This window comes from Bradyrhizobium nivariense (assembly GCF_029846695.2).
GTDB lineage: Bacteria > Pseudomonadota > Alphaproteobacteria > Rhizobiales > Xanthobacteraceae > Bradyrhizobium.
Map to the genome: position 1 here is coordinate 1 of NZ_JARWCR020000018.1, position 111507 is coordinate 111507.

General features: G+C 64.2%; 107 protein-coding genes, 5 pseudogenes and 1 riboswitch (1 of these 113 only partly in view). Of the genes and pseudogenes, 59 read left to right on the forward strand and 53 right to left on the reverse strand.

The window, feature by feature from the left end; genetic code table 11:
• Nucleotides 1-17 precede the first annotated feature (17 nt).
• The 3 genes and pseudogenes from QCM77_RS16775 to QCM77_RS16785 form a co-directional block, all read right to left on the reverse strand.
• Nucleotides 18-769, reverse strand: a protein-coding gene (locus QCM77_RS16775) for an IS5 family transposase (protein WP_279668711.1) whose coding sequence is annotated in 2 segments (ribosomal slippage) — nucleotides 18-433 and nucleotides 433-769 — 753 coding nt in all. Because the reading frame shifts where the segments join, the coding sequence is not laid out codon by codon here.
• Between the two features lie 236 nt (nucleotides 770-1005).
• Nucleotides 1006-1734, reverse strand: a complete 729-nt coding sequence (locus QCM77_RS16780; protein ID WP_279684260.1) for a hypothetical protein — start codon at nucleotides 1732-1734, stop codon at nucleotides 1006-1008.
• Nucleotides 1735-1786: 52 nt separating this feature from the next.
• Nucleotides 1787-2525 (reverse strand): annotated as a pseudogene (locus QCM77_RS16785) (IS1 family transposase); the annotation flags it as partial.
• A 520-nt stretch (nucleotides 2526-3045) separates the two neighbouring features.
• On the opposite strand from QCM77_RS16785, the gene recA reads away from it, so the two are divergent.
• Both recA and QCM77_RS16795 read left to right on the forward strand, forming a co-directional pair.
• Nucleotides 3046-4134, forward strand: coding sequence for a recombinase RecA (gene recA, locus QCM77_RS16790; protein ID WP_007602214.1), 1089 nt, complete (start codon nucleotides 3046-3048; stop codon nucleotides 4132-4134).
• Between the two features lie 104 nt (nucleotides 4135-4238).
• The gene (locus QCM77_RS16795) at nucleotides 4239-5225 is read left to right on the forward strand and encodes a hypothetical protein (RefSeq protein WP_279660668.1); all 987 of its coding nucleotides are present in this window, start codon (nucleotides 4239-4241) and stop codon (nucleotides 5223-5225) included.
• Between the two features lie 158 nt (nucleotides 5226-5383).
• Here QCM77_RS16795 and gcvP read toward each other — a convergent pair whose 3' ends face one another.
• The 3 genes from gcvP to gcvT form a co-directional block, all read right to left on the reverse strand.
• Nucleotides 5384-8248, reverse strand: coding sequence for an aminomethyl-transferring glycine dehydrogenase (gene gcvP, locus QCM77_RS16800; RefSeq protein WP_279660894.1), 2865 nt, complete (start codon nucleotides 8246-8248; stop codon nucleotides 5384-5386).
• A gap of 159 nt (nucleotides 8249-8407) precedes the next feature.
• Nucleotides 8408-8776 carry a glycine cleavage system protein GcvH gene (gene gcvH, locus QCM77_RS16805; protein WP_279660669.1) on the reverse strand — a complete coding sequence of 123 codons (369 nt, stop codon included), beginning with the start codon at nucleotides 8774-8776 and terminating at the stop codon, nucleotides 8408-8410.
• 11 nt (nucleotides 8777-8787) lie between these two features.
• Entirely contained in the window at nucleotides 8788-9936 is a 1149-nt protein-coding gene (gene gcvT, locus QCM77_RS16810) for a glycine cleavage system aminomethyltransferase GcvT (RefSeq protein ID WP_279660670.1), read from the reverse strand.
• Nucleotides 9937-10083: 147 nt separating this feature from the next.
• Nucleotides 10084-10174: riboswitch (glycine riboswitch) on the reverse strand.
• A gap of 232 nt (nucleotides 10175-10406) precedes the next feature.
• Here gcvT and alaS point away from each other — a divergent pair.
• The gene (alaS, locus tag QCM77_RS16815) at nucleotides 10407-13085 is read left to right on the forward strand and encodes an alanine--tRNA ligase (protein WP_279684261.1); all 2679 of its coding nucleotides are present in this window, start codon (nucleotides 10407-10409) and stop codon (nucleotides 13083-13085) included.
• Nucleotides 13086-13091: 6 nt separating this feature from the next.
• On the forward strand, nucleotides 13092-14318 hold the full coding sequence (locus QCM77_RS16820; RefSeq protein ID WP_279660672.1) for a cyclic nucleotide-gated ion channel: 1227 nt from the start codon (nucleotides 13092-13094) through the stop codon (nucleotides 14316-14318).
• Nucleotides 14319-14322: 4 nt separating this feature from the next.
• Here QCM77_RS16820 and QCM77_RS16825 read toward each other — a convergent pair whose 3' ends face one another.
• Nucleotides 14323-14817, reverse strand: a complete 495-nt coding sequence (locus tag QCM77_RS16825) for a DUF3455 domain-containing protein (protein WP_279660673.1) — start codon at nucleotides 14815-14817, stop codon at nucleotides 14323-14325.
• A gap of 94 nt (nucleotides 14818-14911) precedes the next feature.
• Nucleotides 14912-16126, reverse strand: coding sequence for an NADP-dependent isocitrate dehydrogenase (locus tag QCM77_RS16830; RefSeq protein WP_279660674.1), 1215 nt, complete (start codon nucleotides 16124-16126; stop codon nucleotides 14912-14914).
• Nucleotides 16127-16473: 347 nt separating this feature from the next.
• On the opposite strand from QCM77_RS16830, the gene QCM77_RS16835 reads away from it, so the two are divergent.
• From QCM77_RS16835 to QCM77_RS16845, 3 genes are all read left to right on the forward strand, one after another.
• On the forward strand, nucleotides 16474-17682 hold the full coding sequence (locus QCM77_RS16835) for a TrmJ/YjtD family RNA methyltransferase (protein ID WP_279660675.1): 1209 nt from the start codon (nucleotides 16474-16476) through the stop codon (nucleotides 17680-17682).
• 460 nt (nucleotides 17683-18142) lie between these two features.
• The gene (locus tag QCM77_RS16840; RefSeq protein WP_279660676.1) at nucleotides 18143-18454 is read left to right on the forward strand and encodes a 1-deoxy-D-xylulose-5-phosphate synthase; all 312 of its coding nucleotides are present in this window, start codon (nucleotides 18143-18145) and stop codon (nucleotides 18452-18454) included.
• Entirely contained in the window at nucleotides 18451-18741 is a 291-nt protein-coding gene (locus QCM77_RS16845) for a DUF7684 family protein (RefSeq protein WP_511329312.1), read from the forward strand. The genes QCM77_RS16840 and QCM77_RS16845 overlap by 4 nt, the downstream gene beginning before the upstream one ends.
• A 179-nt stretch (nucleotides 18742-18920) precedes the next feature.
• Here the strand turns inward: QCM77_RS16845 and QCM77_RS16850 are convergent, their stop codons facing one another.
• Genes QCM77_RS16850 through mddA form a run of 3 tightly spaced genes read right to left on the reverse strand, consistent with a single transcriptional unit; the run spans nucleotide 18921 to nucleotide 21424 of the window.
• Nucleotides 18921-19676, reverse strand: a complete 756-nt coding sequence (locus tag QCM77_RS16850; RefSeq protein ID WP_279660677.1) for a PaaI family thioesterase — start codon at nucleotides 19674-19676, stop codon at nucleotides 18921-18923.
• Between the two features lie 24 nt (nucleotides 19677-19700).
• Nucleotides 19701-20678: an NADPH:quinone oxidoreductase family protein gene (locus QCM77_RS16855; protein WP_279660678.1), complete on the reverse strand. Its 978-nt coding sequence runs from the start codon at nucleotides 20676-20678 to the stop codon at nucleotides 19701-19703.
• A complete protein-coding gene (gene mddA / locus QCM77_RS16860) occupies nucleotides 20675-21424 on the reverse strand; it encodes a methanethiol S-methyltransferase (RefSeq protein WP_279660679.1) in 750 nt (249 codons plus the stop codon). The genes QCM77_RS16855 and mddA overlap by 4 nt, the downstream gene beginning before the upstream one ends.
• Nucleotides 21425-21572: 148 nt before the next feature.
• Between mddA and QCM77_RS16865 the strand changes: the two genes are divergently transcribed.
• Nucleotides 21573-23141, forward strand: a complete 1569-nt coding sequence (locus QCM77_RS16865; protein WP_279660680.1) for a bifunctional AfsR/SARP family transcriptional regulator/alpha/beta hydrolase — start codon at nucleotides 21573-21575, stop codon at nucleotides 23139-23141.
• A gap of 78 nt (nucleotides 23142-23219) precedes the next feature.
• Here QCM77_RS16865 and QCM77_RS16870 read toward each other — a convergent pair whose 3' ends face one another.
• Entirely contained in the window at nucleotides 23220-23894 is a 675-nt protein-coding gene (locus QCM77_RS16870) for a TetR/AcrR family transcriptional regulator (protein WP_279660681.1), read from the reverse strand.
• 263 nt (nucleotides 23895-24157) lie between these two features.
• Here QCM77_RS16870 and QCM77_RS16875 point away from each other — a divergent pair, with 263 nt between their 5' ends.
• The 3 genes from QCM77_RS16875 (at nucleotide 24158) to QCM77_RS16885 (ending at nucleotide 26815) form a co-directional block, all read left to right on the forward strand.
• Nucleotides 24158-24700, forward strand: coding sequence for an OsmC family protein (locus tag QCM77_RS16875; protein WP_279660682.1), 543 nt, complete (start codon nucleotides 24158-24160; stop codon nucleotides 24698-24700).
• 37 nt (nucleotides 24701-24737) lie between these two features.
• On the forward strand, nucleotides 24738-25871 hold the full coding sequence (locus QCM77_RS16880; RefSeq protein WP_279660683.1) for an acyl-CoA dehydrogenase family protein: 1134 nt from the start codon (nucleotides 24738-24740) through the stop codon (nucleotides 25869-25871).
• A gap of 65 nt (nucleotides 25872-25936) precedes the next feature.
• The gene (locus QCM77_RS16885; protein WP_279684262.1) at nucleotides 25937-26815 is read left to right on the forward strand and encodes a sulfurtransferase; all 879 of its coding nucleotides are present in this window, start codon (nucleotides 25937-25939) and stop codon (nucleotides 26813-26815) included.
• Nucleotides 26816-26862: 47 nt separating this feature from the next.
• Here the strand turns inward: QCM77_RS16885 and QCM77_RS16890 are convergent, their stop codons facing one another.
• Nucleotides 26863-28797, reverse strand: coding sequence for a sigma 54-interacting transcriptional regulator (locus QCM77_RS16890; RefSeq protein ID WP_279660685.1), 1935 nt, complete (start codon nucleotides 28795-28797; stop codon nucleotides 26863-26865).
• A gap of 161 nt (nucleotides 28798-28958) precedes the next feature.
• Between QCM77_RS16890 and QCM77_RS16895 the strand changes: the two genes are divergently transcribed.
• From QCM77_RS16895 to cynS, 4 genes are all read left to right on the forward strand, one after another.
• The gene (locus QCM77_RS16895; RefSeq protein ID WP_279684263.1) at nucleotides 28959-30338 is read left to right on the forward strand and encodes a CmpA/NrtA family ABC transporter substrate-binding protein; all 1380 of its coding nucleotides are present in this window, start codon (nucleotides 28959-28961) and stop codon (nucleotides 30336-30338) included.
• Between the two features lie 166 nt (nucleotides 30339-30504).
• Nucleotides 30505-31344 carry a nitrate ABC transporter permease gene (gene ntrB / locus QCM77_RS16900; protein ID WP_279684264.1) on the forward strand — a complete coding sequence of 280 codons (840 nt, stop codon included), beginning with the start codon at nucleotides 30505-30507 and terminating at the stop codon, nucleotides 31342-31344.
• A gap of 5 nt (nucleotides 31345-31349) precedes the next feature.
• Nucleotides 31350-32273, forward strand: a complete 924-nt coding sequence (locus tag QCM77_RS16905; RefSeq protein WP_279660688.1) for an ABC transporter ATP-binding protein — start codon at nucleotides 31350-31352, stop codon at nucleotides 32271-32273.
• A gap of 74 nt (nucleotides 32274-32347) precedes the next feature.
• Entirely contained in the window at nucleotides 32348-32836 is a 489-nt protein-coding gene (gene cynS / locus QCM77_RS16910; protein ID WP_279660689.1) for a cyanase, read from the forward strand.
• A 33-nt stretch (nucleotides 32837-32869) separates the two neighbouring features.
• On the opposite strand, the gene purB (QCM77_RS16915) is transcribed toward cynS, so the two are convergent.
• A complete protein-coding gene (gene purB, locus QCM77_RS16915; RefSeq protein WP_279660690.1) occupies nucleotides 32870-34300 on the reverse strand; it encodes an adenylosuccinate lyase in 1431 nt (476 codons plus the stop codon).
• Nucleotides 34301-34392: 92 nt separating this feature from the next.
• Entirely contained in the window at nucleotides 34393-34716 is a 324-nt protein-coding gene (locus tag QCM77_RS16920; RefSeq protein ID WP_279660691.1) for a DUF1476 domain-containing protein, read from the reverse strand.
• Between the two features lie 307 nt (nucleotides 34717-35023).
• Here QCM77_RS16920 and purC point away from each other — a divergent pair, with 307 nt between their 5' ends.
• Genes purC through QCM77_RS16935 form a run of 3 tightly spaced genes read left to right on the forward strand, consistent with a single transcriptional unit; the run spans nucleotide 35024 to nucleotide 36312 of the window.
• Entirely contained in the window at nucleotides 35024-35791 is a 768-nt protein-coding gene (gene purC / locus QCM77_RS16925; protein ID WP_008974302.1) for a phosphoribosylaminoimidazolesuccinocarboxamide synthase, read from the forward strand.
• Nucleotides 35792-35803: 12 nt separating this feature from the next.
• Nucleotides 35804-36046 carry a phosphoribosylformylglycinamidine synthase subunit PurS gene (gene purS, locus QCM77_RS16930; protein WP_128950927.1) on the forward strand — a complete coding sequence of 81 codons (243 nt, stop codon included), beginning with the start codon at nucleotides 35804-35806 and terminating at the stop codon, nucleotides 36044-36046.
• 11 nt (nucleotides 36047-36057) lie between these two features.
• The gene (locus QCM77_RS16935; RefSeq protein ID WP_279660692.1) at nucleotides 36058-36312 is read left to right on the forward strand and encodes a hypothetical protein; all 255 of its coding nucleotides are present in this window, start codon (nucleotides 36058-36060) and stop codon (nucleotides 36310-36312) included.
• A gap of 12 nt (nucleotides 36313-36324) precedes the next feature.
• Here the strand turns inward: QCM77_RS16935 and QCM77_RS16940 are convergent, their stop codons facing one another.
• On the reverse strand, nucleotides 36325-37341 hold the full coding sequence (locus QCM77_RS16940; RefSeq protein ID WP_279660693.1) for a magnesium and cobalt transport protein CorA: 1017 nt from the start codon (nucleotides 37339-37341) through the stop codon (nucleotides 36325-36327).
• A gap of 165 nt (nucleotides 37342-37506) precedes the next feature.
• On the opposite strand from QCM77_RS16940, the gene purQ reads away from it, so the two are divergent.
• The 3 genes from purQ (at nucleotide 37507) to QCM77_RS16955 (ending at nucleotide 39439) form a co-directional block, all read left to right on the forward strand.
• The gene (gene purQ, locus QCM77_RS16945; protein WP_279660694.1) at nucleotides 37507-38208 is read left to right on the forward strand and encodes a phosphoribosylformylglycinamidine synthase subunit PurQ; all 702 of its coding nucleotides are present in this window, start codon (nucleotides 37507-37509) and stop codon (nucleotides 38206-38208) included.
• Nucleotides 38205-39191 carry a tripartite tricarboxylate transporter substrate binding protein BugD gene (locus QCM77_RS16950; RefSeq protein ID WP_279660695.1) on the forward strand — a complete coding sequence of 329 codons (987 nt, stop codon included), beginning with the start codon at nucleotides 38205-38207 and terminating at the stop codon, nucleotides 39189-39191. The genes purQ and QCM77_RS16950 overlap by 4 nt, the downstream gene beginning before the upstream one ends.
• A gap of 104 nt (nucleotides 39192-39295) precedes the next feature.
• Nucleotides 39296-39439: a hypothetical protein gene (locus tag QCM77_RS16955; RefSeq protein WP_279660696.1), complete on the forward strand. Its 144-nt coding sequence runs from the start codon at nucleotides 39296-39298 to the stop codon at nucleotides 39437-39439.
• An 8-nt stretch (nucleotides 39440-39447) separates the two neighbouring features.
• Here QCM77_RS16955 and QCM77_RS16960 read toward each other — a convergent pair whose 3' ends face one another.
• Together QCM77_RS16960 and QCM77_RS16965 are read right to left on the reverse strand one after the other, a co-directional pair.
• Nucleotides 39448-40404 carry a DMT family transporter gene (locus QCM77_RS16960; RefSeq protein ID WP_279660895.1) on the reverse strand — a complete coding sequence of 319 codons (957 nt, stop codon included), beginning with the start codon at nucleotides 40402-40404 and terminating at the stop codon, nucleotides 39448-39450.
• A gap of 72 nt (nucleotides 40405-40476) precedes the next feature.
• Entirely contained in the window at nucleotides 40477-40956 is a 480-nt protein-coding gene (locus QCM77_RS16965) for a PaaI family thioesterase (protein WP_279684266.1), read from the reverse strand.
• A 183-nt stretch (nucleotides 40957-41139) separates the two neighbouring features.
• On the opposite strand from QCM77_RS16965, the gene purL reads away from it, so the two are divergent.
• A complete protein-coding gene (purL, locus tag QCM77_RS16970) occupies nucleotides 41140-43350 on the forward strand; it encodes a phosphoribosylformylglycinamidine synthase subunit PurL (protein ID WP_279684267.1) in 2211 nt (736 codons plus the stop codon).
• 111 nt (nucleotides 43351-43461) lie between these two features.
• On the opposite strand, the gene QCM77_RS16975 is transcribed toward purL, so the two are convergent.
• Nucleotides 43462-44649 (reverse strand): acyltransferase family protein, encoded by a 1188-nt coding sequence (locus QCM77_RS16975; RefSeq protein ID WP_279660699.1) that lies wholly within the window; start codon nucleotides 44647-44649, stop codon nucleotides 43462-43464.
• Between the two features lie 182 nt (nucleotides 44650-44831).
• Between QCM77_RS16975 and QCM77_RS16980 the strand changes: the two genes are divergently transcribed.
• Nucleotides 44832-45005: a DUF1328 domain-containing protein gene (locus QCM77_RS16980; RefSeq protein ID WP_007612121.1), complete on the forward strand. Its 174-nt coding sequence runs from the start codon at nucleotides 44832-44834 to the stop codon at nucleotides 45003-45005.
• Between the two features lie 58 nt (nucleotides 45006-45063).
• Here the strand turns inward: QCM77_RS16980 and QCM77_RS16985 are convergent, their stop codons facing one another.
• Nucleotides 45064-45423 (reverse strand): DUF427 domain-containing protein, encoded by a 360-nt coding sequence (locus QCM77_RS16985; protein WP_279660700.1) that lies wholly within the window; start codon nucleotides 45421-45423, stop codon nucleotides 45064-45066.
• A 212-nt stretch (nucleotides 45424-45635) separates the two neighbouring features.
• Here QCM77_RS16985 and QCM77_RS16990 point away from each other — a divergent pair, with 212 nt between their 5' ends.
• Together QCM77_RS16990 and QCM77_RS16995 are read left to right on the forward strand one after the other, a co-directional pair.
• Nucleotides 45636-45872, forward strand: coding sequence for a BolA family protein (locus QCM77_RS16990; RefSeq protein WP_018316584.1), 237 nt, complete (start codon nucleotides 45636-45638; stop codon nucleotides 45870-45872).
• Between the two features lie 23 nt (nucleotides 45873-45895).
• Nucleotides 45896-47089 carry a low temperature requirement protein A gene (locus QCM77_RS16995; protein ID WP_279660701.1) on the forward strand — a complete coding sequence of 398 codons (1194 nt, stop codon included), beginning with the start codon at nucleotides 45896-45898 and terminating at the stop codon, nucleotides 47087-47089.
• A gap of 25 nt (nucleotides 47090-47114) precedes the next feature.
• On the opposite strand, the gene egtD is transcribed toward QCM77_RS16995, so the two are convergent.
• Together egtD and egtB are read right to left on the reverse strand one after the other, a co-directional pair.
• A complete protein-coding gene (gene egtD, locus QCM77_RS17000; protein ID WP_279660702.1) occupies nucleotides 47115-48086 on the reverse strand; it encodes an L-histidine N(alpha)-methyltransferase in 972 nt (323 codons plus the stop codon).
• A 50-nt stretch (nucleotides 48087-48136) separates the two neighbouring features.
• The gene (egtB, locus tag QCM77_RS17005; RefSeq protein ID WP_279660703.1) at nucleotides 48137-49435 is read right to left on the reverse strand and encodes an ergothioneine biosynthesis protein EgtB; all 1299 of its coding nucleotides are present in this window, start codon (nucleotides 49433-49435) and stop codon (nucleotides 48137-48139) included.
• A gap of 241 nt (nucleotides 49436-49676) precedes the next feature.
• Here egtB and grxD point away from each other — a divergent pair, with 241 nt between their 5' ends.
• Genes grxD through QCM77_RS17025 form a run of 4 tightly spaced genes read left to right on the forward strand, consistent with a single transcriptional unit; the run spans nucleotide 49677 to nucleotide 53152 of the window.
• The gene (grxD, locus tag QCM77_RS17010) at nucleotides 49677-50003 is read left to right on the forward strand and encodes a Grx4 family monothiol glutaredoxin (RefSeq protein WP_007602294.1); all 327 of its coding nucleotides are present in this window, start codon (nucleotides 49677-49679) and stop codon (nucleotides 50001-50003) included.
• Nucleotides 50004-50006: 3 nt separating this feature from the next.
• On the forward strand, nucleotides 50007-50558 hold the full coding sequence (locus QCM77_RS17015) for an O-acetyl-ADP-ribose deacetylase (RefSeq protein WP_279660704.1): 552 nt from the start codon (nucleotides 50007-50009) through the stop codon (nucleotides 50556-50558).
• Between the two features lie 46 nt (nucleotides 50559-50604).
• Nucleotides 50605-51891, forward strand: coding sequence for a serine hydrolase domain-containing protein (locus QCM77_RS17020; RefSeq protein WP_279660705.1), 1287 nt, complete (start codon nucleotides 50605-50607; stop codon nucleotides 51889-51891).
• 1 nt (nucleotide 51892) lies between these two features.
• Nucleotides 51893-53152, forward strand: a complete 1260-nt coding sequence (locus QCM77_RS17025) for a serine hydrolase domain-containing protein (RefSeq protein WP_279660706.1) — start codon at nucleotides 51893-51895, stop codon at nucleotides 53150-53152.
• 19 nt (nucleotides 53153-53171) lie between these two features.
• Here QCM77_RS17025 and QCM77_RS17030 read toward each other — a convergent pair whose 3' ends face one another.
• The 7 genes from QCM77_RS17030 to murI all read right to left on the reverse strand — a co-directional run bounded on the left by QCM77_RS17030 (nucleotide 53172) and on the right by murI (nucleotide 58381).
• Nucleotides 53172-54239 (reverse strand): threonine aldolase family protein, encoded by a 1068-nt coding sequence (locus tag QCM77_RS17030; RefSeq protein WP_279660707.1) that lies wholly within the window; start codon nucleotides 54237-54239, stop codon nucleotides 53172-53174.
• A gap of 68 nt (nucleotides 54240-54307) precedes the next feature.
• Nucleotides 54308-54523 (reverse strand): hypothetical protein, encoded by a 216-nt coding sequence (locus QCM77_RS17035; RefSeq protein ID WP_279660708.1) that lies wholly within the window; start codon nucleotides 54521-54523, stop codon nucleotides 54308-54310.
• A 69-nt stretch (nucleotides 54524-54592) separates the two neighbouring features.
• Complete coding sequence (gene rpsD / locus QCM77_RS17040) at nucleotides 54593-55210, reverse strand: 30S ribosomal protein S4 (protein WP_094895629.1); 618 nt, start codon at nucleotides 55208-55210, stop codon at nucleotides 54593-54595.
• A 198-nt stretch (nucleotides 55211-55408) separates the two neighbouring features.
• Nucleotides 55409-56176 carry an acyltransferase gene (locus QCM77_RS17045; RefSeq protein ID WP_279660709.1) on the reverse strand — a complete coding sequence of 256 codons (768 nt, stop codon included), beginning with the start codon at nucleotides 56174-56176 and terminating at the stop codon, nucleotides 55409-55411.
• 103 nt (nucleotides 56177-56279) lie between these two features.
• Entirely contained in the window at nucleotides 56280-56663 is a 384-nt protein-coding gene (locus QCM77_RS17050) for a cupin domain-containing protein (protein ID WP_279660710.1), read from the reverse strand.
• A 75-nt stretch (nucleotides 56664-56738) separates the two neighbouring features.
• The gene (locus tag QCM77_RS17055) at nucleotides 56739-57512 is read right to left on the reverse strand and encodes an HpcH/HpaI aldolase family protein (protein WP_279660711.1); all 774 of its coding nucleotides are present in this window, start codon (nucleotides 57510-57512) and stop codon (nucleotides 56739-56741) included.
• 71 nt (nucleotides 57513-57583) lie between these two features.
• A complete protein-coding gene (gene murI / locus QCM77_RS17060) occupies nucleotides 57584-58381 on the reverse strand; it encodes a glutamate racemase (RefSeq protein WP_279660712.1) in 798 nt (265 codons plus the stop codon).
• Between the two features lie 173 nt (nucleotides 58382-58554).
• Here murI and QCM77_RS17065 point away from each other — a divergent pair, with 173 nt between their 5' ends.
• Complete coding sequence (locus tag QCM77_RS17065) at nucleotides 58555-59106, forward strand: cytochrome b (protein WP_279660713.1); 552 nt, start codon at nucleotides 58555-58557, stop codon at nucleotides 59104-59106.
• 262 nt (nucleotides 59107-59368) lie between these two features.
• Nucleotides 59369-60010 carry a glutathione S-transferase family protein gene (locus QCM77_RS17070; protein WP_279660714.1) on the forward strand — a complete coding sequence of 214 codons (642 nt, stop codon included), beginning with the start codon at nucleotides 59369-59371 and terminating at the stop codon, nucleotides 60008-60010.
• Nucleotides 60011-60023: 13 nt separating this feature from the next.
• Here QCM77_RS17070 and QCM77_RS17075 read toward each other — a convergent pair whose 3' ends face one another.
• Entirely contained in the window at nucleotides 60024-60830 is an 807-nt protein-coding gene (locus QCM77_RS17075) for a Crp/Fnr family transcriptional regulator (protein ID WP_279660715.1), read from the reverse strand.
• 277 nt (nucleotides 60831-61107) lie between these two features.
• Nucleotides 61108-62205, reverse strand: a complete 1098-nt coding sequence (locus QCM77_RS17080) for a SecDF P1 head subdomain-containing protein (protein WP_279660716.1) — start codon at nucleotides 62203-62205, stop codon at nucleotides 61108-61110.
• A 248-nt stretch (nucleotides 62206-62453) separates the two neighbouring features.
• On the opposite strand from QCM77_RS17080, the gene QCM77_RS17085 reads away from it, so the two are divergent.
• Nucleotides 62454-64361 carry an acyl-CoA synthetase gene (locus QCM77_RS17085; RefSeq protein ID WP_279660717.1) on the forward strand — a complete coding sequence of 636 codons (1908 nt, stop codon included), beginning with the start codon at nucleotides 62454-62456 and terminating at the stop codon, nucleotides 64359-64361.
• Nucleotides 64362-64430: 69 nt separating this feature from the next.
• Here QCM77_RS17085 and QCM77_RS17090 read toward each other — a convergent pair whose 3' ends face one another.
• Nucleotides 64431-65789: an ABC transporter substrate-binding protein gene (locus QCM77_RS17090; RefSeq protein ID WP_279660718.1), complete on the reverse strand. Its 1359-nt coding sequence runs from the start codon at nucleotides 65787-65789 to the stop codon at nucleotides 64431-64433.
• Nucleotides 65790-66008: 219 nt separating this feature from the next.
• Between QCM77_RS17090 and QCM77_RS17095 the strand changes: the two are divergent.
• The 7 genes and pseudogenes from QCM77_RS17095 to QCM77_RS17125 form a co-directional block, all read left to right on the forward strand.
• A pseudogene (locus tag QCM77_RS17095) lies at nucleotides 66009-66473 on the forward strand (CHASE3 domain-containing protein); the annotation flags it as partial.
• 93 nt (nucleotides 66474-66566) lie between these two features.
• Nucleotides 66567-67862 (forward strand): annotated as a pseudogene (locus tag QCM77_RS17100) (sensor histidine kinase); the annotation flags it as partial.
• A 10-nt stretch (nucleotides 67863-67872) separates the two neighbouring features.
• Nucleotides 67873-68079, forward strand: a pseudogene (locus QCM77_RS17105) (hypothetical protein); the annotation flags it as partial.
• A gap of 129 nt (nucleotides 68080-68208) precedes the next feature.
• The gene (locus QCM77_RS17110; protein WP_279660719.1) at nucleotides 68209-70062 is read left to right on the forward strand and encodes a caspase family protein; all 1854 of its coding nucleotides are present in this window, start codon (nucleotides 68209-68211) and stop codon (nucleotides 70060-70062) included.
• Nucleotides 70063-70101: 39 nt separating this feature from the next.
• Nucleotides 70102-71952 carry a caspase family protein gene (locus QCM77_RS17115; RefSeq protein ID WP_279660720.1) on the forward strand — a complete coding sequence of 617 codons (1851 nt, stop codon included), beginning with the start codon at nucleotides 70102-70104 and terminating at the stop codon, nucleotides 71950-71952.
• A complete protein-coding gene (locus tag QCM77_RS17120) occupies nucleotides 71952-73787 on the forward strand; it encodes a caspase family protein (RefSeq protein WP_279660721.1) in 1836 nt (611 codons plus the stop codon). Before QCM77_RS17115 ends, QCM77_RS17120 begins: the two co-directional genes overlap by 1 nt.
• Before the next feature lie 46 nt (nucleotides 73788-73833).
• Nucleotides 73834-74268, forward strand: a pseudogene (locus QCM77_RS17125) (hypothetical protein); the annotation flags it as partial.
• A gap of 146 nt (nucleotides 74269-74414) precedes the next feature.
• Here the strand turns inward: QCM77_RS17125 and QCM77_RS17130 are convergent.
• The gene (locus QCM77_RS17130; RefSeq protein WP_279660722.1) at nucleotides 74415-75587 is read right to left on the reverse strand and encodes a M20 aminoacylase family protein; all 1173 of its coding nucleotides are present in this window, start codon (nucleotides 75585-75587) and stop codon (nucleotides 74415-74417) included.
• Nucleotides 75588-75672: 85 nt separating this feature from the next.
• Entirely contained in the window at nucleotides 75673-76980 is a 1308-nt protein-coding gene (gene purB / locus QCM77_RS17135; protein WP_279660723.1) for an adenylosuccinate lyase, read from the reverse strand.
• Between the two features lie 572 nt (nucleotides 76981-77552).
• Here purB (QCM77_RS17135) and QCM77_RS17140 point away from each other — a divergent pair.
• Complete coding sequence (locus QCM77_RS17140; protein WP_279660724.1) at nucleotides 77553-78140, forward strand: TetR/AcrR family transcriptional regulator; 588 nt, start codon at nucleotides 77553-77555, stop codon at nucleotides 78138-78140.
• 442 nt (nucleotides 78141-78582) lie between these two features.
• Here the strand turns inward: QCM77_RS17140 and QCM77_RS17145 are convergent, their stop codons facing one another.
• From QCM77_RS17145 to QCM77_RS17155, 3 genes are all read right to left on the reverse strand, one after another.
• Nucleotides 78583-79620 (reverse strand): MBL fold metallo-hydrolase, encoded by a 1038-nt coding sequence (locus QCM77_RS17145; RefSeq protein WP_279660896.1) that lies wholly within the window; start codon nucleotides 79618-79620, stop codon nucleotides 78583-78585.
• Nucleotides 79621-79860: 240 nt separating this feature from the next.
• Nucleotides 79861-80511, reverse strand: coding sequence for a response regulator (locus tag QCM77_RS17150; protein WP_279660725.1), 651 nt, complete (start codon nucleotides 80509-80511; stop codon nucleotides 79861-79863).
• A gap of 7 nt (nucleotides 80512-80518) precedes the next feature.
• On the reverse strand, nucleotides 80519-81889 hold the full coding sequence (locus QCM77_RS17155) for a sensor histidine kinase (RefSeq protein WP_279660726.1): 1371 nt from the start codon (nucleotides 81887-81889) through the stop codon (nucleotides 80519-80521).
• Between the two features lie 198 nt (nucleotides 81890-82087).
• Here QCM77_RS17155 and QCM77_RS17160 point away from each other — a divergent pair, with 198 nt between their 5' ends.
• From QCM77_RS17160 to QCM77_RS17180, 5 genes are all read left to right on the forward strand, one after another.
• Nucleotides 82088-82888 (forward strand): MotA/TolQ/ExbB proton channel family protein, encoded by an 801-nt coding sequence (locus QCM77_RS17160; protein ID WP_279660727.1) that lies wholly within the window; start codon nucleotides 82088-82090, stop codon nucleotides 82886-82888.
• The gene (locus QCM77_RS17165; RefSeq protein ID WP_279660728.1) at nucleotides 82885-83556 is read left to right on the forward strand and encodes a DUF2135 domain-containing protein; all 672 of its coding nucleotides are present in this window, start codon (nucleotides 82885-82887) and stop codon (nucleotides 83554-83556) included. Before QCM77_RS17160 ends, QCM77_RS17165 begins: the two co-directional genes overlap by 4 nt.
• Nucleotides 83549-84154 carry a hypothetical protein gene (locus QCM77_RS17170; RefSeq protein ID WP_279660729.1) on the forward strand — a complete coding sequence of 202 codons (606 nt, stop codon included), beginning with the start codon at nucleotides 83549-83551 and terminating at the stop codon, nucleotides 84152-84154. The genes QCM77_RS17165 and QCM77_RS17170 overlap by 8 nt, the downstream gene beginning before the upstream one ends.
• Before the next feature lie 114 nt (nucleotides 84155-84268).
• A complete protein-coding gene (locus QCM77_RS17175; RefSeq protein ID WP_279660730.1) occupies nucleotides 84269-85009 on the forward strand; it encodes a metallophosphoesterase family protein in 741 nt (246 codons plus the stop codon).
• 6 nt (nucleotides 85010-85015) lie between these two features.
• The gene (locus QCM77_RS17180; RefSeq protein ID WP_279660731.1) at nucleotides 85016-86440 is read left to right on the forward strand and encodes a protein kinase domain-containing protein; all 1425 of its coding nucleotides are present in this window, start codon (nucleotides 85016-85018) and stop codon (nucleotides 86438-86440) included.
• A 25-nt stretch (nucleotides 86441-86465) separates the two neighbouring features.
• Here QCM77_RS17180 and QCM77_RS17185 read toward each other — a convergent pair whose 3' ends face one another.
• The 3 genes from QCM77_RS17185 to rpe all read right to left on the reverse strand — a co-directional run bounded on the left by QCM77_RS17185 (nucleotide 86466) and on the right by rpe (nucleotide 87872).
• Complete coding sequence (locus tag QCM77_RS17185; RefSeq protein WP_279660732.1) at nucleotides 86466-86657, reverse strand: hypothetical protein; 192 nt, start codon at nucleotides 86655-86657, stop codon at nucleotides 86466-86468.
• A gap of 205 nt (nucleotides 86658-86862) precedes the next feature.
• Entirely contained in the window at nucleotides 86863-87003 is a 141-nt protein-coding gene (locus QCM77_RS17190) for a hypothetical protein (protein WP_279660733.1), read from the reverse strand.
• A gap of 167 nt (nucleotides 87004-87170) precedes the next feature.
• Entirely contained in the window at nucleotides 87171-87872 is a 702-nt protein-coding gene (gene rpe, locus QCM77_RS17195; protein ID WP_279660734.1) for a ribulose-phosphate 3-epimerase, read from the reverse strand.
• 252 nt (nucleotides 87873-88124) lie between these two features.
• Between rpe and QCM77_RS17200 the strand changes: the two genes are divergently transcribed.
• A complete protein-coding gene (locus tag QCM77_RS17200; protein ID WP_279660735.1) occupies nucleotides 88125-88931 on the forward strand; it encodes an EF-hand domain-containing protein in 807 nt (268 codons plus the stop codon).
• Between the two features lie 12 nt (nucleotides 88932-88943).
• Here QCM77_RS17200 and QCM77_RS17205 read toward each other — a convergent pair whose 3' ends face one another.
• Genes QCM77_RS17205 through QCM77_RS17215 form a run of 3 tightly spaced genes read right to left on the reverse strand, consistent with a single transcriptional unit; the run spans nucleotide 88944 to nucleotide 93071 of the window.
• Nucleotides 88944-89156, reverse strand: a complete 213-nt coding sequence (locus QCM77_RS17205) for a KTSC domain-containing protein (protein WP_279660736.1) — start codon at nucleotides 89154-89156, stop codon at nucleotides 88944-88946.
• Between the two features lie 50 nt (nucleotides 89157-89206).
• Nucleotides 89207-90202: a P1 family peptidase gene (locus QCM77_RS17210; RefSeq protein WP_279660737.1), complete on the reverse strand. Its 996-nt coding sequence runs from the start codon at nucleotides 90200-90202 to the stop codon at nucleotides 89207-89209.
• Nucleotides 90203-90260: 58 nt separating this feature from the next.
• Entirely contained in the window at nucleotides 90261-93071 is a 2811-nt protein-coding gene (locus QCM77_RS17215) for a PAS domain S-box protein (protein ID WP_279660738.1), read from the reverse strand.
• A gap of 235 nt (nucleotides 93072-93306) precedes the next feature.
• Between QCM77_RS17215 and QCM77_RS17220 the strand changes: the two genes are divergently transcribed.
• Complete coding sequence (locus tag QCM77_RS17220) at nucleotides 93307-93693, forward strand: response regulator (RefSeq protein WP_279660739.1); 387 nt, start codon at nucleotides 93307-93309, stop codon at nucleotides 93691-93693.
• 81 nt (nucleotides 93694-93774) lie between these two features.
• Here the strand turns inward: QCM77_RS17220 and QCM77_RS17225 are convergent, their stop codons facing one another.
• From QCM77_RS17225 to QCM77_RS17245, 5 genes are all read right to left on the reverse strand, one after another.
• Nucleotides 93775-94893: a branched-chain amino acid ABC transporter substrate-binding protein gene (locus QCM77_RS17225; RefSeq protein WP_279660740.1), complete on the reverse strand. Its 1119-nt coding sequence runs from the start codon at nucleotides 94891-94893 to the stop codon at nucleotides 93775-93777.
• Between the two features lie 171 nt (nucleotides 94894-95064).
• Nucleotides 95065-95808, reverse strand: a complete 744-nt coding sequence (locus QCM77_RS17230) for an ABC transporter ATP-binding protein (protein WP_279660741.1) — start codon at nucleotides 95806-95808, stop codon at nucleotides 95065-95067.
• A complete protein-coding gene (locus QCM77_RS17235) occupies nucleotides 95805-96638 on the reverse strand; it encodes an ABC transporter ATP-binding protein (protein ID WP_279660742.1) in 834 nt (277 codons plus the stop codon). Before QCM77_RS17235 ends, QCM77_RS17230 begins: the two co-directional genes overlap by 4 nt.
• Complete coding sequence (gene livM, locus QCM77_RS17240) at nucleotides 96635-97960, reverse strand: high-affinity branched-chain amino acid ABC transporter permease LivM (protein WP_462676308.1); 1326 nt, start codon at nucleotides 97958-97960, stop codon at nucleotides 96635-96637. Before livM ends, QCM77_RS17235 begins: the two co-directional genes overlap by 4 nt.
• An 11-nt stretch (nucleotides 97961-97971) precedes the next feature.
• The gene (locus tag QCM77_RS17245) at nucleotides 97972-98889 is read right to left on the reverse strand and encodes an ABC transporter permease subunit (protein WP_279660743.1); all 918 of its coding nucleotides are present in this window, start codon (nucleotides 98887-98889) and stop codon (nucleotides 97972-97974) included.
• A 264-nt stretch (nucleotides 98890-99153) separates the two neighbouring features.
• On the opposite strand from QCM77_RS17245, the gene QCM77_RS17250 reads away from it, so the two are divergent.
• The gene (locus QCM77_RS17250) at nucleotides 99154-99330 is read left to right on the forward strand and encodes a hypothetical protein (RefSeq protein WP_279660744.1); all 177 of its coding nucleotides are present in this window, start codon (nucleotides 99154-99156) and stop codon (nucleotides 99328-99330) included.
• 212 nt (nucleotides 99331-99542) lie between these two features.
• Entirely contained in the window at nucleotides 99543-100067 is a 525-nt protein-coding gene (locus QCM77_RS17255) for a hypothetical protein (RefSeq protein ID WP_279660745.1), read from the forward strand.
• Here QCM77_RS17255 and QCM77_RS17260 read toward each other — a convergent pair.
• The 3 genes from QCM77_RS17260 to QCM77_RS17270 all read right to left on the reverse strand — a co-directional run bounded on the left by QCM77_RS17260 (nucleotide 100029) and on the right by QCM77_RS17270 (nucleotide 102763).
• Nucleotides 100029-100421 carry a carboxymuconolactone decarboxylase family protein gene (locus tag QCM77_RS17260; RefSeq protein WP_279660746.1) on the reverse strand — a complete coding sequence of 131 codons (393 nt, stop codon included), beginning with the start codon at nucleotides 100419-100421 and terminating at the stop codon, nucleotides 100029-100031. The two genes, QCM77_RS17255 and QCM77_RS17260, sit on opposite strands and share 39 nt — an antisense overlap.
• A gap of 105 nt (nucleotides 100422-100526) precedes the next feature.
• Nucleotides 100527-101309, reverse strand: a complete 783-nt coding sequence (gene pcaD / locus QCM77_RS17265; RefSeq protein WP_279660747.1) for a 3-oxoadipate enol-lactonase — start codon at nucleotides 101307-101309, stop codon at nucleotides 100527-100529.
• A gap of 98 nt (nucleotides 101310-101407) precedes the next feature.
• Nucleotides 101408-102763 (reverse strand): 3-carboxy-cis,cis-muconate cycloisomerase, encoded by a 1356-nt coding sequence (locus QCM77_RS17270; protein ID WP_279660748.1) that lies wholly within the window; start codon nucleotides 102761-102763, stop codon nucleotides 101408-101410.
• Between the two features lie 184 nt (nucleotides 102764-102947).
• On the opposite strand from QCM77_RS17270, the gene QCM77_RS17275 reads away from it, so the two are divergent.
• The 10 genes from QCM77_RS17275 to QCM77_RS17320 all read left to right on the forward strand — a co-directional run bounded on the left by QCM77_RS17275 (nucleotide 102948) and on the right by QCM77_RS17320 (nucleotide 110781).
• A complete protein-coding gene (locus QCM77_RS17275; RefSeq protein WP_279660749.1) occupies nucleotides 102948-103394 on the forward strand; it encodes an SRPBCC family protein in 447 nt (148 codons plus the stop codon).
• Nucleotides 103395-103543: 149 nt separating this feature from the next.
• Nucleotides 103544-104029 carry a (2Fe-2S)-binding protein gene (locus tag QCM77_RS17280; protein WP_007602418.1) on the forward strand — a complete coding sequence of 162 codons (486 nt, stop codon included), beginning with the start codon at nucleotides 103544-103546 and terminating at the stop codon, nucleotides 104027-104029.
• Nucleotides 104030-104062: 33 nt separating this feature from the next.
• The gene (locus tag QCM77_RS17285) at nucleotides 104063-104869 is read left to right on the forward strand and encodes an FAD binding domain-containing protein (RefSeq protein ID WP_279660750.1); all 807 of its coding nucleotides are present in this window, start codon (nucleotides 104063-104065) and stop codon (nucleotides 104867-104869) included.
• Nucleotides 104870-104931: 62 nt separating this feature from the next.
• The gene (locus tag QCM77_RS17290; protein ID WP_279660751.1) at nucleotides 104932-105855 is read left to right on the forward strand and encodes an AAA family ATPase; all 924 of its coding nucleotides are present in this window, start codon (nucleotides 104932-104934) and stop codon (nucleotides 105853-105855) included.
• Nucleotides 105856-105915: 60 nt separating this feature from the next.
• Nucleotides 105916-107118: a vWA domain-containing protein gene (locus QCM77_RS17295; RefSeq protein ID WP_279660752.1), complete on the forward strand. Its 1203-nt coding sequence runs from the start codon at nucleotides 105916-105918 to the stop codon at nucleotides 107116-107118.
• Between the two features lie 9 nt (nucleotides 107119-107127).
• Nucleotides 107128-107451, forward strand: coding sequence for an XdhC family protein (locus QCM77_RS17300; RefSeq protein ID WP_007602422.1), 324 nt, complete (start codon nucleotides 107128-107130; stop codon nucleotides 107449-107451).
• 2 nt (nucleotides 107452-107453) lie between these two features.
• On the forward strand, nucleotides 107454-108155 hold the full coding sequence (locus tag QCM77_RS17305; RefSeq protein ID WP_279660753.1) for an XdhC family protein: 702 nt from the start codon (nucleotides 107454-107456) through the stop codon (nucleotides 108153-108155).
• On the forward strand, nucleotides 108152-109756 hold the full coding sequence (locus QCM77_RS17310) for an NTP transferase domain-containing protein (protein ID WP_279660754.1): 1605 nt from the start codon (nucleotides 108152-108154) through the stop codon (nucleotides 109754-109756). Before QCM77_RS17305 ends, QCM77_RS17310 begins: the two co-directional genes overlap by 4 nt.
• Nucleotides 109757-109917: 161 nt before the next feature.
• Nucleotides 109918-110307: a DUF4189 domain-containing protein gene (locus QCM77_RS17315; RefSeq protein WP_279660755.1), complete on the forward strand. Its 390-nt coding sequence runs from the start codon at nucleotides 109918-109920 to the stop codon at nucleotides 110305-110307.
• A gap of 63 nt (nucleotides 110308-110370) precedes the next feature.
• A complete protein-coding gene (locus tag QCM77_RS17320; RefSeq protein ID WP_279660756.1) occupies nucleotides 110371-110781 on the forward strand; it encodes a PTH2-like family protein in 411 nt (136 codons plus the stop codon).
• Between the two features lie 169 nt (nucleotides 110782-110950).
• Here QCM77_RS17320 and QCM77_RS17325 read toward each other — a convergent pair whose 3' ends face one another.
• Nucleotides 110951-111364 (reverse strand): GFA family protein, encoded by a 414-nt coding sequence (locus QCM77_RS17325; RefSeq protein ID WP_279660757.1) that lies wholly within the window; start codon nucleotides 111362-111364, stop codon nucleotides 110951-110953.
• A 12-nt stretch (nucleotides 111365-111376) separates the two neighbouring features.
• Nucleotides 111377-111507, reverse strand: partial view of an SRPBCC family protein gene (locus tag QCM77_RS17330; protein WP_279660758.1) — the final stretch only. 367 nt of this gene lie beyond the right edge of the window; the window shows 131 of its 498 coding nt (coding positions 368-498); its start codon lies beyond the right edge, outside the window; the stop codon is at nucleotides 111377-111379.

Sequence of the window (111507 nt, forward strand, 5' to 3'; positions counted from 1 at the left end):
CTAGGGTCTGTTGAGATTCACTTGGAATGGATGACAGCGGTGGCGAGGTAGATCATCGCTGCGAAGCTGCCGTCTGTCTTGTCACATCGCATCGCTATGCGTTTGAATTCCTTCAGCTTGCCGAAGAAATTCTCGATTAGGTGACGCCATTTGTAAATGTCCTTGTCGATGTCGAGAGGCTGGGCGCGCCTTTGGTGCTGCGAGATGACGATCTTGGCCTTGCGTTCGTTCAGGTCTTCGATGATCCAGTTGGAATCAAAAGCCTTGTCGGCGATCAAGCCACCGAATTCGATGTCTTTGATCAGAGGCGCGACGCCGACGGTGTCAAAGCGATGGCCGGGGAGCAGGACAAACCGCACCAAGTTCCCAAGTGCGTCGGTCAGCGCGAGGATTTTGGTGGTCCAGCCGCCCTTCGACTTGCCGATGGCCTGATTTTTGGTCCCCCTTTTGCTCCCTGCGCGTGGCGGTGAACTTTGACGATTGTCGCATCGACCATGGCAAACTCCATGTCTGGATCATCCGATACAGCATCGAAAATCCGTTTGAAAACGCCGGCCTTCACCCAATCACGATAGCGCTTGAACACCGTATTCCAGTTGCCGAACGTCGGCGGCAGATCTCTCCATGGGCTGCCCGTGCGCGCGATCCAAAGCACAGCCTCAAGAAACAAACGGTTGTCACCCCCCGTGCGGCCGGGATCAGTCGGCTTGCCCAAACAAAGCGGCTGCATCTTCGCCCACTGGGCGTCCGTCAAAACGAATCGCTGCATCCAAAACTCCTTTCGGAGCTTGAATCACGGACGTTCCAATCTGTGAATCCTGAATCTCAACAGACCCTAGGCCACTAGCGTCGGAAACAGGCCAGTACCCCAAATCCGGTACTGGCCGAAATAGGCCACTCGCAAGATCAAAACCGGCCACTCCAATGAAAGGTTGATATCCGGCAGCGAGTACAATTTTTCTGTTCTTGGCAGTTTGGCTGTCCGCAAACGCGGTGCCGGCAGCATCAATCGGATTCGAGTTGCATGGTCACGAAACTAAATACGTTGTTCGTGAAATCGTTCGGAAGGATAACGGCACAATAGGAGAGACGGTGTACTTCAGTGTTGGGAAATATGTCCCGGTACTCCATCACTTCCACCAAATAGATGGCGCCTTCCCGATTCAAGTTTTGCAGAACGTTTTCTTTAGTCAGGCGCTTGGAAAGCTCGGTGATGGCATGCGATGGCCCGATATCAGTAGCTTTCGACGACGGATCAATGGTGATTTTTGGACAATGGTCTGGACCAAATGTTCTACCGGTGTAAGGGACAAACTCGATGCTCCAGCGGGAGCGGAATTTCTTGGCGTCAGTCGTCCCGTTGTTCTTCCAAGCCGGGCTGATTTCCCATCCTATGAGACTTCCGTTTTCGTTAACGGGCGCATGGGAAACCCCTTCAGAAGTTATGTTTGCCCGCATTTGAGCGCGGACATTCTCGTTTTGAATACGGGCTTCTTTGAGCTGCTCGTTAATAGCCTCATCCGTATGCCTCATCGCGCCGAGCTGGCTGTAGAAAATGCGGGCCTGAATGATAGCGGCGCCAAACGTAAGAACACCAAAGATGGCGATTACCCAAGTCGCCGTATGTATGCCACGGGCATAAGCGATGCTGCTTGGATTGGCGATAAAGCTTTTTGATGTAAGAAACCGTCGGCGCAATACGGTGGCGGTCTTTGCCTTGGCTGGGTCCATCATGATGATTCATGGGGAGGGAGCATCTAGCATTTTTTGGCTATTGGGGCGCCCCTTAAGAGCGCCCTCCCTGAATTACTGTGAACTTACGGCGTCGATCCGGCGGGGTCTCGGTAGGCAGCGCGGGTGCCACAGAGAGCGCGGGAGGCGTGCAACCGGTCCAAGCCTTGTCAGCCACGCCCAGCGCCTTCGCTGGCGTGGTGCGCAGGGCTTCGTGAGCGCGGCACAGATTGTAGTGCGCGACGTACAGCGCGACGGCCGCAACGTGGTTGTCCAGCTTCTTGCTGAAGCCTTTGGTGAGGCGAGTGAACCGGCGCGACGCCATGCGCAGCGATAGGTTTTGGCGTTCAACGTAGGAGGTCGAAACGTACTGCTCGGGGTCGCCTGATACTACGTCACGGCTTACGGCTACTACGGCGGCGGGCGAGTACCGGCCCTGCGCTTCCTTACTAGATGCGTTACGCCATGCGAGGCGTTCGGGCCGAAGGCGTCGCGGATCGCCACGCGGTAGGGGTGGAAGCCGTCCGTTGAAAGCAGGCGGGCCGATAACCCGGCTGCGGAGGTCGTGCAGGAAGTCCATGGTGCTTTCGGCATTCGGCTTGCCGACGCCCCGGCTGATGATTTGCCTTCTGCGTCCCGGCCATGCCGATGAAAACGTACTGATCGCCCTTGGCGTTGATCTCGTGACGCTGGACGTTCTTTTGCTTCTTGCCGACGAAGCTGCACAGCTCGTCCAGCTCAAGGCGCTCGGTGCGCACGCCGACCATGATGCGGTCGTGCAATTCCATGCAGCCCATGACTCCAGCGCCTCATATTCCGCCGCCACCGTTGCCGCCGGTTGAGGCCGGAGCGATGAAGGTGGCGCTGGACGGAAATAGGATCGTCGTTTCGGCTGTAGTCGGCTTAGGCCAATAGGGGTTAAAACAGGGCAGCGCCCAAATCCGGGGCCGAAATAGGCCACTCGGATTTCAAGACTCTGAAGCTGCTCAGCCCCAAGAAATGAAAGAGGCCGCCAACTGAGGCGGCCTTATCTCGTCAGGGTGTTCTCCTGGCGGAACGCCCCGGTCTTTATTTGCTACACCTCAAACGGGTTAATCCAAACCGCGCATGAACAGGTTGTGGCCACTCTAGAACAAAATTAGGACACCGCCGAATTTGGCTTGGGACACTAGGGGGTTAAAACAGGCCAGTACCCAAATCGCAAAAGAACATATTGCGAACCTGGAACAAATGGGGTACATTGCTTTTATCGCCGCGCCGCCTCCCCAGCCGTTTGTCCCCCTAGCGAATCCTCGCCATAAGGAGCACGACCCAATGTCCACCACTGCCCTGCGTATCGTCGAAGGATCTTCCATGGACAAGAGTAAAGCTCTGGCCGCCGCGCTCTCCCAGATCGAGCGGCAGTTCGGCAAGGGCTCGGTGATGAAGCTCGGCAAGAACGACCGTTCGATGGATGTCGAGGCGGTCTCCTCGGGCTCGCTCGGGCTCGATATCGCGCTCGGGATCGGCGGCCTGCCGAAGGGGCGCGTCGTGGAGATCTACGGGCCGGAATCCTCGGGCAAGACCACGCTGGCGCTGCACACGGTGGCGGAAGGGCAGAAGAAGGGCGGCATCTGCGCCTTCATCGACGCCGAACACGCGCTTGACCCGGTCTATGCGCGCAAGCTGGGCGTCAACATCGACGAGCTCCTGATCTCCCAGCCGGACACCGGCGAGCAGGCGCTGGAAATTTGCGACACGCTGGTGCGCTCCGGCGCGGTCGACGTGCTGGTGATCGATTCGGTCGCGGCCCTGGTGCCGAAGGCCGAGCTCGAGGGCGAGATGGGCGATGCGCTGCCGGGTCTGCAGGCCCGTCTGATGAGCCAGGCGCTGCGCAAGCTGACGGCCTCCATCAACAAGTCCAATACCATGGTGATCTTCATCAACCAGATCCGCATGAAGATCGGTGTGATGTACGGCTCGCCCGAGACCACCACCGGCGGCAACGCGCTGAAATTCTATGCCTCCGTCCGCCTTGATATCCGCCGCATCGGCGCGATCAAGGAGCGTGACGAGGTGGTCGGCAACACCACCCGCGTCAAGGTGGTGAAGAACAAGCTGGCGCCGCCGTTCAAGCAGGTCGAGTTCGACATCATGTACGGCGAGGGCGTCTCCAAGATGGGCGAGATCCTCGATCTTGGCGTCAAGGCCGGCATCGTCGAAAAATCCGGTGCCTGGTTCTCCTATGACAGCCAGCGTCTGGGCCAGGGCCGCGAGAATTCGAAAGCGTTTTTGAAGGCCAACCCCGACATCACCGCCAAGATCGAGACCTCGATCCGCCAGAACTCCGGCCTGATCGCCGAGCAGATTCTCGCCGGCAGCCCCGAGCGTGACGCCGACGGCGAGGAGCCGGGGGACGAGTAGCTTCAACGGATAGAGTTTTTCGCGAGGAGCGGGCGCTGAGGACGTTGAGTTGCCGACGCCTTCGGGGCCCGTTTCGTTTTGCGGTGTACTGATCAGGTGGTGCGATGAAGCGTCTGATCTTGACCAGCTCGTCCGGGTCCGGTCTTGCCAAATCGGAGCTGGCCGAGATCGTCGTTTTTTTCTTTTTTCGTTTCGCATGGGGGCCGCTTCCTTCATCTGAGTATTTCGCGGCCTATTTCGGGGCACGTTCCGAGACGCTCAGGTTGGGCGATCACTGGTCGGATTGGGGCGTGGTCTGGCCTCGCGCCTTCAGGGATCGCAGGAATTTGCCCCTTGCCGATTTTTGCGAGCGTTATGACGAGATTGAACTTTGGTTTGACCCCACCCCCGAAGCTCAACTGCAACTGATTTGGCTGCTCGACTACCTCGGTTCATGCCCCAAGCTACTAGCAAAGCTCCGACTGCGTTTGCTGGCGTCCGATCTGTTCGAGCTGAGAGGCGAAGAACTCGGAAAATCGGCTTCGCGTATCTCCGTTGTGGATGTCACGGCCAAGGAGCTCGAGACTGCGAAGATGGCGTGGCAGGCCTATTGTGCACCGACGCCCGAGGCCTGCGCCGATCTCCTCCGCCGCGATCTGAGCGCCTTGTTGATGCTGCGGCCGGCCTTGGTCGATCTGCTGGCAGAGCTGCCGTCGCCGCTGACCGGGCTTGGCGCGACAGAGATGCGATTCCTTGAACTCCTCGCCAGAGGATTCGCGAACACGAATGCGTTGTTCCACCTGCGCTCGCAACGGCGCACATATGTGTTCGGAGAGTTTGAGTTGGGTTCGCTGCTCGAGGGGCTCGCGCTCGGCCCCAGGCCCGTAGTGGCCGGGTTGGGCGACGAACTGCGCACAATCGATCGCGAAAATTTAAGAGCTCGGCACGAGGTCTATCTCCGCAGCCGGTTATCGTTGACGGAGTTCGGCAGGGCCGTCCTGGCCCATCAGGAAGATTTCAGCCGCTACAATCCGATCGATCGCTGGTGGGGCGGCACACGGCTGACCAATGATCGGCTGTGGCGTTACGGCTCTGTTTTGACGAAGCCTTGAGGCTGCGAGCATGACACGGCTAATTCTGACAACAGACTCCTCCGCAGCCGGCGCCCTTGAACAAGCCGGCCTGGGTGGGGCGGTACCGAACTCACCAACGAACGGCTCTGGCGGTGGGACGACGAGAGCCGTTCGTTGATTGCGCCGTAGCCTCTCCCTTACTCCGCGGCTTCCACGTAGTCGCTCACCGGCGGACACGAGCACACCAGATTGCGGTCGCCATAGACGTTGTCGACGCGCCCCACCGGGCTCCAGTATTTGTCGGTGCGCGAGCTGCCGGCGGGGAAGCAGCCTTCGGCCCGGGTGTAGGCGCGGGTCCAGTTGTCATCCGCGATGTCGTGCACGGTGTGTGGGGCGTGACGTAGCGGCGAGGCCTCGATCTTGAAGCGGCCGGCCTCGACCTCGGCGATCTCCTTCCGGATCGCGATCATGGCGTCGCAGAAGCGGTCCAGCTCCGCTTTCGATTCCGATTCGGTCGGCTCGATCATCAGCGTGCCCGGCACCGGGAAGCTCATGGTTGGCGCGTGGAAGCCGTAATCGATCAGGCGCTTGGCGATGTCGTCGACGGTGACGCCGGACGTCGTCTTCAGCGCGCGGGGATCGACGATGCATTCATGCGCGACGCGGCCCTTCGCGTTCTTGTAGAGCACCGGGAAATGCGCATCGAGCCGTGCGGCGATGTAGTTGGCGTTGAGGATCGCGATCTCGGTGGCGCGCTTCAGGCCTTCGCCGCCCATCATCAAAATGTAGATGTAGGAGATCGTCAGGATCGAGGCCGAGCCGAACGGCGCCGCCGAGACCGGGCCGACTACCGCATCCACGTTCGCCGCGGGATGGCCGGGCAGGAACGGCGCAAGATGCGCCTTGACGCCGATCGGGCCCATGCCGGGACCGCCGCCGCCATGCGGGATGCAGAAGGTCTTGTGCAGATTGAGATGGCTGACGTCGGCGCCGTAATCGCCGGGCCTGCTAAGGCCGACCTGCGCGTTGAGGTTGGCGCCGTCGAGATAGACCTGGCCGCCATGGCCATGCACGATGTCGCAGATCTCGCTTATGTGCTCCTCGAACACGCCATGGGTCGAGGGATAGGTGATCATGACCGCGGCGAGATCGTTCGAATGCTTCCCCGCCTTGGCGCGGAGATCGTTGACGTCGACGTCGCCGTTCTTTTCGCAGGCGACCACCACCACGTCCATGCCGACCATCGCGGCCGAGGCCGGATTGGTGCCGTGGGCGGAGGAGGGGATCAGGCAGATTTTTCGGTGCGTCTCGCCGCGCGCGGCGTGATAGCCGCGGATCGCAAGCAGCCCGGCATACTCGCCCTGCGCGCCGGAATTCGGCTGCAGCGAGATCGCGTCATAGCCGGTGATGTCGCACAGCCACTTCTCCAGGCGCGCGAACAGCGCGTGGTAGCCCTTGGCCTGCTCGCGCGGCGCGAAAGGATGCAACGAACCGAATTCCGGCCAGGTCAGCGGCATCATCTCGGTGGTCGCGTTCAGCTTCATGGTGCACGAGCCGAGCGGGATCATCGCGCGGTCGAGCGCGAGGTCGCGATCGCTGAGCTTGCGCATGTAGCGCAGCATCTCGGTCTCCGAGCGATGCGCATGAAACACCGGGTGGGTGAGGAAGGAGGTACCGCGCTTCAGCGCCTCCGGCAGTGCCTCGCGCGTGGTTGCGTCGATCTCGGCATAGGCGAGCGTGCCGCCAAAGGCGCGCCAGACCGCTTCCACCGTCGCGGGAGTCGTGGTCTCGTCGAGCGCGATGCGCAAGCTGTCGTCACCAACGCCGAGATTGATCTTCTCGGCGATCGCGCGCGCGACGATCTCGGCGCGCCTGGCGCCGGCATCCACGCTGAGCGTGTCGAAGAAGCTGTCGGACTGTAGCGCAAAGCCGAGCTTGCGCAGGCCCGCGGCGAGCACGGCCGCGCGGCGATGCACATTGCGCGCGATCTGCGTCAAGCCTTCGGGGCCGTGATAGACCGCGTACATCGAGGCAATCACGGCGAGCAGCACTTGCGCGGTGCAGATGTTGGAGGTCGCCTTCTCGCGGCGGATGTGCTGCTCGCGGGTCTGCAGCGCGAGGCGATAGGCGGGCATCCCGCGGGAATCGACGGAGAGGCCGACGATGCGGCCGGGCAGCGAGCGCTTGAGCGCATCGCGCACCGCCATATAGGCCGCGTGCGGCCCGCCATAACCCATCGGCACGCCAAAGCGCTGCGCCGAGCCGATCGCGATGTCGGCACCGAGCTCGCCGGGCGAGGCGAGCAGTGTTAGCGCCAGCAGATCGGCGGCAATGATCGCGAGTGCGCCCTTGGCGCGCAGTGTCGCGATCGCGGGCCTGAGGTCGCGCACGGCGCCCGACGTTCCAGGATATTGCAGCAGCGCACCAAGCACGTCCGTCTTGTCGAGATCGGTGAGGGGATCGCCGACGACCAGCGTCCAGCCCAACGGCTCCGCGCGGGTGCGCATCACGGCGAGCGTCTGCGGATGCACGTCCTTGTCGACGAAGAAGGCCTTTGCTTCGACCCGCGAGTGCCGCTCCGCGAGCGCCATGGCTTCGGCCGCCGCGGTTGCCTCGTCGAGCAGCGAAGCGTTGGCGACGTCGAGCCCGGTGAGATCGCAGATCATGGTCTGGAAGTTGAGCAGCGCCTCCAGCCGGCCCTGGCTGATCTCGGGCTGGTAGGGCGTGTAGGCGGTGTACCAGGCCGGGTTCTCCAAAATATTGCGCTGGATCACCGCAGGCAAAATCGTGCCGGAATAGCCCTGGCCGATCAGCGAGGCGAAGACCTGGTTCTGGGCGGCGAGCTCGCCCATATGTGCGATCGCCTCGATCTCGCTCAAGGGCTTGCCGAGATCGAGCGGGGCGGCCTGCCGGATCGACGCCGGCAGCGTCTCCGCCATCAGCGCGTCGACGCTTTTCGCGCCGACGGCCTCGAGCATTGCGGTGACGTCGCGTGCCGACGGGCCGATGTGGCGGCGAACGAAGCTGGCGGTGTCGCCGTTGGATTTGCGGTGCGCGGTCATCATGGGTCCTCGCTTTAGGTCATCTGTCGCCGTCGTCGTCATCGTCCGCGAAGGCGGACGATCCAGTACGCCGCGGCTTCTCGGTTCAATCCGTGCTGCCGGTGGCTACTGGATGCCCTGCCTTCGCGGGGCATGACGATCGGTTGAGTCTGCATCATCTCACGCCGTGTGGGCCTTGTAGGCGGTGTCGTCCATGAGGCCGCCGAGCTCGCTTTTGTCGGCAACCTTGATCTTGAAGAACCAGGCCGCGCCTTGCGCATCCGAATTCACCAACGCCGGCTCTGCGGCGAGGGCGTCGTTGATTTCGGTCACCTCGCCCGTAACAGGCGCGTAGATGTCGGAGGCGGCCTTCACGGATTCCACGACCGCGGCGGCCTCGGCCTTCTTCAGGGTGCGGCCGATCTTGGGCAGTTCGACGAACACGACGTCGCCGAGCTGGGATTGCGCATAGTCGGTGATCCCGACGGTGGCGACGTCGCCGTCGATGGCCAGCCATTCGTGGTCGGAGGTGTACAGCGTCGTGGTCATTTTCTCAGTCCTCAGCGTTTGTAGGTGTTTTTCACGAAAGGCATGGCGGCGACCTGCACGGCCAGGCGTTGGGCGCGCACCTCGGCGAAGAGTTTTGTGTCGATCGCGCTCGATGCGCTGGGCACATAGCCCATCGCGACCGGCGCATTCAGGCTCGGACCAAAACCGCCCGAGGTGACCTTTCCGATCGGCTCGCTGGAGGTCGCATCCGCAAACAGCAGCGCGCCCTCGCGCACCGGCGCGCGGCCCTCGGTGCGCAGGCCGACGCGGCGGCGGGATGCGCCATGGTCGAAATGGGCGAGGATCTTCCCGGCGCCGGGAAAGCCGCCGGCGCGCGCGCCGCCGGTGCGGCGGCTCTTCTGCACCGACCATTCCAGCGCGGCCTCGACCGGCGTGGTCGTGGTGTCGATGTCGTGGCCGTAGAGGCAGAGCCCGGCCTCGAGCCGCAGGCTGTCGCGGGCGCCGAGCCCAATCGGCATGACGTCCGTGTTCTCCAGCAGCGCCTTGGCGAGCCGCTCGGCATCGCCGGCAGGAACCGAAATTTCAAAGCCGTCCTCGCCGGTGTAGCCCGAGCGCGAGACGAAGCAGTCGATGCCGGCGACCTTGTGCGGGCCGGCGTCCATGAACTTCATGGCGGGCGCCTCTGCACATAATTTCGCCAGCGCCGTTTCCGCCTTCGGGCCCTGCAACGCGATCAGCGCGCGGTCTTGAAGCTGCTCGACGACGCAGTCGTCCGAGAGATTCGCGCGCAGGTGCGCCTCGTCCTCGGCCTTGCAGGCGGCGTTGACGACCAGGAAAAGGTGATCGCCGAAATTGGCGACCATCAGATCGTCGAGAATGCCGCCCTCGGCATTGGTGAACTGGGCATAGCGCTGCCGCCCCGGCGCAACCGCCAAAATGTCCTGCGGCACCAGCCGCTCCAGCGCGCGGGCGGCGTCCTCGACCTTGCCGGATTTCGGCCTGAGCGCGATCTGGCCCATGTGGGAAACGTCGAACAGGCCGGCTGCGTTGCGGGTATGAAGGTGTTCCTTCAGCACGCCTGCGGGATATTGCACGGGCATGTCATAGCCCGCGAACGGCACCATCTTGCCGCCGAGCGACAGGTGCAACCCATGCAGGGGTGTACTCTTAAGGGAATCTTGATCGTCGCACGTAAGCATCACAGGGGCCCTCGGCGGTTCCCCGGGGAACGATTCCCCGGCGGCAACCAGTCGAAGCCCCATCTGTCGCTGTGCCTGAGAGTATTATCCCGTCGGCGGACGCTGTCCGGACCTCAAGCCCGTCGGCGCCTCTTTCCAGATGCTGTCAAAGCCACGCGGTCCTTTTGCCTGAGAGTTTCCGGGGCGGTTGCTCCTTCGGCGCCGGCTACCCAAAGCCGGTCTCTCCCGACGTGGCCGTACGATACAAATGGGTACAGACCACAGGGTGGCCAAGCCTGTCAACGCGGGCCTTGCGGCTTTCAACGGGATTGCAACGGGATTGAGCGCCTGCGGCAACCCACTGATCTGTCTGCACAGTTTCTGGACAGCGAAGCTGGCCTTGTCTAAAAGCGCTTTGGCCCGCAGATATCAGCCCAAACTCGCGGTTTGGATGGCGTATAGCGGGTCCAAGCACACCCGATTGGATGAACATGAGCGGCGTCAACGAGATCAGGTCGACCTTTCTGAACTTCTTTGCCGAGAACGGCCACGAGATCGTGTCGTCCTCGCCATTGGTGCCGCGCAACGACCCGACATTGATGTTCACCAATGCCGGCATGGTGCAGTTCAAGAACGTCTTCACCGGCGTCGAGAAGCGGCCCTATCAGCGCGCCACCACCTCGCAGAAATGCGTGCGCGCCGGCGGCAAGCACAACGACCTCGACAATGTCGGCTACACCGCGCGCCATCTCACCTTCTTCGAGATGCTCGGCAACTTCTCGTTCGGCGACTATTTCAAGGAGCGCGCGATCGAGCTGGCCTGGAAGCTGATCACCAGGGAATACGGGCTCAACAAGGACAAGCTGCTCGTCACGGTCTACCACACCGACGACGAGGCGGCGGACCTCTGGAAGAAGATCGCCGGTTTCTCCGACGACCGCATCATCCGCATCCCGACCTCGGACAATTTCTGGGCGATGGGCGACACCGGCCCGTGCGGGCCGTGCTCGGAGATCTTCATCGATCGCGGCGAGCACATCTGGGGCGGACCTCCGGGCTCTCCGGAGGAGGACGGCGACCGCTTCCTCGAATTCTGGAACCTGGTGTTCATGCAGTACGAGCAGGTGACGAAGGAGGAGCGCGTGGCGCTGCCGCGTCCCTCGATCGACACCGGCATGGGGCTGGAGCGCATGGCCTCCATCATGCAGGGCGTCGACAGCGTGTTCGAGACCGACCTGTTCCGTCATTTGATCGACGCGACCGCGTCTGCTTTGGGAAGCGGACCGGACGAGAAGACCGTGGCGTCGTTCCGCGTCATCGCCGACCATCTGCGTTCGTCGGCCTTCCTCGTCGCCGACGGCGTGCTGCCCTCGAACGAGGGCCGCGGCTATGTGTTGCGCCGGATCATGCGCCGCGCGATGCGCCACGCGCAGCTGTTAGGCGCGAAAGAGCCGCTGATGCATCGGCTGGTCTGGGCGCTGGTGCGCGAGATGGGCCAAGCCTATCCCGATTTGATGCGCGCGGAAAACCTGATCGAGGAAACGCTGCGGCTGGAAGAGACCCGCTTCCGCAAGACGCTGACGCGCGGCCTCGCCATCCTCGACGAGAAGAGCGCCTCCTTAAAGAAGGGCGACATGTTCGACGGCGATGTCGCCTTCACGCTGTACGACACCTATGGCTTCCCGCTCGACCTGACGCAGGACGCGCTGAAGTCGCGCGGCATCAGCGTCGACCAGGCCTCCTTCACCGATGCGATGGAGCGTCAGAAGGCCAAGGCGCGCGCGTCCTGGGCCGGCTCGGGCGAAGCGGCAAGCGAGGCGATCTGGTTCCCGTTGCGCGAGAAGCTCGGCGCCACCGAATTTCTGGGCTACGAGACCGAGAGCGCCGAAGGCGTTGTTTCCGCGCTGGTCAAGGACGGCAAGGAAACCGACAGCCTCAAGGCCGGCGAGACCGGCGCGCTGCTGCTGAACCAGACGCCGTTCTATGCGGAATCCGGCGGCCAGGTCGGCGATACCGGCGTGCTGACAGGCGAGGGCGGCATCAAATTCCGCGTCACCGACACGCAGAAGAAGCTCGGCGATCTCTTCGTTCATATCGGAACGGTGGAGAGTGGCGAGCTGAAGCTCGGCACCGCGCTGCAGCTCGAAGTCGATCACGGCAGGCGTTCCTCGATCCGCGCCCATCACTCGGCCACGCATCTCATTCACGAGGCGCTGCGCCAGGTGCTCGGCGACCACATCGCCCAGCGCGGCTCGATGGTCGCGCCCGACCGGCTGCGCTTCGACTTCGTGCATCCGAAGCCGATCACGGCGGAAGAACTCGCGCGCGTCGAGGACATCGCCAACGACGTGGTGCTGGAGAATGACGAAGTCTCGACCCGCGTCATGGGCGTGGACGAGGCCCGCGAGGCCGGCGCGCGTGCGCTGTTCGGCGAGAAATACGGCGACGAAGTCCGCGTGGTCTCGATGGGCAGGACTGCGCGCGAGCGCGGAGTCAATGCGCTCGGCTGGTCGGTCGAGCTCTGCGGCGGCACCCATGTCAGGCGCACCGGCGACATCGGCCTGATCACGCTGACGGGCGAGAGCGCGGTCGCCTCCGGCGTGCGCCGCATCGAGGCGCTGACCGGCAATTACGCGCGCAAGCACGCCAACGACACCATGGCGCTGGCGAAGACCGCGGCCAACGAGCTGCGTACCTCGATCGACGACGTGCCGGCGCGCATCAGTGCGCTGATGGAAGAGCGCAAGAAGCTCGAGCGCGAACTCTCCGACGCCCGCAAGAAGCTCGCAATGGGCGGCGGCGCCGGCGCCAGCAACGGCGCAGCTAGCGGCTTGCGCGAGGTCGGCGACGTCAAGCTGATGGCGCGCGCGGTCGAGGGCATCGAGATGAAGGATCTCAAGAGCCTCGCCGACGACGGCAAGAAGCAGATCGGCTCCGGCGTCGTCGCCATCGTCGGCGTCACCGAGGACGGCAAGGCCGGCATCGTGGTCGGCGTCACCGCGGACCTGACCGCGCGCTTCAACGCCGTGAACCTCGTGCGCGTCGCGTCCGAAGCACTCGGCGGCAAGGGCGGCGGCGGCCGGCCCGACATGGCGCAGGCCGGCGGCCCCGACGGTGCCAAGGCGTCCGAAGCGCTCGCGGCGATCGAAAAAGCGATGGCGGGCGCGTAAAGGCCCATGGGCCTCGTTCCGCGAGGACGTGGCTTGCGCGATCCCAACTTACGGGATCGCCTGTACGAATTGCTGGAGCACGATCCGCTGGCCTCCTCAGTCGGATCGCGCTTCATCCAGCTCATCATCGGCGTCATCGTGCTCGACGTGGTCGCGATGATCCTCGCCTCGGTGCCGGAGCTGGACGCGCAATTCGGTGCGCTGTTCTCGGCCATCACTGTCCTTTCCATCGTCGTGTTCGCGCTGGAATATGCCGCGCGTCTGTGGACGGTGGCGGGCCATACCCAGCGGAAGGCGTCGGCACTGTCCGACCGGCTCGGCTATGCCTTCTCCGCGCTCGGCATCATCGATCTCCTGGCGTTCCTGCCTGCCGCGATCGTGCTTGCTGCGGGCCGGCACGCGACGCTGGCCGCGCTCGGCGTGCTGCCGTTCTTCAAGATGATCCGCTACTCGCCCGCAATGCGCTCGCTGCTTGCGGCCGTGCATGCCGAACGGCGGGCGCTGATCGGCTGCATCGTCATCCTGTTCGGTGTGGTGCTGACCTTCGCCTCGCTGCTCTACGCCATCGAGCGCGATGTGCAGCCCAGCAAGCTCGGCACTATCCCGGACGCGATGTGGTGGGCGATCGTGACGCTCGGCACCGTCGGCTATGGCGACGTCGTGCCGGTGACGGCGCTTGGAAAGTTCGTCTCGGTGTTTGCGATCATCAGCGGTTTTGCCATGATCGCGCTGCCGGTCGCCATCATCTCTTCTGCTTTTGCCGAAGGGATGAAGCGGCGCGACTTCGTGGTCACCTGGGGCATGCTGGCGCGGGTGCCGCTGTTCTCGCATCTTTCGGCGTCCGAGATCGCCGACATCATGCGCCTTTTGCGGGCGCGCACGATCGAGCAGGGCGAGATCCTGGTGCGGCGGGGCGACGCCGCCTCGTCGATGTATTTCATCACCGCCGGCGAGGTCGAGATCGCGCTGCCAAGCCAGCAGGTCCGGCTTGGCGACGGCACCTTCTTCGGCGAGATCGCGCTGCTGCATAAGACAAAACGCAGCGGCACGGTGACGGCGACGCGCAAGACCCGGCTGCTGCTGCTCGACGCCCAGGATTTTCACGCCCTGATCGCGCGCATGCCGACGCTCGCCGCACACGTTCACCAAGTTGCGAAAGCGCGGCTGGAAGAGACCGGCGATCTCGCGGCGGCGGAGCTGGCGCAGGCGGAGAAAGAGGCAACCGACCGCTGAGCGGTCAGCCCTTCTTCAGGAAGACGTACTCGGCCGAATAGGGCGCGCTCTTGAACTCGCCGGCCTTGTCGCAGGCGCCGTCGAGCTTGCCGCCATGGGTGTCGATGCGCTGGACCGTGGTGACGGGCGTGAGGACGCCGCTGCCGCGGCGGGAGGTGACTTCCAGCTTTAGCCAGGGAATGTCGGCCGCGGTCGCGCCCGGCGCGTTGCCGGCGGCCTTGCCGACGACGGCGCTGCCGTCGGCGTGCTCCCAGTTCGGACCGGCATAGTGCCGGCCGATCGTCTTGCCCTCGGACAGCAGCGTGGCGATCGGCTCGCGGAAAGCCCAGGCGAGCTTGCCGTCGGCGCCGGCCTTGCACTCATAGACCTGCGCGCCTTCGGCGTGGACGCTGAGCACCATGGTCTCGCCGGCGGCGGCGATGGCGTCGGGGAGCGGGTCCGCGGCCGCAGCCGGTCCGGCGAGCAACAGCAGGCAGGCGACGGCAAGCTTGATCGACATGGTCGCATCTCCAACGGTCTCAAAAAACAACGGGCCGCGCTTGCGACGCGACCCGTGATGATGTCCGGCCCAGTCGGGCGAAATTGCGGACGGCTTACGCCGCCAGCGCCTTCCCGAGGTTCTCGGCGACCTTGTCGAGGAAGCCGGTGGTCGAGAGCCAGCGCTGGTCGGCGCCGACCAGGAGCGCGAGGTCTTTGGTCATGTAGCCTTCCTCGACGGTGTCGACGCAGACCTTCTCCAGCGTGTTCGCGAACTTGGCGAGCTCGGCATTGTTGTCGAGCTTGGCGCGGTGCGACAGGCCGCGGGTCCAGGCGAAGATCGACGCGATCGAGTTGGTCGAGGTCTCCTTGCCCTTCTGGTGCTCGCGGTAGTGGCGGGTCACCGTGCCGTGCGCGGCCTCGGCTTCCACCGTCTTGCCGTCCGGGGTGAGCAGCACCGAGGTCATCAGGCCGAGCGAGCCGTAGCCCTGCGCCACCGTGTCGGACTGCACGTCGCCGTCGTAGTTCTTGCAGGCCCAGACGTAGCCGCCGGACCATTTCAGCGCGGAGGCCACCATGTCGTCGATCAGGCGGTGCTCGTAGGTCAGGCCCTTGGCGTCGAAGTCCTTCTTGAACTCGGCGTCGAAGATCTCCTGGAAGATGTCCTTGAAGCGGCCGTCATAGACTTTGAGGATGGTGTTCTTGGTCGAGAGATAGACCGGATAGCCGCGCAGCAGGCCGTAGTTGAAGGAGGCACGGGCGAAGTCGATGATGGAATCGTCGAGATTGTACATCTCCATGGCGACGCCGGCGCCGGGCGCCTTGAACACTTCCCGCTCGATCACGGTGCCGTCCTCGCCGACGAACTTCATCGACAGCGTGCCCTTGCCCGGGAACTTGATGTCGGTGGCGCGGTACTGGTCGCCATAGGCGTGGCGGCCGATGATGATCGGCTTGCTCCAGCCGGGAACCAGGCGCGGCACGTTCTTGCAGATGATCGGCTCGCGGAAGATGCAGCCGCCGAGAATGTTGCGGATGGTGCCGTTCGGCGACTTCCACATCTGCTTGAGGTTGAACTCCTTCACCCGGGCCTCGTCCGGGGTGATGGTGGCGCACTTGACGCCGACGCCGACCTTCTTGATGGCTTCGGCGGCGTCGATGGTCACCTGATCGTTGGTGTGGTCGCGGTACTCCATCCCCAGGTCGAAATACTGCAGCTCGACATCCAGGAACGGGTTGATCAGCTTGTCCTTGATGTACTGCCAGATGATCCGGGTCATCTCGTCGCCATCGAGTTCGACGACGGGGTTGGACACCTTGATTTTTGCCATGATCGGGGAAGCCTCTTGGGAACGGCGCTTTTGGCGCGCCACGGGAATATCCGCCGCCTCTTAGCATCTGACTGCAGCGGGCGAAAGCCAAGGGATTATGCACTTTTAGCTCATCCAACCTCCGCAGATGGGGGGCGGGAAGCGGCCCTGCCGCGGGGCCGGGATAAAGTTTCAGGCGAGATTTAAAAGTCGAATCCAACCCGTTATTTCCCTTGAGAATTTTGTCAGGACAGGCAAACGACAGGCGGACGGGCAGCCGGCCCAAGACGGAGCCAAGGCCGGCCTTGAATCAGTTCCTCAAGAGTGCCTCTCCAAGGCCTTTAGAACCAGTGTGAAAGCGAAACGAGATGTCGGGGACTGACAAGAGCAAGGCCGGCCTGTCCCTTGACGGTCCCATCGTGATCCTGGTCGAGCCGCAGCTTGGCGAAAACATCGGCATGGCCGCGCGCGCCATGGGCAATTTTGCGCTGAGCTCCTTGCGCATCGTCAACCCGCGCGACGGCTGGCCCAACATCGCCGCCCAGCGCGCCGCCGCCGGCGCCGACTACATTTTGGAAAAGGTCGAATTGTTCAACACGGTCGGTGAAGCGGTCGCCGATCTCGACCTGCTGTTCGCCACCACCGCGCGCCCCCATGATCAGGCCAAGCCGGTGGTGGGGCCGGAAGCCGCAGCGGCCGAGATTTCCGGGCACGTCGCGGCGGGCGGCAAGGCCGGTATCCTGTTCGGCCGGGAGCGCTGGGGCCTGACCAACGAGGAGGTCGGGCTCTCCAACCGCATCATCACCTTTCCGGTCAATCCGGGCTTTGCCTCGCTGAACCTCGCCCAGGCCGTGCTGCTGGTCGGCTACGAATGGTTCAAGCGGGCAACCTCGGGCGAACTTCCGCACGCCATGCCGGAGCGCTCCGAGCGCGCCTCGCAACACCAGATGCAGGCCTTCTTCGATAATCTCATCCGCGAGCTCGACCGGGTCGAATTCCTGCGCCCGGCCGAGAAGCGCGACACCATGCTGGTGAACCTGCGCAACATCTTCACCCGGATGGAGCCGACCAAGCAGGACATGCACACCCTGCACGGGGTGGTGATGGCGATCGCCGAGGGACGCAAGGGCTCGGCCAAGGGCGGCGTGCTCGACGGCGAGCAGGCTACGCGGCTGCGCGCGCTGCTGGCCGAGCACGGGCAGGGCGGCGGAGTGCCCGACAGCGGCTCGACCGTGCGCGGCCTCGCCCGCCTGCTCCGCCGCAACCCGACCGACGCCGAGCGCCTGCTGTGGCAGGCCCTCACACGTGATCGCCGTTTCGCAGGCCAATTCAAGCGCCAGACTCCGGTCGGCCGCCACATCCCGGACTTCGTCTCGTTCCCGCACCGGATCGCGATCGAGCTGGTCAACCCGGGCGAGGGCGAGACCATCGCCGCGGACCGCGCGGGCCGGCGGACGTGGCTCGAGGCGCGCGATTATCGTGTGATCGAGATGCGGGCGGCGGATGTCGAGCGCGATCTGGAGGCGGAGCTGGTGCGGCTGGAGGGGATGATCGCGGAGGGCTCGAGCGCTTCGTAGCGGGTAGCTTAAGGCGTGTCCGTTCTACCCTCGGGAGGCAGGGCGACCGCATATGAAGAAGAACGTGGCTGGGGAGCTTGCCGGCGGCCAATCCTTCGAGACGCCCGCCTACGGCGGACCCTCAGGATGAGGTCGCGTTCTGCGGAGAGAGATCTGCCCCTCATGGTGAGGAGCCCGCCAAAGCGGGCGTCTCGAACCATGCAGGCCGAGCGCGTCCGGCGGCCTCCCGCTGTCATATGCGATAGCCCTGCCTTGGGAGGGGACAGTGGCGGCTTGCCCTTACGGGTCTGCCAAGGGGCAACAAGGAATATCATTGCGGTTACGATTGCTTAACTGACAAAATTCCCTGAGTTGCATTCCCGTTTGATAATTATTCTCGATTGTTTTTTTATCGGGCAGAATGATTTGTCTCTTGCACGCCGTCTGCGCGTTAGGTCCAAGCATGCAGAAAACACGCATCATGTATATCGAGGACAAATCTAGTTCGCTGAATGGACTGGCGCGGATCGGCCGCGTCACATTCTCGAAGACGGGCAAGCCTATCAGCTATGGAGGACGCACTTTCCAAAGCCTGAAAGGTAGCGGCTCCAAGGCAAACTACTTTGATGTTGAAACCGGAGAAAGGTTTTGGATTTCAGGCCCACGAAAAGATGGTGGGGATCGCCTCGATCCTGAATGCTCCGCGCCAATCGAAATCGATCCCGACGTTGCGGAAGAATATTGGCGCGAGATCAGGGGAGAGGGTTTCGCCACGCCGCCAAAAATTAGATGAACTATACTTCAAGAGTCGTTCTACAGCTGCCGCTATCGAATGTGTCCGTATTGGATGCATTCGTCGAGCAGTGCCTTCGCGATAACGTTGCTCTTATTGCACTCGTCGGAGAAGGCGCCGCGAGGATAGAGGACATCATCGACGAACTCGTGGTAGGCGATGGGTCGGATGGCACGCGCTTTGTTACGACAAGCGCGCACGCGAATGAGACGGTGGAAGAGGTTTTGGAGTTCGCCGGTTGCTGGCCTGACGAGCGAAATCAGCCTGTCCAAATAGTAAATTTATAGATCTCGTAGGTGGGCAAAGCGAACGTCTCGATCAACGAGGTGAAACAGAGTTGGCGGGCACGGCGCTACGCGCCTTTGCCTACCCTACGACACTGCGCGAAGCACGGTCCGCGTGGCGTAACCTACCACTTCTGTGCCCGGGGAAATTGAAGAGGTGGATTACGCTCCGCTAATCCACCCTACGAAGTGCGTCCGAGTTGCACCTCGCGCTCCACCGCAATCCATGTTGTTCGGGCCGCGGCCAGCAGCTTCCCGGCTTCATCGTGGAGCGCGGCGTCGGCCGTGCGCTTGCGGCCGTCGCGGCCTGTGGGCCAGGCTGTGATGATGCAGCGCTCGCCGGGGCGCGGGCGGGCTTCGATCCGTGCCGACATTCGTCCGAGCAGGAGCGGCGTCTTGTCGAAGGTGCCGGTCTGCTGATCGCAATTGCAGGCAAAGCCGGTGGGGCAATCGAGTGCCGACCAGAGAAATTCGGGGGCGATCAGGCCGTCCTCGGCGGCCAGGTTTGAGTCCGGCGTCCAGCTTGCCGCGAGAACGGCGTTCTGCGAGGGACGCCCGAGCGAGCCGGCGAAAATGCGCAGGCCGTCGCCCTTCGCCCTTGCGGGACCGCAGACGAAGCAGGTCGGCAGGGGATGCTCGTGCGGCTTGACCGGGGTTAGCAATTCGGCGGCGCGGGCTTCCTCGAAGCTGGCTTTTTCCAGACGCGCAAGCTCGACACTTGCCGGCCGCCCGGTCGCCACGACTTTCGCGCCATCGCGAAGCTCCCATGTGCCGTCGTCCGTCGCGATCGCATCGAGCGGCTTTTCCAGCGGGGGCGGCGCGCGCAGTGTGACCTCCGCGCCGCCGGGAATGTGGCGGGCCAGCCGGCCGCCGACATAGCCGCCATTCCCGGAGTTTGGCGGACCGCAAAAGCGTTTGTCGATGATGATCGGTTTCATCGGTCTCTCTCTTCCCAGTGCACTTTACCTGATCTTGAGGACAATTCGCCCCTGAACCGTTCGGTTGGCCACGGCGCGCATGGCCTCTCCGGCCTCCTCCAAAGGGAGGACGCGATCGATGTGCGGGTGGATTTTTCGCTCGGCCAGCAATTGCATCAGCGTGGCGTTCATGCGCGCGGCATCGGTGGAAAATTTTTCCGCCCAGGCGCCGACGAAGACACCGAGGATGGAATAGTTCTTCAGCAGCGGAAGGTTCATCGGGAGTTGTGGAATTTCGCCGCTGGTGAAGCCGATCGGCATCAGCCGTCCGCCCCATTTCATCAGCCGGGCCATCTGCTCGAAGATCGCGCCGCCAATATTGTCGAAGCCGATGTCGATGCCTTCTCCTGATGTGATCGACTTGATCCGGTCGCGCAGATCCTCGCTGCGATAGTTGACGACATCGCTGGCGCCGTAGCTTTGCACCAGGGCAGCCTTGTCGTCGGAGCCGACGCCGGCGACGACGTGCAGGCCCAAATGACGGCCGAGGTCGACTGCGGCGAGCCCAACGCCGCCGGCGGCGCCCGTGATGAACACGGTCTCGCCGCGTTGCGCCCGTGCCCGCTCGACCAGCGCATAATAGGCCGTGCCGTAATTGTGCAGGACCGTCGCCGCGGCTTCGAACGCGACGCCATCAGGCAGAAGCACGCCCTTCGAGTCCTTCGCTATCATCCGTTCGGCGTAGCCGCCGGTCCAAGCGCTGCACGCCACGCGGTCGCCGGGCGCGAATCTCGTGACCTTGTCGCCGATCGCGACGACGATGCCGGAAGCTTCCGTGCCGGGCACGAAGGGCGTCGGCGGCCGCATCTGGTAGAGGCCCGAGACCACCAACTGGTCCATGAAACTCACGGACGCCGCATGGACGTCGATGAGAATCTCGTCGCCGGCCGGCTTCGGTTCGTCGATTTCGCCAACGCGCAAATCCGCAGGGCCAGTGAATGAAGTGCACAGAACCGCTTTCATCGGGGCGCTCCGAAAATGCGCGGCACCAGCATGGGAACGCGCCGGCGATACTGCTGATAGGTCGCGCCGAACTCGGCGATCAGATCCCGCTCCTCGAACTGCAGCCCGACCAGGATGTAGGCTGTGTTCGCGATCGCGAACAGCAGATGGCCGGCGGTCATCTCGGGCGTGGCCCAGAACGCGAGCAGAAAGCCCAGCATCAGCGGATGCCGCACGATCTTGTAAAGCAGCGGCGTCCTGAAGGATTGACCTGGTATCTCGGTCCCGCGGAACGCGACGAAAGCCTGGCGCAGGCCGAACAGGTCGAAATGGTCGATCATGTGGGTCGAGGCGAACGCGATCAGCCAGCCGAGCCAATGCACGCCGATCAGCAACCAGGCCGCGATTCCACCGATCTGCCAGATCGGGGTCGGGATCGGACGCCATTGCCAGAACAGCAGCAGCAAAATCAGGCTGGAGAGCAGCACGTAGGTGCTGCGCTGGCAGGCGAGGGGAAGGAATTTGGCCCACCATCGCTTGAAGGCCGGGCGCGCCATGACGGTGTGCTGGATCGCAAACAGGCCCAGCAGCAGCAAGTCGACGACGATGGCCTCGCCTAGATTCGTGTGACTGCCGACGTCAATCGACGTGTCGATCGACTTCGGCACGACATAATTGCCGACGAAACCGAGCGCATAGAGAAATGAGACCGTGAATACGGCATAGCTCACGATGGCGTAGAGCAGGATCAGGAGACGCGCGAACATGTTTTTTCCTATTGTGCCGGCGGCAGAGGTGCCGCATGCAGGAGCCTGAATTGCTCGCCGGCGAGCGGGCTCGATCTGCCCGACTGCTACTGCTGGACCGTCCCCTGCGCGTCCCCCGGGGGACGCCGCGAGGGGAGAGAGGATCTCCATGACGGCCTTTTTGCTAGGAGCGTTCGGGTTCCCTGAGGTCCATGCCGACAACCGCACGATCAAGCTGAACCTGCGCAAGGGTCTTGCGCTGCTGATCTATCTCGCCGAGGCCAAGGGCGCCGTCGCGCGGGACGTCATTGCCACGCTGCTGTGGCCCGAGACGTCGCCCGAGACCGGCCGTGCGCGATTGCGGCGGCTGCTTCATCGCATCGAGCTGACGCTCGGCCAGCCGGTTTTCGAGACCGACCGCAGCAGCGTGCGATGGTCTCCGGCGGTCGAGTTGAAGGTCGACACGCATCAGTTCGAGAGCGCCTGCAACGGCGGCGCCTTCGAGGAAGCCTGCCTGATGTATCGGGGTGACTTCCTGGCGGGCTTCGCTCTGGACGATTGCCCCGAATTCGACGACTGGGCGTTCTTCCGCCGCGAGGCGCTGCGGGGACGGCTGATGCACGCGCTGGAGCGTCTCGTGCAGGACAAGAATGCCGCCGGCGACCATTTTGCCGCCACAGTGCATGCGGGGCGCCTGGTCGAGCTCGATCCGTTGAGTGAGGTGTATGGCCGGCATCTGCTGCGCAGCCTTTTGCTGGCCGGCGACCGGAGCGCGGCAGAACGCCACCACGCGGCCCTGACGCAGCGGTTGCGCGACGAGCTTGGCGTCGCGCCGGAGGCCGAGACCGAGGCGCTCATGGACCCCGGCGCGGCTTCGTCGCTCGCCGCCGTTCCGACGACGCGCTACGTCAAGGGCGCCGGTGTGCATCTGGCGTATCAGACCTACGGCAGCGGTCCGCTCGATATCCTGGTCATGCCCGGCTTCGTGTCGCATGTGGAGCGCGCCTGGGAGCATCCCGCGAGCCGGACGTTTCTGGCCTCACTGATGAAGTTGGGGCGGCTCATCGTGTTCGATCGTCGCGGCATCGGGCTGTCCGACCGGGTTGGATCGGCGCCGGGTATCGACGTCACTGCGGAGGATATCGGCACCGTGCTGCGGGCGGCGGATGCGCGCCATGTTGTGCTGTTTGGCGCCTCCGAATGCGGGCCGGCCTGCATCAAATTTGCGGTCGATGAGCCGCGTCTCGTCGCCGGGCTCATTCTGTTCGGCGCATTGGCCAAGGGCTGCTGGTCACAGGACTATCCGCACGCGTTGCGCGCCAGCCAGTACGACGCCTGGAGCAAGCATCTCATCGCGCAATGGGGAGGTCCTGTGGGGATCGAAACCTTCGCGCCGAGCCTTGCCGGCGATCCCCAGGCGCGCGCCTGGTGGGCCGGGCTGCTGCGCGCGGCCTCCAGTCCGGGCGGCATCTCTGCCGTGCTCGAGGCGTTTCGTGATGCCGATGTGCGGGACCTTTTGCCGCAAATTGCCATGCCGACATTGGTACTGCATCGTCGGGACGACAAAGCCGTACGGATCGCGGCCGGCCGCGATGTGGCGAGCCGGATCCGTGGTGCGGAATTCGTCGAGCTCGACGGCCATGATCATTGGTTCTTCGCAGGCGATCAGCAGCCGGTGCTCGAGGCGATCAGGCGGTTCATTGATGGGTTACCGCGCGAGCGGCTGCGAGCGCTGTAGCCCGGATGAGCGAAGCGACATCCGGGATCGGTCGTCCCGCATGTCGCTGCGCTCGTGAGGGCTACGAGATGGGCGCGATCACACCGCCACGAGCTGTTCAGTGCGCTTCCTCTTCGCCTTCCACTGGCTGAGCAGGGGACCTGCCGTGAGCGCCGCGGTATCCGCCACGCCCGGATCGCGCGAGACCATCGCGGCGACGATCGCACCGTCGATCAACAGCCCGAGCTGGTGCGCGAGCACGACGGGCTCGTTCGATCCGAGCTCACCGGCGAGCTTCTCGATATGGCCGAGCACGATCTTCTTGTGCTTCATCGCGATGCTGCGGAATTGCTTGGCGTCCTTGTCATGCTCGCCGACCGCGTTGATGAAGGGGCAGCCGTAGAAGCGCTCTTCGGCAAACCAGCTTTTCAGCGCCGGGAATATACGCGTGAGCTTCGTCTGCGCGTCGCCGCCGCCTTCTTCCATGGCGCCGATGAACCATTCGCGCCACTGCTTGCCTTCGCTCTCCAGCACCGCGTTGACGAGATTGGTCTTGGAGCCGAATAATTTGTAAAGCGTGGTCTTCGCGGTGCCGGCTTCCTCGATGATCGCATCGATGCCGGTCGCGTTGATTCCGTTCTTGCAGAACAGGTGTGTCGCGGCGTTGAGCAGGCGCCCGCGCGCGGACTCGTCGTCACCCGCACCGGCATGCGGCGAATTGGAATTCTTCTTCGACGACTTGTTCAAGGAGGACTTGTTCGAGGATTTGGCCATGAGTCCCAACTTAATCTCAAGTCCCAACTTAATCTCAGCCGCACCGCATCAGCAAGCCGCAACTGTTCTGCGCCGAAAAGATTCGCAAGCGAAAGCCCATCTGCATCGCCTTTGAGCAAGGGGCCGCTGATCAATCCGCAGGCAGTCCCCCTAAGCGGCTCCAATGCTTCGCGTTTTGTTTTTGGCCCGGTCTGGCACGCTCCATGCAAGGAAACAGACCGTTCGGTATCCTGCCGATTTCCACTTCTGCCAGGGAGAAAATGATGACTGCCGTCGTTCAGAAGACAGTGCTGACGGGTTGCCTCGCGCCCATCGACAAGAATGGCCTCGAGCAACTGATCGCCAACGGCAAGGCCAATCCGAAGGTCATCAAGACCTTGAAGTGCAAGACGGTCGCGGAAGGAAAATTCCGCCACGCCAACTACATCCGCAATTTGCCGCCCTACATCGTCGACGAGCCGCCGGGTCTGCTCGGCGACGACACCGCGCCCAATCCGTCTGAAGCCTCGCTCGCCGCGCTCGGCTCCTGCCTCGCGGTCGGCCTGCACGCCAACGCCGTGCATCGCGGCTGGATCGTCAACAAGCTCGAGCTCGAGCTCGAGGGCGATCTCAACATCACCGCGGTCTGGGGCACCGGCGACGTCTCCGACAAGCCCGTTGGATTTACGGATGTGCGCGTCAAGGTCGACATGGCGTGCGAAGGCGTCTCGCAGGACGAAATCAACGCGCTGGTTGCCCATGTGAAGCAATGGTCGCCCGTCGCCAACACCTTCACCCGCCCGGTCAATCTCGAGGTCGGCATCTGAGCTGACGGCAACAGGACATCAGGTGCGGGAGACGATCATGGGTTCACTGGCTTTATCGCAGCTCGAAGCTTCAGATCAGCCCGCACCATCCATTGCAGGAGAGGTGGCGCGGATCGCGCGGGAGCAGCTCGCGCCGCTCGCCGCCGGCATCGATGCCGGCACCATCTATCCGGCCGAGGTGCTGCGCAAGTTCGGCGCGGTCGGCGCCTGGGGCAGTCACATGCCGCACGAAGGGCCCGCTGATCTGCGCTGTGCCATCCAGGCGATGGCGGCAATCGGCGAGGTCTGCGGCGGCACCGCCTTCATGGCGTGGTGCCAGAACACGCTGGTCTGGTACGCCGCCAACTCGACCAACATGAAGCTGGCAAAGCGCTTTGGCGATGCGTTCTCGACCGGCCGCGTGCTCGGCGGCACCGGGCTCTCCAACCCGATGAAGAGCTTTTTCGGCATCGAAAAGCTGAAATTGAAGGGGCGCAAGGTCGAAGGCGGCTACATCGTGCGCGGCGCGCTGCCCTGGGTCTCCAATCTCGGCCCCGACCATTATTTCGGCACCATCTTTGAGCGCGAGGACGAGCCGGGCATCGCAAGTGGCGAGCCCGGCACTGTGATGTTCCTGGCCGACTGCTCCGATCCCGCGATCACGCTGACGCCATGCAAGCCGTTCCTCGCCATGGACGGCACCGGCACCTATGGCGTGCAGTTCCGCGATGCCTTCGTGCCGGATGAGCTGATCCTGGCCGATCCCGCCGGTCCCTTCGTCAAGAAGATCCGCGCCGGCTTTATCCTGCTCCAGGCCGGCATGGCGCTCGGGCTCATCAAAGACTGCATCAACATCATGGACGAGGTCGATAATCCCCTCGGCCATATCAACCGCTACCTGCCGCAACAGCCGGTGCACTTCCGCGATCTCGCCGCGGAGCTTGAGACCGAGACCATGGCGCTGGCGCGCGATCCCTACAATGAAGAGGAGACCTACTGGCGCAAGGTGATCGCGCTCAGGCTTCGCGCCGGCGAGGCCAGCGTCGCGGCGGCGCATGCGGCGATGCTGCATTGTGGCGCGCGCGGCTACCTCAAGACCCACCGCGCGCAGCGGCGCCTGCGCGAGGCCTATTTCGTCGCGATCGTCACGCCGGCCACCAAGCAGTTGCGCAAGATGCTTGCCGATTCCTGATTTTCACGAATCCACCCAAGTCCACCGCCCAAGTCCACCACCTAACCTCAACGGAGAGGCTGCCAATGACGGACGTTCTGATCTCTGCCAGCGAACTTGCCGATCTCTTGAAGACCGAGCCCTGTGTCGTGATCGACACCCGCAACCCCGACGCGTATGGCGCCGGGCACCTTCCCAACGCCGTGAACGTGCATGAGATATTCACGTTTCTTGCGACTTCGACGCCGGAAGGTATCAGCGAGCTGAAGACGAAGTTCGCCGACGCCTTTGGCGGCGCCGGCCTCTCCGGCAAGGAGACGGCCGTGATCTACGAGCAGTCGATGAACTCCGGCTTCGGCCAGTCCTGCCGCGGCTACTACCTGCTCGCCATGCTCGGCTATCCCAAGGTGAAGGTGCTGCATGGCGGCTTCGATGCCTGGGCGGCTGCGGGTCTTCCGGTGACCAAGGATGTGCCAGCGCCGGCGAAGGCGTCGTTCGCGATCGTGCCTGAAGCGGGCGAGATCCTGATCGATGCCAAGACCATGCTCGGCGCGGTCGGCAAGCCGGGCGTCGCCATTCTCGACGTGCGCGACGTTGACGAGTGGATCGGCGACAGCTCGTCGCCCTACGGCAAGGACTTTTGCCCGCGCAAGGGCCGTATCCCCGGCGCGGTGTGGCTGGAATGGTACCGCATGATGAAGCCGACCGCCGAAGGCCCGCGCTTCAAGTCCAAGGACGAGATTCTGGCGGAATGCGCCACTGTCGGCATCTCGCCGACCACGCCGGTCTATCTCTACTGCTTCAAGGGCGCGCGGGCCTCGAACACGTTTCTGGCGCTCAAGAACGCCGGCGTGAAGGACGTGCGGATGTATTTCGGCTCCTGGAACGAATGGTCGCGCGATCCGTCGCTGCCGATCGAGCAGGGATTGCCGATCGCATCGGAGGTCACGACCAAGGCGGCGTGAGTGCGTCGCGTCGGGGTCTGATCCGGTGGATCAGGCTCCGATCGGCGCTAACCGCTCATGCCGGCACGCGGACGGGGCACAATCCCGAGCGCCTTGATCCGCGATGCCAGCGTGGTCGGCTTGATGTCGAGTATTTCGGCCGCGCCGCCGGGACCGAACACTTTCCCTGTGCAGGCCTCGAGCGCGGCCAAAATGTTGGCGCGCTCGTGCTCGCGCATTTCTGATGACGTCATGACCGAAGGCCTCGCATCGGCCTTCTGACGTGCCGCGCCGGTCGGAGCTTGCGCGCCGGAGGGGTCGGGCAGATCGATCCGCAAGCGGCCGTTCTGCGACAGGATCGCGGCGCGCTCGATCACGTTCTGCAATTCGCGGACATTGCCGGGCCAGTCGTAGCGAGCCAGCCGCCGCGCATCGCCCTCCGACAGACGCAGATTGGACTTCAGCGCCTTGCTCTCGCGCGTCAGGAAGTGCTGGGCCAGCAGCGGAATGTCCTCCCGTCGTTCGCGCAGCGGCACCGTCTCGATCGGGAACACGTTGAGGCGGAAATAGAGGTCCTGGCGAAAACGCCCGCGCTGCACTTCCTGCTTCAAATCGCGATTGGTCGCAGCGATGACGCGGACGTCGACCGCGCGCGTGCGTTCCTGGCCGACCCGCTCGAAATTACCTTCCTGGAGCACGCGCAGCAGCTTACCCTGCAATTCGAGTGGGATTTCGCCGACCTCATCCAGAAACAGCGTGCCGCCGTCGGCGAGCTCGAACCGGCCGATGCGGTCGCGCGTCGCACCCGTGAAGGCGCCGCGGACGTGGCCGAAGAACTCGCTCTCGAACAGTTCGCGCGGGATCGCGGCGCAATTGACGCGGATCAGCGGCCGGTCGCTGCGGGTGGAATCCTCGTGGATGGCGCGCGCGATCAGCTCCTTGCCGGTGCCGGATTCCCCGGTGATCATCACCGCCGCGGTGGTCGGCGCCACCAGCTTGACCTGGCGCAGCGTCTTCTGGATCGCCTCGCTTCCACCGATGATGCCGCGCGGATTGGTCTCGATGCGGATTTCTTCCTGGAGGTAGGCGTTTTCGAGCTCGAGCCGCTCGCGCAGGCGATCGACCTCGGTGAGCGCGGCGTGCAGCTTCTCGTCGGCCTCGCGCCGCTGGCTGACGTCGCGAAACACGACGACCGCGCCGACCACCACGCCGCGGTCGCGGATCGGGGTGGAGGTGTATTCGACCCAGGCCGGCGAGCCGTCCTTGCGCCAGAACACCTCGCCGTCGACCTGGTGCACCGCGCCGTCGCGGAACGCCGCGTAAATCGGGCAGTCATGGTTGTGATAGTGCCGCCCATCATGGTGGGTGTGGTGCACGATGGGATGGATTTCCTTGCCGACCAGCTCCTCGGCGGTCCAGCCCAGCATCCGCTCGGCGGCGGGGTTCACGAAGGTGGTCTTGCCCTCCGCATTGACGCCATAGATGCCTTCGCCGGCGGCGCGCAGGATCAACTGGTTCTCGCGCTCGATGTCCTGGAACACGCGCTCGACCCGCTGCCATGTCGAGATGCCGCTGCGCATATGGTCTTCGGCGGCGGCATCGACATTGCGGCGGCGGCGGGTTTCGAGATCGGTGAGGGTGAGCTGGACCAGCGTGCGCCCGTCATGGGGCAGGACGCAGCCCGCATATTCGAGCCGGAGATTTTGCCCGGTGGCATGGCGCGGGTTGAGCGCCGTGGTCCAATAGGCGCCCTTGTGCAGCACGGCCTGCGTGAACACGGTGAGCGCGGGAAGCTCGCCGGCGTGTAGCGTGCTGGCCCTGGTCTGCCGCAACAGCGTACGGTCGTAGCCAAGCAGGGTGCAGGCGGCGGGATTGGCATCAACGATCTGGTCGCCATAGGGATCGACCAGCAGCGTCGCTTCGACCGAGGATTCGAAGGCCGCGATGCGCGGATCGATGGACTCGGCGATATCGTCCAGGACATGCATTGGCGTCGTGGCCATTCCGAAATCTCGTAATTGAACTACGAGATTTCGTTTATCACGAGTTTTCGTAATGGCCAAGCGCGAGCGAAAGTGCTGCGTCATCAAGGCACTGGCCGCTCCCTCAGGGGGTGGCATGCTCCTTGCGTAATCCTTCCTCGCAATGGCGCGCAGGAGGTCCGATGTCCACGTTCGACAATCCGTTTGATCCCGATCGCAAGCTTCGAGCCGGCTGTGCCTGTGGCCAGCACCAAACCGCCGCGGAGCATGAGCAAGCCACGGCATTGCGCTGCGATCCCGTCGAGAGCGAGGAGAAGCGCTACGAGAGCGTTGTCGCTTCCGCCGTCATGCGTGCGATGTTTCCGCAGGACGCGGCGCGGCGCGCCTTCCTGAAATCGGTGGGTGCCTCGACGGCGCTCGCCGCGCTGTCGCAGTTCTTCCCGCTTCAGACGGCGACCGAAGTCTTTGCGCAAACCGGCACGCCGGAGAAAAAGGACCTCAAGGTCGGCTTCATCCCGATCACCTGCGCCACGCCGATCATCATGGCCGCTCCCCTCGGCTTCTATGCCAAGCACGGGCTCAACGTCGAAGTGGTCAAGACGGCCGGCTGGGCCGTGATCCGCGACAAGACCATCAACAAGGAATACGACGCCGCGCACATGCTGGCGCCGATGCCGATCGCGATCTCGCTTGGCTTGGGGGCCAACGCCATTCCCTTTGCTGTCCCTGCGATCGAGAACATCAACGGGCAGGGCATCGTGCTGGCGACCAAGCACAAGGACAAGCGCGATCCGAAGGACTGGAAGGGCCTGAAATTCGCCATCCCGTTCGACTATTCCATGCACAATTATCTGCTGCGCTATTATCTCGCCGAGCACGGGCTCGATCCTGACACCGACGTGCAGCTCCGCTCGGTGCCGCCGCCGGAAATGGTCGCGAACTTGCGCGCCGACAACATCGACGGCTTCCTCGCGCCCGACAACATCTGCCAGCGCGCGATCTATGACGGCGTCGGCTTCATGCACCTGCTGTCCAAGGAGATCTGGGACGGCCATCCCTGCTGCAGCTTCGCCGCCAGCCGCGAGTTCATCACGACCGCGCCGAACAGTTTTGCAGCGCTGACCCGCGCGATCGTCGATGCCACCGCCTATGCGTCTAAGGCGGAGAACCGCAAGCAGATTGCGGAAGCCATCGCGCCGGCCAATTACATCAACGCGCCGGTGACGGTGCTGGAGCAGGTCCTGACCGGCACCTATGCCGACGGCCTCGGCGGCGTGAAGACCGATGCCAAGCGTGTCGATTTCGATCCGTTCCCCTGGCAGTCCTTCGCCGTGTGGATGCTGACGCAGATGAAGCGCTGGGGCCAGATCAAGGGCGACGTCGACTACAAGGCGGTCGCCGAGCAGGTGTATCTCGCGACCGACACCAGGAAGCTGATGACCGAGATGGGCCTGACGCCGCCAGCCGGCAGCTACAAATCGTTCGCCGTGATGGGCAGGAATTTCGATCCGGCCAAGCCGGAGGATTACCTGGCGAGTTTCAAGATCAGGAAGGCGTCGTGAAGGGCGCCGCTCTCTTTTCACCTCGCCCCGCTTGCGGGGAGAGGTCGGATTGCATCGTTAGTTGCAATCCGGGTGAGGGGGACTCTCCGCGAGTTCGTCGCTCACCGAATATGCGGAAGCATGCCCCTCACCCCAACCCTCTCCCCGTAAGAACGGGGAGAGGGAGATGAGTACCTCCCTCCGCCTTCGCGCCGGCCTCGTCTCGATCGTGCTGCTCGTCGCGTTCCTCGGCATCTGGCATCTGGCCGTGCGCTCGACGGCACCGGTGGCGACGATGAGCCCGGAATACGCCAAGCTGATGGGCCTGACCGCGACGCAGGGCAAATCTGCCATGCCCGGGCCGTTCGATGTCGGCGCAAAACTCTGGGAGCATCTGCAGCGGCCGTTCTACGACAACGGCCCGAACGACAAGGGGCTCGGCATCCAGCTCGCTTATTCCATCGCGCGCGTCGGCACCGGCTATCTGCTCGCCGTGCTCGTCGCCATCCCGCTCGGCTTCCTGATCGGCACGTCGCCGCTGCTCAGCAAGGCGCTCGATCCCTTCATCCAGGTGCTGAAGCCGATCTCGCCGCTGGCGTGGATGCCGCTCGCGCTCTACACCATCAAGGATTCCTCGATCTCCGCGATCTTCGTCATCTTCATCTGCTCGATCTGGCCGATGCTGCTCAACACCGTGTTCGGGGTCGCGAGCGTACGCAAGGAATGGATCAACGTCGCGCGAACGCTCGAAGTCGGCACTTTCCGGCGCGCCTTCACCGTGATCCTGCCGGCGGCGGCGCCGACGATCTTGACCGGCATGCGCATCTCGATCGGCATCGCCTGGCTCGTGATCGTCGCGGCAGAAATGCTCGTCGGCGGCACCGGCATCGGCTACTTCGTCTGGAACGAGTGGAACAATTTGTCGATCACCAACGTGATCATCGCGATCCTCCTGATCGGGATCGTCGGTATGCTGCTCGACCAGATCCTCGCGCGCTTCACGCGCATGGTCACGTTTCCGGAGTAGAGGCCGTGGGCGAAAAATTCATCTCCATCGAAGGCATCGCAAAGCGCTACCCGGGCGCCGGCGGAGCGACGACGACGGTGTTCGAGAATCTGTGGCTGTCGATGGCGCGCGGCGAGTTCTGCTGCGTGATCGGCCATTCCGGTTGCGGCAAAACCACGGTGCTCAACATTCTCGCCGGCCTCGATGCGCCGAGCGAGGGCGCGGTGATCGTCGACGGGCAGGCCATTTCAGGCACCAGCCTGGACCGCGCCGTGATCTTTCAGAGCCACGCGCTGCTCCCCTGGCGCACTGTGCTTGGCAACGTTGCCTACGCCGTGAGCTCGAAATGGCGAAGCTGGGATCGCGCCAAGGTGAAGGCGCATGCGCAGACTTTTATTGATCTCGTGGGCTTGACGGGTTCCGAACACAAGCGACCTTCCGAGCTCTCCGGCGGAATGAAGCAGCGCGTTGGCATTGCGCGTGCATTGTCGATCACGCCAAAGATGATGCTGATGGACGAGCCGTTCTCGGCACTCGACGCGCTGACGCGCGGCACGCTGCAGGACGAGGTGCGGCGCATCTGTCTGGAGACCGGGCAGACCGCGTTCATGATCACCCATGACGTCGACGAGGCGATCTATCTCGCCGACAAGATCTTCCTGATGACCAACGGTCCCGGCGCGGTGCTGGCGGAAGTGGTCGAGAACCCGCTGCCGAGGGATCGCGGCCGCACCGACCTGCACCGCCATCCGCTGTACTACGCGCTGCGCAACCACATCATTGATTTCCTGGTGACGCGCAGCAAGACTTTCGCGGCCGAGACCCCCGGTCACGATCCGCGCAATGTGCCGGTGGTGCATATCGGCAAGCCCGGACTGACGATCGCGTCCGGGAGCGACGAGCAACGACAGGCCTGGATACCCGGAACCAGTCCCGGCTTGAGTGCCTGATTTTTGTAGACGCATGATCTACGGAAAACCGCTTCACACTTTTCCGGATCATGCTTTTGAAGGGAGACCCTGTCATGAAACGCGAAGACCTCACCGAGAAGCTGCTCGACATCAAGCGCGAGAAGGGCTGGAGCTGGAAATATATCTGCGAGCAGATCGGCGGTTATTCCGAGGTGCTGATAACAGGTGCGATCCTCGGCCAGATGAAATTGACCAAGCCGCAAGCCGCGAACGCCGGTGAGCTGTTCGGCCTGTCGAAGGCGGAGACCGCGATGCTCAACGAGGTGCCGATGCGCGGCACCGGCACGCCGATGCCGCCGACCGATCCGTTGATCTATCGCTTCTACGAGATGGTGATGGTGAACGGCCCCGCGTGGAAGGCCCTGATCGAGGAGGAATTCGGCGACGGCATCATGTCGGCGATCGACTTCGACATGGCGATCGAGCGCGTCGCCAACCCGAAGGGCGACCGCGTCAAGTTCACCATGAGCGGCAAATTCCTGCCGTATAAATATTACGGCGCCAGCGGCAATGTGCCGGAGTATGGATTCAAGGAAGAGTGAGAGGAGGTCGCGCGGTTCGGGCGCGCCTCGACATCACAGGATCGCGCCGGGCGTGTAGCTGGCCGCTTCAGGCTTGGCCCGGGCGAGAGCATCGACCTGCTCGGCGAAGTAATCGACCTGAGCGCCGGCGTCGCCTGAATTGGCGCGACCGTGATCGAGCAAGCGCTGCAGTTCGGCGTCGCTCAAGCCGAGACGCTGGTCGGCGGCGAGGCGCTGGAGCAGATCGTTCTGCACGATCTTGCCGGTGCGCAGGTCGCGAATCGCCGCGACGGCGTGCTCCTTGATCGCCTCGTGCGCGCCTTCACGGCCGGCGCCCTTCTTCACCGCTTCCATCATGACCGTGGTGGTCAGCAGGAAGGGCAGGTAACGGTTGAGCTCGGTCGCGACGACGGCTTCGAACACTTCCATCTGGTCGAGCACGGACAGCAGGGTTTCGAGCAGGCCGTCCATGGCGAGGAAGGCGTCGGGCAGCATCACGCGGCGGACGACGGAGCAGGAGACGTCACCCTCGTTCCACTGATCGCCGGCGAGGCCTGCGGCCATGGCGAGGTAGCCCTTCAACACGACATGCAGGCCATTGATGCGCTCGCAGGAGCGGCTGTTCATCTTGTGCGGCATGGCGGATGAACCAACTTGGCCTTTCGCAAAACCTTCGCTGGCGAGCTCATGGCCTGCCATGAGGCGGATGGTTTTGGCGAAATTGCCGGGACCGCTGGCGAGCTCGGTAAGCACGCTGACCGCGCGGAAGTCGAGGCTGCGCGGATACACCTGGCCAACGGCATCGAAGCTCTTTGGCAAGCCAAGGTGGACGAGAATGCGCTGTTCGAGCGCGCGTGCCTTGCCGGCATCGCCATTGAACAGGGTGATCTGATCGAGCCGCGTGCCCACTGCGCCCTTCAAGCCGCGCGCGGGATAGGTTTGCAGCACATTGACCAGGCTCTGATGCGCCAGCAGCATCTCTTCACCGAACATGGCGATGCGCTTGCCGAGCGTCGTGACCTGCGCGGCCACGTTGTGCGTGCGCGCGGTGAACGGGATATCGCGCAATTGTCTTGCGTGCTTCGCAAAACGAATCAGCGCGGCGATGCTCTTGGTCTCGATAAGCTGCAGTCCGCGGTAGACCTGCAGTTGCTCCACGTTCTCGGTGAGGTCGCGGCTGGTCATGCCCTTGTGAAGGTGCTCATGGCCGGCAAGATCGCAAAACTCCTCGATGCGGGCCTTCACGTCGTGGCGGGTGACGCGCTCACGCTGCATGATGGAGTCCAGGTTGATCTGGTCCTTCACGCGCTCGTAGCTTTCGATCACACCATCCGGCACCGGAATACCGAGATCACGCTGAGCTTTCAGCACGGCGATCCAGTAGTCGCGTTCGAGGCGAACCTTGCCTTCGCCGCTCCAGATGGCGCGTATGGCGGGCGAGGCATAGCGTTCGGCGAGGACGTTGGGAATGTGATCTTGGGGCATTCCGCCCTATTCGCATTGCCGGGGGGCTGGCCGCAAGCCCGAGAGAGCAGCGGCGAATGGGATTTCGGTGGCCATCCGCCGCTCCTTTTCGCTTATTTCCCCGCCTTCACCTCGGCCGCCGCCACCGCGATCAGCTCGCTCATCTTGGCGCGAATCGCCTGTTCGGCGATGGCGACGTTCTTGGCGGCGAAATCGGCCGCGACCTTGCGCAGGACGTCACCGTCGCCGGCCTCCTCGAAATCGGCCGCGACGACCTCCTTGGCGTAGGCGGTGGCGGCATCGCCGGTGATGCCGAGCTTTTCGGCCGCCCACAGGCCGAGCAGCCGGTTGCGGCGGGCGTCCGCCTTGAATTTCTGCTCCTCGTCGAGGGCAAATTTCTTCTCGAAACCTTCCTCGCGCTTGTCCAACGTGCTCATGCCTTTTCCAATTCCCTGCTGACTGGACCCGGCGGCCTCGTTGCGAGAGCCCCGGTGCATGCCTAGATAGGGGGCACGAATCGGCAAAACAACGAGCCGTTAAGCCGCAGGCAAGGCGGTATAAGTTTGATGCCGGACGGCTGGATCGATTGTGCTGGGACAGCCAATCGGATAGGTTGCCTAAGGTTGGGTTCCCGTTCTGTTTTCACGGGTTCCAGGCCGTTCACGGCAGCTCCGCTGTGGGTCGTAGTCTCGTCAACCGGAGCACACCAGATACATGGATTTCAACAAAACACGGTACATCCCCATGAGCCGGCGGCGTCGCATTTATGAAGGCAAGGCAAAGGTTCTTTACGAAGGCCCGGAGCCCGGTACCCTGATCCAGCACTTCAAGGATGACGCCACCGCGTTCAACGCGAAAAAGCATCAGGTGATCGAGGGCAAGGGTGTCCTCAACAACCGGATCTCGGAGTACCTGTTTCAGCACCTCAACGACATCGGGGTGCCGACCCATTTCATCCGCCGCCTCAACATGCGCGAGCAGTTGATTCGCGAAGTCGAGATCGTGCCGCTGGAAGTGGTGGTGCGGAATGTCGCCGCCGGCTCGCTGTCGCAGCGCCTCGGCATCGAGGAGGGCACGCAGCTGCCCCGTTCGATCATCGAATTCTACTACAAGAACGACCAGCTCAACGACCCCATGGTGTCGGAAGAGCACATCACCGCGTTCGGCTGGGCGACGCCGCAGGAGATCGACGACATCATGGCGCTCGCCATCCGTGTCAACGACTTCCTCACCGGCCTCTTCCTCGGCATCGGCATCCGCCTCGTCGACTTCAAGATGGAGTGCGGCCGGCTGTTCGAGAACGAGATGATGCGGATCATCGTCGCCGACGAGATCTCCCCGGACTCCTGCCGTCTGTGGGACATCAAGTCGAACGAGAAGCTCGACAAGGATCGCTTCCGCAGGGATCTCGGCGGGCTGCTCGAGGCCTATACCGAAGTCGCCAAGCGCCTCGGCATCCTCATGGAGAACGAGCGTCCGGCGGGCTCCGGCCCGGTGCTGGTCAAGAGCTAAGAGGGATTTGACGTGAAGGCACGTGTTACCGTTACGTTGAAAACGGGCATCCTCGATCCGCAGGGCAAGGCGATCGAGGGTGCGTTGAAGTCGCTCGGCGTCGACGGCGTCGCCAGCGTCCGCCAGGGCAAGGTGTTCGACATCGAGCTCGCCGGCGCCGACAAGGCCAAGGCGGAGGCGGCGTTGAAGGACGCCGCCGACAAGCTGCTCGCGAACACCGTGATCGAGAATTATGCTATCGAGATGAAAGCATAAGGGTAGGCAAAATGCCCGACGTGCCGGCTGAGCTGATGTTCGAGGTCTTGAAATCGATCCAGACGCGGCTGGCGCAGGTCGACGGCAAGATCGATGAAATGAAGCAGGAAATGTCGGCGTTGCGAACTTCTCAGAACGCGGCTCGCCAGGAGATCACCAGCGTCTTTCAGGAGCTCTCCGGAATTCACGCCACGCTGGTGAGGCATGAAGGGCGGCTCGACCGCATCGAGCACCGACTTGAACTCAGTGATGCGCCGGTCCGATGACGTTGCCCGAGGTCACAGCCACCCGACGTGACGAAAACGCCAGTACAGCGCGCCGCACGCCGTCAGCATCACGCCGAGCAGCATGTAGTAGCCGTACTCCCAATCCAGCTCCGGCATGTGCTTGAAGTTCATGCCGTAGATGCCGGCGAGCGCGGTCGGGATCGCGATGATCGCGAGCCAGGAGGCGAGCTTCTTGGAGACCGCCGTTTCCTGGGCCTGGCCGACCAGCAGGCTCGCTTCGAAGGCGAAGGCCAGCACCTCACGCATGGAATCGATGCGCTCCTGGATGTTCCTGACGTGGTCGGTGACGTCGCGGAACAGCGGCTGCATCGTCGGGCGCACCATCGCAAGCTCGTCATGCTCCAGCCGGCGGCAGACCTCGACCAGGGGGCCGATCGCAGTCCTGAGCCGCAGCAGATCGCGGCGCAGCATGTAGAGCCGCTCGATCTGCGCCTTGCTGATCGGTTTGGAGAGCACGTCGTCCTCGATGCTCTCGACCTCTTCGTGAATGCTCTCGAGCACGGGCGAGTAGTTGTCGACGATGAAATCGAGGATGGCGTAGAGGATGTAGTCCTCGCCGCGCGCGAGCGCCCGCGGGCAGCTTTCGCAGCGTTCGCGCACCGGCGTGTAGGACGTCGACGCGCCGTGGCGCACCGAGACCAGATAGCCTTCGCCGACGAAGATGTGCGTCTCGCCGAAGGTGATCCGGCCCTCGATCAGTTGCGCGGTCCGCGCCACGATGAACAGGGCCTCGCCATATTGCTCGATCTTCGGCCGCTGATGGGCGTTGTTGGCGTCCTCGATCGCGAGCTCGTGCAGGTCGAACTGCTTCTGCACCGCGCCGAGCAGCGCCATGTCGGGCTCGTGCAGCCCGATCCAGACCACGTGGCCGGGTTTCGCCCGCCAGCTCGAGGCCTCGCTGATGGCGATGTTGGCGACGCGCCGGCCGTCGACATAGGCGCCGGCGGCGACGACACCCTCGGTGGACACCGGCTCGGAGAGGGATGTGGGCAGCGACGGGACATTCATGGCTTCAATCCCGGGCAAGTCGATCGGCCGAATGACGGGCTATGGCCTGTGCACAACGCTCGCTGGCAAGGCTAGCACTGGTAAAATCCCCGTCAAATGGTTATGTCTGCTGGCGATTTGGCAGCCGTGCCAGCCCCATTTCAATCCTCGTTCGGAACCTCTGCCATGAAAGCCGCCATCCTCGTCTTTCCCGGAATCAACCGTGAGCGCGACATGGCGCGCGCGCTGAAGCTGATCTCGGGCCATGAGCCGGCGATGGTCTGGCATGCCGAGACCTCGCTGCCTGCGGGGACCGATCTCGTGGTCGTCCCCGGCGGCTTCTCCTATGGCGATTATCTGCGCTGTGGCGCGATTGCGGCGCGGGCGCCGGTGATGGATGCGGTGCGCGACTATGCGGCCAAGGGCGGCCTCGTGCTCGGTGTCTGCAACGGTTTTCAGATCCTCTGCGAATCCGGGCTGCTGCCTGGCGTGCTGATGCGCAACGCGCGGCTGAAATTCATCTGCCACGACGTGCATCTGCGCGTGGAGCGCTCCGACACGCCGTTCACCCGCGGCTACAATGCGGGGCAGGTGATCCGCGTCCCGGTCGCGCATGGCGAGGGCAATTACGAGGCGGATGACGAGACCATCAAGCGGCTCGAAGGCGAGGGGCGGGTGCTCTATCGCTATTGCTCCGTCGACGGCGTCGTGGATGAGAGCCACAACATCAACGGCGCGGCGAATTCCATCGCCGGCCTCGTCAATGACCAGGGCAACGTGCTCGGCATGATGCCGCATCCGGAAAATCACGTCGAAGACATCATGGGCTGCACCGACGGCCGCGGCCTGTTCGCCGGCCTCACCGCGCATCTGGAAAAGGCCGCGTGATCTCGTTCGTGCTGAAGCGTGCTCTCGTCGCGATCGCGGTGGTGTCGCTCGCGACACTTTGGTTGGGAAGTGCCGCGTTCGCGCAGGATTTCCCCAAGCGTCCCGTCACCATGATCGTGCCATTCGCGGCGGGCGGCACCTCCGACGTGATCGCGCGCACCGTCGCCGAGCAGATGGGCATCGCGCTCGGCCAGACCATCGTGATCGAGAACGTCGCCGGGGCCGGTGGCTCGACCGCGCTGGCGCGCGCCTCCCGCGCCGAGCCGGACGGCTACACCATCGCGATCGGCAATGCCGGTACCAACGCCGCGACCTATACGATCTACCCAAAACTACCGTTCACGCCTGATTCATTCGTGCCGATCGCCATGGTGGCGAAGACGTTTGGCATCATCGCTGTGCGCAAGGATTTTCCGGCGAAGGACCTCAAGGAGTTCATCGCCTACGCCAAGGCGAACCCCGGCAAGATCAATCTCGGCCATGCCGGCGTCGGCTCGTCGAATTACCTGATCTGCAAGAGCTTCGTCACCGCCGCCGGGATCGACGCGACGCTGGTCGGCTATCGCGGCGCCGCGCCCGCGCTCACCGATTCGATCGGCGGCCAGATCGACGGCGTCTGCGATGCGGCGGCCTCCGTCTCGCAATCGATCAACGAGAAGCTGGTGCGGGGCCTCGTGGTCGGCTCGAATGTGCGGCTCGCGACGGCCCCCGACCTGCCGACGTCAACTGAGGCGGGCCTTCCGGAATTCGAGGCGCAGGGCTGGAATGGCCTGTTCGCGCCCAAGGGCACGCCGCCGGCAATCATCGCCAAGCTGAATGCTGCCGCGCGCACCGCAGTGGAAACCGACGCGGTGAAGAAGCGTTTTGCCGATCTGTCGACGGTCGCGCCCGACGACAATGAGCACACGCCGGAGCTGCTCCAGCAGCTGGTGACGCGCGACGTCGAGAAATACCGGAAGATGCTGGCGGACGACGCCAAGTAGCGGCCACCCTTGGCTGCAGTCTCGTGAACCTCCGTTGCATTTGAGACGACTGACTTCCCGTCGCCGGCTATTTCCCGGGCGCCGAAGCGCGGGTGCGCTACGGCATGCTGCTGCAATCGGTTGGCCGTACTGCCGAGGCGCGCCTGGTCTTCAACGAGCTCCTGATCCAGATGCGGCGCGCCCCAAAATATCTGCGTCAGGCGCAGGCCGAATGGCTGTCGATCGCCGAGAAGCAGATCTCGGCCTGAACGGCGCGCTAGCGCTTCTTCAGCCGTTCCGCCGGCACCGTCATGGCGGCAACGCCGGCCATGACCAGCACCAGTCCCAGCGCCAGGTTCGACGGCACGCTCTCGCCGAGCAGCAGCACGGAGAGGCCGACGCCGATCGGGATGCGCAAATAGCCCTGCGCGTTCGTCGTCAGCGTGCCGAGCCGTCCCAGGCACATGTAGAACAGCATCAGCCCCAAGGCGCTGGAGACGATGCCCATGACGATGGTGGCTGTGATCGCCGTCGGTGTCGGGTGCAGCGTCCAGGGCTGGTCGATGATCAGCGAAGGCGGCAGCAGCAACAGGCCGCCGAACAGCAGCGAGCCGGCCGCCACCACCATCGGGTCGTAATCGGAAAGCCGCAGGCCGAAGATCGTGGCGCAGGCAAAGGAGATGGTGGCGAGCAGGATCGCGATCTCGGCCACGATCTCGCTACTGAGGCCGCGCAGCGCATCGAGGCCAACGATGACGGTTGTGCCGGCAAGGCCGAGGATCGCGCCCGCGAGCTTCAACAGCGTTGCCGGCTCGTGCCGCGTGATCAAGGAGGTGATCAGGAAGGCAAAGATCGGCGTCGTCGAGGCCAGCACCACCGTGTTCGACGCCGGCACATATTGCTGCGACCAGGTGATGATCAGGAACGGGAAGGTCGAGTTGATCAATTGCTGGGTCGCGAACAGCTTCCAGGCCTGCGCGTCGGTCGGAATCCGGATGCCGCGCATCCACAGGATCGCGAACAGGAAGGCGGCCGCGATCAGCGAGCGCGCCGAGATGAAGGTAACGGGCGGGATCGTGTCCAGCGCGAGCTTGGCCAGCGGATAGGTGGAGCTCCAGCAGCAGGCCAGCGCGACCAGCAGCGCATAGTCGCGCCAGTTGCGCGCGCCGGTGGCGGTCATGGACGGCAACGGCGAGGCCGTGGCGCGACCCGTCGGCGATGTGCTCTGCGGCACCTTGGTCTTGCTCCCGGCGCGATAGCGCTCGGCCAAGTCTGGGCGAGGGGGCTGGAAAAGGGAAGCGCCGAGCTATGCGTTTGGCTGAGGTTGCGGCTTCCGCCTCACCCGCTTGATCGTGCCGGAGAAGGTGAACAGCTGCCTTTCGCCGGACATCATCTTGCCGCGCAGGAAGACCAGCGAACCGCCGGCCCGGCTCACCTCTCCGGTACATTCGATCAACTCGCCCTCCCGTGCCGCGTCGAGGAATTCGCAGGCAAAATTGGTCGTTACGGCCCGGCTATCCAGAACGTGGGTGGCGATCGCAAACAGGGAGTAGTCGGCAAACGCCATGTAGCAGCCGCCATGGACGTTCCCCGAGCCGTTGAGGTGCTTTTTCTCGACCCGGAAGGCGCTGCGGACGCTGCCGTCCTCCTCCATCCGGTGCCAGAAGGGGCCGATATGGTTTTCAAAGCTGTCACGGATCCAGGTCTGCCACCCCTTGAATTCCCCCTCGGTCGCAACGTGCAGGCCGGGACGGTGGGGCGGGGGCGCTTTGATCAATTCGTGCAAGGAAATGGGCCTTCAATTGCGGGTCTCTAGCCCTTAAATCCGATCCGTCTGCGCCGTGCAATTCCTGTTCCCGCGACCCCCGGCAGCAAAACGTGGGACAGTGGGAAAATGCGCCATAAAGGGCTTTTCGGAAGCCCCCGATGTTCCTAAGAACGGCCAACCGCCGTCGAAAGCCCCGAATCCATGAAGAACGCACCCAAGATCACCCCGGAATTGGTCGCCGCGCACGGGCTCAAGCCTGACGAGTATGAGCGCATCCTGAAGCTGATCGGGCGGGAGCCGACCTTCACCGAGCTCGGCATCTTCTCGGCGATGTGGAACGAGCACTGCTCGTACAAATCCTCGCGCATCCATCTGAAGGGGCTGCCGACGAAAGCGCCCTGGGTGATCCAGGGCCCCGGCGAGAACGCCGGCGTGATCGACATTGGCGACGGCCAGGCCGTGGTCTTCAAGATGGAGAGCCACAACCACCCAAGCTATATCGAGCCCTACCAGGGCGCGACCACCGGCGTCGGCGGCATCTTGCGCGACGTCTTCACGATGGGCGCGCGCCCGATCGCCTGCCTCAATGCGCTCAGCTTCGGCGCGCCCGAGCATGCCAAGACCCGGCATCTCGTGTCCGGCGTGGTCGCGGGCGTCGGCGGCTATGGCAATTCCTTCGGCGTGCCGACGGTCGGCGGCCAGGTCCGCTTCCACACCCGCTACGACGGCAACATCCTCGTCAACGCGATGGCGGTCGGCCTCGCCGATACCGACAAGATCTTCTATGCGGCCGCCTCCGGCGTGAATATGCCGATCGTCTATTTGGGCTCCAAGACCGGCCGCGACGGCATCCACGGCGCCTCGATGGCCTCGGCCGAGTTCGACGACAAGTCCGAGGAAAAGCGCCCGACCGTGCAGGTCGGCGATCCCTTCGCCGAAAAGCTGCTGCTCGAAGCCTGCCTCGAGATCATGGAGAGTGGTTGCGTCATCGCGATCCAGGATATGGGTGCGGCTGGCCTGACCTGCTCGGCGGTCGAGATGGGCGCCAAGGGCGACCTCGGCGTCGACCTCGATCTCGATGCGGTGCCGACGCGCGAGACCGGCATGAGCGCCTACGAGATGATGCTCTCGGAGAGCCAGGAGCGCATGCTCATGGTGCTCAAGCCCGAGAAGGAGAAAGAGGCCGAGGCGATCTTCAAGAAGTGGGGCCTCGATTTCGCCGTGGTGGGCTACACCACGCCGAGCAAGCGCTTCGTGGTCAAGCATGGCGGCGACGTCATGGCCGATTTGCCGATCAAGGAGCTCGGCGACGAGGCGCCGCTCTATGACCGTCCGCATGTCCCCTCCGTCGCGCTGCCGGTCGTGCATGCGCGCGAGGTGCCGGCGCCGATGGGTCTCGGTGCTGCGCTGGAAAAGCTGATCGGCACGCCCGACATGTGCAGCAAGCGCTGGGTCTGGGAGCAGTACGACCACGTCATCCTCGGCAACACCATGCAGCGTCCCGGCGGCGATGCCGCCGTGGTGCGCGTGCAGGACGGGCCGAAGGGCTTGGCGCTGACCGTCGACGTGACGCCGCGCTATTGCGAGGCCGATCCTTATCAAGGCGGCATGCAGGCGGTGGCGGAAGCCTGGCGCAACATCACCGCCGTTGGCGGCAAGCCGCTTGCGATCACCGACAATCTCAATTTCGGCAATCCTGAGCGGCCCGAGATCATGGGCCAGTTCGTCGGCTGCCTGAAGGGCATCTCGGAAGCCTGCCGCACGCTCGACTTCCCGGTCGTGTCCGGCAACGTCTCGCTCTACAACGAGACCAACGGCCGCGCGATCCTGCCGACGCCCTCGATCGGCGGCGTCGGCCTGCTCGACGACTTCACCAAGTCAGCCTCGCTCGCCTTCAAGGCCGAGGGCGAGACGATCCTCTTGATCGGCGAAACCCACGGCTGGCTCGGCCAGTCCGTTTACTTGCGCGACATCTGCGGTCGCGAGGAGGGCGCGCCGCCACCGGTCGACCTCGCCGCCGAGAAGCGCAACGGCGACTGCGTGCGCGGCATGATCCATGCGGGCACCGCGACCGCCGTGCACGATCTCTCCGACGGCGGTCTTCTGATCGCGCTTGCCGAGATGGCGATGGCGAGCGGCATCGGCGCAAAGCTGCTCGCAGCGCCGACCGCGCTGGTGCCGCAGGCCTATTGGTTCGGCGAGGACCAGGCGCGCTATCTCGTCACCGTGCCTGAAACGGAAGCCGGCCGCGTGCTCGCCAAGATGCGCGGCTGCGAGGTGCCCTGTGCGCGGATCGGCACCACCGGCGGCGACGCCATCGCGATCGCGGGCGAGACGCCGGTTGCGATCGACTCGCTGCGCAAATCGTTCGAGCGCTGGCTGCCGGAGTACATGGGCGGGAAGGCGGCGTAATCCGCGTCCGCAAACTCAGTCGTTGCGAGCGTCAGCGAAGCAATCCAGACTGTCTCCGCGGAGAGACTCTAGATTGCTTCGCTGCGCTCGCAGTGACGGAGACCGTCAGTGTCACAGTACCTTCGTTGCCCCGGGAATCTGGCGCAAGGCGCGCGTTAGCGCCCAACTGAACGCGACCGTCAGCACGAAGCCGATCGTCGCCTTGACGATCGCTGGCAGCTCATAGTCGAACAGCCAGTATTGCAGCCAAAGCGCGATCGGGTAGTGCACCAAAAATATGCCGTAGGCGTCCGCCTGCATCGGATCGAGCAGCTTGGCCGAGCCTGATTGTCTGAACCTCTGGAAAAAGGCCAGGATCAGAAACATGATGGCCACGCTGAAGACAGCGAAGCAGATGGCATAAAGCCCCTCATACCAGTTCGGCAGCGGCGACGGATTTCCCAGAATTTCGCGCTTGATGAAGATCAGCACCCAGAGCAGGCAATACGGAACGATCGCCATGACCATCCAGTCCCAGCTGACCCTCGCCATCCGGCCGTCTGCCGCGAGCAGGCCGCGATCCATATTCGCGACGCCGATCCCGGCACCGAAAAAGAAGTAGCTCGCATAGAGCATCACGCGCCCGTGCTGCACCGAGAACGGCCCGAATTCGAACCAGCTGCTTGGTCCATAAAGCATCAGTCCGGGAACATAGAACACCGCGGTGACGGTAAACATGACCGCGAAAAACAACTCGGGCCGACGGCGACCGTGCAGCGAGAGGCGGTTGATCGGATCGAGCAGGTTGGGTGACAGCCGATGCAGTATGCAGGCCACCACGTCGAAGCCGAGCAGGACCCAAAGGAACCAGATCGGCCCGCTCGGCCACGGGCCCTTCGTGACCATATTCCACCAGTACTCCGAAAAGCCGATCTCGGGATGGTGTCGGAGCGAGATGGCGTAATAGGCGAGCGGAATGATCGTGAATGCGCAGATCACGAATGGCAGGCCAAGCCGAAGCAGGCGATCTGCCAGATAGTTCAGCGCGCCCTTGCGGGCGATGCCCGACCACGCAAACAGGCCCGACAGGAAGAAGAACATCGCCATGAAGAAGCTATCGGTGGCCAGCACGACCATGTCGAAACCGATCCAGGACGCCGGATCGGTGTGCCCGAAATGGGTGTAGGGAATGACGGCGTGATGCAGCAGCACCACCAGCGTGAGGAAGGTGCGGGCGCGATCGAGCGACAAATTGCGCGCCTTGCTCTTCGGCGCCGCGTGCACGTCTGCGCCGATCGTCGCTGAATGTGACATCGTCATCGTGGCCGCCCCGGTCGCGTTTCTGTCCCGGCCAGACTTTGCCGCCGGGAACCGGATTCAGCAAGGGTCGTTTGAGACGTCCGGAGGTCCCGACCCCGCTAGGAACCAGTTCCGCGCGGCGAAGTTAGCGTTCGCCAAAAGGGCTTGAGGGCCGCGACAAGGGTACAATTTCGGAGCTGGCGATGACGATCCTGAAATGGGCGCTGATCTTCCTACTTGTCTCGATCGTGGCCGGCGTGCTCGGCTTCACCGGCATCTCGGCCGCCTCCGCCGATATCGCCCGCTTCCTGTTCTACGTGTTCGTCGTGATCTTCCTGGTGCTGCTGATCCTGGGGCTGACGATATTCAGGGCGTAGCCTCGGCTGCTTGCCAAGCACTCAGTCGTTGTGCCCGGGCCTGTCCCGGGCATCCCGGCTAACCCACTTCCTCGATCTTCACCTTGTCTGGATAGAAGGCGAGATGGCCGGAAATCTCCGTCATCGCGGGGAAGGGCGTCTCGTAGGTCCAGATGGCGTTTTCGAGCGTCCTGCCGTCGGCCTTGACGCTGTAATAGCTCGCGTCCCCCTTGTAGGGGCAATGGGTGACGCGGTCGGTGCGCTCCAGCAGCGCCATGTTGGCGTCCTGTCGCGGCACATATTGCACCGCCGGATATTTGGCCTCCTTCAGCGTTAGCGCCTTGGTGGTCTCGGCGATCACGGTATCGCCCGCCGTGACGCGGACGCGCCGGGGGTTCTGGCTGATGGTGATGGGGTGGTCGGGCCCTGGAAGCTTCATGATTTCACGCCTTTTCGATCAATCTGCCGCGCGCGGCACTTTGTCGTGCCTGTATCCTGATGGGATCACGGATATAGTGCCGGAAGGCGTGACGTAGAAGGCCGTTCACGCTAAGTTTGGTCCTGCCGGCAAGTTTGGCTTTGCAGACCCGGACCCCGGCAGCGATTCGACGACGAGGCTGCTTTGCAGCCGAGATAAGGAGCACGACCCGAATGCCCATGGACGCCCACGATATCGAGGCGATGATCAAGGCGGCGATCCCCGATGCCGAGGTGACCATCCGTGACCTCGCCGGGGACGGCGATCACTATGCCGCGACCGTGATCTCGGAATCCTTCCGCGGCAAGTCCCGCGTCCAGCAGCACCAGATCGTCTACCAATCCCTGCGCGGCCAGATGGGCGGCGTGCTGCATGCGCTGGCGCTGCAAACCGGGGTGCCGGGCGCTTGATCTGATCGTGACGGGGGATGACGATGGCTGCGGACAATCCTCGCGGCGCGATGTTTCGCGTCATCCTGCCGAACCAGCACAGCCGCGTCACCAATGCCGAGCTGTTCTTCGACCTCGTCTTCGTTTTCGCGATCACGCAGGTCTCGCACACACTGCTGCACCATTTCACGGCGCTCGGTGCGGTGCACGTCACGGTGCTGTTTCTCGCGGTGTGGTGGGTGTGGGTCTACACCGCCTGGGTCACCAACTGGCTCAATCCCGAGCTGACCCCGGTCCGGATCCTGCTCTTCTTGATGATGCTCGGCGGCCTCGTGCTGTCGACGACGATCCCGACCGCCTTCGAGGGGCGGGGCCTGTGGTTTGCGATCGCCTACGCAACGATGCAGGTCGGACGCACCGCCTTCTGGATGTTTGCAACGCCGCGGCATCGAACTGCGGTCCGGCACAATGCAATCCGCATCCTGACGTGGCTCTCGGTCTCTGCGGTGTTGTGGATTGCGGGTGGCCTTTCCGAGGGAGACACGCGGCTATGGCTGTGGATCGCGGCGGTCAGCTGGGAATACATCTCTCCCGCGGCGCGCTTCTGGGTGCCGAGGCTGGGGTTCTCGTCGGTCGAGGCCTGGGCCGTCGAAGGCGGCCACATGGCCGAGCGCTGCGCCGGCTTCATCATCATCGCGCTCGGTGAGGCCGTCGTGGTCAACGGCGCGACCTTTGCCGAGCTGGACTGGACCGCGGACAACATTCTCGCCTTCGTCTCGGCGCTCACCGGCGCCATCGCGATGTGGTGGATCTATTTCCACAAGGGCGCGGAGGCCGGCTCCGAGCGGATCTCGAAATCCGCCGAATCCGGCCGGCTGGCGCGGCTCGCCTACACCTATCTGCACATGCCGATCGTCGCCGGCATCATCCTGACCGCGGTCTCGGACGAGCTGGTGTTGAAGCATCCGACCGGCCATTCCGACGTCCGCACCATCGTGAGCACGATCGGCGGTCCCTTGGTGTTTCTGGTCGGCACCATCCTGTTCAAGCACGCGATCCGCGGCTTCCTGCAGCTCTCGCACGGCATCGGCATCATCCTGCTGCTGGCGCTGTGGTGGTTTGCCGCCGATCTCTCGCCGCTTTGGCTGTCGGTCGCGACCACGATGATCCTGATCGTGGTTGCGGTGTGGGAGTCGGTGTCGCTGGGATCGACGCCGGAAGAGGTCGAGGAGCATTGAGCCGGCGCCATTGGCGCCGGAGCGTTTACTCCGCAGCCTCCAGCGCGTGCACCGAGAACATCTTCGCCGCATCCGTCCAGCTCTCGCGCACTTGCCAGCCAGCGCCTTGCGCCAGCGTCGCGAACCGGTCGAGGCTGTATTTGTAGCTGTTTTCGGTGTGGATGCTCTCGCCCGGGCGGAACGAGAAGCTGGTGCCGAGCAGGCGCACGGTCTGGCTCTTCTTGCTGATCAGGTGCATCTCGATGCGGTGCCGCTCGCGATTGTAGATCGCGCGATGGGTGAAGGCGGAGAGGTCGAAATTGCCGCCGAGCTCGCGGTTGATGCGCACGAGCACATTGAGGTTGAAGCGCGCGGTGACGCCGGCGGCATCGTTATAGGCATCATAGAGCACGCGCTCGTCCTTCTCGAGGTCGGCGCCGATGACCATCTGCGCGCCCTGACCGAGGATCTTGCGTGCGCTCTTCAGGAAGGCCTGCGCTTCATGCGGCTCGAAATTGCCGATGGTCGAGCCCGGGAAGAACCCGACCTTGGGCATGGCCGCCACCGCCTTGGGCAGCTCGAACGGCGTGGTGAAGTCGGCCGCCACCGGGTAGATGCCGAGCGAAGGAAAATCCCGCTTCAGGCCGTTCGCCTGCTCCTTCAGGAAATCGCCGGAGATGTCGACGGGCACATAGGCCGCGAACTTGCACTGGTTCAGCAGCAGGCGAACTTTTGTGGTCGCGCCCGCGCCGAACTCGACCAGCGCCGCATGCTCCGGAATGATTCTTGCGATCTCGCTGCCGCGCTCCTTCAGGATCGCAAGCTCCGTGCGCGTCGGATAATATTCCGGCAGCCGCGTGATCGCCTCGAACAGTTCAGACCCGGCCGCATCATAGAAATATTTCGGCGACAGCTTTTTCGGCTGCTGCGAGAGGTCCCCGATGGCCTCGCGGGCGAAGGCGGTGGTCTGCTCGTCGGGAAGATGGGCTTCGGCCAAAGCGCTGGCGTGCACATTCATGATACTCTCCTGAACGCGCTGTCCGGCGCGCGGTTGTCGTCGGAAGATTTTTAGTCGTAATCGGCGAGCCGCAATCCCGTGAATTGCCAGCGGTGGTGCGGATAGAAGAAGTTGCGATAGGTGATACGGCTGTGCCCCTCCGGAGTTGCAAGCGAGGAGCCGCGCAGCACCAGCTGGTTGACCATGAACTTGCCATTGTATTCGCCGAGCGCGCCTTCGATGGCGCGATAGCCGGGGTAGGGCGAGTAGGACGATCGCGTCCACTGCCAGACGATGCCGAAGGCATCGTTGAGCTCGCCTGCACGGGCCGCGACCTCCCATTCCATCTCGGTCGGCAGATGTTTTCCGGCCCAGCGCGCAAAGGCGTCAGCCTCGTAGTAGCTGATGTGGCAGACGGGCGCGTCGGGATCGACCGGCTTGAGGCCGGCCAGCGTCATCATATGCCATTGGCCCTCGATCTCGCGCCAATGGCCGGGGGCGTCCCAGCCCTCGTTGTTGACGGCCGCAAAACCGTCCATCAACCACAGCGTTGCGGTCCGGTAGCCGCCGTCGCGCATGAAGGCGAGCCATTCGCCGCTGGTGACGAGGTTGCGTGCGACCTTGACCGGGCCGACGAGGGCGCGATGCGCCGGTTTCTCGTTGTCGAAATGAAAACTGTCGTCGACATGACCGACAGTGTGGATGCCTTCGTTCAGCGTCAGCCAATCCTCACTGGCCGGCGTCGCGGTCGGGAAGTGCCAGTCCGGATCATAGGCCGGCGGGATCGGGTTCTGCGCGAAGGCGTGCAGGATGTCGGTGAACATCAATTCCTGATGCTGCTGCTCGTGGTTGAGGCCGACCTCGACCAGCGGCGCGATCTCGCGAAGCTTGTCCTCGCCGGCGTCGCGGAAGAATTTCACGACGGCAGCGTCGACATATTTTCGATAGGCGCCGATCTGATCGGCGCTGGGGCGGGTGATATCGCCGCGGTGATTGCGGGAATGGCGCGGGCCGGCGCTGACGTAATAGGAATTGAACAGGAAGGCGAAGTCAGGGTGAAAGGGCCGGTAGCCCGCACAGTGCTCGCCGAGCACGAATTGCTCCCAGAACCAGGTGGTGTGCGCCCGGTGCCATTTCGTCGGGCTCGCATCCGGCATGGACTGGATCTGCTGGTCCTCCGGCGACAGCGGCGCGGCCCGGCGCTCGGTCTCGTCGCGGACGGTGAGAAACGCGTCTTCCAGCCTCTGGGCAAGGCCGCCCAGATCGGCCGACGGTGACGAAAGCGGAGCGGGGGCCGTAGCGGAGGCTTGTTTCGTCACGTTTTTCTCCAGACAGGACAAGAGAACGTTGTTGGCGTTGTCCGGTTCCAAAACGCCGGGTTCGTCCTAGATAGGGGCTCCGTTACGGTATGAAAGTCCTCCCTGGCGATGATATTCGTGCCATCATGCAATGGGCCGGCGTTGCCGAGAGCGGTCCACCCAGGGGCCGCTCGCCGCCATTTTACTTTGGATGCACAACGGTTTGGGCTACATATATAGCTGGGTATCGGGTTAAATCGGCTGAGCCAGCCCGAAGCGATTGGAGTGGGCTCCGCCCCATAAGGACACGGATATGAGCATCGAGGAATTCATCGCCAACGAAGTGAAGTCGAACGACGTGGTTCTGTTTATGAAGGGTACGCCGCAATTTCCGCAGTGCGGGTTCTCCGGCCAGGTCGTCCAGATCCTCGACCATATCGGTGTCGGCTATAAGGGCCTCAACGTTCTCGAATCCGCCGAACTGCGCAACGGCATCAAGGACTATTCGAACTGGCCGACCATTCCGCAGCTCTATGTGAAGGGCGAGTTCGTCGGCGGCTGCGACATCGTCCGCGAGATGTTCCAGGCCGGTGAATTGCAGCAGCTCTTCTCCGAGAAGGGCGTCGCTGTCGCGGCCTGACGCTTGAGCACGCTGACGCGCCGGATCGGTGGCGCTCAGCTTGAGGTCGTCGTTGCTGACATCACCACGCTGAGCGTTGACGCAATCGTCAACGCGGCCAACACGTCGCTCCTTGGCGGGGGCGGCGTGGATGGTGCGATCCATCGGGCGGCCGGGCCCGATCTGGTCGCCGAGTGCCGCACGCTCCACGGCTGCAAGACAGGCGATGCCAAGATCACCAAGGGCTACCGGCTCAAGGCCGCCCATGTGATCCACACCGTCGGGCCGGTCTGGAATGGCGGCACCCTTGGCGAGGACGATCTGCTTGCCTCCTGCTATCGACGCTCGATGGAGCTGTGCGGGAAGCACAAGCTGACCTCGGTGGCATTTCCCGCGATCTCGACCGGCATTTTCCGCTTTCCTGCCGACCGGGCGGCCGATATCGCGGTACGCGTGACAATTGAAATGCTGTCCGTAGCGCCGTCCGTTGGCCGTGTCGTGTTCTGCTGCTTTTCGGAGCCAAGCGCGAACGTCCATGCCGAGGCACTTGTGCGGCACAGCAGCCCTTGTGCCTGATGACGCGGTCAGTACACTCCGCCGGACCATGTTCCGGGGAGGGGATATGATTTCACAGTCTGGACTGCGTGCGTTGCTCTGCGGCGCGCTGGTGTCGCTCGGCGCAATCTCGTTCGCGCGGGCGGAGGGCACCTACGAGATTCCGGCCGGCGCGCATTTCAACCAGGACAAGCTCGCCAAGGTCAGTGAGTTCTTCAAGAACGAGGTCGCGACCGGCAAGATCGCCGGCGCAACCGTGCTGATCCAGCAGCACGGCAAGCCGGTTTACCACGAAGCTTTCGGCGTGCAGGACGTAGTCGGCAAGGCGCCGATCACCGACAAGACGATTTTTCGCCTGTTCTCGATGAGCAAGGCGATCACTTCCGTCGTCGCGGTGCAGTTGATCGAGGATGGCACGATCAAGCTTGACGATCCCGTTTCGAAATACATTCCGTCCTTTGCCAATCTGAAGGTTGGCGTCGAGAAGAAGGCCGAGGACGGCACCAAGTCGCTCGAACTCGTGCCACTAAGCCGGCCCATGACGGTGCACGATTTGATGACTCACACCTCGGGCGTCACCTACGGGTTCTATGGCGACAGCCTGGTCCGCAAGGCCTACCGTGACGCCAACATCTATGCCGGCGATTTCGACCTCGCCGAGTTCGCCGAGCGCATCGCAAAACTGCCGCTGCACAACCATCCTGGCGCGCTCTGGCAGTACGGCCATTCTACCGACATCCTGGCGCGGGTCATGGAGATCGCGGCAGGCAAGCCGCTCATCGAGATCGAGCGGGAGAAGCTGCTCGGCCCGCTCGGCATGGTCGACACCGGCTTCTTCGTCACCGATCCCGAGAAGCAGAAGCTTCTCGCGCAGCCGGTGCCGAACGACAGTGATTTCCGGGTTGGGCGGATCAACGATCCAACGGTCGCCAAGAAGATCCAGTTCGCAAGCGGCGGCATGGTTACGACCATGGCCGATTATGAGCGCTTTACGCAGATGCTGCTCAACGGCGGGACCCTCGATGGCAAGACCATCCTCAAGCCCGAGACGTTCAAGCTGATGGTGACCGACCAGATCGGCCCCAGGTCGGGCGTCGACCGCGATTATTTCTACTTCCCCGGCGACGGTTTTGGCTTCGGCCTCGGCCTTGCGGTCCGCACCGATCCCGGCAACGCCAAGCCGCCGCCGCCCGGCGATCTCGGCGAATTGAAGTGGGACGGCGCCTCCGGCTGCTATTTCGTGATCGATCCCAAGCAGGACATGTTCTTCGTGCTGCTGGAGCAGACCCCGACCGAGCGCCAGCGCGTGCAGCGGACATTGAAGCAGTTGGTCTATGAAGCCATGGAAAATTGACATGTTCGAGCGCCGCGCGTTGATCGCGGCGCTCGTTCTTCTGTTCAGCGTCGTTGGTGCGAAGGCCGGCTCCGAGCGCGTCGCGCGCAATCTCTCGCCCGAAGGCCTGGCAAAGGTCTCCGACTACATTCGGAAAGAGATCGCCGCTGGCACGTTTCCCGGCGCGATCCTGCTGCTCCAGCAGCACGGCAAGCCGGCCTATTACGAGAATTTCGGCGTCCGCGACGTCGCAACCGAGATATCGATGAGCGCGGACACGATCTTCCGTCTCTACTCGATGTCGAAGCCGGTCACGTCAGTCATGGCGATGATGCTGGTCGAGGAGGGCAAGCTCGCGCTCGACGATCCCGTCTCGAAGTATATTCCAGCCTTTGCCGGCATGAAGGTCGGCGTCGAGACGAAGGCCGAGGACGGCAAGGTCGCGCTGGCGCTGGAGCCGGTCAATCGTCCGGTCACGATCAAGGACCTGCTGCGCCACACCTCGGGGCTGCCTTACGGCTATCATGGCGGCGGCATGGTGCGCGAGCTCTACGCCGAGGCCAATCTCTTCCAAGGCAACCTCAGCAATGCCGACTTCGCCGCGAAGATCGCCACGCTGCCGCTGGTCGAGCAGCCCGGCACGGTGTGGGACTACGGCTATTCCACCGACGTGCTCGGCCGCGTCGTCGAGGTCATCGCGGGAAAGACGCTGCTTCAGTTTGAGAAGGAGCGGCTGCTCGATCCGCTCGGCATGACCGAGACGGCTTTCTTCGTCGCCGATCCCGCCAAATTCCCGCGCATCGCCGAGCCGATGCCGGAGGATCGCAACATCAATCCGACGACGCAGGTCCGCGACATCAGGCGGCCCGCGACATGGGAATCGGGGGGCGGCGGCATGGTCGGTACCGTCGGCGACTATGCCCGCTTCGCACAGATGCTGCTGAATGGCGGCACCTATGACGGCCGGCGCTATCTCAAGCCCGAGACCATTGCGCTGATGGCGTCGGATCACATCGGGCCCGAGACGAAGATCGCGAGGGACCAGAACTATTATCCGGGCGGCAGTTCCGGCTTCGGCCTCGGCTTTGCGGTGCGCACTTCGGTGCCGCCTGCTACCTCGTGGCCGCTTGGCGAATATCGCTGGGACGGCGTCGGCGGCACCTTCTTCTTCATCGACCCCGAAGACGATCTGTTCGGCGTCTTCATGGTGCAGACCCCGTCGCAGCGCGGCCGGATTCAACTGGCGCTGAAGACACTGATCTATCAGGCGATGGGGCGGTGATTGCGGCGGTTCGCGGGACTTACGCCCCGCGCACGATCTCGCGGACGTAGCCGATTGTCTCCTCGATCTGGCTCGCATTGACGTCGAGATGGGTGCAGGCGCGGATGCGGCCGTCCATCATAGCGAGCGTTACGCCGCGCTGGCGCAGCGCCGCGACCATCTTGTCGCCGGGAATGCCGGCGCCATCAGGCTTGAAGAACACCAGATTGGTCTCGGGCTCCTGCACCTCGACGCCTGGGATCTGCGACAGCCCGCGGGCGAGCGCGCGCGCATTGGCATGGTCGTCGGCAAGGCGATCGACATGATGGTCGAGCGCGTAGATGCAGGCGGCCGCGCAGATTCCGGCCTGCCGCATCGAGCCGCCGAGGCGCTGCTTCCACTGCCACACCGCGTCGATGAAGGCGCGCGATCCTGCGAGCACGCCGCCGATCGGCGCGCCCAGGCCCTTCGAGAAGTCGATCCAGGCCGAATCCCACCCCGCGGTCATGTCGCGCGGGGAGATGCCGCTCGCCACGGTGGCGTTGAGCAGGCGCGCGCCGTCCATGTGGGTGATAAGGCCGTTGGCCTTGGCGATCGCGACGATCTCGTCGAGTGCGGCCTTCTTCCAGATCGTGCCGCCGCCGATATTGGCGGTCTGCTCCACGCTGACCACGGTCTGCGGCGGCTGGTAGCGCGTGCGCGGGTGCAGGGCCCTGCGGAAGGTCTCGGGCGTGAACTGGCCGTCGGGTCCCTTCAATTGCGTGACCTGGAAGCCGCCGATCGCAGCATGCGCGCCGCCTTCGCGGGCGATGATGTGCGCGCTCTCGTGCGCCAGGATCTCGTCGCCGGGACGGCAATGCACCAGCGTTGCGGTGACGTTGCACATCGTGCCTGACGGCATGTAGACCGCGGCTTCCTTGCCGAGCAGCTCGGCGACGCGCTCGCACAGCGCGTTCACGGTCGGATCGTCGCCGACCTGCTCGTCGCCGACCTCCGCCCGCGCCATCGCCTCGCGCATCGCAGGTGTCGGTTTGGTCTGCGTGTCCGAGAGCAGATTGATGCGCACCGGCGGCGCCTTGGGATCGATCGGGGGAGGGGTATAGAGCATGGCTGTTCTCGTCATTTCACCTAGTCGAATAATTGCGACGTATTACGTGCGTTTCCCAATGACGTGAACTAGCCACGAGAACGTTGAGCGACGCGCTGCCGCGCGGCGAGGAGGATTTCGTCTGGCGTGTCGGCTGTAAAGATATTGCAATTGGGCAGAGCGAACAGCCCCTGATATCGGCAGATCTGCTCGTCGCGAGAGAGGGCATCCCATGCTCGAAGCGCCGCTTCAGTCGGTGCTGCCGAAGGCAGAGTGTTGGTGAACTGGTCGGCCGTGCGAGACATCGAAGGCATGCTATCAAACAAAAAAGGCCCCGGAAACCGGGGCCTTTGAGCGATTGATCTGCCGAACTATCAGCGCGAATAGAATTCGACGACCAGATGCGGCTCCATCTGCACCGGGAACGGCACGTCGGAGAGGTGGGGGATGCGCACGTATTTCGCGGTCATCTTGCCGTGGTCGACCTCGAGATAGTCGGGGGTGTCACGCTCGGGGAGCTGGCTGGCTTCGAGGACGTGGGCGAGCTGCTTGGAGGCTTCCTTGACCTCGATCACGTCGCCGATCTTGACCTGATAGCTCGAGATGTTGACCTTGCGGCCGTTCACCTTGACGTGGCCGTGGTTGATGAACTGGCGCGCGGCGAAGATCGTCGAGACGAACTTGGCGCGGTACACGACCGCGTCGAGACGGCGCTCGAGCAGGCCGATCAGGTTCTCGCCGGTGTCACCCTTGAGGCGGCTGGCCTCGACATAGATGCTGTGGAACTGGCGCTCAGAGATGTTGGCGTAATAGCCCTTCAGCTTCTGCTTTGCGCGCAGCTGCACGCCAAAGTCGGAGAGCTTGCCCTTGCGGCGCTGGCCGTGCTGGCCGGGGCCGTATTCGCGGCGGTTGACGGGGCTCTTCGGGCGGCCCCAGATGTTCTGGCCCATACGGCGATCGAGCTTGTACTTCGCCTCACTGCGCTTAGTCATCGCGTCCTCTTTCAGGTACATGGTTTGAGGAAACGCGCCCTCCTGTGTGACGGGCTAGCCCGGCACTGACAGGTCCAATCCCCAAAGCATAGAGGACAGGACCACGGGTCGCGAAACGCTTCGCGGGCCGAAATCGGCCCGCGAGCAGGCGGCTTTTAGGGGAATTTGGGGGCCGTTGTCAATGCGAATGGCCGGGGATCACGTTCTGACCGCCCGGATCGGCTTGGGGCCGGCCGCGCGCAATTCGGTAGCGATTTCAGTGTTCAGGACCTGTTCCAGCCGGGTCAGGACCCGGGCGATCGGGGCGGCGTCGGTCACCCGGTGATCCCAGCGGATCACGACATGGATGGTCTGGTCAGGCCCGACCACCCCGTAGCTGACGATGAAAGGGCCGGGCGTGATGGGGTGAAGCTCACCGCCGCCGTAAGCGGCCACCGAGCTCACCGCGAAGCTGCCGAACCAGTTGCCGCGCTGCCGGCCGAAATTCAGCCCTATCGCCCAGGACAGGCGCCGCAGCGGCAGCGGCAGGCGGGTCGCCCGCATGATCTTGCGGAACATGGGGACGTCGTTGATCGGGGCGGTCTTGGCGCGCCGGATCTCGGCGTCGACCGCGGCCAGTGCCATGGCCTCGGGAGCCGCGATTCGCTGCGGCATCACGCATTCCTCGCCGTCCTCGACCCGGGCAATGGCCACCAGCGCAACGCTCTTCGGCAGCTCGTAGAGCGACGGCCAGGGCCATTTGGCGTAGACGGTACGCAGGACCGGCTCGTCCCTGGCGACGAGGGCAAAAGCCTTGACGAACATGGCCGCCCAGCCGGCGGGCGCCATCGCGCCCGCGCGGGCCTCCAGCAGGGGGCGAATATTGAGCGAACGGGACAGCGAGACGAACGGCACGTCCATCGAGGCGCGCATCATGTCGCAAATCATGCGCCGCGGCAGCGAAATGGTCTTTGCTTTCCCGCGCATCGCCGTCCGGTTCCCGCGAATTGAAGTATGTGCAGCGAGCGGTTCCCGCTCGCCGCCTGCTCTAGCACGAACCAACCCGCTTGAGGCCGGTCGGTTCGCCGCATCAGGGCGCCGGCGAGGCCAGCGGCTTGGTCTTGTCGAAGATGTAAATACCCATGATTTTCAACGATTTATCGCCATGGGTCTTGGCGTCGTGCACGACGCCCGCCGGGATCACGTAGGAATCGCCAGCCTTCAACTGCTTTGCCGGCTGTCCGTCAATGAGCAGCTCCACCTCACCCTCCAGCACATAGCCGGTCTCGACTCCGGGATGGGTGTGGCGGCCGGCGGCGCCGCCGGGAGCTATCTCGGCGATGGCGGTCACGGTCGTATAGCCGTCCGGAAATTCGATCTTCTGGAGCGGGGTGCGCTTGATGCCGGGCTGCTGGGCGAAGGCCGTGAAAGCGATGGCGGTGAAGGCGAGAGCGAGCAAAGTCTTTCTGAGCATGGTTTTTCCTCCCTGGAACGGCCGACCCTAGCAGCGCCGCGGTTCCCGGCAAGGCTCAATGGCAAGGCTCAATGGCTAACGTTTGATCCCTTCGAACGCCGCCACGATGCCGCGCTGGAACAGCGACCAGTCGAAGCCGAGCGCGATCGCGCGGTAGCCGCGGTTGATCAGAGCATTGGCCTGGTCGGCGGTGCGGGCCACGCCGCCGATCGGCACACCGCTTCTGAGGATGCCGGCCTCGGCCCGCGCCACCAGCTCCAGCAATTCCGGATCGTCCATCTGTCCGCGCTTGTTGATGGAGGTGGCGAGATCGCCGGGGCCGATCACAGCAACGTCGATGCCTGGCGTCGCCATGATCTCGTCGATGCGGTTGACCGCGTCGACGTGCTCGATGGTGATCATGCAGATCATCTCGTCGTCGGCGCTCGCCATGTAGTCCGGCATCGACTGGCCCCAGCGGAATGGCGCGTGGAACGGACCCCAGAGCCGATCGCCGCGCGGCGGATAGCGCACGCTGCGGACCGCCTTCTCGGCTTCGGCGCGATTGGTGATCATCGGGAAATTGATGCCGAAGGCGCCGATGTCCATCGGTGCCTTCGCAAGCCACGGCTCGTTCGCCGCGATCCGCACCAATGGCGTGCACGGTGTGCCGGTGGTGGCCGCGATCATCGCATGCGCTTCGGTCAATCCAATCGGGCCGTGCTCGAGATCGACGATGATCCAGTCGAGCGAGCGGGCCATGATCTGCACGGTCTGCACGCTCGGGATCGTCGCGATCGCGCCGAAAGCGGGACGACCCTCGCGCCAGAGCTGGCGGAGGCGGTTGAGCGGCGTTGCGGGGACCGACATGGGAAGCCTTGCGATAATCTTGGCGATAATGACGACGGCGGAGCCTAGCAGCGCTCCGTCGAGGCGCAAGGTCAGGCGGGAATGCGGCCACCGAAGAACGGCGTCAGCGTGGCGGAAAGGCCATGCACGCGGTTCGAGGTGAAGATCATCTCGGCGCCGGATTGCGCGATGCCACCGGTGTGCGGGCCGAGCAGATCCGAGACGCGGCGGGCGATCGCGGGCGCCGGATCAATCCAGTCCACCGGCCAGGGCGCGAGCTTTATCAGCCGGTCGAGCAGCAGCGGATAATGCGTGCAGGCAAGCACCACCGTGTCGGTGCGCGCGCCCGCGTCCCCGGCATCGCCGACGAAACACGGGGCGAGCTCGGCGAGGATGGCGTCGTCGCTGACGGAAGAGCCGCTGAGCTCGGCTTCAGCCAGCGCCGCCAGCTCGGGCGAGCCGACCAGTGTCACCTCGCAACCCAGCGCGAAATCGCGGATCAGCGCCTTGGTGTATTCGCGCTTCACCGTGCCCTTGGTGCCGAGCACCGACACGCGCCGGCTCCTCGACTGCGCACAGGCCGGCTTGATCGCGGGCACCGTGCCGACGAAGGGCAGGGAATAAGCGGCGCGCAGATGCGATAGGACCAGGGTGGACGCCGTGTTGCAGGCGATGACGACGAGGTTAGGATCGTGCGTGCCGATCAATTCCCCCATCAGCGGCACCACGCGGGCGATGATCTCGTCCTCGCCGTGGTGGCCGTAGGGGAAAAAGGCGTCGTCGGCGACATAGATGTAATGCGCATCGGGGCGCGCGGCCACGACCTCCCGCAGGACCGTGAGCCCGCCAAGGCCGGAATCGAACACCAGGATCGTCGGGGAATTGGTCACGTCGTTACTCTAGCCCGCCATGGTTACCATTCGGTTTTTGGGGCGGTTTTGCGGCAGGGGCGCCTGGGGCCAATTTGGAACGATTCAATTTCACGATTGCCGCATGTTGCCGGTATCAGCTGCCGTACTGCGGTGGGGATAGGGACAGGCCCGCAAAACTCCGGAGAGCCGACATGATCGGAAACGCCAGTAACGGCTGGGGCAGCGTTTCCCGGTGGCTGCACTGGATTTTGGCGCTGACCATCATCGGCATGATCGGCTTCGGCTGGTGGATGAACCACATCCCGGCGCGTCCCGACCGCTTCTTCTACCGCTCGATCCACGCCGATATCGGCTATGTGATCCTGCTGCTCACCGTGCTGCGCCTGGTGTGGCGCCTCATCAACCCGACACCGGCCCTTCCGGCCGAGACCTCGCGCTGGCAGAAGGTTGCGGCCCATGTCAGCCACGGCGCGCTCTACCTCGCCGTCATCGTCGTCACCATGCTCGGCTGGGCGCATTCCGGTGCGCACGCGCCTGATTATTCGGACTTCTTCGGCCTGTTTCACGTGCCGCAATTCACGGCTCCCGACCGCGCGGCCGCGGGCGCCTATGAGGATCGCCACATCCTCTTCGCTTACGTGCTGCTCGCCTTGATCGCGGTTCACGTAATCGCCGCCCTCTGGCACCACTTCATCCGTCGCGACCGCGTCGTGGCGCGGATGGTGACGGACGAGGCGGGGTAGGGGCCGTCTTGCGCCGCTCTCTTGTTAATTCCGTCATCCTGAGGCGCGAGTTGCGCAGTGCAGATTCACTGCGCGGCGAGCCTCGAAGGATGAGCGGCCGGGATGCAGGCTGGCCGTCGCCCTTCGAGGGCCGCTGAAGAAGCGGCTACCTCAGGGTGGCGGTGATGGATATGCCATCGCTTCCACATCGTCGCTGCGCTCGCAATAACGGAGTATGATGCGGCGCCACGACTGATCAAACTCACGACTCGCAGGAGACGCCATGCTCACCGTCCATCACCTCGGCAAGTCGCAGTCCGAGCGTATCGTCTGGCTGTGCGAGGAGCTGGGGATTCCCTACGAGTTGAAGCGCTACACGCGCGATCCCGTCACCATGCTGGCCCCGGCCGAATACAAGGCGCTGCATCCGATCGGGGCGGCGCCCGTCATCGCCGACGGCGATCTCGTGCTCGCCGAATCCGGCGCGATCGTCGATTATATCATGGCCAAATATGGCGAGGGCCGTCTTGTGCTCCGCCCTGATGATCCTGATTTCGCGCAGTTCCTGTACTGGTTTCACTTCGCCAACGGCACGCTGCAAGCGGGCATGGGCCGGCTGATGATCCTGAACCGGCTCAAGCTCGCCGAGGACAATCCGATGCTGGTCGCGACCAGCGGGCGCATCGACCGCGCCTTCGATCTGGTCGATGCGCGCCTTCGCGACGCCGAATATCTTGCTGGCGACACCTTCACCACCGCCGACATCATGATGGGCTTCTCGCTCACCACGATGCGCTATTTCCAGTCCTATGATCTCTCGCGCTGCCCGAACGTGGTGAACTATCTCGGCCGCATCGGCGCGCGGGCGGCCTATCGGCGTGCGATGGAGAAGGGCGACCCGGGCATGGCGCTGCTCTTGAACTGAGCCGTGCAATCGATCACGCGATCCTGTTCGTGGTGGCGCCACGCTCCGTCGCCAGCTGCTTCTGCAAGCGATCGATGTTTTGCAGCAGGCGCTGGCTGGTCAGCACCAGGAAGTAATAGCCGAATTGCGGATCCTGGAAGTAGATCTCGAGCAAACGGTCATAGGTGATCGTCAGCACCTGACCGTCTTCGATGCATTCGATCGTTCCGGTGCGCCGGTTGTCCGGCGTCAGGAAGCCGAGCTCCCCCATCAGCGCGCCGGGCCCGATCTCGACGTTGATCTCCTTGACCAGGAACTTGCCGGTGACGGTCAGGAGCATCTCCTTGGCTGGATCGCCCAGCTTGAACAGCGTGTCGCCGCGGCGATATTTGCGCTCGGTCATGAACGGCTTGAGCCATTCGATCGACATGTCGCCTTCGGCCGCATGGCGCGCCTTCTTGACGAGCTTGAGCATCTGCCGCAGCCGCACGGCGTTGATCGGAAGCAGCAGCAGATAGAGTAGGAACGTCGAGACGTTGGCCGAAAGCGCGCCGAAAACGGCGAAGAACGCGCAACCGACCATGTTGGCGACGCGCAGCGGCACCATCGTCCGCATCAAGAGGGTGGCGACGAAGAAGCCGGCGCCGACCGCAGCGAACATATTGGCCAGCGTGATGTTCTGGACAAAGATCTCCAGCAGTCGATTGAAGATCGCGTCGTAGGTAACGTTGTTTGGATCTAGGCCCATCTGGACCAGGATCTTCGCGATCTTGAGGTTATCCGTCGCCGCATCGAGAATGCGGTCGAGGATCGACGAAATGTCTGCGCTGCCGGACGGCATGGTACTATCCCCGCGTAAGGCCTTCAGTCCTGGTCGGTATTCTCGACACGTATAACCGAAATCGAATGACGACCGCTTGAATGAAGCCTCCGGCCGTCATGCCGCAAGAGGCAAATTTTAGCCTGATCGGGCGTTTCGGCAATTGCCCGTTGGTTGCCCGGATGGCCTCGGTGCGGCCCGTGATTCGGGCCGCCGGGGCGCAGGCTTGGGCGTCGCGAACGGACTTTGGACGGACTTGGGCGCCCCGGCACGGCGGGGGCGCGGGGCTATCTCCGCCTCAGGGCTTGGCGGCGGGCTGAATGACCTGCTGCTCGACGAGGGACAGGTGTCCGGGCAGCGCGCCGGCGCGAAGCAGCATGGCGACGCTGTTGGCCTCCTCGAGGGTGAAATTACCGGAGATCTGGACCGAGCCGCCGGTGATGGGCTCGCGGATCACGGGGGCGGAGATCACCTTGTCGTCGAGCACGATGGTGAAGGATCTGCCGACGTTCTCTTCCGTGACGTGGGCGAAGCGCCGCGTGCCGCGTCCGTTGAAGCGGAACGAGGCGACCGGATCCTTGGTGCCGGCCGCAAAGCCGGGCGCCGCATAATTGATGTCTTCGCCGTCGAGTACGCTGTCCTTGGCGACCAGATAGGGCCGCTTGTCCTTGAAGCCGAGCAGGACTTCGGAGCCCTCGGGCGGCGTGCCGGATTGCGCCTGCTCCGGTGACATCGAAGCATCCACCGGGCGGAAGCTGACCTTGACCTTCCGGGCGAAGATCGCGGTGATGCGCTCGGGGTCGGTCACACCGGGCAGGAAGATGCGGATGCGGTCGGTCCCGTCAGGGACGACGCTGACAAGCTTGATGCTGGAATCCTTGAGGCGCTGCTCGATCATGGCGATGGAATCTTCGACGAGTTCATTCAGCCGTGCCGCGGATGCGGCATCGGTCGGCGCGAGCCTGACCGCTCCGTCGCTGCCGTCGGTCACGGCGAGCGCATGCGAGGGCAGTCCGTCCGCGGCTGCGGCGAGCTTGCGCGCGAGCTGATCGCGGCCTTTGGCGTCCGCGATCTTTACATCGACGCCGCCGTCGCGGATCGCAAGATTGGAGAAGGCGATCTTGCCCTCGCGCAGGTTCTTGTAGACGTCGTCGCGCAGATCCGTGACGACGCTCTCGCGCAGGCCAGAGCTGTCCACCTTGTAGACGATGCGTGACCCGCCGAGCTTCTCCATCTTGTCGGCGACGAAGGCCGCGATCTTGGCGCGCATCTTGTCGAACTGGCCGTCCTCCGCGTGTGCCGCGCGGGGCAAGGCGAACGCCGATGTCATGATCGCCGACGTCATGGTGAGTGCGACGATCAGCCGTGTGGCACGGTCCTGCGGGGGCGTAGTCATGATCACCTCAAGTCTTGCGGCAGGACGCTGGCAGGCGAATCCGATGCATGTTCTTGGTCCCCGGATCGGCCGCGTAGGTTCAAAGGCCGCGCACCCAAGTGCTACGACCGTAGCCGTTAGGTCATGGACGAACGCCAAATCATCCATCATTCTGTCCGTGCTCGACCGGCCATCGGTCGAGGCCTCGCCAACCCAAAAAGTCAAAAGACAGGGCGCGGGGACATGCATCTGAGGGAGGACGGAATTCCATGGCGGGCATCCACGCGCTCGATCGGCTCATCGGCGACGACTATCCGGATCTGGCGACGGACGCGGAGGTTCGTGCCTTCGAACAGGTCCCCTACGCCGATCGCGTCGCGGCCGAGAGCACCTTTGACGCCATCAGGCTCGGTGCGGCGCGTAACCCCGACGGGGCGGCGATCCAGTTCCTGCAAAACGCCGATCCAGCCGACACGCCAGTCGTCGTCACCTACCGCGACTTCATCGCGCGCGTGACGCAAGCCGCCAACATGTTTCACGCGCTTGGCGCGGAGAAGGGCGACGTCATCAGCTTCATGTTGCCGCTGGTGCCCGACGCCTTCGTGACACTGTTCGGCGCGGAGGCCGCGGGCATTGCCAACCCCGTCAACCCGCTGCTCGAGCCACACCAGATCGTGGAGATTCTGGAAGCCGCGAACACGAAAATCCTGGTAGCGCTCGGACCGATGCCCGGCACCGACATCTGGCAGAAGGTCGAACAGATCCGCCCGCAACTCAAGCACCTCAAGGCGATCGTGCAGGTGTTCGGCGGCGGCGATCCGGCGAACGGCATCTATGCCTTCAGCGACCTGATCAAGCAGCAGCCGTCCGACCGGCTGATCAGCGGGCGCAAGATCGCAGGCCACGACATCGCCGCTTATTTCCACACCGGCGGCACCACCGGCACGCCGAAGCTGGTGCGGCACACCCACGCCAATCAGGTCTATCAGGCCTGGGCGCTCAATCTGCTGCTGAGGTCGAAGCCCGGCGCCAACATGCTGTTCGGCATGCCGCTGTTTCACGTCGGTGGATCGCTGACGCAGGTGCTGCTGACGCTGTCTGCCGGCGGCTCGCTGGTCGTGCTGTCGCCGAGCGGCTGGCGCAATCCGAATGCGGTGAAGAACATCTGGCAACTGGTCGAGCGCTTCAAGCCGGAGGCGCTGTCGAGCGTGCCGACGGTGCTCGCCGCAACGCTCGCGGTGCCGCGCGGCAATGCCGACATCTCCAGCCTGAAATATGCAGCCGGTGGCGGCTCGGCGATCCCGGTCGCGGTGGGGTCTGCGATCCAGGACAAGCTCAAGCTGCCGGTCGTCGAGGTCTACGGCATGACCGAGACCTCGAGCGTGCACACCCTGGCCTATCCATCGCGGCCGATCCGGCTCGGCTCGGTCGGCCTTCCCATGCCTTACGCGCGGGTCCGCATCGTCCAGCTCGATGCCGAAGGCGGCCTGATCCGCGACTGCGCGCCGGACGAGATCGGCGTCGTCATTATGGCCGGGCCCGGCGTGTTCAGCGGCTATCTCAACGACGCGCACAACCAGGGTGCTTTCGTCGATGAGGTCTGGGTCAATTCCGGCGATCTCGGCCGGCTTGATGCTGACGGCTATCTCTGGATCACCGGCCGCGCCAAGGATCTCGTGATCCGCGGCGGTCACAACATCGATCCGGCGCCGATCGAGGAGATCATGTTCCGCCATCCCGCCGTCGGTTTTGCTGCGGTGGTCGGCCAGCCCGATGCTTATGCCGGCGAGCTGCCGGTGGGTTACGTGCAGCTGAAGCCGGGCGCGACCGTCGAACCGGGTGAGCTGGAGACATGGGTGCGCGAGCGTACGCCGGAGCGCGCGGCTGTCCCGGTGCAGGTCATCCCGATCAATCCGATGCCGGTGACGGGCGTCGGCAAAGTGTTCAAGCCGCAGCTGCGCTGGGACGCAGCCCAGCGCGTGTTCACGAAGGTGCTGACACCGCTCGCCGAGCGCGGCATCGACTGCAAGGTCAGGGTTGGCGCCCATGGCAGCCACGGCTCGATCGCAACCGTGACGGTTGTGGGCACGCCGGAGGACAAGCGGGGGACGGTTGCCGACGAGGTGCACAAGCTGCTCGACCCATTCGTGATGCGGCATGAGGTGGTTTTCGGCTAAACCGGGGTAAGCCCGATGGGGCCGCGCACGGCGCGGTCCCATCTCTTCCGATCGGACAGCGCATCGCCGCTACCCGCGGATCGCCGCATTGGCCCTTTCGGCGGCGCCCGTCATCGCATCCTTCGCCGATCTCGCACCGTTGACCACTTCATTCACGCCGATCATGAAGGCGTCCATGATCGATCTCGATTGCGGATGGAAAAGGATCGCCTTGGCGCGGTCGACATCGGCATCCTGCAAATTGGCCAGCGCCGCCTCTGCTGCCTGCGAGCCGAACGCCTTCTTGAAGCTCTCGCTCGACCAGGCCGACACGCGTGTCGTCGCCAGCCCCGCTGCAGCAGTCCGCAACGAGGTCGCCTTGCTCGTCGCCCAGAGCAGGAACAGGAAAGCCGCCCGCTTGTTTCGGGATCTGGAATTGATGCACGCCTGCCAGTGCGACATGAAGGGGACGGGTCTGCGCCCGGCGAGATGCGGAAAGGTTGCAAACCCAGCCTGCTTGGCGACACGGCTTTTCGCTGGATTGGAGATGTCGGTAGCGAAGTTGCTACTGTCGATTGCCATCGCCGTCCGCCCCTGCAGGAAGTCGTCCAGCACGTTGTACCATTCATAACTGCCGACGCCGGCAGGCCCGGCCTGGCTGAGCAGCTGTCCGTACATCTCGATGGCCGCGATCGCCTCCGGGCTCGCGAAAGCGACCCTGTTGTGCTCGACCATGGCCCCACCGTAGGAAAACACGAAGCCCATGGCCGGTGGGGAGGAATTGCCGCCGGCCTGGGCCCGCATGGCGATCCCCGACATCCCGTTGGTCTTGACCGCCTTGGCGGCGACAAGCAGCTCGTCGAAAGTCTGGGGAATCGGCTGGTCCCTGGCTGCCAGCGCATCCCTGTTGATGAACAGGGTCATCGCCTCTGAGGTAATCGGGACGGCGTACCTTTCGCCGTCCGACCACAGCGGGAAGGCTCGGGCCGTCTTGAGCAGGTCGCTTTCGTCATACCAGACAGGGTCGGTCAGCGACCTGTTGGAATAATAGCCATTCAGTGGCTCCAGCCATCCGTTCGAGATGCCCTGGCCATAGGTCGTGAACATGAAGACGTCGGGCGTGCTGCTGCCGCGGGCGAGCCTGATCGGCAGCACGCCGAGATACGTGGTTTCCAGTTGGAAATCGATGGTGACGTTGATGCCGGTGAGTATGGTGAACTCCGGCAACAGCGGCGCGATCGCATTCGACCATGGATGGATCGCGCCCGAAAGCGCGATCGTCTGTCCCGCAAATTGCTTCCAGTCGATCGCGGAGGCATCCTGGGCAAAACTCCACCGCGACAGCACGCAAAGGGCCGGCAGCACCGCCCCCGCCGCGCCCAATCCCTTGACGAAACTGCGCCGGCTGGCCGGCATTTGACGGTTCGGTGAGTTCTCATCCTGCGCCATGCTAATGCTCCTTCACCAAGGTAGTCATTCACGACACGTGAGCGGGGCCGCACCCTGCGACATCGTGGCCTTCGCCAGACGACTTACGGGGTCCGAAGCCGATGTAACCTAGTCAGTTTCCCGGCTCACCCATGCGGGCCTATCCATGCTATCATCCTAGCAATGCTCTGGCCTCGGCACCAGAAGACGCACCGGTCACGCGAGCATGACCCTAGGCAAATGTCAGCCCCTGCTCCGGCCCTGTCTGTGCGATGGTTTGCTCGTCCGCTGATCCTTGCGGTCGCAGTGCTCGTGGCCTTGTTTGCCGCGACGAGCCTCCTCGGCCTGCAGTATTGGCAGGAGCGGCAAGCAGCTCATCACTTCACCGAGCATAGCCGCCAGGTACTCGAAACGCTCGATCGGCTGCGGGCGATCGTCGCGGAGCTGGAGACCGAAAGGCGCGGGTATCTCATGACCCGCGACCCCGCCTATCTCAAGGCCTACGGCGTCTCGGATGAAGGTGTACGACGGGACGCTCAGGCACTGCAGATACTGGTCGCGGACGATCCGTTGCAGGGCCTTCGGGCCGGACATCTGGCACTGACCGTTGCAGCAACGCTGCGAGAGATCGACGAGCTGCTGAAGTCGGCCGGCACGTCCGGGCTGGCCGCGTTGGCAATGATCCGCAGCATGGACGAGATCCGCTCGCAAATCGACCAAATGGTGGATCACGAGCGCTTTCGGCTCGCCGATCGGGAGGCGCGCGCCGAAGCATTCGAGCGACGCTGGACCTGGCTGATCGCCGGCGCCGTCGTCCTCGTCGTCGCGCTGGCCGGAGCGGCGCTGGCGCTCGCGCGGCTCGAAGCGAAACGGCGGAGAAAGGCGACCGAGGAGAACATCCAGCTCCACAGTGACCTTGCTGCACGAGATATCAAGATCAGGCGCCTGTTCGATGCCAACATCATCGGCATCATCATCTGGGAAGTCGAGGGGCGCATTCTCGAGGCCAACGATGCATTCCTGCGCATCGTGGGATACGACCGGGAGGATCTCGCCTCAGGGCGCCTGCATCGGACCGACCTCACGCCGCCGGAATGGCGCGACCGCGACCTGCATACCGTGGCCGAATTGAAGCGGGTCGGGACGGCCCAACCATTCGAGAAGGAGTATGTGCGGAAGGACGGAAGCCGTGTGCCGGTGCTGGTCGGCGGAACCATGTTTGGGGAAGCTACGGATAATGGCGTCGGCTTTGTCCTTGATCTGACGGCTCTCAAGCGGGCCGAAGCCGAAGCCCGCGAAAACGAGCGGCGCTACCGTGAAGCCCTGATGGAACTCGCGCACGCAAATCGCGTCACCACGATGGGGCAACTAACCGCTTCGATTGCCCATGAAGTCAACCAGCCGATCGCCGCGATCGTGGCGAACGCCGAGGCCGGGTTGAATTGGCTGGAGGCCCAACCGCCAAATCTGGAGCGGGTTCGACAGACGTTCAACTGGATCACCAGTGACGGCACGCGAGCCGGCGATATCATCAGTCGGATCCGGGCGCTTATCAGGAACGCGCCCCCGCAAAAGGAGAATCTGGAGATCAACCAGGCGGTGCTTGACGTCATCGCTCTGACCCGTAGCGAAGCGTTCAAGAACGGCGTCTCGGTGCGAACGCAATTTGCCGAGGACTTGCCGCCCATTCAGGCAGATCGGGTTCAACTTCAGCAAGTGGTGCTCAACCTGATTGTCAACGCGATCGAGGCGATGGCCGCCGTCGGCGAGGGGGGACGCGAGTTGCTGATCAGCACCGGTCGGGATGCATCGGACGGCGTGCACGTCACCTTGCGGGATTCCGGTCCAGGGCTGGATCCGAAGAACGCGGAGCGCCTGTTCGAAGCCTTCTATACCACCAAGCCCACAGGTATGGGGATGGGCCTCGCCATCTGCCGCTCGATCATCGAGGCGCATGGCGGACGGATGTGGGCCGGCGCAAACGAGCCTCGGGGCGCCGTCTTCCAGTTCACCCTGCCTCTCGCGTCAGAGCAGACCACATCTCGCCCGATCAGGGCGGATGAGCCAATGGGTCTACGCTCTGCGGCTCGATGACGGCTCTGCAGTGCCCGCGCCTCTGACCGAGGCCGGTATCGATTGCAAGGTGAGGGTCGGCGCCCATGGCAGCCACGGCTCGATTGCCACCGTCACGCATGCGAACCCGCAGGCGGACCAACGCGAGGTAGTAGCAGATGAGGTGCACACGCTGCTCGTGCCGTTGGTGACGCGTAGACAACCCGAGAGCATCAGGCCTTGGGCTCATCTCGACTGAGGGGTGACGCTTCGCCGCACTGAAAATAAAGCTGTCCAAGCTGCTTATGTGACAGACATCACATAGGAAGAATTGGCAATTGAGCGATGGTCCGAATAGTCTCGTGGAATTGCATCCGGGGGGACGCAAGTGATTCCGTTTCGGCTATTTGCTTTGTTGATTTTTGCCATTGGCCTTTCCTGCGGACCGGCACATGCCGATCGGCGGGTCGCGCTTGTGATCGGCAATTCCGCCTACAAGAGCGCGCCCAAGCTCGGCAATCCCGTGAACGACGCCACCCTCGTCGGCGGCATGTTCAAGAAGGCCGGCTTCGATTCCGTGGACGTCAGGCTGGATCTCAGCGCCAGCGAGATGCGGCGCATGTTGCGTGAGTTTGCCGGCAGGACGCGCGATGCCGACGTGGCGGTCATCTACTACGCCGGCCACGGCATCGAGCTCGAAGGCACCAACTATCTCATACCAACCGACGCGACGCTGGAGACCGACGGCGACGTGCTCGATGAGACCATTCCGGTGGAGCGCGCGCTGTTCGCGGTCGAGCCTGCCAAGCAGCTGCGCCTGATCATCCTGGACGCTTGCCGTGACAATCCGTTTTCCAAGACGATGAAGCGCACGCTGGCGTCGCGCGCGATCGGACGCGGGCTCGCCAAGGTCGAGCCGACCAGCCCCAATACCATGATCGCCTTCGCCGCGAAGGCCGGTTCGACCGCGTCCGACGGTGACTCCAAGAACAGCCCGTTCGCCGTCGCTTTGGTCGAGCATCTTCCGAAGCCGGGCCTCGATCTGCGTAAGGCGTTCGGCTTCGTGCGCGACGACGTGCTCAAGAGCACCGGCTACAAGCAGGAGCCCTATGTCTACGGCTCGCTCGGCGGCGACGACGTGCCATTGGTTGCGGTCAAACCGGCCGCGACCGGGCCGCAGGCAAATCCCCAGGATGCTATTCGCAGGGATTACGAGCTCGCGCTTCAGCTCGCCACGCGCGACGCCTGGGAAGCCTTCCTGGCGCAATACCCCGAAGGTTTCTATGCCAACCTGGCCAAGGGCCAGTTGAACAAGATAGCCGCTGAAGAGACGCGCGCGTCGGCCGAGCAAAAAGCGAATGCGGCCGAGCAGCAGAAGGCAAGGCTTATTGCCGAACGCGCCCAGAAGGCCGAGCAGGACAAGGCGGCCGCGGCGGCCAAGGCCGCCGAAGAAGCGCGGATCGCGGCGGAGAAGCAGAAGCAGATCGAGCAGGCGAGGACGGAGGCGGCCGAGCAGCAGCGCAAGGTGGCCGAGGCTGCCGCGGCAAAAGCACAGGCCGAAAAGCAGGCGGCGGAGAAGGCCAAAGCTGAACTCGCCGCCAGGCAGGCCGCCGAGAAGGCGGAGCAGGCCGCAAAGCCGGCAGCCGAGCGGCAGATGCCCGAAGCGGATCAGAAAGTCGCCGCCCTTTCGCCTGCGCCGACATCGAACTTGTCCGCGGTTGACCTCACGAAGTCCCTGCAGAGCGAATTACGCCGCGTCGGTTGCCTGTCCGCCACCGCCGACGGCGACTGGAGCGCCGCATCGCAGCGCTCGCTGACGCTGTTCAACAAATATGCCGGCACCCAGTTCGACGCGAAGCTCGCCAGTATCGACGCCCTCGATGCCCTGAAAGCCAAGCCCGGACGGGTCTGCCCGCTCGTGTGCAATTTCGGCTCCAAGGCAGACGGCGATCAATGCGTGAAGATCACCTGCCGCGCCGGCTATCGCGTCGGCGATGACAATGAATGCGAGAAGATACCGGAGAAGAAGCCGGTGGCGACGCGCGAGGATTCACGGCGGCGGGATTCGGATCGAAAACAAACGGAAGCTGCGCCATCGACGCCGCAGGCCTCGGGACAGATTTATTGCAGTTCTGCCGGATGCCGGCCGGTGCAGAAGGGATGCAGGCTCGTCAACGGGCAAATCCCCGGAAGGGCCAGCCCAAATGGCGCGACCGGCGGCAACTACGAAGTCTGTAATTAGGGTATCAAGGGAATGGCCGTATAAGGCTGGGCGTTTTTCATGATTGTCTTCCGAAACCTTGCATTATTGATATTCGGTCTCTGGCTGGCCTGTGGACCGGCTCATGCCGAGAGGCGGGTCGCGCTCGTCATTGGCAATTCGGCCTACAAGAGCGTGCCGAAGCTTGCCAACCCGGTGAGCGATGCCGGCTTGATCGGCGGAATGTTGAAGAAGGCCGGCTTCGACACGGTTGACGTCAGGCAGGACTTGAACGCGCCCGAGATGCGCAAGGCGCTGCGCGAGTTCGGCGCGCGGACGCGAGATGCCGATGTCGCGGTCATCTACTACGCAGGCCATGGCCTCGAGGTGGACGGCACCAACTACCTGATTCCGATCGATGCCGCTCTCGAGACCGATACCGACGTTTATGACGAGGCGCTGCCGATCGATCGCGTGCTGGTGAGCATCGAGCCTGCCAAGCAGCTTCGGCTCGTCATTCTCGATGCCTGTCGCGACAATCCGTTTGCCAAGACGATGAAGCGCACGGTTGCCTCGCGAGCGATCGGGCGCGGGCTCGCGAAGGTCGAGCCGACCAGCCCCAACACCATGATCGCCTTCGCGGCCAAGGCGGGATCGACGGCGTCCGATGGCGATTCCAGAAACAGCCCGTTCGCCACGGCTCTTGTAGACCACCTCCCAAAGCCCGGCCTGGACCTGCGCAAGGCGTTCGGCTTCGTGCGCGATGACGTGCTGAAGAGCACCGCGAACAAGCAGGAGCCCTTCGTGTATGGCTCGCTGGGCGGCGATGACGTGCCGCTGGTTCCTGCCAAGCCGGTCGCAACCGGTCCGCAGGCAAATCCGCAGTCCGAGCTCAGGCGAGACTATGAACTTGCGCTCCAGCTCGGCACGCGGGACGGCTGGGAAGCCTTCCTGGCGCAATATCCCGAGGGGTTCTATGCGAATCTCGCCAAGGGTCAGTTGAACAAGATCGCCGCCGAGGAGACGCGCGCGACGGCTGAGCAGAAGGCGAAGGCGGCCGAGCAGGAGAAGGCAAGGCTCATTGCCGAACGCGCCCAGAAGGCCGAGCAGGACAAGGCGGCTGCGGCGGCCAAGGCCGCCGAAGAGGCGCGGATCGCGGCGGAGAAGCAAAAGCAAATCGAGCAGGCGAGGACTGAGGCGGCCGAGCAGCAGCGCAAGGTAGCCGAGGCCGCCGCAGCAAGGGCGCAGGCTGAGAAGCAGGCGGCGGAGAAGGCCAAGGCCGAGCTTGCCGCCAAGCAGGCCGCCGAGAGGGCGTCGGCGGAGCCGGCCGCAAAGCCAGCAGCCGATCGACAGCTGCCGCAGGCCGGGACCGAGACGGTGGCCGCGCTTTCGTCCGCGCCGGCATCCACGCTTTCGGCAGCCGATCTGGCGAAATCCGTGCAGAGCGAATTGCGCCGTGTCGGCTGTCTTTCGGCTGCGGCCGACGGCGACTGGAGCGCCGCATCGCAGCGCTCGCTGACGCTGTTCAACAAATATGCCGGCACCCAGTTCGACGCGAAGCTCGCCAGCATCGACGCACTCGATGCCCTGAAAGCCAAGCCCGGACGGGTCTGCCCGCTCGTGTGCAATTTCGGCTCCAAGGCAGACGGCGATCAATGCGTGAAGATCACCTGCCGCGCCGGCTATCGCGTCGGCGATGACAATGAATGCGAGAAGATTCAGGAGAAGAAGCCGGTCGCAACGCGCGAAGATTCGAGGAGGCGGGATACGGACCGGAAGCAAACAGAGTCCGCGCCGTCGACGCCGCAGGCCTCCGGGCAAATGATCTGCAACAACGCCGGATGCAGGCCGATCGCCAAGGGATGCCGGCTCGGGACGGCCAATCATCCAGCCACTCCTACGGTCAAGATACCCGCCGAAATATGCAATTGATGACGAAACACAATTTTCGGACTTCCGCCATCGGGCTCAGAGCTCTTGCTTCTCTTGTTCTTGCAAGCTGGCTCGGCTGCAGCCCGGCTGTCGCCGACAAGCGCGTCGCGCTCGTGATCGGCAATTCCGCCTACAAGAACGCGCCGCGGCTCGCGAACCCGGTGAACGACGCCGGGCTGGTCGGCGGCATGTTCAGGAATGCGGGCTTCGATACGGTCGAGATCAGGCTGGACCTCAACGCCAGCGAAATGCGGCGATCGCTACGCGATTTCGCGGCCAGGACGCGCGATGCCGACATGGCGGTGATCTATTATGCGGGCCACGGCATCGAGCTGGACGGCAGTAACTACCTCGTTCCGACCGATGCCATGCTGGAAACCGACGGCGACGTGCTCGACGAGACGATTGCGCTCGACCGCGCGCTGTATGCGGTCGAACCGGCCAAGCAGCTTCGGCTCGTCATCCTCGATGCCTGTCGCGACAATCCCTTTGCCAAGACGATGAAGCGCACCCTGGCCTCGCGCGCGATTGGTGGCGGGCTTGCCAAGGTCGAGCCGACCAGTCCGAACACGATGATCGCGTTTGCGGCCAAAGCGGGGTCGACGGCGTCCGATGGCGACTCCCGCAACAGCCCGTTTGCAGTCGCGCTGACCGATCATCTGCCAAAGCCCGGGCTCGACCTGCGCAAGGCGTTCGGGTTTGTCCGTGACGACGTCTTGAGGAAGACCGGCAACAAGCAGGAGCCGTATGTCTATGGCTCCCTGGGCGGCAGCGACGTGCCGCTGGTGCCGGCAAGGCCGGCCGCCGCAGCCGGTCCGCAGGCAAATCCACAGGACAGTGTGCGCAAAGACTACGAGCTTGCTCTTCAGGCCGGCCTGCGTGAAGCCTGGGAAGCATTCCTGCAGACCTATCCGGACGGCTTCTACGCCAACCTCGCCCGCGTGCAGTTGAAGAAGATTGCCGCCGAGGAGGATCGCACGGTGGCGACGGAGAAGGCGCGTCTGGCCGAACAGGAGAAAGTGAGGCTCGCCGCCGAACGAGCCCAGAAGGCCGAGCTGGAGAAAGCTGCCGTCGCTGCCAAAGCCGCGGAAGAAGCGAGGATCGCGGCCGAGAAGGCCAAGCAGATCGAGCAGGCCAAGGCGGAGGCGGCCGAACGCGAGCGTAGGGCGGCGGAAGCTGCCGCGGCCAAGTCGCTCGCGGAGAAGCGGGCGCTCGAGAAGGCGGCGGCCGAGATCGCGGCGAAGCAGGCCGCGGACAAGCAGGCGGCTGATGCCGAGAGCAAGAAGGTCGCTGCGCTGGCGCCGCCGCCAAGTGCTCCGCCAGCCGGCGACCTCACGAAATCCGTGCAGAGTGAATTGCGCCGTGTCGGCTGTCTTTCGGCCGCCGCCGACGGCGACTGGAGCGCCGCCTCGCAGCGCTCGCTGACGCTGTTCAACAAATATGCCGGCACCCAGCTCGACGCGAAGCTTGCGAGCGTCGACGCGCTCGATGCGCTGAAAGCAAAGCCGGGCCGCGTCTGCCCGCTCGTTTGCAATTTCGGCTTCAAGGCCGATGGCGATCAATGCGTGAAGATCACCTGCCGCGCCGGCTATCACGTCGGTGATGACAATGAGTGCGAGAAAATTCCGGAGAAGAAGCCTGTTGCGACGCGCGAGGACTCCAGGAAGCGCGACCAAGGCCGGAAGGAAGCAGAATCTGCTGCGCCGAAATCACAGGCATCCGGGCAGATGATTTGCAACAGCGCCGGATGTAGGCCGGTTGCTAAGGGTTGTCGCATCGAGCGCGATCCAAGGCCCGGGAGCGCCGGCATGTCACAGGTGGAGGTGTGCCACTGAACCTTGGAGAGTGGTGCGTTTGCGCCCTCAGCCGAATAACCCACTGGGCATGAACCGCGCGGCCGGCGAGCCGGCGACGCCAAAGGGCAAGCGCTTTTGCGCTCCATCACATGGTCACGGCGGGTGATCGCGGCTATGCCGCCTGGCGCGATGGCGGCTTCACCATCCATGACATCAGCGTTCTGCACAAACGGCACCTTCGGGCCGCATAATCTGCACGAGAACCGCCCGGGCGCGTTCCAGAGCGAGGAGACATCTTTGCGACCTACAACAATGCGGCGTCAGGGTGTTCGACGTCAAGGATGCCTTCGCACCGAAGGAGATCGCGTATTGGGTGCCGCCGACACCGAAAAAGCTCATCGACCCCCGTCCGAACGTCGCGCTCGCAGCCAAGACCTGTGACGCTTATGTCCGGCCCGACGGGCTGATGTTCGTCTCCGACTGGAACGCCGGCATGCACGTGCTGCAATATCAGGGATGAGCGGAGCAGGGTGGGTTGGCTATACCCACCATGGAATTGTAGCGCGGATGAGCGGAGCGATATCCGGGACCCTGCTGCGAGTCTGGCGCGAGCGTTCCCGGGTGTCGCTTCGCTCACCCGGGCTACAAGTATGGCGACATGCGACGCTACCCCGCCGGCATCCGCGTCTCCACCAGGCGCGCCCAGTAGGACGCGCCGTGGCCGAGGATGTTGTCGTTGAAGACATAGGCCGGGTGATGGCACTCGTTGCCTTCGCCCATGCCGACCAGGATCATCGCGCCGGGGCGCGCTTCCAGCATGAAGGAGAAGTCTTCGGCGCCCATCATGGGAATGAACTTGTCGTTGACGCGCTCGGCGCCGACGATGTCGCGGGCGACGTCGGCGGCAAGGCCGGCTTCGCGCGCGTGGTTCATCGTCACCGGATACATCCGCGTGTATTTGGTCTCCGCCGAGCCGCCATAGGCGCGCGCGACGCTGTCGGCGACCTCGCCGATGCGGCGCTCGACGAGATCGCGCACTTCAGGATCGAGCGTGCGAACGGTGCCGCCGAGCTCGGCGATCTCGGGGATGATGTTGAAGGCCGTGCCGGAGTGGAATTGCGTGATCGAGATGACGGCTGACTTCAGCGGATCGACGTTGCGCGCGACGATCGATTGCAGCGCGTTGACGATCTGTGAGCCGATCAGCACGCTGTCGATGGACTTGTGAGGACCCGCGCCGGCGTGGCCGCCCTTGCCATGGACGGTAATCTGGATGTTGTCTGAGGAGGCGAGCATCGCACCCGGCGTGGTCGCGAAATGGCCTTCGGGCAGGCCCGGCATGTTATGCATGCCGTAGACCTCCTGGATGTTCCAGCGCGTCATCAGCCCGTCCTCGACCATCGCCTTGCCGCCGCCGCCGCCTTCTTCCGCGGGCTGGAAGATCACGACCGCGCTGCCGTCGAAGTTGCGCGTCTCGGCGAGATATTTGGCGGCACCGAGCAGCATGGCGGTGTGGCCGTCATGGCCGCAAGCGTGCATCTTGCCGGGGACCTTGGAGGCGTAGGCGACGCCGGAGGTCTCCATGATCGGCAGCGCATCCATGTCGGCGCGCAGGCCAATGGTCTTGCCCGAGGCGGACTTGCGGCCTCGGATCACGCCGACGACGCCGGTGCGGCCGATGCCCGTCACCACCTCGTCGCAGCCGAACTCGCGCAACTTGTCGGCGACGATGCCGGCGGTGCGGTGGACGTCGTATTGCAGCTCCGGGTTCTCGTGGAAGTCATGGCGCCAGGCGGCCATTTCGTCGGAGAGGGCGGCAACGCGGTTGACGATGGGCATGAGGGCTCCGTCTCTGTTGTTGTTCGGAATCTTTGTGGTGGCTCCCCGGGTATCGCTGCGCTCACCCGGGCTACGGACGTGACTCTCAGCTCTCCCCGAACACGCGCTTGAAGATCGTGTCGACGTGTTTGAGGTGATAGCCGAGGTCGAACTGCTCCTCGATCTCGGCGTCGGTGAGATATTTCTTCACTTCCGCGTCCTTCTTCAGGAGCTGGAGGAAGTCGCCTTCGCCGCGCCAGACCGGCATGGCGTTGCGCTGCACCAGCTTGTAGGCGTCCTCACGGCTCGCGCCCTTCTGCGTCAGCGCCAGCAGCACGCGCTGCGAATGCACGAGGCCGCCGAGACGGTCGAGGTTCTTCTGCATGTTGGCGGGGTACACCAGCAGCTTGTCGATCAGGCCGGCGAGGCGCACCAGCGCGAAGTCGAGCGTCACGGTCGCATCGGGGCCCATCATGCGCTCGGCGGAGGAGTGCGAGATGTCGCGCTCGTGCCAGAGCACGACGTTTTCCAGCGCCGGCGTCACATAGGCGCGCACCATGCGCGACAGGCCGGTGAGGTTTTCCGACAGCACCGGGTTGCGCTTGTGCGGCATCGCGGAAGAACCCTTCTGCCCCTCGGAGAAGAACTCTTCGGCCTCCAACACCTCGGTGCGCTGCATGTGGCGGATCTCGACGGCGATGCGCTCGACCGAGGCGGCGATCACGCCAAGCGTCGAGAAATACATCGCGTGGCGGTCGCGCGGGATGACCTGCGTCGAGATCGGCTCGGGGACGAGGCCCATGGCCTTCGCCACATGCTCTTCCACGCGCGGATCGATCTGCGCGAAGGTGCCGACCGCACCTGAGATGGCGCAGGTCGCGACCTCCTTCCGCGCCGCGATCAGGCGTTCCTTGGCGCGCGTGAATTCAGCATAGGCATAAGCGAGCTTGAGGCCGAAGGTCACAGGCTCGGCATGAATGCCGTGGCTGCGGCCGATGGTCGGCGTCATCTTGTGCTCGAAGGCGCGCTTCTTCAGTGCCGCCAGCACCTTGTCGAGGTCGGCAAGCAGCAGGTCGGCGGCGCGGGTGAGCTGGACGTTGAGGCAGGTGTCGAGCACGTCGGAGGAGGTCATGCCCTGATGCACGAAGCGGGCCTCGGGGCCGACGATCTCGGCCAGATGGGTGAGGAAAGCGATGACGTCGTGCTTGGTCTCGCGCTCGATCTCGTCGATGCGGGCGACGTCGAAAGTGGCGTCCTTGGCCTTGGCCCAGACCGTCCTGGCGGCCTCCTTGGGGATCGTCCCGAGCTCGGCGAGGGCGTCAGCCGCATGCGCCTCGATCTCGAACCAGATCTTGAACCGGGTCTGCGGCTCCCAGATCGAGGCCATTTCCGGGCGGGTATAGCGGGAGATCATCTGGCGACTCCAGAAAGGTGGGCGGGCGACCCAAGAGGGCGCTAGCCAAAATGCTTTTTACGCCGTGATTTAGCAGAGCGGTGAGGGCGAAACAAACGGCGGGGCAAGGTAGCGGGGGATGATTGGATTGGACCGCGTCATCGGCCCGGCCCGCGGCGGGGCGATGGTCGGCCGGTCCCAAGGGGGCCCAAATATTAACTGTCAATCACGGATCATTGACTGACAGATATTGAAATCTGTCATCAGGACGTGTATATCCGTCCTCGGACGCTCCGATTGGGCGTCTGGCGGCAGCCCTAGCACCCGACATCCGAAACAAGCGCGGATCGAGGGTCGTAATTGAACAATGGGCACCGCCGACGAATGGAGACTTACGACAATGACGACCGAAATCATCAATTTGACCGGGACGATTGGGCACTGGCTCAATTTACTGGTGGCGCGCCAGATCGCGGCGCAGGCTGCAAAACTGCCTCATTAAGGCGAGAGCTTTCCGAAACGACCGGCACGGGCGCTTCGGAAGCAGCTCCATCGCCGGGTAACTGAGCCCTCAACGGGAACATGGTGCTGGCATGAACGAAGCCGTTATCTTGACGCCGGAGCGGATCCTCGAAGTCACCGAGGACGTGCTGCGGCGTTACGGACTCGCCAAGGCCACCGTGGTCGACGTCGCCCGTGCGCTCGATGTGAGCCACGGCAGCGTCTATCGCCACTTCCCGAGCAAGGCCTCGCTGCGCGAGGCCGTCGCCAAACGCTGGCTGGACCGCATCGACGCGCCGTTGCGGGCGATCGCCGGGGAGCAGGGTCCGGCGCCGGTGCGGCTCGACCGCTGGCTGCGCACCCTGTTCGCCGCCAAGCGTTCGCGCGTGCTCGACGACCCCGAGATGTTCGAGACCTATCTGACCCTGGCGCGCGAGGCCTGCGCAGCCGTCAGGTGTCACAAGGACACCATGATCGACCAGATCGCGTCGATCCTGACCGACGGCGTGAAGCAGGGCGTGTTCGAGGTGGGCGACGTCAAGGCCACCGCGCGTGCCATCTTCGATGCCACCGTCCGCTTCCACCATCCGGCCCACGCCGACGAGTGGAAAGACGCAGATCTCTCCGCGCGCGTCGATGCGACGCTGGCGCTGCTGTTGCGCGGATTGAAGGCGGCCTAGCGCGACACCGCCCCTGCAAAGCGCGTAACCGCCAATTCAGGCTTTTGCCTTGCGCAAAAGCGCGTCCCCGCGAAGGGACGGCGAGGAAGTCGCTTGTCTCCGCGCGTGAAAAGCGGCGTCGGACGATGGGACAACCGGCGGGCTCTCCGGGTATGCATTGACCGCGATCTCGACAGCGTCCTTTGACCGTCTCCGAAGGCGGTAGAATGTAAGCTCCTGATCAAGCACGGGGCAGCGGAAATGGACGACGGCCGTATCCGGCAAGCGGCAGAGTTCGTCGATGAGCTCGCCTACGGTGATGAGCGGAGGATCGACGATTGTACGGTGCATAGCCTTACTCATGGCGTAACTCCTTCACTTCGCAACTAACCACATTGCGATGGTGTCGGTTCCATTGTGCTCGGCTACAGCGGTGGATAAGTGCGAACTGCGCGCCGGCGAGCTAGAGCGCCGATCTCAACCGCAAGCTGCGCAACTGCAATATGCCGAACGGATCTTCGTGCCGGGCCAGCTTGCGATATGTCGCAAGGTCGTCAAGCGTCGGACCTTCGCCGCGTCTGACATTCGCGCCCGCAATCGCTCCAACCGGAATCGACGTGCCGAGGCCTGCGTAGAGATAGTTGTCGCCGAAAGCCTTCTTGAGCGCGGCAAAGGTCGGCTCACCGGTGCAATGTCCCGGGGCTATGCTGTCGACCTTGAACCTGTCCTTCAGAGCGGTGACGACTTTTGCGATAGCCTTGTCAGGCGCGACGACGAGATGAAATCCTCCCGCGATGAGATGAATCCTGGGATTGATACCGGTCGCCGCTTCGACGATGCGCTCGATCCCGGGGTGCGAGCAACCGACCAGAAGAACTACGCCGTCGGCCGTGTTGACGGCCAAAGACAGCTCCTTGAGTTCTCTCGTCCCGGGCGTGTCGGAGATCAGCGAAATAAGCGTGATACCAGGAACAATCTCGGTCGTTTGATCGATCAGTTCGAAGTTTGCGTGGGCCCACGCCGTGCCGAACTTCATCACCGCGGGAGGCTTGCCTGCATAGTACCGCATCTCCGGCGGCAAGCCCTCGTCTTTCCGGTAGAAGCCGGAAGGCAGAGACGAGCCGTAGACGCCAAATCCTTCCTTTGGCGCGTAGATCTTGACGGTCGGATTGATGCTCAGGAGGTAGGACAAACCCGCCATATGATCGGAGTGGCGATGCGAAAGAACGACAAAGTCGAGGTCCGAGAGATCAACTCCCTTGGCCTTCACGTTCGCCGCGAAGATTTCGGGGTCGTTACCCGTATCGAACAAGATGCGTTTTCCCGCGATTTCGACCAGGGCGGAGAAACCCCAGTCCTTTGTCATCGCGTCATTTGTGCCGAAGGCGTCATAAAGAATGGTGATCTGGTCTTTCGCCTCAGTTGCCGCGCTTTCGGTGGGTCCGGTCGCGAAAACGCTGAAGGCGATCAGTGCTGCAAGAAGACTGTCCCTGATGTTCATGGAAGCGTCTCCTGTTGTCGTGCAAGACATACAACGGGAACGAGGGCGGCCTTCGGGAGCCGTCCAAACTGGCTCACGTTGAAAGATCGGAGCCGGACACACATCCACTGGCGGCTTGGTGCTGGATGCCGTGCCTGTGATGGAGCCTAGCACAATCTGAGAGCGACTTGGAGATCTTCATTGGGGTGGCCAGCCGGGAACCAGATATTCTCGGCGCATTAAACGGCTTGCCACCAAGCTCTAGATCTTCGTCAGCCCACAACTGGCTGCCAGCCGTACCAGCTGCGCATCCGTGCGCGCGCCGGTCTTGGTCTTGATCAGATAGTGATAGTTCTGCACCGTCTTGACGCTGAGATTGAGATGCGTCGCGATCTGCTCGGTGGTGGCGCCGCCGGCGAACTGGCGCAGGATCTCGATCTCGCGTTCTCCCAGTTGATCCAGCGCCGAACCCGCCGACAGGCTGTCCTCTGCCAAAATATGCGCGATGTCGTCGCTCATGGCGCGTTCGCCGCGCGCAACGCTGCGGATCGCGGACACGACCGCGGACGGCTCGCTGCTCTTGGTGACGAAGCCGCTGGCGCCGGCACTGAAGGCGGCTTTCACCAGCACGGCCTCGTTGTGCATGGTGAAAACGAGGATCCGCGCCCGCGGGCTGCGCGCGCGGATGTTGCGGATCGCCTCCAGCCCGCTCGCGCCGGGCATCGAGATATCGAGCACGACGACATCAGGATCGCGCGCCTTGAAGGCGCTATAGGCATCCGCGGCGTTGTCGGCTTCCGCCACGACATGCAGATCGCCCTGGCTTTCCAGCAGGCGCCGGTAGCCTTGCCGCACGATCGGATGGTCGTCGACCAGCAGCACGGAGATTCCTGTTGCCGCAATCTCGATCATCCCGGCCTCACGAGGCGAGCGGAATGGTGGCGGCGACGCTGAGGCCGCGATTGGCCGGCAGGATCGACAATGATCCGCCGGCCGCAGCGAGGCGCTCGCGGATGCCGGTGAGGCCGAAGCCGGCCGACCGCGCCACGCGAGCCGCATCGCCGCCGCCATCGTCCTCGACACGGATCAGCAATGCATCGTCGTCGCCCGTGCGCCGCTCGATGCGCAGGGAAATCTCGCGTGCCGCGCCGTGGCGCAACGCGTTGGTCAGGCATTCCTGCGCGACGCGATAGGCGGTGGTGGCGGCCGGGCCGCTGATGTCGGTGAGGTCGCCCCTGAGATCGAGTTGGATCGTCGGCCGCGCGGCGCTCTGCGAGCGCCAGCTATCCACCAAATTCACGAGGCTCGCCTCCAGTCCAAGCTCCGCGGGCAGGGGATTGCGCAGGCGCTTCAGCGCGTCGCGCAGCGAGGCCATCAGATGATGCGTGGCCTGCGAGATCATCCGCGCGTCCTGCGCGATGCCGTTGTCCTTGTCCCCCTTCGTGCTCGCCGTCTCGATGGTGTTGACGAAGGCGAGGATGGCCGAGAGATTCTGCCCGAACTCGTCGTGCAGCTCGCGGGCGAGCGCGCGGCGCTCGTCGTCGCGGATCTCGATCAGGCGCCGCGTCAGCGCCGCGCGCTGTTCGGTCGCTTCCTCCAGCCGGCCGCCGAGCTCGCCGACGGCGCTGCCGATCATCGCCAGCTCCATCGACCGGAAGCGCGGCAGTTTCGTGCGATACTGACCGCGCGCCATGCGCTGCAAGGCGGTCACGATCGTGCGCGCCGGCGCCAGCGCATGCGCGATCGCGAGCGAAGCCAGCAGCGCGATCGCCGCCGCCATCAAAAGCGCGATGTCGATCACGTTGAGGATGTACTCCCAGGCGAGCGAGATGGCGGCCGCGGCATCCGGCGTCGCGACCACCGTTCCGGCGGTCGCCGCGCGGGGACTGACCGGCCGTATCACTTCGGCGTGGCTGCCGAGGAAGGTCGGCACAATCGATGCGAACCAGCGCGGCGGCGTCTTGCCCAGCCCCTCGCTCTGGCCGCAGAGCGGCTTTTCGAATGCGATGGCCGGTTGGAACTCGACGCAGACGCCGGGCGAGATCAGCTTCATCGTCTCCAGCGTGCGCCACTCCGGAACCGGCAGAAGCTGCTCGCGTGTTCTGCTGCTGCGCAACAAGAATTCATGCCAGTACAGCGCCTGAAGCGCCTGGGCGACCCGCTGCGCCGAGGCCGCAGTCGCCCGGTCTACGCTGCGATAAGCGTCGAACGTGGCCCAGACGGTCGCCGCGCCTAGGCAGAGCGCGACGATGAGAAACAGACGGGCGACAAGCTGAAGCACAAGGCGCATGCGATCACCCCAAAGTTTGATAAGGTCAGCCTAACAACGCCGCCGCGCCTTGCCAATTGCGAGGCTCGCCAAGACGGCAGCTCGGGCAAATTTCCCAAGCCGGATTGGGCATGGCTCTTTGGACCGGGCGCGGCGGCTTTGATCTAATGGGCGGGAAATCGCGGCAGGCCAATCTTTACAGGCCAGGAGCAGTGCAGCATGAGTTCGATGACGATTGGACCGATCGCAGGGCCTGCTGCCGACCCATCCGAGCGTAGCGCGCTCCTGTTCTGGATGATCTTCACCGGGCTTTCGATCTTCGCCGTCGTGCTGCTGTGGCGCTTCGGCCTGATCCGTCTGATGCTGACCTCGGATCGGACCTACATTTCCAGCGTGATCGCGCTGCTCTATGTCCTCACCTGCGGTCACTGCTTCCTGCGCACGCGGGCAATTGCCCGCGAGGGCGCGGCAGCCCGGCGCTGCCGCGCGGTGCTCGCGGCGCCCGAGGGCGGCAGGGCGCTCGACGCCGGCGGGGCCGCGCTGCCGCGCGGGCTGGTGCGGGACCACATCGAGAGCCTCGTGACCAAGGCCACGGCGCAGGACTACCGCCCGGTCGACCAGACGCTATTGCTGCGGACGCTCGCCGACCGGCTGCGCGGCTCCAACGGCTTCGGGGCCTTCGTCTCGGACACGCTGATGAAGCTCGGCCTGCTCGGCACCATCGTCGGCTTCATCATCATGCTGGCGCCGATCGCGGGGCTCGATGCCGCCGACAAGGTCGCGATGCGATCCTCGATGGGGCTGATGAGCGACGGCATGGCGGTCGCGATGTACACGACGCTGGCGGGCTTGGTCGGCTCGATCCTGGTCCGCATCCAGTATTACATGCTGGACGCCGCGACCCAGCGGGTGTTCTCGGACGCGGTGGTGCTGACCGAGACCTATGTGACGCCGGTGCTGGAGCGCAAGGGTTCTGGAATCAAGGGTTCTGGAATCATGGGTGCCGGAACTCAGTCATGATGGATGATTTCGGTCTCTATCCGCGCGAGGAGCCGTTCGATCCCCTGGGCGTGATGTTGTTCAAGGCGCTCCAGGTGATCGCTTTCCTGTTCTTCCTCGCGCTGCTCGCGGTCTCGCCCGACGCCAAGGACGGCAAGATCGACTCCAAGGCCGAGTTCATGATCACGCTGGACTGGCCGGACAGCCATCCCGACGATCTCGACCTGTTCGTGCAGGATCCCGTGGGCAATATCGCCTGGTATCGCCACCGCGAGGCCGGCTTCCTGACGCTCGACCGCGACGACCGCGGCGGGGCCAACGACTTCATCATGGTCAACGGCAAGAAAATCGCCTCGCCGATCCGCGAGGAGATCGTCACGGTGCGCGGCATCGTCGCCGGCGAATACACTGTCAATGTCTCACATTTCGTGGCCACGACCGGCGAGCCGGTCCAGGCCAACGTGAAGGTGCAGAAGCTCAATCCGACCGCGCAGGTGATCTTCGACAACAAGTTCACGGTCGATCACACCGGCGACGAGAAGACCGCGGTACGGTTCCGGCTCGACGCCGAGGGCAAGGTCGTCAATGTGGACCAGCGGCCGAAATCGCTGCTGGAGACCTTTCGCAGCAGTTGGCGCAACGGCGGCGATCTGGACCCGAAGACCGGGGTGAGGGTGCGCCGTGAGTAATCTGCAAACGGTCATCCTCACGCTGTCGGTCGCCTACGCCGTCATCGGCGCGCTATTGCTGGTCGTGCTGGTTTATGCGCGGCTGCATTGGTCGCTGAAGGCGGTTGCGGTGGTCGTGACCAGCGCCTTCTATGTCGTCAGCTTCACGGAAATGCGTGGGCTGCTCGGTTGGGCCAGCGCCGACCGGCTGCCGACCTCCTTCAAGCTGCTCCAGGCCCGCATTGTCGAGCCGCATTCGCTGGAGGGCGATCCCGGCTCGATCTATCTGTGGGTCGAACAGCTCGACGAGGACAATCGCCCGAGCGGCATCCCCCGGGCGTTCCGCATGCCCTACAACGACAGGCTGGCCGACAAGACCCATGCCGCACAAAACGAGATCGCGTCGGGACATCTTCAGGGCGGGCGCGCTGCCGATTTCGGCGGCGGCGACGGCAGCCTCATCGACATGGTCCGGGAATATGTGACCCCCAAGACCATCATGGAGACGAGCGGAGGCGATTCCTCGACCGGCGAATTCGCTGCGCCGCCGGTCGGCGCGCAAGGCGCCGTGTTCACGCCGCTGCCGCCGCCCCGGATGCCGCCGAAGGACGAGCAATAGGCCGTTCACCATCGCCGTAGGGCCCCGCTGGAAAACGGACCCGCGCCGGCGCATCTTGACGTCCCTCAATTTGGCCTTATCGGCTTCCGATAAGACCTTTGGGGTGGAGGGTGCGTGCTTCTCGCTGTCTTCTCGGATATCCACGGCAACCGGCAGGCGTTCGAGGCGTGCCTGAAGGTCGCGCGGGCGCGTGGCGCCGAGCGATTCATCCTGCTCGGCGATTTCGTCGGCTATGGCGCCGATCCGGAATGGGTGGTGGATACCGCGATGGAGCTGGTTGCCCAGGGCGCCGTCGCCGTCCGCGGCAATCATGACCAGGCGGTGAATTCCTCGGCCGAGACGATGAATGCCGAGGCGCAAGTCGCGATCGAATGGACGCGCGGCCGGCTCGACACGGCGCAGCGGCGGTTCCTGGCGGAATTGCCGATGCTGGTTGAGGACGGCGATCGCCTGTTCGTGCATTCGGAAGCCTCCAGCCCCCGAAGCTGGCACTATGTCCGATCGACGGCGGACGCCGCCAAAAGCCTGATCGCGACGCCAGCCCATGTCACGTTCTGTGGCCACATCCACCGCCCGGCGATCTATTCGATGTCGGTGACGGCGAAGATGACGGGACTCGTGCCCAAGACCGACGTCTCCGTACCGCTGCTGCGCGGGCGGCAATGGCTTGCGGTGCTCGGCTCGGTCGGCCAGCCACGCGATAGCGATCCATCCGCGGCTTTCGTTCTGTTCGACACGGTCTCGTGTCAGATCACCTATTGCCGCGCGCCCTACGATGTCGAGACGGCCGCGAACCGGATCCGCGAAAACGGCCTGCCGCATTGGCTCGCCGACCGGCTGTCGCAGGGGCGCTAGAGGCCGATGCCGAAACCCCTCGTCAAATCAGGCGCAGAGATCGACGGCTACACCATCGGCGAATGCGTCCATGCCGGTGGCATGGCGACGCTGTGGACGGTCACCCATCCCGGCATCGACGTGCCGCTGCTGATGAAGATTCCGCGGGTGTCGGAGGGCGAGGACCCCGCGGCGATCGTTTCCTTCGAGATGGAGATGATGATCCTGCCGCGGCTTGCCGGGCCGCACGTGCCCGCATGCTTCGGTACCGGCGATTTCGCCCACCAGGCCTATGTCGTGATCGAGCGCATCTGCGGGACCACGCTCTACAAGCGGCTGCCCGACCTGCCGCTGCCGTATGACGAGGCGCGGCAACTCGTCGCCAGGATCGCGACGGGGCTCGCGGATTTGCACCGGCAGAATGTGATCCATCACGACATCAAGCCGAGCAGCATCATGTTCCGCGAGAGCGGCGAGGCGGTGCTGATCGACTATGGCCTGTCGCACCACAACCATCTGCCCGACCTGCTGCAGGAGGAATTCCGCCTGCCTTACGGCACCGCGCCCTACATGGCGCCGGAACGGCTGTCAGGGGTGCGCGACGATCCGCGCAGCGATCTGTTCTCGCTTGGCGTGCTGCTCTATTTCTTCACGACCGGCGATCGTCCCTTCGGCGAGGGTGAGACGCTGCGTGCGATGCGGCGCAGGCTGTGGCGCGATCCGTACCCGCCGCGCCGCTTGCGCGCCGACTATCCGCCCTGGCTCCAGGAGGTGGTGCTGCGGTGCCTCGAGATCGAGCCGGTGTGGCGCTATCCGACGGCGTCACAGCTCGCGTTCGATCTCGCCCATCCGGGCCAGGTCAAGCTCACCACGCGTTCGGAGCGGCTGAAGCGGGATCCTCTCAGCGTCGCCTGGCGCCGCCGGTTCAACCAGGGTGTCATGCAGCCGCGCGCCAAAGCAGATGTCGCAGAGCAGATCGCATCGAGTCCGATCGTTGCAGTCGCGCTCGATACGGCGGAAGGCGAGCCGGAGTTGAACGAGGCCCTGCGCATGACGACGGAACGCATTCTCGCCACGCTGCCGTCGGCGCGGCTCGCCTGTCTCAACGTGCTGAAGCTCAACCGCATCGCGCTCGACAGGACGCTGGATGAGCAGGGCTCCAACAAGCATATCGACCGGTTGGTGGCGCTCAGGCACTGGGCCACGCCGCTCAAGCTGGATGAAAGCCGGCTGTCGGCTCACGTGCTGGAAGCCGTCGATCCCGCCGCGGCCATCCTCGAGTTTTGCGAGGTCAATCACGTCGACCATGTCATCATCGGCGCGCGGCAGGGCTCGTTCAGGCGCATGCTGCTCGGCAGCGTCTCGGCCAAGGTGGCCTCGGAAGCGGCCTGCACCGTCACCGTGGTGCGGCCGCCGCGAATGGCCGCGGATGCCGGCGCGGCTGCCGGATAGGGCCGCGCTCTGAATCCTGGAAGGTTCAGGCCGCGTGGGCGGTGTGGACGGAGCGCTTGCGGCGGATCGGCCAGGAGAATTGCGGGCCGGGCTCACCGTGGTCCGCGCTGCCGCCGAAGAACTGGATGATCTCGCGGCAGGGCTCGCAGTTGAAGAGGTTACGCGACGCTGATGCCTTGGTCATTTCCTTCAGGCAGTTCGGGCATTGCGGCTTCATGAGCTTAGTCCAGAAAAGAATTCAATGCCGGCGCGGTGACCGGAGCGGGTGATCCCGGTCCGCCGTCTCGGGCCCGGTGTGGTCGCGCATCTCGCCTTCGGTGCGTTCGAGCCGACCGAAGAAATAGTCGAGGTCAGGATGCGGGCGCCGCGGGATGCGGCACCTGCGCCTCGGCTGACGCTTCACGAGCGCGATCTGCATGGGTTCAGGCCCGATACCAGTCGCGACGGGCGATGCGGGCCGAACCTGCCGAGACCTTCACCGGTCCGGCCGATGGACCAAACACAACAAACGCACTGAAACCAAGCCACAACGCCACGCCAGTCCAAACCAGGGTCGTCGTCATGATGTGCTCCCGCGAAAACAGGCAAGAATCACTTGCAAGAATCACTAGCGGTGATTTGCGCGAATCAGGGAAGTCCGGAGGAGTACGGATCAAGGTTGCAAGTTTAGGCATTGCGCGTCGCAACACCGGTAGAAGCCGCACCTTTGCGAAAGGCTGCGCGAGAGGCCTCAGATCGCTTCGCCGCGTGCGCCTGCGGCCGCGTTGCGGATCGCGGCAATGTTGCTCTTGTAGGCCTCCAGCGTGCCGCCCCTGAACACGGAGGTGCCGGCGACGAAGGCGTTGGCGCCGGCCGCGGCCAAGGGACCCGCGACGTCCGGGCCGACGCCGCCATCGACCTCGATGTCGATCGGCCGGCCTGCCGTCATCGCGCGGATGTCGCGGATCTTGCCGATCGCGGAGGGGATGAAGGCCTGGCCGCCGAAGCCGGGATTGACCGACATCACCAGCACGAGGTCGACCAGGTCCAGGACGTATTCGAGCGCGCTGATCGGCGTGCCCGGATTGAGCGAAACGCCGGCCTTCTTGCCGAGCGCGCGGATCGCCTGGAGCGAGCGGTGCAGATGGGGACCTGCCTCCGCGTGCACGGTGATGTGGTCGCAGCCGGCTTTCGCAAAGGCCTCGAGATAGGGGTCGCAGGGCGAGATCATCAGATGCGCGTCGAAGATCTTCTTGGTGTGCGGGCGCATCGCCTTGATGATGTCAGGGCCATAGGAGATGTTGGGAACGAAGTGCCCGTCCATAGCGTCGAGGTGGATCCAGTCGGCGCCGGCGGCGTCCACTGCGCGCACCTCCTCGCCAAGCTTGGAGAAATCCGAGGCCAGGATCGAGGGCGCGATTGCCAGGGAGCGGGGGGCGAAGGCTTGGGTCATGGCGCGGTTTCCCGTGGCGGCCGTGAAAGATGGACTCGCCTAACATGGGCCTCTCAGCCGGGCAATGCAGGGGCCGCGTGCTTCCTGTGGGCGGAAATTTCTGCCGCGACCGGCATGAATTGCCGGTGTTCCCGAGCCGAGTAAAGCGCCGTGAAGGCGGATTTCATTGAGCTTTTTGCGCTGGCACGGCGCTTGCTGACTTCACCTCCAGGACATTGGCCGCGGCATGCCGCATCGGTTGGAGTTGTTGCAATGTTGTTTGCCCTTGGTGCCGTATCGAGTGCGCTCGACGCGATCCAGTCGCTGACGAAGTCGAAATCGTCCTCGTCGACCCAGAAGACCGGGTCTTCGCAAGGCGCGACCAATCCGTTCGCGATCGACAGCAGCAGCAGCAGCAGCACGACGAGCGCTGCGACCTCGTCGGTCAATTCAGGCAATCGCCCGCAGATCGCGCCGGAGACGATGAGCGCGCTGCTCGCCGCGCAGAGCCAGTCTTCGGACAGTATGAGCGGCGTAGCCAGCTCGACCTCGTCGAACTCCACGTCCTCGACGTCGACGAGCCGCGACGCCGCGCTGAAGGATCTGTTCTCGCAGATCGACGGGGACGGCGACGGCAAGATCACCAAGTCCGAATTCGAGAACGCGCTGGGGGCTGGTGGCACCAACACGGCGCAGGCTGACGACGTGTTCTCCAAGCTGGATTCGAACTCCGACGGTAGCGTCAACCTCGACGAGATGTCGAAGGCGCTGAAGAGCGGCCATCGCGGTCACCATCACGCGCAAGGTGCGGGCGACGCCTCCGGCAGCGGTTCGGATTCCTCCTCGCAGTCCAGCGGCGGCTCGACCTCGACCTCGACAACGGGCGCCGACGGCTCGACCACCACCACCGTCACCTATGCCGACGGCTTCAAGATGTCGACGACGGTCCCGGGCGCCTCCAGCTCTTCAAACGGGACGGGCGCCGGCAATTCACCCTATGACTGGTTCGGGCAGATGATGCAGCGCCAGGCGCAGGCTTCGGCGGGATCAACGGCTTCATCGATGTCGATGAGCGTGTAGCCGTGCCCACTGCTAGCCGGCATATTCGTGAGTGATGTCACGAAAGACATACCGATCACGGATTTCGTGGTTGAAGAACGTACCCTTTGAGCGCGCATTCTTGAACGCGGCGGCGACCTCGGGCGGAACGTCCTCGTAGACATAGAGGCGTCCGCTGACGAAAGTCACCTTCAGCTCGCGCGTGTCGGGCCCGTAGCGGAAAAAGCGGATCACGGAAGACGGCATGGCGGTGCACCTTGGTCCGTCAGGATAACGCCGTGTCCGCCGTTTCGTTTCTAGCCGAACCGATCCTTCCACGCCGGCTGCGCGCCGGCAAACGGCAGGGCCGTCGCATTGTAGACGCCGCGTGCGATTGCGCGCGCGACCACGTTGGCGGCGACTGTGCCGAGCTCGGTGAGGCCGACCAGCGGCTCGATCGGCTTCTCGCCAGTCGCGGCGGCGAACAGCACGTCGCCGTCGGTCGGGGCATGCACCGGATAGATCGCACGGGCAAACCCGGTATGCGCGATCATCGCAAGCCGCTTGGCTTGGGCCTTGGTCAGCGTGGCATCGGTGACGACGAGGCCGATCGTGGTGTTCTCACGCGCGCTCGCGGCGGGCCCGCCCTTGATGCGCATCGCCAGCATGTCCGGCGTGAACGCGGACGGCAGGCCGCGCCCGCCGAACTCGCCGTTCTCCTCGAACGGCGCAGCCCAGAACCACGGCCCTTCGCCGACGGTCGTGCTGCCGACCGCGTTGACGACCATGATCGCGGCGACCTTGACGCCGTTGGCCAGGACCGCGGAAGCCGACCCGAGTCCGCCCTTGAAGGTCGCGGTGGTGGCACCGAGGCCTGCGCCGACGCTGCCCAGCGCGAAATCGTGGCTTGCGGCCAAGGCTGCGGCGTAGCCGAGATCGCGATAGGGCGCGAAGCGCCCCCAGGCCTTGTCGCCACCGTTGAGCAGGTCGAATACGATCGCGCCCGGCACGATCGGAATCACCGCCTCGCGAATCCGCAAGCCGCGGCCTTGTTCGGCGAGCCAGGCCTGGATGCCGCCACCGGCCTCGATCCCAAAGGCGGAGCCGCCGGACAGCGCAATCGCATCAACGCGATCGACGGTGCTGGCGAGGTCGAGCAACGCGTCTTCGCGCGTGCCGGGTCCGCCGCCGCGAACGTCGATTGCCGCAACCGCGGGGGCATCGAAGATGATCGCGGTCGCGCCCGAGGCGAGTTTCGCATCGTGAGCATGGCCGACGCGGACGCCGGCGATATCGGTGAGAAGGTTTTTCAAGGCGGCTCCGCAGGCTGAAAGGCGTCCGCTTCAGCGATATCGCAGGGACGCCGCAGGCTCAACCGGCGAGCGCGGTCCTGAGCATCTTGGCAAGCTCGGACTTGCGGTAGGGCTTGGCCAGCAGCAGCACGCCGGAATCGAGCCGGCCGTGATGGACGATGGCGTTCTCGGTGTAGCCCGAGGTGAACAGCGTCTTCAAGTCGGGGCGGCGGCGGGCCGCCTCATCGGCGAGCTGGCGGCCGTTCATGCTGCCCGGCATGATGACGTCCGTGAACAGCAGGTCGATGTCCTTGTCGGCGTCGATGATGATGAGGGCTTCGGCCGCGTTGGCGGCTTCGAGGGCGGCATAGCCGAGGCTCTTGATCTGGGTCACGACGTATTGCCGCACCAGCGTGTCGTCCTCGACGATCAAGATCTTCTCGTCGCCGCCGGTGATGGGTACGTTCTGCAGCGCCTCGAACTCGGTCTCCTGCACGCCGCTCGAGCGCGGCAGGTAGATTTTCACGCTCGTGCCGTGGCCTTCCTCGCTGTAGATCTTGATGTGGCCGCCGGACTGCTTGACGAAGCCGAACACCATGCTGAGCCCGAGGCCGGTGCCCTTGCCGACCTCCTTGGTGGTGAAGAAGGGGTCGAACACCCGGTCGATCAACTCCGGCGGGATTCCGGAGCCGGTGTCGCTGACCGCGATCATCACATAATTGCCGGCCACCACGTCGGGATTCATGCTGGCATAGCCGTCGTCGAGGAAGATGTTGCGGGTCTCCAGCACCAGCGTGCCGCCGTCGGGCATGGCATCGCGCGCGTTCAGCGCGAGATTGAGAATCGCGGTGGAGAGCTGACCCGGGTCGATCAGTGCCGGCCACGCATCCTCGGTGAGCTGCGGCATGATGGTGATCTGCTCGCCGAGGGTGGGATGCAGGAGCTTTGCGGCCTCGAGCGTCAATGCGTTGACGTCGATTTCGCGCGGCTGGAGCGGCTGCTTGCGGGCGAAGGCGAGCAGATGCTTGGTCAGTTGCGCGCCGCGCTCGGCGGCATCATCGATCAGCTTGGTGATGGCGGCGAGCTCGGGACGGTCAGCGACCGCGTCCGCCAAAATGCCGATCGTGCCGGTGATGACGGTCAGCACATTGTTGAAGTCGTGAGCGACACCGCCGGTTAATTGACCGATGGAATCCATCTTCTGGACGTGCCTGAACTGGGCCTCGGCGGCCTGCTTCTCGGTGAGGTCGCGGCCGATGAAGAAATGGCGCTTGACCGGCTCGGACCAGGTGCCCATCCAGTTCAGCGTGACCTCGTGACCATCGTAGTGGTAGTAGCGCGCCTCGAAGCTCCGCTTGACCGCGCCACGCCGTGCCGCGCGCATCTCGTCGCGCGTCTTCTGGAGGTCATCAGGATGAATAAACTCGGTGGCGCTGTGCCCGATCATGTCGTCCGGGCTCAAGCCGAGGATGGTCTTCACGCTCGGGCTGACCTGGATGAAATTGCCAAAACCGTCGGTGACCAGGATCAGGTCCTGCGAGGTCTCGAAGATGCGCTGCCGCTCCTCGACCTCGCGGCGCAGTTTTTCCCGTGACTGCTTCTCTTCCGTGATGTCGTGGGCGATCTTGGAGGCGCCGATGATCTCTCCGTTGGCTGATTTCAGCGGAGAAATATTGAGGACGACGTCGAGCGGACGGCCGTCCTTCCGCATGCGGACCGTTTCGTGCTGGGCGATGGCTTCGTTGCCGCCGACCCGGTTCAGGATACCCCTGACCTCGGCCTTGCGGTCCTCCGGCACGATGATGTCGATCGGCTGGCCGATGGCCTCCGCGGCGGTATAGCCGAACAGGTGTTCGGCGGCCTTGTTCCAGCCCGTGATGACACCGTCGAGCGTCTTGGTGATGATGGCATCATTGGCGGATTCGACAACGGCGCCGTACAGGGCGAGGCGCTTGCCGTAGTAGTCGCGATCCAATGCCGACTGCTGGCGCAGCCGGCCGACGAGGCCCACCGTCTGGGCCTGGAGGCGGACATTTTCGATCAGAAGCACCGCAAGCACGAAAGTCGCTGCGCAGAGGCCGTAGAGGCGGCCGGCGTAGAAGCCGAGATCGAAGCGCGCGACGTTGACGATCGCCGACAGCGCGATGTCGAACAGCCAGGCGCACATCACGACCATGAGCCAGACGTCGATGATCGAATGCGGACGCCGGAACCACAGCGAGACCAGCGCGGCGAAGCTCAAGGACCAGACGAAGGACACCACGCCGATCATGATCTGCGTGTAATGGCTATCGCGCAGCAGGACCGGAAGCAGGTCGTGCTGGGCAGTGACGATCCAGGTCAGGACGATCATGACCGCAACGACGCCGAGCACGCTGACGCGGATCGCCTTGCTTGCTGAGCCTGCGATCCGGGCGCCACCGTCGGCCTCCTTCAGCCAGGCATAGGCCAATACGCAGAGCGGGAAGCCGCCGTGCCAGACCATGTAGAGCCAGACCGTGGTCTGCCGGTCGGCACCCAGCAACCCGGTCGGGGAAAAAAGTCCGGGGAAGGTAAGGGCATGCACTATGGCCGCCGCGGCGGTGAACAGATAGCCCGTCGCGAGCACGAGCAGCGCGCGGGTCCGGAGCACCGCAAACTGCGACAACAGCAGGACCGCGGTGACGATGTCTGCGACGGCGAGGGCGGATTGATAGCTCGCGACGAAGGCTGGCACAGGCAGCAGCGGGATACCTGCGAAGGGCACGGCCACTGCGAACAGGATCGAGGAGACGCCCACGATCGCCAATGCTGCGGTGCGGTCTGTCGGGGTGGCCGGCAACGTCGAAAGGAATGTGTTTCGATCGGTCGTCGCGGACACGTTTAGCTCTCGCAGATCGGTCTTGAGCATCTTTGCCAATCTCATTTGGCCCAATTTTCGTCCATGGTAGCGCGTTCTGGGCACGCATCATGACAAAACCCACCGCGACTCAACCGAAGGTTACAGTTTACTTAATTTTAGTGGGAACGAGCACCAGGGAGCGGATTTGATGCCTTTACTGGACGGTGCCATAATGCCCTCCCGCCGCTACGGGTTCCAGGTTTGAATCGGGCATTTTGATTTCAGGATCCGGGAGTTGTTCCCTATGCCCCGCGTTCTCATCATCGACGACCAGAAGGACGTCCGTGCGATGGTCGCGATCGTGCTGCGCGTCAACCGTTACGACGTCGTTGAGGCCGACAGCGGCGCGGCCGGGGTGAAAGCCTTCACCGAGACCTGCTTCGACGCAGCAATCGTGGACATTTTCCTCGGCGACACCAGCGGCGTCGAGGTCATCGCGACCCTGCGCGAGCTTGCACCGAGGCTCCCGGTCGTTGCCGTGTCGGGGATGACGGCGCTGGACTTCATGGAACAATCGTCCCACCTCGCCAACGTGATCTGCCTGCAAAAGCCGTTTCGGCCGAACGATCTTCTTCAAGCACTGCGGAAGGCCCAAGCTGCGGCGGACGGCGAGCTGCCGGCAGCCGTCTGACCCTGACGCAGGAAGAAACGCCCCGGGGCAAGCCGGGGCGCGGTGATGATTGGACGAGGCCTTCAGGCCCGGCAAGCGCGCTTACGTGCCGCTGCCGCTGATAGCGGTGTAGCCGCCCTTGGCGTCCCATTTGTAGACGACGTAGTCGAGCTGCTTGATGTCGCCCTTGGCGTCATACTCGATCGGCCCGATCACGGTGTCCCACTTGCCGGCCTTGATGGTCGCCATGACCTTCTTGGCGTCGGTGGTGCCGGCCTTCTTGGCCGCCTGCGACCAGACCTGCATCGCCGCGTAGGTGTAGAGCGTGTAGCCCTCGGGGTCGATGTTCTTGGCCTTGAAGGCGTCGACAATCTTCTTCGCGGTCGGCTTGTTGCGCGGATCGGGGCCGAAGGTGAACAGCGTGCCTTCGCCGGCCGGGCCGGTGATGGAGGCGTACTCCTTGTCGGCGAGCGCGTCGCCGGCCATCAGGATGGTCTTGAGGCCCTGGTCGCGCATCTGGCGCAGGATCAGGCCGCTCTCCTGATGGTAGCCGCCGACATAGACCAGATCGATGTTGTCGCGCTTCAGGCGCGAGACGATCGCGTTGAAGTCCTTGTCGCCCTTGTTGTAGGACTCGTACATCTTCTCGGTGATGCCGGCCTTGTTGAGCGCCTTCTTGGTTTCATCGGCGAGACCCTTGCCGTAGGTGGTCTTGTCGTTGAGGATCGCGATGTTCTTGCCCTTGAAGTTCTTGGCGATGTATTGCGCCGCGACCAAGCCCTGCTGGTCGTCGCGGCCGCAGACGCGCGCCACGTTCCACAGTCCGCTGTCAGTGAACTTCGGATTGGTGGAGGCGGGGGTAATCTGGAGCACGTTGCCGTCGGCATAGGCCTCCGAGGCCGGGATCGACGACGACGAGCAATAGTGCCCGGCGACGAATGGCATCTTCGCACCCGCGATCTTCTCGGCGACCGAGCGCGCCTGTTTCGGATCGCAGGCATCGTCCTCGACGGAGAGCGCGAGCTTCTTGCCGTTGACGCCGCCGGCGGCGTTGATGTCAGTCACGGCCATTTCGGCGCCGTTCTTCATCTGGCGGCCGAAGGCGGACTCGCCGCCGGTCATCGGGCCTGCGACTGCGATGGTGACATCCTGCGCGAATGCCGCGCTCGACAGCGCGATCGATACGCCGAATGCCAGACCGATGAGCTTCAGTGATTTCATGAGATACCTCGAGGTGGTCGCCTGTGGAAGTTGCCGGGCACGCCCGGTCCAAACCGGCGCCATTCTCGAATGAATTTGGGGAGAAGTCACCGGCAAAATACGGGCATTGGCGGAGATATCTCGCCACATTCGGCAGCACGTGGGGCGCGCGGGGTTCGTTCTTGGCCGGCCTCAGCGGTGCCGGCCGCCTTCCAGGTAGGCGGCGCGAATCTCGGGGCGCTGCAACAACTCGGCTCCGGTCCCGGCCAGCGTGATCAGGCCATTGACCATGACATAGCCGCGATGGGCGAGCTTGAGCGCATGGTTGGCGTTCTGCTCGACGATCAGCACGGTCAGGCCGTCCTGCCGGTTCAGGGTGCGGATCGCATCGAAAATCTGGCGCGCGATCAGCGGCGCCAGCCCAAGCGAAGGCTCGTCGAGCAGGAGCAGGCGAGGACGGCTCATCAGGGCGCGGCCGATGGCCAGCATCTGTTGCTCGCCGCCGGACAGGGTTCCGCCGCGCTGGGCGTAGCGTTCCTTCAGCCGCGGAAACAGCGTGAATACGCGTTCTAGGCTCGCCTCGCGTTCGGCGTCGGTGCATCCGGTGGCGTCCGCCCCCATCTGGAGGTTTTCCGCCACGCTCATGCGCGGGAAGATGCGGCGGCCTTCCGGCGATTGCGCGATGCGCAAATGCGCGATCTCGTGGGTGGGAACCTCGGTGATGTCGCGGCCTTCGTAAAGGATCTGGCCGGCGCGGGCGCGCGGCTTGCCGAAGATTGTCATCATCAGCGTCGACTTGCCGGCGCCGTTGGCGCCGATCAGCGCCACGATCTCGCCGGCGTTGATCTCGACGTCGACGCCCTTCAGCGCCTCGATCTTGCCGTAGGCGGCGCGAAGGCTGCGGATCGCGAGCAGGGGCGTCGGTGCCGGCGTCACGACCCGCTCTCCATGACGGCCACGGCTTCTTCCTCATCGGTGCCGAGATAGGCGGCGATCACCTTAGGATCGTCGCGAACCTCGCGCGGGGAGCCTTCCGCGATCCTCACGCCATGGTCCATCACCACGATGTGGTCGGAGATCTCCATCACGACCGACATGTCGTGCTCGATCAGCAGGATCGAGGTGCCGAGCTCGTTGCGGATCGAGAGCAGGAGCTCACTCAGGGCGGCGCTCTCGCGCGCGTTGAGGCCGGCGGCGGGTTCGTCGAGGCACAAAAGCGCGGGCTCGGTGCACATCGCGCGTGCGATCTCGAGCCGTCGCTGGTCGCCATAGGCAAAATTACCGGCGGCATCGTCGGCGCGCTCGAGCAAATTGACCCGCTTGAGCCAGTCGGTGGCAAGATCGATCGCGTGCTTCTCGGCGTCGCGGTAGCCGGGCGCGCCAATGAGCCCAAGGAAGGTGAAGCCGGAGGCGCGCATCAGCGCGTTATGCTGCGCCACCATCAGGTTTTCCAGGGCCGTCATGCCCGGAAACAGCCGGATGTTCTGGAAGGTGCGGGCGACCTTAGCCCGCTTGGCGATGCGGAAATCGTTCAGCCGCTCCAGCGCGATTATTGTGCCGTCGTCATGGGTGAGGCGGATGGTGCCGCTGCTCGGCTTGTAGAAGCCGGTGATGCAGTTGAAGACGGTGGTCTTGCCGGCGCCGTTCGGCCCGATCAACGCCGTGATCTTCTTCCGCTCGGCGGCGAACGACAGGTCGTGCACCGCGACGATGCCGCCGAAGCGCATGGTCAGCCGGTCGACGCTGAGAATCTTGTCGGCGCTCATCCGTGCCCTTCCTTGACGAGGTCGGAGGAGATCGCTTGCGCTTTGGTCAGATACACGGTCGGTGCGCGATGGCCGATCAGGCCGCGCGGCCGCCAGATCATGATCAGCACCATCGCCATGCCGAACACCAGCATGCGGTAGGTCTCGAGGCCGCGGAACAGCTCGAAGCCGCCGATCATGGCGAGCGCGGCGAGCGCCACGCCAAGCTGCGAGCCCATGCCGCCGAGCACGACGATGGCGAGCACCAGCGCAGATTCCTGGAAGGTGAAGGATTCCGGACTGATGAAGCCCTGGCGGGTCGCGAAGAACGCGCCGGCAAAGCCGCCGAACATCGCACCGGTCGCGAATGCCGTGAGCTTGGTGGTCGTCGTGTTGATGCCGAGCGCGCGGCAGGCGACCTCGTCCTCGCGGAGCGCCTCCCAGGCGCGGCCGATCGGCAGCCGGCGCAGCCGGATCGTCACCCAGTTGGTGAGGAGCGCAAGCGCCAGGATCAGATAGAACAGGAAGACGATACGGTGGGTCGGCGAATACTCGATGCCGAGCCTGGCGGCGAGCCCGTTGTCGCTGTTGTCGAGCGGGATGCCGAAGAAGGAGGGGCGCGGAATGCTGGAGACGCCGTTGGGGCCGCCGGTGAGCTCCTGCCAGTTGATGATGACGAGGCGGATGATTTCGCCGAAGGCAAGCGTCACAATGGCGAGGTAATCGCCGCGCAGGCGCAGCACGGGGAAGCCGAGCAGCACGCCCCAGAATGCGGCAAGGATGCCGGCGAGCGGCAGGCAGACCCAGAACGACCAGCCGAAATTGGTGGCGAGCAGCGCATAGGAATAGGCGCCCACCGCATAGAAGGCGACGTAGCCGAGATCGAGCAGGCCGGCCAGGCCGACCACGACGTTCAGTCCCCAGCCCAGCATCACATAGGTGAGCACGAGGATTGCGAGGTCGAGGATGTAGCGCTGGTCATAGAAGATCACAGGCACCAGCAGCGTGAAGATCAGGAGCGCCGGCGCGAGATAGCGGCCGACGAACGACATGCCGCTTTGCAACGCAGGCGGCACCAGCTTCTCGGCGCCGGTCGGGCCGATCCATTGCCTGAGCAGCTCGATCACGATCGAGCCGCCGAACACCGCGGCGACGATGGATGCGAGTTCGCCGAATCGCGTCCAATAGGTGAGCTGGCCGTCGGAACCCGCCTCGGTGCGGATGCCGATCATCAGCGAGAACAGCACCAGCGCGATCAGCGCGTTGATGACGGCTGTCTTAAGAAGGGCGGGAATGCCGGCGGTTCGACTTGCGTGCGTGGCTTTTTGCGGAATGGCTGTCACTCGGCGGTCCGTCAGACTTTTTCGACTTCGGGACGGCCGAGCAGGCCGGTCGGCATGAAGATCAGCACGACGATCAGGATCGAGAACGCGGCGACATCCTTGTACTCGACCGAGAAATAGGCCGACCAGAACGTTTCGATCAGGCCGATCGCGAGCCCGCCCAGCATGGCACCCGGCAGCGAGCCGATGCCGCCGAGCACGGCCGCGGTGAACGCCTTGATGCCGGCGACGAAGCCCATGAAGAAGTCGACCAGGCCGTAATAGAGCAGGTACATCAGGCCCGCGACGGCCGCGAGTGCGGCACCGATCACGAAGGTCATGGAGATGGTGCGGTCGACGTTGACGCCGAGCAGCGCCGCCATGGTCTGGTCCTGCTCGCAGGCGCGCATGTCGCGCCCGAGCCGGGTGCGCGACACCAGCCAGGTGAAGATCGCCAGCAGCACGATGGTGGTGACGACCACCATGATCTGGATGTTGGAGAGCTGGATCACGAATCCGTCCTGACTCTCATGCAGCGTGTAGCCGCCGGTGATGAAGGGCGGGATCGGCTTGACGCGGGCGCCTTGCGCCACTTGCGAATAGTTGGTCAGCACGAAGGACATGCCGATCGCCGACAGCATCGGAGCGAGGCGGAAAGAGTGGCGCAGTGGCCGGTAGGCGATGCGCTCGATGGTCCAGCCGTAAAGTGCCGTGATCGCCATCGAGACCAGAAGCACGATAAGCAGGATCACCGGGATCGCGGTCAGGCCGGTCGAGATCAGGAGCAGGAAGGTGATGAGGGCGACGAATCCGCCGATCATGAAGACGTCGCCATGAGCGAAGTTGATCATGCCGACGATGCCATAGACCATCGTGTAGCCGATCGCGATCAGTCCGTAGATGGAGCCGAGCACGAGGCCGTTGATGAGCTGCTGGGCGAAATAATCCATGGGCTGCCGTACCAAACCTGACGCGGGCTCAAAGGGAGCTCTTTGAAGAGTTCTCGGGCCCCGGCAGCCCTTGAGCATTCTCATGGTTTTGTAACAGGAGGGAACTGGCGGCTGCAACCGGCCCCGCCTTCGCATAAAGGCTTTTACAGAGATCATTTGGCGCTCCGGCTCCCCCGCAATGGGCGGAACCCGGTTCCGTAAGGCAACCAAAGTGGATGCCAGTCGTTATCTCAGCCCTGACGTCGAACAAGGGAGTTTCCCCGAATGACGAAGCAGCAGAACCAGAATCCGGGTCAGCAGAGTCAGAATCCCGGCCAGCAGCCAGGGCAGCAGCAGGGCGGTGGTCAGAAACCCGGGCAGCAGCAGCAGAAGGATCCGATGCGCCAGGGCGATCGTCCCGGCCAGCAACAGGGCGGCCAGCACGGTCAGGACAACAAGTAGTTTGGAGGCCCAGTAGTTTGGAGGCCAGGAGTGAAGAAGGGCCCCGCCGGAAGGCGGGGCCTTTTTCTTCGGCGCTCGGGTTCCTTGGCGCTCGGGCCCATCGGGGCAGTTAAGGTAAACAAAGGGTTTAAATTGCCGCCACAGTCTGATGCGAGTTAGCTCCCGGCAAAGCCTTCCATCGAAGGCGCGGGCCAAGCGAAGCGGGAAGTGGCATGTTCGGAAATTGGCGGATCGGCTCGGTCAACGGCGTGCTGCTGGCGGCCTATTTCATCCCGGCCTGGACCCTCGTTGCCTTCAACATCATGGTGGCGCCGGTGCACGGCCTCTACGAGCGGCCGAGTGTCGCGGTGGCTCTTTTCCTCAGCGACCATCTCCAGATGGCGGGGATGGACACCGTGCGTGCCGCCTGGCTGCTGGCGCTGGGCCGACTGACCGTGGTGGCGTTCTTTGCGATCTACCTTGCGCTACTCTGCATCCCCCGCATCCGCAAGAACGGCGGCAGCGACGAGGCGCTCGGCATTGCGCTTGCAATCGGCAGCCTGATCTCGTTTGCCAGCATGATCATGGCTTCGAAGGTCGGCGAGATGGCCGCGCTGCGGCTGCATGCCACCGAGCTCCTGCTCTTGCTCGGTGCGGCCATCGTGATTGTGATCGAGCGGCCGGCAGCGGTCCCGAAGACCGTCGAGGCTACCCCGCCGCTAGGTCTTGAGCAGGCCGAGCTCCTGCACAATCGCTGAGGCTTCCTTGACGGCGTGGTTCGCCGCCGGCACGCCGCAATAGATCGCCTGCTGCAGCAGGATTTCCTTGATGTCGTCGGGCGTGAAGCCGCCCTCGGCGAGCGCCGCGCGCACATGCAGGCGGAATTCGTCCCATTGCCCGAGCGCGACCATGGTGCCGATCACCAGCACCCGCCTTGTGCGCTCGTCAAAATGCGGCCGCGTCCAGATCTCGCCCCAGGCATAGCGGGTGATCATGTCCTGGAAGTCGGTGTTGAACGTATTGCGGTTCGCGATCGACTTGTCGACCCAGGCATTGCCCAACACCTTTCGGCGCACATTCATGCCGGCATCGCGGCGCTTCTGGTCGTCCATATCTATCCTCCCCTCCGTCATTGCGAGCCTAGCGAAGCAATCCAGAATCTTTCCGGGCAGACGGTCTGAATTTCTTCGCTGCGCTTGCAACGACGAGCTGTAAGACTATCGCTGCGTCAAGAAGCCCACCACCGCGTCAGTGAACGCGTGCGGCTGCTCGACATTGGAAATGTGGGCGGCGTCGATGATGGTCATGCTCGCGCCGGCAATGTTTGAGCGGATCAATTCACCCGCCGAGATCGGCGTCGCCATGTCGTGGCGGCCGGCGATCACCAGCGTCGGGCTTTTGATCTTCGACAGCAGCGCACGCTGGTCGAGCGTCGACAGCGCCTCGCAGCAGGCGAGATAGCCTTCGACCGGCGAGGCCAGCAGCATCGCCTTCATCCTCGCGGTGATGTCAGGCGCGCGCTCGCGGAAATCCTGGGTGAGCCAGCCGGCGATAACGGCATCGGCGACCGCCGCGATGCCGCCCTTCTTCACGGCGTCGATGCGCTCCAGCCATTTGGTCGGCTCGGCGTAGTAGCAGGAGGTGTTGGCGAGGATGAGCTTGCCGAAGCGCTCCGGCGCATTGGCGCCCAGCCATTGCCCGACCATGCCGCCCATCGAGAGGCCGCACCAGTGCACTTTCTCGATATTGAGGTCGTCGAGGATCGCCAGCACGTCGCGGCCGAAGCGCTCCATCGTATAGGGCCCGGCTGGAACGTTGGATTTGCCGTGTCCGCGGCGGTCGTAGCGGATGACGCGGAACACCTGCGTCAGCGCCTTCATCTGCGGTTCCCACATCTGCAGCGTGCAGCCGAGCGAGTTGGAGAGCATCAAGGTCGGCCCGCCGTCGCGGCCCTCGACGGAGACGTTGATCAGGCAACCGTCGGCATCGATCATGGGCATGGGCTACTCCTCGTCATGCGCGGGCTTGACCCGCGCATCCATCTAGAAAGTGAATCTATCCAGGATGATGGATTGCCGGGTCAAGCCCGGCAATGACATCAAGGGAGATCCAGTGAAGCGAGCAGGCGGTCGATCAGGGCTTGGGAAGCGCCTTGATAGGCCATCGGCTCGAACAATGCCGCAATTTTCTGGGGCGTCAGATGCGCGGTGACTTGCGAATCGGCCGATAGCAGCTCGCGCAGATGCTTCTTCTCGGCGACCGCGCGCTTGCTCGCGGCTTCGATGAGGTGATGCGCATCGCTCTTGCCGATTTTCTCGGCCAGCGCAAAGGTCACGGCTTCCGCCATGATCAGGCCCTGGGTCGCATCGAGATTGCTGCGCATGCGCGCGGCATCGACGTCCAGTCCTTCCGCGATATCGACGATGGCGGCCAGCGCGCCCGAGGTGACCAGCATCAATTGCGGCAGCGTCGGCCATTCCGCGTGCCACGGACCGGCGCTGCGCTCGTGGTCCTGCACCTGCGCGGCAAAGATCGTCGCGGCGAGCTGCGGGGCCATGGTCGCGCAGCCCAGCGCGCTTGCGGCGGCCACCGGGTTGCGCTTGTGCGGCATGGTCGAGGAGCCGCCGCGGCCTTCGCCGGCGGGTTCAAACGCTTCGGCGACATCGGTCTGCATCAGCAGCGAGACGTCGCGGGCGATCTTGCCGCAGCTTCCGGCGAGGATCGCAAAGCTCGATGCGGCTTCCGCGATCCGGTCGCGATGGGTGTGCCAGGGGGCTTCGGGTAGCGGCAGATTGAGCTCCTGCGCCAGCCGTTCGGCGACCACGAGCCCCTTGTCGCCAAGTGCTGCGAGCGTGCCGGCGGCGCCGCCGAATTGCAGCGCGAGGCTCTCGCGGGAGAGCCGCCGCAGGCGGCAGCGGGCGCGGGCAAGGCTTGCGGCGTATTCGGCGGCCTTCAGCCCGAACGGCATCGGCAGCGCGTGCTGGAGCCAGGTCCGCGCCACCATCGCGGTGTTGCGGTGCTTCCGTGCCAGCGCGGCAAAGCCCTTGATGGCGCGGCTGAGGTCGGCGTCCAACGCATCGATGCCGGCGCGCAGCGTGAGCATGGTCGCGCTGTCGATGACGTCCTGACTGGTCGCCCCCCAATGCACGTAGCGCGCGGCCCCTGCGTCGGCCTTGCCGACATTGGCGGTCAGCGTCTTGACGAGGGGAATCGCGAGATTGCCGGATCGCGTCGCGGCCTCGGCCAGCGCAGCCATGTCAAAGGTATCGGCCTTGCACGCGGCTTCGATCGGGCCCACCGCGGATGCGGGAATCACGCCCGTGGCCGCTTCGGCTCGGGCCAAGGCTGCCTCGAAATCGAGCATGTTCTGGAGGGTCGACCGGTCGTCGCAGACGGCGCGCATGGCCGCGCTCGACAGCATCGGCGCGAGCAGGAGGGAGAGGGATGTGCTCATATTAGGCGGGACCTAACCACCATGGCCCGCCTGTGCCAATCCCAAACCATCAGCGCAAGCTTTTTGCAGTTGCGAATATGCATTGCACGTGACCGGGGGGCACCCTTTCTTTTGCCGCCTCCCTGCGTTACTTGAGCAGCATTATAGTTGCGCGATCCAAGTTCGATATCCCGGGAGGCACCCCATGGCCATGACGATGAACGGCGAAGTCCAGCTTGCGGCGCCGCGCGAGGCCGTGTGGGCCAAGCTCAACGATGCCGAGGTGCTGAAGGCCTGCATCCCCGGCTGCGAGGAACTGGAGAAGACCGACGATGGCGGCTTTCGTGCGACGGCGAAAATGAAGGTCGGCCCGGTGTCGGCGCGCTTCAAGGGCAAGGTCACGCTGTCCGATCTCGACCCGCCGAACGGCTACAAGATCTCCGGCGAGGGCGAGGGCGGAGTGGCCGGCTTCGCCAAGGGCGGCGCCGTGGTCAAGCTCGCGGAGAAGGACGGCGGCACGCTTTTGTCATACGAGGTCGAGGCGCAGATCGGCGGCAAGTTGGCGCAGCTTGGCCAACGCCTGATCAACGGCGCCGCCAAGAAACTGGCCGACGAATTTTTCACGAACTTCGCCAAGGCGGTACAGGGCTGAAGGCCAATACCTTAAGCATTGCGCCTTTCGGCATGGCGCCTTGCGTTCCGGGTGATGTTGCCCCGGGGCATAATGGCCCATATGATGGGTTGGAATAATTATAAGAACCGCTTCGACGGGACCCGTCGGGGCGCTGATAGAGAGTGCTTATGGCAAAAATCTCCCTCATCGTGAACGGCAATCCTGTCACGGCCAATGTCGATCCCCGCACCCTGCTGGTGCAGTTCCTGCGCGAGAATCTGCGGCTCACCGGCACCCATGTCGGCTGCGACACCTCGCAGTGCGGCGCCTGCGTCGTGCATCTCGACGGCAAGGCCGTGAAGTCCTGCACCACGCTCGCCGTGATGGCCGATGGCCACGAGGTCAAGACGATCGAGGGACTGGCCGCCGACGGCGCGCCGCTGCATCCGATGCAGGAGGCCTTCCGCGAGCACCATGGCCTGCAGTGCGGCTTCTGCACGCCCGGCATGATCATGACCGCGATCGACATCGTCCATCGCAAGGGCAACGAGCTCGACGACCACACCATCCGCGAGGAGCTGGAAGGCAATCTCTGCCGCTGCACCGGCTACCAGAACATCGTCACCTCGATCTCCGCCGGCGCCAAGGCGATGGCGAAATCCGATCTCGCGTAAACCGCGCGCGCACTCTGCGATCAGGACATTCAGATGTACGATTTCAAATACCATCGCCCCGGGACCGTTCGGCAGGCCGCCAACCTCCTGGTGAAGAACGAAGACGCCAAGGTAATCGCCGGCGGCCACACGCTGATTCCCGTCATGAAGCAGCGCCTCGCCAGCCCGCCGCATCTGGTCGACCTCTCCCATATCGAGGGGCTCAACACGATCGAGATGAAGGGCCGCGCGCTCGTGATCGGCGCCACCGCCAGGCATGCCGAGGTCGCAAGCTCCGCCATCGTCGGCGAGGCGATCCCGGCGCTCGCGAACCTTGCCAGCCAGATCGGCGATCCCGCCGTGCGCCACAAGGGCACGCTCGGCGGCTCGCTTGCCAACAACGATCCGACCGCGGACTATCCGGCTGCGGTGCTCGCGCTCGGCGCCACCATCGTCACCAACAAGCGTCGCCTCAAGGCGGAAGAGTATTTCCAGGGCCTGTTCACGACGGCGCTCGAGGCCGACGAGATCATCACCAAGGTGATGTTCCCGCTGCCGAAGAAGGCGGCCTATATCAAGTTCCGCAACCAGGCCTCGCGTTACGCGCTGGTCGGCGTGTTCGTGGCGCGGCGTCCGTCAGACGTGCGGGTCGCGATCACAGGCGCCGGCTCTGAAGGCGTGTTCCGTGTCACCGCGTTCGAAGAAGCCCTGAAGAAGCGCTTCGCCGCGAAGGCGCTTGATGGCATCGAGGTGCCGGCGGACGGCCTCAACAGCGACATCCATGGCAGCGCCGAATACCGCGCGCACCTCATCGGCGTGCTGACGCGGCGTGCCCTCGACGCCGCCAACGCCAAGGAGTGAGTGATCCTCACGCCTCGGCTCAAACTTGTCCCCGGTGAGGGCGCAGCGAGACTGGCTTTTTCATGACTTCAGCGGCCAATACGTCCGGTGCCTTGCCGGCATCGGTCGACGCGATGCACGAACTCCTGACGTCGCGCGGCTATCTCGCCGAGCGATCGCTGGCCACGGTGACCTATCTGTCGCTGCGCATGGGCCGGCCGCTGTTTCTGGAAGGCGAGGCCGGCGTCGGCAAGACCGAGATCGCAAAAGTGCTGTCGGCGGCGCTGGGGCGGAAGCTGATCCGCCTGCAGTGTTACGAAGGCCTCGACGTCTCCTCGGCGGTCTACGAGTGGAATAGCGCTGCGCAGATGATCGCGATCCGGATGGCCGAGGCCGCCGGAGACACCGATCGCGATCAATTGTCGTCCGACATCTTCGCCGACCGCTACATGATCAAGCGGCCGCTGCTTCAGGCGCTGGAGCCCGACGTCGCCGGGCCGCCGGTGCTGCTGATCGACGAGCTCGACCGCGCCGACGAGGCGTTCGAGGCGTATCTGCTCGAAATCCTCAGCGACTTCCAGGTGACGATCCCCGAATTCGGCACCGTGAAGGCGCCAAAGCCGCCGATCGTCATCATCACCTCCAACCGCACCCGCGAGATCCACGACGCGTTGAAGCGGCGCTGTCTCTATCACTGGGTCGACTATCCCGACGCCGACCGCGAGCTGGAGATCGTCAAGTCGCGCGTACCCGGCATCTCCGCCAAACTGTCGCAGCAGGTCGTGCGTTTCGTGCAGGCGCTGCGTAACCAGGATTTCTACAAATCGCCTGGCGTCGCCGAGACCATCGACTGGGCGACCGCCTTGTCCGAGCTCGACGCCCGCTCGCTGACACCGCAAGTGGTCGGCGACACGCTGGGCGCGCTGCTCAAATACCAGGACGACATCACCCGCATGCAGGGCGACACCCTGCAGAAGGTGCTGAAGGATGCGACGAGCGAGAATTGAGATTGTTATTCCGGGGCGCGCCTATCGCGAGCTGAACGACAAGGGGATGGATACGAGACCATGGCCATCAACCACCTTGCCCCTGAGCAAACCGAGCAATTCGCCGACAACATCGTCGGCTTCGCCCGCGCGTTGCGCGCGTCGGGGATGCCGGTCGGGCCGGGCGCCGTCATCGATGCCATGAGCGCGCTCCAGGTGATCGACATCGGCAAACGCACGGACGTCTTCACCACGCTGGAGGCCATTTTCGTCAAGCGCCACGAGCACACGCTGATCTTCAGACAGGCCTTCAACCTGTTCTTCCGCGCCTCGGAAGAGTGGAAGCACATGCTGGATTCGGTGCCGCTGCCGGAGCAGGCCAAGAAGAAGCCGCAGGCCGGCTCGCGCCGCGTCCAGGAGGCGATGTCGCAGCCGCGGATGACGGAGACGCCGCAGCACCAGGAGCAGGATCTGCGCCTGTCGGTCTCCGACAAGGAGATCCTTCAGAAGAAGGATTTCGCGCAGATGAGCGCGGCGGAGATCACCGAAGCGCTCCGCGCCGTCGAGCGGATGCGGTTGCCGCAGGCCGAGCTTCTGACGCGCCGGCACCGGCCCGATCCCCGCGGCCTGCGCCTCGACCTGCGCCGCACGCTGCGCGCCTCGTTGCGCACCGGCGGCGACATCATCGACATCCATCGTCTCGGTCGGATCGAGAAGCCGGCGCCGATCGTCGCGCTGCTCGACATCTCGGGTTCGATGAGCGAGTACACCCGCCTGTTCCTGCACTTCCTGCATGCCATAGGGGATGCGCGAAAACGCGTCTCAGTGTTCCTGTTCGGCACCCGGCTCACCAACGTCACCCGGGCGCTGCGCCAGCGCGACCCTGACGAGGCGCTGGCAAGCTGCTCGGCCTCGGTCGAGGACTGGGCCGGCGGCACGCGGATCTCGGCCTCGCTGCACAACTTCAACAAATTGTGGGCGCGGCGCGTGCTGAGCCAGGGCGCCATCGTGCTGCTGATCTCCGACGGGCTGGAGCGGGAGGCCGATTCCAAGCTCGCCTTCGAGATGGACCGGCTGCACCGCTCCTGCCGGCGGCTGATCTGGCTCAACCCGCTGCTGCGGTTCGGCGGCTTCGAGGCCAAGGCCCAGGGCATCAAAATGATGCTGCCGCACGTTGACGAATTCCGCCCGGTACATAATTTGAGTTCGATCCAGGAGCTGATCACCACGCTCTCCCGGCCGCTGCCGCCGCATCACCGCAGCCTGATCCGCTCCGCAGCTTGAGAGGTAGCCATGCTCGATCGCGACGAGGATATTCTGAAGGCGGCGGAGGACTGGCAGAAGGCCGGCCGTGGCGTCGCGCTCGCCACCGTGGTGGAGACCTGGGGCTCGGCGCCGCGCCCGGCGGGCTCGAGCCTCGTCATCAACGACGAGGGCACGTTCCTGGGGTCCGTCTCCGGCGGCTGCGTCGAAGGCGCCGTGGTCACCGAAGCCATGGATGTGATCCAGAGCGGCAAGCCCAGGATGCTGGAGTTTGGCGTTGCCGACGAGACCGCCTGGAATGTCGGGCTGTCCTGCGGCGGCACCATCCGCGTCTTCGTCGAGAAGGTCGGCTAGCCGTGAAGCTCGCAATCCTGCACGAACTCAACGCCGAGCGCGCCGCGCGCCGCCCGGTGATCCTGGTGACCGACACCGAGAGCGGCGAGCAGCGCCTGGTGAAATCAGCGGATTTTGCCAAGGACCCGCTGCGCACCGAGCTGGAAAAGCAGCTTCGCATGGGCAAGAGCGCCAATGTCGAGGCCGGCGGCAAGAAGCTGTTTCTCAACGTCTACGCGCCGACTGCCAAGCTCGTCATCGTCGGCGCGGTCCATATCAGCCAGGCCTTGGCGCCGCTGGCACGCTCGCTCGGCTATGACGTGACCGTCGTCGATCCGCGCACGGCCTTTGCGAGCCCCGAGCGCTTCCCCGACATTCCACTCGTTGCCGAGTGGCCCGACACGGCGCTGCCGCCGCTCAACGTCGATGCCTACACCGCCTTCGTCGCGGTGACCCACGATCCCAAGATCGACGATCCCGCGCTGCTGCATGCCTTCGAGCGCGGCTGCTTCTATATCGGCGCGCTCGGCTCGCGGAAGACGCATACCAAGCGTGGCGACCGGCTGCGCGCGCAGGGCGCCAAGGAGAGCGACATCGCGCGCATCCACGCGCCGATCGGGCTGGCAATCGGCGCGGTCTCGCCGTCCGAGATCGCGGTGTCGATCATGGCCGAGATCACGGCAGTGCTTCGCTTGCCACCCAAGGAAAAAGAAGCAGCGGCATGAAATTTGGCCCGGCGAGCCCCAAGGATGCGATCGGCGGGGTGACCGTCCACACCCTGCGCCAAGGACCGCTGGTGCTGAAGAAAGGAACGACGATCGGCCCGACCGAGGTCGAGGCGCTGACGCGCGCCGGTATCAAGGATGTTGTGGTGGTGCGGATGGAGGAGGGCGACGTCTCCGAGGACGCCGCCGCCGCCAGCATCGCGCTCACCGTCGGCGGCGAGGGCATTCATGTCGAGCGGGCCTTCACCGGCCGCGCCAACCTGTTCGCCGCGCGTCCGGGCGTGCTGGTGATCGACCGCGCCGCAGTTGACCGCATCAACAATATCGACGAGGCCATCACCTTTGCGACGCTCTCCGCCTTCAAGCCGGTGGTCGAGGGCGAGATGGTCGGCACCGTCAAGATCATCCCGTTCGGCGTCGAAGGACAGTTGCGTGACGCCGCGGTGAAGGCCGCGGGCCGCGACGTGCTGAAGATCGCGCCGTACGTCATCAAGCGCGTCGGCGTGGTCTCGACGCTGCTGCCGGGCCTGTCCTCCAAGGTGATCGACAAGACCCTGCGTGTCACCGCCGAGCGGCTGGCGCCGGCCGGCGCCGGCATCATCGCCGAGCGGCGAGTCCAGCACGAGGAGCGGGAGCTGTCCGCCGCGATCAAGGAGCTGCTTGCGCTCGACGCGGAGCTCGTCATCGTGTTCGGCGCGTCTGCGATCGCCGACCGGCGCGACGTGATCCCGGCGGCCGTGACCGAAATCGGCGGCGAGATCGAGCATTTCGGCATGCCGGTCGATCCCGGCAATCTGTTGCTGATTGCCCGGGCCGGCAGCGTGCCGGTACTGGGCGCGCCCGGATGCGCGCGCTCGCCGGTCGAGAACGGGTTTGATTGGGTGCTGATGCGGCTCCTCGCCGGCATCAAGGTGACGCGTTCCGAGCTGATGGGTATGGGTGTCGGCGGCCTTCTGATGGAGATCGTGACGCGGCCGCAGCCGCGCGCCAAGCCGGAGATCGAGGGCAACAGCCAGGTCGCCGCCATCGTGCTCGCCGCTGGGCGCTCGACCCGCATGGGCGGGCCGAACAAGCTGCTGGCCGAGCTCGACGGCAAGAAGCTGGTGCGGATCGCAACCGAGCAGGCGCTGGCCTCGAAAGCGTCCGAGGTGATCGTCGTCACCGGCCATCAGACCGAGCTGGTCGAGCAGGCGCTGCAAGGCCTGAAGGTGCGTGTCGTCAAGAACCCGGATTTCGCCGGCGGCATTGCGAGTTCGGTCAAGGCCGGCATCGCGGCCGTATCTGAAGCGAGCGACGGAGCCGTGATTTGCCTCGGCGACATGCCGCTGATCGATGCCGGCCTGATCGACCGTCTCATCGACGGCTTTGCGCCGGATCGCGGCAATCTCATCGTCGTGCCCGTCAGCGACGGCCGCCGCGGCAATCCCGTGCTGTGGTCGCGCCGCTTCTTTGCGGAGTTGATGACACTCGACGGCGATATCGGCGCGCGTCACCTGATCGCCAAGCACACCGAGGCGGTTGCCGAAGTGCCGGTCGACGGCGAGAGCGCCTTCCTCGACATCGACACGCCGCAGGCGCTCGAGGCGGCAAGACGGGGATAATGCCCTAAGGTGGGTTAGTTGCGCTACGCCAACCCACTTTATGAAGCTGTGCTCTCGGTCCGCTACCGGGTTCCGACCACCGATTTCACCGCCCGTTCACCATCTGGAAACGACCGGCGCTTAGAGTTGCCTTCACCTGCCTTGGGGGGAGGGGTTTTTCCATGGCTTCGAACGTCGTCGCGCGCCGTTGCGCGATGTTTTTCTTTGCGCTGTCGGTTTGCATCGCCGGCGCTCGCCACATCACGGATGCGCACGCCGCCGGAGCGTTTGCGGTCGGCAAGTGCGGTGCCTATGGCCAGGCGTTCGATTACGGCGCCGAGCACGAGGCGCGCGCCGCGGCGCAGAAGCAGTGCAAGGGCGACTGCACGACCGTGACCATCAAGCGCGCCTGCGCGGCGATGTCTGTCGATATGGCCAACCCCTGCGGCGCCTATGGCTACGCCGTGAAGCCGAAGATCTCGGCCTCGCTCAATGCCGCCACGCGCGAATGCTACAAATACGGCGGCAAGGAATGCGTGATCCGCGCCTGGGCCTGCGACGCCAAAGGTTGATTTCTCTTGCCGTCATTCCGATGGTGCGTAGCATCGAGTCCGGAATGACAGCCGGGGAGTTGCATGCAATTCGATACCAAGATCGCCGTCGTGATCCGCACCGATCTTCAAGCCTGGCAGAAGCTCAACGTCGCGGCCTTCCTCACCAGCGGCATCGCCGCGGCCTTTCCGGAATGCATCGGCGAGCCCTATGAGGACGCTTCGGGTACGAAATATCACGCGCTGATTGGCCAGCCGATCCTGATCTACGGCGCTGACGGTCCCGCGCTGTCGCGCGCGCTCGACCGCGCGTTGTCGCGCAATGTGGCTGCGGCGGTCTACACCGAGGACATGTTCACGACCACGCACGATGCCGCCAATCGCGAAGCGGTGAGGGCGGTCGAGCGCGCCGATCTCAACCTCGTCGGTCTCGCCATGCGCGCGGAGCGCAAGGTGATCGACAAGATCGTCGATGGGTTAAAATTTCATAGTTGACGTAGGTGCTGGTTGGTTTCACCTCTCCCGCTTGCTTGCGGGAGAGGTCGGGCCGAAGGCGCGGGTGAGGGCTCTCTCCGCTCAGGGATTGTCCCGTTGCGGAAACACCCTCTCCCCAGCCCCTTCCCGCAAGCAGGAGAGGGAGTGCACCCCACGCGCGGCTAGCGCCTTACCCTGGCGGCATGCCGGTGAATTTCGGCAGGTCCGGATCGAGGCGATCCCAGTCATGACCGCGCGCGGCGTAAGTCACCACCTGCGGTTTGTAGCGGGCGGGCTCGTCGAGGCTTGCGGCGCGGATGGTGAAGATGTCGGGCATCGCTGCGAAGGTCATGTAGACCGGCAAGCCGCAGACGGAGCAGAAAGCGCGTGTTTTCGCGTTGCCGCTGTCGCCGACCATGTCCCAATGCTTCGCCTCGCCCATCACCGCGACCCCGGCGCGCGCGAAGGTCATGTAGGAGCCGTGGCCGCTGCCGCTTTCCCGCTGGCAGTCCCGGCACTGGCAGTGATTGCTGAACAGCGGCTCACTCAGAATCGAATAGCGGATCGCGCCGCAGGCGCAGCCGCCGGTATAGGGCTTGTCCATCGCAGTATCTCCTCACTCTTCGCCGCTGATCTCGTCGAGCTGGCGGACGACCTTCTTCCAGCCGCCGCTCATGCCCGTGTAGGCGGACTCGTTCCTGGGCAGGACGAAGCCTGCATGAACCAGACGGATCCGCGTGCCGGCCT

Excerpts from the sequence above, each read along its gene's own strand:
- QCM77_RS16780 (WP_279684260.1), bottom strand. The coding sequence starts at position 1,734 with ATGATGGACCCAGCCAAGGCAAAGACCGCCACCGTATTGCGCCGACGG.
- recA (WP_007602214.1), top strand. The coding sequence starts at position 3,046 with ATGTCCACCACTGCCCTGCGTATCGTCGAAGGATCTTCCATGGACAAG.
- QCM77_RS16795 (WP_279660668.1), top strand. The coding sequence starts at position 4,239 with ATGAAGCGTCTGATCTTGACCAGCTCGTCCGGGTCCGGTCTTGCCAAA.
- gcvP (WP_279660894.1), bottom strand. The coding sequence starts at position 8,248 with ATGACCGCGCACCGCAAATCCAACGGCGACACCGCCAGCTTCGTTCGC.
- gcvH (WP_279660669.1), bottom strand. The coding sequence starts at position 8,776 with ATGACCACGACGCTGTACACCTCCGACCACGAATGGCTGGCCATCGAC.
- gcvT (WP_279660670.1), bottom strand. The coding sequence starts at position 9,936 with ATGCTTACGTGCGACGATCAAGATTCCCTTAAGAGTACACCCCTGCAT.
- alaS (WP_279684261.1), top strand. The coding sequence starts at position 10,407 with ATGAGCGGCGTCAACGAGATCAGGTCGACCTTTCTGAACTTCTTTGCC.
- QCM77_RS16820 (WP_279660672.1), top strand. The coding sequence starts at position 13,092 with ATGGGCCTCGTTCCGCGAGGACGTGGCTTGCGCGATCCCAACTTACGG.
- QCM77_RS16825 (WP_279660673.1), bottom strand. The coding sequence starts at position 14,817 with ATGTCGATCAAGCTTGCCGTCGCCTGCCTGCTGTTGCTCGCCGGACCG.
- QCM77_RS16830 (WP_279660674.1), bottom strand. The coding sequence starts at position 16,126 with ATGGCAAAAATCAAGGTGTCCAACCCCGTCGTCGAACTCGATGGCGAC.
- QCM77_RS16835 (WP_279660675.1), top strand. The coding sequence starts at position 16,474 with ATGTCGGGGACTGACAAGAGCAAGGCCGGCCTGTCCCTTGACGGTCCC.
- QCM77_RS16840 (WP_279660676.1), top strand. The coding sequence starts at position 18,143 with ATGTATATCGAGGACAAATCTAGTTCGCTGAATGGACTGGCGCGGATC.
- QCM77_RS16845 (WP_511329312.1), top strand. The coding sequence starts at position 18,451 with ATGAACTATACTTCAAGAGTCGTTCTACAGCTGCCGCTATCGAATGTG.
- QCM77_RS16850 (WP_279660677.1), bottom strand. The coding sequence starts at position 19,676 with ATGAAACCGATCATCATCGACAAACGCTTTTGCGGTCCGCCAAACTCC.
- QCM77_RS16855 (WP_279660678.1), bottom strand. The coding sequence starts at position 20,678 with ATGAAAGCGGTTCTGTGCACTTCATTCACTGGCCCTGCGGATTTGCGC.
- mddA (WP_279660679.1), bottom strand. The coding sequence starts at position 21,424 with ATGTTCGCGCGTCTCCTGATCCTGCTCTACGCCATCGTGAGCTATGCC.
- QCM77_RS16865 (WP_279660680.1), top strand. The coding sequence starts at position 21,573 with ATGACGGCCTTTTTGCTAGGAGCGTTCGGGTTCCCTGAGGTCCATGCC.
- QCM77_RS16870 (WP_279660681.1), bottom strand. The coding sequence starts at position 23,894 with ATGGCCAAATCCTCGAACAAGTCCTCCTTGAACAAGTCGTCGAAGAAG.
- QCM77_RS16875 (WP_279660682.1), top strand. The coding sequence starts at position 24,158 with ATGACTGCCGTCGTTCAGAAGACAGTGCTGACGGGTTGCCTCGCGCCC.
- QCM77_RS16880 (WP_279660683.1), top strand. The coding sequence starts at position 24,738 with ATGGGTTCACTGGCTTTATCGCAGCTCGAAGCTTCAGATCAGCCCGCA.
- QCM77_RS16885 (WP_279684262.1), top strand. The coding sequence starts at position 25,937 with ATGACGGACGTTCTGATCTCTGCCAGCGAACTTGCCGATCTCTTGAAG.
- QCM77_RS16890 (WP_279660685.1), bottom strand. The coding sequence starts at position 28,797 with ATGGCCACGACGCCAATGCATGTCCTGGACGATATCGCCGAGTCCATC.
- QCM77_RS16895 (WP_279684263.1), top strand. The coding sequence starts at position 28,959 with ATGTCCACGTTCGACAATCCGTTTGATCCCGATCGCAAGCTTCGAGCC.
- ntrB (WP_279684264.1), top strand. The coding sequence starts at position 30,505 with ATGAGTACCTCCCTCCGCCTTCGCGCCGGCCTCGTCTCGATCGTGCTG.
- cynS (WP_279660689.1), top strand. The coding sequence starts at position 32,348 with ATGAAACGCGAAGACCTCACCGAGAAGCTGCTCGACATCAAGCGCGAG.
- purB (WP_279660690.1), bottom strand. The coding sequence starts at position 34,300 with ATGCCCCAAGATCACATTCCCAACGTCCTCGCCGAACGCTATGCCTCG.
- QCM77_RS16920 (WP_279660691.1), bottom strand. The coding sequence starts at position 34,716 with ATGAGCACGTTGGACAAGCGCGAGGAAGGTTTCGAGAAGAAATTTGCC.
- purC (WP_008974302.1), top strand. The coding sequence starts at position 35,024 with ATGAGCCGGCGGCGTCGCATTTATGAAGGCAAGGCAAAGGTTCTTTAC.
- QCM77_RS16935 (WP_279660692.1), top strand. The coding sequence starts at position 36,058 with ATGCCCGACGTGCCGGCTGAGCTGATGTTCGAGGTCTTGAAATCGATC.
- QCM77_RS16940 (WP_279660693.1), bottom strand. The coding sequence starts at position 37,341 with ATGAATGTCCCGTCGCTGCCCACATCCCTCTCCGAGCCGGTGTCCACC.
- purQ (WP_279660694.1), top strand. The coding sequence starts at position 37,507 with ATGAAAGCCGCCATCCTCGTCTTTCCCGGAATCAACCGTGAGCGCGAC.
- QCM77_RS16955 (WP_279660696.1), top strand. The coding sequence starts at position 39,296 with ATGCTGCTGCAATCGGTTGGCCGTACTGCCGAGGCGCGCCTGGTCTTC.
- purL (WP_279684267.1), top strand. The coding sequence starts at position 41,140 with ATGAAGAACGCACCCAAGATCACCCCGGAATTGGTCGCCGCGCACGGG.
- QCM77_RS16975 (WP_279660699.1), bottom strand. The coding sequence starts at position 44,649 with ATGACGATGTCACATTCAGCGACGATCGGCGCAGACGTGCACGCGGCG.
- QCM77_RS16980 (WP_007612121.1), top strand. The coding sequence starts at position 44,832 with ATGACGATCCTGAAATGGGCGCTGATCTTCCTACTTGTCTCGATCGTG.
- QCM77_RS16985 (WP_279660700.1), bottom strand. The coding sequence starts at position 45,423 with ATGAAGCTTCCAGGGCCCGACCACCCCATCACCATCAGCCAGAACCCC.
- QCM77_RS16990 (WP_018316584.1), top strand. The coding sequence starts at position 45,636 with ATGCCCATGGACGCCCACGATATCGAGGCGATGATCAAGGCGGCGATC.
- QCM77_RS16995 (WP_279660701.1), top strand. The coding sequence starts at position 45,896 with ATGGCTGCGGACAATCCTCGCGGCGCGATGTTTCGCGTCATCCTGCCG.
- egtD (WP_279660702.1), bottom strand. The coding sequence starts at position 48,086 with ATGAATGTGCACGCCAGCGCTTTGGCCGAAGCCCATCTTCCCGACGAG.
- grxD (WP_007602294.1), top strand. The coding sequence starts at position 49,677 with ATGAGCATCGAGGAATTCATCGCCAACGAAGTGAAGTCGAACGACGTG.
- QCM77_RS17020 (WP_279660705.1), top strand. The coding sequence starts at position 50,605 with ATGATTTCACAGTCTGGACTGCGTGCGTTGCTCTGCGGCGCGCTGGTG.
- QCM77_RS17025 (WP_279660706.1), top strand. The coding sequence starts at position 51,893 with ATGTTCGAGCGCCGCGCGTTGATCGCGGCGCTCGTTCTTCTGTTCAGC.
- QCM77_RS17030 (WP_279660707.1), bottom strand. The coding sequence starts at position 54,239 with ATGCTCTATACCCCTCCCCCGATCGATCCCAAGGCGCCGCCGGTGCGC.
- QCM77_RS17035 (WP_279660708.1), bottom strand. The coding sequence starts at position 54,523 with ATGTCTCGCACGGCCGACCAGTTCACCAACACTCTGCCTTCGGCAGCA.
- rpsD (WP_094895629.1), bottom strand. The coding sequence starts at position 55,210 with ATGACTAAGCGCAGTGAGGCGAAGTACAAGCTCGATCGCCGTATGGGC.
- QCM77_RS17045 (WP_279660709.1), bottom strand. The coding sequence starts at position 56,176 with ATGCGCGGGAAAGCAAAGACCATTTCGCTGCCGCGGCGCATGATTTGC.
- QCM77_RS17050 (WP_279660710.1), bottom strand. The coding sequence starts at position 56,663 with ATGCTCAGAAAGACTTTGCTCGCTCTCGCCTTCACCGCCATCGCTTTC.
- QCM77_RS17055 (WP_279660711.1), bottom strand. The coding sequence starts at position 57,512 with ATGTCGGTCCCCGCAACGCCGCTCAACCGCCTCCGCCAGCTCTGGCGC.
- QCM77_RS17065 (WP_279660713.1), top strand. The coding sequence starts at position 58,555 with ATGATCGGAAACGCCAGTAACGGCTGGGGCAGCGTTTCCCGGTGGCTG.
- QCM77_RS17070 (WP_279660714.1), top strand. The coding sequence starts at position 59,369 with ATGCTCACCGTCCATCACCTCGGCAAGTCGCAGTCCGAGCGTATCGTC.
- QCM77_RS17075 (WP_279660715.1), bottom strand. The coding sequence starts at position 60,830 with ATGCCGTCCGGCAGCGCAGACATTTCGTCGATCCTCGACCGCATTCTC.
- QCM77_RS17080 (WP_279660716.1), bottom strand. The coding sequence starts at position 62,205 with ATGACTACGCCCCCGCAGGACCGTGCCACACGGCTGATCGTCGCACTC.
- QCM77_RS17085 (WP_279660717.1), top strand. The coding sequence starts at position 62,454 with ATGGCGGGCATCCACGCGCTCGATCGGCTCATCGGCGACGACTATCCG.
- QCM77_RS17090 (WP_279660718.1), bottom strand. The coding sequence starts at position 65,789 with ATGGCGCAGGATGAGAACTCACCGAACCGTCAAATGCCGGCCAGCCGG.
- QCM77_RS17115 (WP_279660720.1), top strand. The coding sequence starts at position 70,102 with ATGATTGTCTTCCGAAACCTTGCATTATTGATATTCGGTCTCTGGCTG.
- QCM77_RS17120 (WP_279660721.1), top strand. The coding sequence starts at position 71,952 with ATGACGAAACACAATTTTCGGACTTCCGCCATCGGGCTCAGAGCTCTT.
- QCM77_RS17130 (WP_279660722.1), bottom strand. The coding sequence starts at position 75,587 with ATGCCCATCGTCAACCGCGTTGCCGCCCTCTCCGACGAAATGGCCGCC.
- purB (WP_279660723.1), bottom strand. The coding sequence starts at position 76,980 with ATGATCTCCCGCTATACCCGCCCGGAAATGGCCTCGATCTGGGAGCCG.
- QCM77_RS17140 (WP_279660724.1), top strand. The coding sequence starts at position 77,553 with ATGAACGAAGCCGTTATCTTGACGCCGGAGCGGATCCTCGAAGTCACC.
- QCM77_RS17145 (WP_279660896.1), bottom strand. The coding sequence starts at position 79,620 with ATGAACATCAGGGACAGTCTTCTTGCAGCACTGATCGCCTTCAGCGTT.
- QCM77_RS17150 (WP_279660725.1), bottom strand. The coding sequence starts at position 80,511 with ATGATCGAGATTGCGGCAACAGGAATCTCCGTGCTGCTGGTCGACGAC.
- QCM77_RS17155 (WP_279660726.1), bottom strand. The coding sequence starts at position 81,889 with ATGCGCCTTGTGCTTCAGCTTGTCGCCCGTCTGTTTCTCATCGTCGCG.
- QCM77_RS17160 (WP_279660727.1), top strand. The coding sequence starts at position 82,088 with ATGAGTTCGATGACGATTGGACCGATCGCAGGGCCTGCTGCCGACCCA.
- QCM77_RS17165 (WP_279660728.1), top strand. The coding sequence starts at position 82,885 with ATGATGGATGATTTCGGTCTCTATCCGCGCGAGGAGCCGTTCGATCCC.
- QCM77_RS17180 (WP_279660731.1), top strand. The coding sequence starts at position 85,016 with ATGCCGAAACCCCTCGTCAAATCAGGCGCAGAGATCGACGGCTACACC.
- QCM77_RS17185 (WP_279660732.1), bottom strand. The coding sequence starts at position 86,657 with ATGAAGCCGCAATGCCCGAACTGCCTGAAGGAAATGACCAAGGCATCA.
- QCM77_RS17190 (WP_279660733.1), bottom strand. The coding sequence starts at position 87,003 with ATGACGACGACCCTGGTTTGGACTGGCGTGGCGTTGTGGCTTGGTTTC.
- rpe (WP_279660734.1), bottom strand. The coding sequence starts at position 87,872 with ATGACCCAAGCCTTCGCCCCCCGCTCCCTGGCAATCGCGCCCTCGATC.
- QCM77_RS17200 (WP_279660735.1), top strand. The coding sequence starts at position 88,125 with ATGTTGTTTGCCCTTGGTGCCGTATCGAGTGCGCTCGACGCGATCCAG.
- QCM77_RS17205 (WP_279660736.1), bottom strand. The coding sequence starts at position 89,156 with ATGCCGTCTTCCGTGATCCGCTTTTTCCGCTACGGGCCCGACACGCGC.
- QCM77_RS17215 (WP_279660738.1), bottom strand. The coding sequence starts at position 93,071 with ATGCTCAAGACCGATCTGCGAGAGCTAAACGTGTCCGCGACGACCGAT.
- QCM77_RS17220 (WP_279660739.1), top strand. The coding sequence starts at position 93,307 with ATGCCCCGCGTTCTCATCATCGACGACCAGAAGGACGTCCGTGCGATG.
- QCM77_RS17225 (WP_279660740.1), bottom strand. The coding sequence starts at position 94,893 with ATGAAATCACTGAAGCTCATCGGTCTGGCATTCGGCGTATCGATCGCG.
- QCM77_RS17235 (WP_279660742.1), bottom strand. The coding sequence starts at position 96,638 with ATGAGCGCCGACAAGATTCTCAGCGTCGACCGGCTGACCATGCGCTTC.
- QCM77_RS17245 (WP_279660743.1), bottom strand. The coding sequence starts at position 98,889 with ATGGATTATTTCGCCCAGCAGCTCATCAACGGCCTCGTGCTCGGCTCC.
- QCM77_RS17250 (WP_279660744.1), top strand. The coding sequence starts at position 99,154 with ATGACGAAGCAGCAGAACCAGAATCCGGGTCAGCAGAGTCAGAATCCC.
- QCM77_RS17255 (WP_279660745.1), top strand. The coding sequence starts at position 99,543 with ATGTTCGGAAATTGGCGGATCGGCTCGGTCAACGGCGTGCTGCTGGCG.
- QCM77_RS17260 (WP_279660746.1), bottom strand. The coding sequence starts at position 100,421 with ATGGACGACCAGAAGCGCCGCGATGCCGGCATGAATGTGCGCCGAAAG.
- pcaD (WP_279660747.1), bottom strand. The coding sequence starts at position 101,309 with ATGCCCATGATCGATGCCGACGGTTGCCTGATCAACGTCTCCGTCGAG.
- QCM77_RS17270 (WP_279660748.1), bottom strand. The coding sequence starts at position 102,763 with ATGAGCACATCCCTCTCCCTCCTGCTCGCGCCGATGCTGTCGAGCGCG.
- QCM77_RS17275 (WP_279660749.1), top strand. The coding sequence starts at position 102,948 with ATGGCCATGACGATGAACGGCGAAGTCCAGCTTGCGGCGCCGCGCGAG.
- QCM77_RS17280 (WP_007602418.1), top strand. The coding sequence starts at position 103,544 with ATGGCAAAAATCTCCCTCATCGTGAACGGCAATCCTGTCACGGCCAAT.
- QCM77_RS17285 (WP_279660750.1), top strand. The coding sequence starts at position 104,063 with ATGTACGATTTCAAATACCATCGCCCCGGGACCGTTCGGCAGGCCGCC.
- QCM77_RS17290 (WP_279660751.1), top strand. The coding sequence starts at position 104,932 with ATGACTTCAGCGGCCAATACGTCCGGTGCCTTGCCGGCATCGGTCGAC.
- QCM77_RS17295 (WP_279660752.1), top strand. The coding sequence starts at position 105,916 with ATGGCCATCAACCACCTTGCCCCTGAGCAAACCGAGCAATTCGCCGAC.
- QCM77_RS17300 (WP_007602422.1), top strand. The coding sequence starts at position 107,128 with ATGCTCGATCGCGACGAGGATATTCTGAAGGCGGCGGAGGACTGGCAG.
- QCM77_RS17310 (WP_279660754.1), top strand. The coding sequence starts at position 108,152 with ATGAAATTTGGCCCGGCGAGCCCCAAGGATGCGATCGGCGGGGTGACC.
- QCM77_RS17315 (WP_279660755.1), top strand. The coding sequence starts at position 109,918 with ATGGCTTCGAACGTCGTCGCGCGCCGTTGCGCGATGTTTTTCTTTGCG.
- QCM77_RS17320 (WP_279660756.1), top strand. The coding sequence starts at position 110,371 with ATGCAATTCGATACCAAGATCGCCGTCGTGATCCGCACCGATCTTCAA.
- QCM77_RS17325 (WP_279660757.1), bottom strand. The coding sequence starts at position 111,364 with ATGGACAAGCCCTATACCGGCGGCTGCGCCTGCGGCGCGATCCGCTAT.